This is a genomic window from Acinetobacter sp. 809848, from assembly GCF_000581275.1.
In the GTDB taxonomy this organism is placed as follows: Bacteria; Pseudomonadota; Gammaproteobacteria; order Pseudomonadales; family Moraxellaceae; genus Acinetobacter; species Acinetobacter pittii.
On the sequence record NZ_JEXG01000015.1, the window covers coordinates 1 to 85,846 of the forward strand.

General features: G+C 38.9%; 78 protein-coding genes and 1 pseudogene. 23 read left to right on the top strand and 56 right to left on the bottom strand.

Features of this window, described 5'->3' with window-relative positions; all coding sequences use genetic code 11:
- The 8 genes from J536_RS13990 to J536_RS14025 all read right to left on the bottom strand — a co-directional run.
- Window positions 1-716 (bottom strand): filamentous hemagglutinin N-terminal domain-containing protein (locus J536_RS13990; protein ID WP_155758150.1); only part of this gene is annotated, 716 nt, incomplete at its 3' end.
- A gap of 24 nt (window positions 717-740) precedes the next feature.
- The gene (locus J536_RS13995; protein WP_032063160.1) at window positions 741-2,480 is read right to left on the bottom strand and encodes a ShlB/FhaC/HecB family hemolysin secretion/activation protein; all 1,740 of its coding nucleotides are present in this window, start codon (window positions 2,478-2,480) and stop codon (window positions 741-743) included.
- A gap of 123 nt (window positions 2,481-2,603) precedes the next feature.
- Window positions 2,604-4,067, bottom strand: a complete 1,464-nt coding sequence (locus J536_RS14000; protein WP_032063161.1) for an amino acid permease — start codon at window positions 4,065-4,067, stop codon at window positions 2,604-2,606.
- Window positions 4,068-4,465: 398 nt separating this feature from the next.
- A complete protein-coding gene (gene astA, locus J536_RS14005; protein WP_032063162.1) occupies window positions 4,466-5,560 on the bottom strand; it encodes an arginine N-succinyltransferase in 1,095 nt (364 codons plus the stop codon).
- Complete coding sequence (locus tag J536_RS14010; protein WP_032063163.1) at window positions 5,557-6,795, bottom strand: aspartate aminotransferase family protein; 1,239 nt, start codon at window positions 6,793-6,795, stop codon at window positions 5,557-5,559. The genes astA and J536_RS14010 overlap by 4 nt, the downstream gene beginning before the upstream one ends.
- A gap of 136 nt (window positions 6,796-6,931) precedes the next feature.
- The gene (locus J536_RS14015; protein ID WP_005078412.1) at window positions 6,932-8,203 is read right to left on the bottom strand and encodes a Glu/Leu/Phe/Val family dehydrogenase; all 1,272 of its coding nucleotides are present in this window, start codon (window positions 8,201-8,203) and stop codon (window positions 6,932-6,934) included.
- A 1,032-nt stretch (window positions 8,204-9,235) separates the two neighbouring features.
- Window positions 9,236-10,669: an amino acid permease gene (locus J536_RS14020; RefSeq protein ID WP_032063164.1), complete on the bottom strand. Its 1,434-nt coding sequence runs from the start codon at window positions 10,667-10,669 to the stop codon at window positions 9,236-9,238.
- 413 nt (window positions 10,670-11,082) lie between these two features.
- Entirely contained in the window at window positions 11,083-12,360 is a 1,278-nt protein-coding gene (locus J536_RS14025; RefSeq protein ID WP_032063165.1) for a hypothetical protein, read from the bottom strand.
- 127 nt (window positions 12,361-12,487) lie between these two features.
- Here J536_RS14025 and J536_RS14030 point away from each other — a divergent pair, with 127 nt between their 5' ends.
- Both J536_RS14030 and J536_RS14035 read left to right on the top strand, forming a co-directional pair.
- Window positions 12,488-13,276, top strand: coding sequence for a class I SAM-dependent methyltransferase (locus tag J536_RS14030; RefSeq protein ID WP_032063166.1), 789 nt, complete (start codon window positions 12,488-12,490; stop codon window positions 13,274-13,276).
- Window positions 13,277-13,302: 26 nt separating this feature from the next.
- Window positions 13,303-13,836: a hypothetical protein gene (locus J536_RS14035; protein WP_032063168.1), complete on the top strand. Its 534-nt coding sequence runs from the start codon at window positions 13,303-13,305 to the stop codon at window positions 13,834-13,836.
- A gap of 52 nt (window positions 13,837-13,888) precedes the next feature.
- Here the strand turns inward: J536_RS14035 and J536_RS14040 are convergent, their stop codons facing one another.
- Together J536_RS14040 and J536_RS14045 are read right to left on the bottom strand one after the other, a co-directional pair.
- On the bottom strand, window positions 13,889-14,452 hold the full coding sequence (locus tag J536_RS14040; RefSeq protein ID WP_017387028.1) for a hypothetical protein: 564 nt from the start codon (window positions 14,450-14,452) through the stop codon (window positions 13,889-13,891).
- Window positions 14,453-14,591: 139 nt separating this feature from the next.
- Window positions 14,592-15,059, bottom strand: coding sequence for a Holliday junction resolvase-like protein (locus J536_RS14045; protein ID WP_032063169.1), 468 nt, complete (start codon window positions 15,057-15,059; stop codon window positions 14,592-14,594).
- A gap of 158 nt (window positions 15,060-15,217) precedes the next feature.
- Between J536_RS14045 and J536_RS14050 the strand changes: the two genes are divergently transcribed.
- The 4 genes from J536_RS14050 (at window position 15,218) to yccS (ending at window position 20,154) form a co-directional block, all read left to right on the top strand.
- Complete coding sequence (locus J536_RS14050) at window positions 15,218-15,862, top strand: ParA family protein (RefSeq protein WP_005804567.1); 645 nt, start codon at window positions 15,218-15,220, stop codon at window positions 15,860-15,862.
- A gap of 124 nt (window positions 15,863-15,986) precedes the next feature.
- Window positions 15,987-17,105 (top strand): AI-2E family transporter, encoded by a 1,119-nt coding sequence (locus J536_RS14055; RefSeq protein ID WP_002117074.1) that lies wholly within the window; start codon window positions 15,987-15,989, stop codon window positions 17,103-17,105.
- A gap of 125 nt (window positions 17,106-17,230) precedes the next feature.
- Window positions 17,231-17,800 (top strand): superoxide dismutase family protein, encoded by a 570-nt coding sequence (sodC, locus tag J536_RS14060; RefSeq protein WP_075383285.1) that lies wholly within the window; start codon window positions 17,231-17,233, stop codon window positions 17,798-17,800.
- Between the two features lie 203 nt (window positions 17,801-18,003).
- Complete coding sequence (gene yccS / locus J536_RS14065) at window positions 18,004-20,154, top strand: YccS family putative transporter (RefSeq protein ID WP_032063171.1); 2,151 nt, start codon at window positions 18,004-18,006, stop codon at window positions 20,152-20,154.
- Window positions 20,155-20,195: 41 nt separating this feature from the next.
- Here the strand turns inward: yccS and J536_RS14070 are convergent, their stop codons facing one another.
- Together J536_RS14070 and J536_RS14075 are read right to left on the bottom strand one after the other, a co-directional pair.
- On the bottom strand, window positions 20,196-21,425 hold the full coding sequence (locus tag J536_RS14070; RefSeq protein ID WP_005067162.1) for an MFS transporter: 1,230 nt from the start codon (window positions 21,423-21,425) through the stop codon (window positions 20,196-20,198).
- Between the two features lie 368 nt (window positions 21,426-21,793).
- Window positions 21,794-22,162: a hypothetical protein gene (locus J536_RS14075; protein ID WP_014207798.1), complete on the bottom strand. Its 369-nt coding sequence runs from the start codon at window positions 22,160-22,162 to the stop codon at window positions 21,794-21,796.
- A gap of 237 nt (window positions 22,163-22,399) precedes the next feature.
- Between J536_RS14075 and J536_RS14080 the strand changes: the two genes are divergently transcribed.
- Both J536_RS14080 and J536_RS14085 read left to right on the top strand, forming a co-directional pair.
- Complete coding sequence (locus J536_RS14080) at window positions 22,400-22,987, top strand: NAD(P)H-dependent oxidoreductase (protein WP_014207799.1); 588 nt, start codon at window positions 22,400-22,402, stop codon at window positions 22,985-22,987.
- A 13-nt stretch (window positions 22,988-23,000) separates the two neighbouring features.
- Window positions 23,001-23,315, top strand: coding sequence for a putative quinol monooxygenase (locus J536_RS14085; protein WP_032057273.1), 315 nt, complete (start codon window positions 23,001-23,003; stop codon window positions 23,313-23,315).
- Window positions 23,316-23,360: 45 nt separating this feature from the next.
- Here the strand turns inward: J536_RS14085 and J536_RS14090 are convergent, their stop codons facing one another.
- Both J536_RS14090 and J536_RS14095 read right to left on the bottom strand, forming a co-directional pair.
- The gene (locus J536_RS14090; protein WP_017400479.1) at window positions 23,361-23,729 is read right to left on the bottom strand and encodes a hypothetical protein; all 369 of its coding nucleotides are present in this window, start codon (window positions 23,727-23,729) and stop codon (window positions 23,361-23,363) included.
- 93 nt (window positions 23,730-23,822) lie between these two features.
- Window positions 23,823-25,232 (bottom strand): FAD-binding oxidoreductase, encoded by a 1,410-nt coding sequence (locus J536_RS14095; protein ID WP_002116692.1) that lies wholly within the window; start codon window positions 25,230-25,232, stop codon window positions 23,823-23,825.
- 378 nt (window positions 25,233-25,610) lie between these two features.
- On the opposite strand from J536_RS14095, the gene serA reads away from it, so the two are divergent.
- The 3 genes from serA to J536_RS14110 all read left to right on the top strand — a co-directional run bounded on the left by serA (window position 25,611) and on the right by J536_RS14110 (window position 28,780).
- A complete protein-coding gene (gene serA, locus J536_RS14100; protein WP_004705258.1) occupies window positions 25,611-26,843 on the top strand; it encodes a phosphoglycerate dehydrogenase in 1,233 nt (410 codons plus the stop codon).
- Between the two features lie 98 nt (window positions 26,844-26,941).
- Window positions 26,942-27,826, top strand: a complete 885-nt coding sequence (locus tag J536_RS14105; RefSeq protein ID WP_005804555.1) for an EamA family transporter — start codon at window positions 26,942-26,944, stop codon at window positions 27,824-27,826.
- A gap of 90 nt (window positions 27,827-27,916) precedes the next feature.
- Window positions 27,917-28,780, top strand: a complete 864-nt coding sequence (locus J536_RS14110; RefSeq protein ID WP_014207805.1) for an EamA family transporter — start codon at window positions 27,917-27,919, stop codon at window positions 28,778-28,780.
- 7 nt (window positions 28,781-28,787) lie between these two features.
- Here J536_RS14110 and J536_RS14115 read toward each other — a convergent pair whose 3' ends face one another.
- From J536_RS14115 to truB, 3 genes are all read right to left on the bottom strand, one after another.
- A complete protein-coding gene (locus tag J536_RS14115; RefSeq protein WP_001019905.1) occupies window positions 28,788-29,231 on the bottom strand; it encodes a hemerythrin domain-containing protein in 444 nt (147 codons plus the stop codon).
- Between the two features lie 211 nt (window positions 29,232-29,442).
- Window positions 29,443-30,219, bottom strand: a complete 777-nt coding sequence (locus J536_RS14120; protein ID WP_000525218.1) for a sulfite exporter TauE/SafE family protein — start codon at window positions 30,217-30,219, stop codon at window positions 29,443-29,445.
- A 19-nt stretch (window positions 30,220-30,238) separates the two neighbouring features.
- Window positions 30,239-31,144 (bottom strand): tRNA pseudouridine(55) synthase TruB, encoded by a 906-nt coding sequence (gene truB, locus J536_RS14125; RefSeq protein ID WP_002116937.1) that lies wholly within the window; start codon window positions 31,142-31,144, stop codon window positions 30,239-30,241.
- 153 nt (window positions 31,145-31,297) lie between these two features.
- Between truB and J536_RS14130 the strand changes: the two genes are divergently transcribed.
- Window positions 31,298-32,329, top strand: a complete 1,032-nt coding sequence (locus J536_RS14130) for a lipase secretion chaperone (RefSeq protein ID WP_032063173.1) — start codon at window positions 31,298-31,300, stop codon at window positions 32,327-32,329.
- Between the two features lie 115 nt (window positions 32,330-32,444).
- Window positions 32,445-33,386 carry a lipase family alpha/beta hydrolase gene (locus tag J536_RS14135; RefSeq protein ID WP_080777126.1) on the top strand — a complete coding sequence of 314 codons (942 nt, stop codon included), beginning with the start codon at window positions 32,445-32,447 and terminating at the stop codon, window positions 33,384-33,386.
- A gap of 52 nt (window positions 33,387-33,438) precedes the next feature.
- Here the strand turns inward: J536_RS14135 and rplS are convergent, their stop codons facing one another.
- The 12 genes from rplS to ispH all read right to left on the bottom strand — a co-directional run bounded on the left by rplS (window position 33,439) and on the right by ispH (window position 44,527).
- The gene (gene rplS, locus J536_RS14140; RefSeq protein WP_002116654.1) at window positions 33,439-33,807 is read right to left on the bottom strand and encodes a 50S ribosomal protein L19; all 369 of its coding nucleotides are present in this window, start codon (window positions 33,805-33,807) and stop codon (window positions 33,439-33,441) included.
- A gap of 219 nt (window positions 33,808-34,026) precedes the next feature.
- Window positions 34,027-34,782 carry a tRNA (guanosine(37)-N1)-methyltransferase TrmD gene (gene trmD / locus J536_RS14145; RefSeq protein ID WP_032004868.1) on the bottom strand — a complete coding sequence of 252 codons (756 nt, stop codon included), beginning with the start codon at window positions 34,780-34,782 and terminating at the stop codon, window positions 34,027-34,029.
- A 42-nt stretch (window positions 34,783-34,824) separates the two neighbouring features.
- Window positions 34,825-35,373: a ribosome maturation factor RimM gene (gene rimM / locus J536_RS14150; protein WP_002116736.1), complete on the bottom strand. Its 549-nt coding sequence runs from the start codon at window positions 35,371-35,373 to the stop codon at window positions 34,825-34,827.
- 19 nt (window positions 35,374-35,392) lie between these two features.
- The gene (rpsP, locus tag J536_RS14155; RefSeq protein WP_000260334.1) at window positions 35,393-35,644 is read right to left on the bottom strand and encodes a 30S ribosomal protein S16; all 252 of its coding nucleotides are present in this window, start codon (window positions 35,642-35,644) and stop codon (window positions 35,393-35,395) included.
- Window positions 35,645-35,791: 147 nt separating this feature from the next.
- Entirely contained in the window at window positions 35,792-36,217 is a 426-nt protein-coding gene (locus tag J536_RS14160; protein ID WP_032063174.1) for a type IV pilin protein, read from the bottom strand.
- On the bottom strand, window positions 36,214-36,696 hold the full coding sequence (locus J536_RS14165) for a type IV pilin protein (protein WP_002116770.1): 483 nt from the start codon (window positions 36,694-36,696) through the stop codon (window positions 36,214-36,216). The genes J536_RS14160 and J536_RS14165 overlap by 4 nt, the downstream gene beginning before the upstream one ends.
- A gap of 10 nt (window positions 36,697-36,706) precedes the next feature.
- Complete coding sequence (locus J536_RS14170) at window positions 36,707-40,561, bottom strand: PilC/PilY family type IV pilus protein (RefSeq protein ID WP_032063175.1); 3,855 nt, start codon at window positions 40,559-40,561, stop codon at window positions 36,707-36,709.
- A gap of 11 nt (window positions 40,562-40,572) precedes the next feature.
- The gene (locus J536_RS14175) at window positions 40,573-41,382 is read right to left on the bottom strand and encodes a PilX N-terminal domain-containing pilus assembly protein (RefSeq protein ID WP_032063176.1); all 810 of its coding nucleotides are present in this window, start codon (window positions 41,380-41,382) and stop codon (window positions 40,573-40,575) included.
- The gene (locus tag J536_RS14180) at window positions 41,379-42,380 is read right to left on the bottom strand and encodes a PilW family protein (protein ID WP_032063177.1); all 1,002 of its coding nucleotides are present in this window, start codon (window positions 42,378-42,380) and stop codon (window positions 41,379-41,381) included. The genes J536_RS14175 and J536_RS14180 overlap by 4 nt, the downstream gene beginning before the upstream one ends.
- Window positions 42,380-42,940 carry a type IV pilus modification protein PilV gene (gene pilV / locus J536_RS14185; RefSeq protein ID WP_080564113.1) on the bottom strand — a complete coding sequence of 187 codons (561 nt, stop codon included), beginning with the start codon at window positions 42,938-42,940 and terminating at the stop codon, window positions 42,380-42,382. The genes J536_RS14180 and pilV overlap by 1 nt, the downstream gene beginning before the upstream one ends.
- Window positions 42,934-43,407 (bottom strand): pilus assembly FimT family protein, encoded by a 474-nt coding sequence (locus J536_RS0104515; protein WP_032063179.1) that lies wholly within the window; start codon window positions 43,405-43,407, stop codon window positions 42,934-42,936. Before J536_RS0104515 ends, pilV begins: the two co-directional genes overlap by 7 nt.
- A gap of 169 nt (window positions 43,408-43,576) precedes the next feature.
- Window positions 43,577-44,527, bottom strand: a complete 951-nt coding sequence (gene ispH, locus J536_RS14190) for a 4-hydroxy-3-methylbut-2-enyl diphosphate reductase (protein ID WP_032006348.1) — start codon at window positions 44,525-44,527, stop codon at window positions 43,577-43,579.
- 122 nt (window positions 44,528-44,649) lie between these two features.
- Here ispH and gmk point away from each other — a divergent pair, with 122 nt between their 5' ends.
- The 5 genes from gmk to J536_RS14210 all read left to right on the top strand — a co-directional run bounded on the left by gmk (window position 44,650) and on the right by J536_RS14210 (window position 48,475).
- A complete protein-coding gene (gmk, locus tag J536_RS14195; protein ID WP_005804544.1) occupies window positions 44,650-45,279 on the top strand; it encodes a guanylate kinase in 630 nt (209 codons plus the stop codon).
- Window positions 45,280-45,351: 72 nt separating this feature from the next.
- Window positions 45,352-45,630 (top strand): DNA-directed RNA polymerase subunit omega, encoded by a 279-nt coding sequence (gene rpoZ / locus J536_RS14200; protein WP_002116990.1) that lies wholly within the window; start codon window positions 45,352-45,354, stop codon window positions 45,628-45,630.
- A gap of 38 nt (window positions 45,631-45,668) precedes the next feature.
- Window positions 45,669-45,824 (top strand): hypothetical protein, encoded by a 156-nt coding sequence (locus J536_RS25685; protein ID WP_014207816.1) that lies wholly within the window; start codon window positions 45,669-45,671, stop codon window positions 45,822-45,824.
- Between the two features lie 15 nt (window positions 45,825-45,839).
- Complete coding sequence (locus J536_RS14205; protein ID WP_032063180.1) at window positions 45,840-47,945, top strand: RelA/SpoT family protein; 2,106 nt, start codon at window positions 45,840-45,842, stop codon at window positions 47,943-47,945.
- A gap of 146 nt (window positions 47,946-48,091) precedes the next feature.
- Complete coding sequence (locus J536_RS14210) at window positions 48,092-48,475, top strand: RidA family protein (protein ID WP_002116996.1); 384 nt, start codon at window positions 48,092-48,094, stop codon at window positions 48,473-48,475.
- Here J536_RS14210 and J536_RS25690 read toward each other — a convergent pair.
- A pseudogene (locus J536_RS25690) lies at window positions 48,465-48,592 on the bottom strand (hypothetical protein). The gene J536_RS14210 and the pseudogene J536_RS25690 sit on opposite strands and share 11 nt — an antisense overlap.
- Before the next feature lie 102 nt (window positions 48,593-48,694).
- On the opposite strand from J536_RS25690, the gene J536_RS14215 reads away from it, so the two are divergent.
- Complete coding sequence (locus J536_RS14215) at window positions 48,695-48,889, top strand: bacterioferritin-associated ferredoxin (protein WP_000289091.1); 195 nt, start codon at window positions 48,695-48,697, stop codon at window positions 48,887-48,889.
- A 243-nt stretch (window positions 48,890-49,132) separates the two neighbouring features.
- A complete protein-coding gene (gene bfr, locus J536_RS14220) occupies window positions 49,133-49,597 on the top strand; it encodes a heteropolymeric bacterioferritin subunit Bfr (protein WP_005067113.1) in 465 nt (154 codons plus the stop codon).
- A 42-nt stretch (window positions 49,598-49,639) separates the two neighbouring features.
- Here the strand turns inward: bfr and J536_RS14225 are convergent, their stop codons facing one another.
- The 17 genes from J536_RS14225 to J536_RS14305 all read right to left on the bottom strand — a co-directional run bounded on the left by J536_RS14225 (window position 49,640) and on the right by J536_RS14305 (window position 71,222).
- Window positions 49,640-51,268, bottom strand: coding sequence for a PglL family O-oligosaccharyltransferase (locus tag J536_RS14225; protein WP_017481721.1), 1,629 nt, complete (start codon window positions 51,266-51,268; stop codon window positions 49,640-49,642).
- Between the two features lie 105 nt (window positions 51,269-51,373).
- Window positions 51,374-52,687: an O-antigen ligase family protein gene (locus J536_RS14230; protein WP_032063181.1), complete on the bottom strand. Its 1,314-nt coding sequence runs from the start codon at window positions 52,685-52,687 to the stop codon at window positions 51,374-51,376.
- Window positions 52,688-52,744: 57 nt separating this feature from the next.
- Entirely contained in the window at window positions 52,745-53,182 is a 438-nt protein-coding gene (locus J536_RS14235; protein WP_004789794.1) for a pilin, read from the bottom strand.
- A 348-nt stretch (window positions 53,183-53,530) separates the two neighbouring features.
- Window positions 53,531-54,091, bottom strand: coding sequence for a TPM domain-containing protein (locus J536_RS14240; protein ID WP_032057259.1), 561 nt, complete (start codon window positions 54,089-54,091; stop codon window positions 53,531-53,533).
- Window positions 54,085-55,167 carry a TPM domain-containing protein gene (locus tag J536_RS14245; RefSeq protein WP_032063182.1) on the bottom strand — a complete coding sequence of 361 codons (1,083 nt, stop codon included), beginning with the start codon at window positions 55,165-55,167 and terminating at the stop codon, window positions 54,085-54,087. The genes J536_RS14240 and J536_RS14245 overlap by 7 nt, the downstream gene beginning before the upstream one ends.
- 24 nt (window positions 55,168-55,191) lie before the next feature.
- Window positions 55,192-55,782 (bottom strand): LemA family protein, encoded by a 591-nt coding sequence (locus J536_RS14250; protein ID WP_002117090.1) that lies wholly within the window; start codon window positions 55,780-55,782, stop codon window positions 55,192-55,194.
- Between the two features lie 130 nt (window positions 55,783-55,912).
- On the bottom strand, window positions 55,913-56,800 hold the full coding sequence (locus J536_RS14255) for a metal-dependent hydrolase (RefSeq protein WP_014207824.1): 888 nt from the start codon (window positions 56,798-56,800) through the stop codon (window positions 55,913-55,915).
- A 173-nt stretch (window positions 56,801-56,973) separates the two neighbouring features.
- Window positions 56,974-58,395, bottom strand: coding sequence for a glutamate synthase subunit beta (locus tag J536_RS14260; protein WP_002117101.1), 1,422 nt, complete (start codon window positions 58,393-58,395; stop codon window positions 56,974-56,976).
- A gap of 69 nt (window positions 58,396-58,464) precedes the next feature.
- Complete coding sequence (gene gltB / locus J536_RS14265; protein WP_014207826.1) at window positions 58,465-62,940, bottom strand: glutamate synthase large subunit; 4,476 nt, start codon at window positions 62,938-62,940, stop codon at window positions 58,465-58,467.
- Window positions 62,941-63,401: 461 nt separating this feature from the next.
- On the bottom strand, window positions 63,402-64,271 hold the full coding sequence (locus tag J536_RS14270) for a hypothetical protein (RefSeq protein WP_032057253.1): 870 nt from the start codon (window positions 64,269-64,271) through the stop codon (window positions 63,402-63,404).
- A 16-nt stretch (window positions 64,272-64,287) separates the two neighbouring features.
- Window positions 64,288-65,370, bottom strand: a complete 1,083-nt coding sequence (aroB, locus tag J536_RS14275) for a 3-dehydroquinate synthase (RefSeq protein ID WP_002116776.1) — start codon at window positions 65,368-65,370, stop codon at window positions 64,288-64,290.
- Between the two features lie 28 nt (window positions 65,371-65,398).
- Window positions 65,399-65,968 (bottom strand): shikimate kinase AroK, encoded by a 570-nt coding sequence (gene aroK, locus J536_RS14280; protein WP_002116987.1) that lies wholly within the window; start codon window positions 65,966-65,968, stop codon window positions 65,399-65,401.
- An 11-nt stretch (window positions 65,969-65,979) separates the two neighbouring features.
- Window positions 65,980-68,145, bottom strand: coding sequence for a type IV pilus secretin PilQ (gene pilQ, locus J536_RS14285; RefSeq protein ID WP_032063183.1), 2,166 nt, complete (start codon window positions 68,143-68,145; stop codon window positions 65,980-65,982).
- Between the two features lie 62 nt (window positions 68,146-68,207).
- The gene (locus tag J536_RS14290) at window positions 68,208-68,735 is read right to left on the bottom strand and encodes a pilus assembly protein PilP (protein WP_005067086.1); all 528 of its coding nucleotides are present in this window, start codon (window positions 68,733-68,735) and stop codon (window positions 68,208-68,210) included.
- Window positions 68,736-68,746: 11 nt separating this feature from the next.
- A complete protein-coding gene (locus J536_RS14295) occupies window positions 68,747-69,526 on the bottom strand; it encodes a type 4a pilus biogenesis protein PilO (protein ID WP_032057248.1) in 780 nt (259 codons plus the stop codon).
- Window positions 69,523-70,164 (bottom strand): PilN domain-containing protein, encoded by a 642-nt coding sequence (locus J536_RS14300; protein ID WP_002116944.1) that lies wholly within the window; start codon window positions 70,162-70,164, stop codon window positions 69,523-69,525. The genes J536_RS14295 and J536_RS14300 overlap by 4 nt, the downstream gene beginning before the upstream one ends.
- Window positions 70,164-71,222: a pilus assembly protein PilM gene (locus J536_RS14305; protein ID WP_005067078.1), complete on the bottom strand. Its 1,059-nt coding sequence runs from the start codon at window positions 71,220-71,222 to the stop codon at window positions 70,164-70,166. Before J536_RS14305 ends, J536_RS14300 begins: the two co-directional genes overlap by 1 nt.
- Window positions 71,223-71,383: 161 nt before the next feature.
- On the opposite strand from J536_RS14305, the gene ponA reads away from it, so the two are divergent.
- Window positions 71,384-73,945, top strand: coding sequence for a penicillin-binding protein PBP1a (gene ponA, locus J536_RS14310; protein WP_032057246.1), 2,562 nt, complete (start codon window positions 71,384-71,386; stop codon window positions 73,943-73,945).
- A gap of 90 nt (window positions 73,946-74,035) precedes the next feature.
- Here ponA and J536_RS14315 read toward each other — a convergent pair whose 3' ends face one another.
- The 9 genes from J536_RS14315 to J536_RS14355 all read right to left on the bottom strand — a co-directional run bounded on the left by J536_RS14315 (window position 74,036) and on the right by J536_RS14355 (window position 83,618).
- Window positions 74,036-74,860, bottom strand: coding sequence for a putative RNA methyltransferase (locus J536_RS14315; protein ID WP_080777164.1), 825 nt, complete (start codon window positions 74,858-74,860; stop codon window positions 74,036-74,038).
- 2 nt (window positions 74,861-74,862) lie between these two features.
- The gene (locus J536_RS14320) at window positions 74,863-75,195 is read right to left on the bottom strand and encodes a hypothetical protein (protein ID WP_002116981.1); all 333 of its coding nucleotides are present in this window, start codon (window positions 75,193-75,195) and stop codon (window positions 74,863-74,865) included.
- Window positions 75,196-75,254: 59 nt separating this feature from the next.
- Entirely contained in the window at window positions 75,255-76,373 is a 1,119-nt protein-coding gene (gene mraY, locus J536_RS14325) for a phospho-N-acetylmuramoyl-pentapeptide-transferase (protein ID WP_002116751.1), read from the bottom strand.
- On the bottom strand, window positions 76,374-77,774 hold the full coding sequence (locus J536_RS14330; RefSeq protein ID WP_032057242.1) for a UDP-N-acetylmuramoyl-tripeptide--D-alanyl-D-alanine ligase: 1,401 nt from the start codon (window positions 77,772-77,774) through the stop codon (window positions 76,374-76,376). It lies immediately after the preceding gene.
- 8 nt (window positions 77,775-77,782) lie between these two features.
- Window positions 77,783-79,282, bottom strand: a complete 1,500-nt coding sequence (locus tag J536_RS14335) for a UDP-N-acetylmuramoyl-L-alanyl-D-glutamate--2,6-diaminopimelate ligase (RefSeq protein ID WP_032063184.1) — start codon at window positions 79,280-79,282, stop codon at window positions 77,783-77,785.
- A 3-nt stretch (window positions 79,283-79,285) separates the two neighbouring features.
- Window positions 79,286-81,118 carry a penicillin-binding protein PBP3 gene (ftsI, locus tag J536_RS14340; RefSeq protein WP_017400506.1) on the bottom strand — a complete coding sequence of 611 codons (1,833 nt, stop codon included), beginning with the start codon at window positions 81,116-81,118 and terminating at the stop codon, window positions 79,286-79,288.
- 11 nt (window positions 81,119-81,129) lie between these two features.
- The gene (gene ftsL, locus J536_RS14345) at window positions 81,130-81,462 is read right to left on the bottom strand and encodes a cell division protein FtsL (RefSeq protein ID WP_002116847.1); all 333 of its coding nucleotides are present in this window, start codon (window positions 81,460-81,462) and stop codon (window positions 81,130-81,132) included.
- Window positions 81,462-82,385: a 16S rRNA (cytosine(1402)-N(4))-methyltransferase RsmH gene (rsmH, locus tag J536_RS14350; RefSeq protein WP_032063185.1), complete on the bottom strand. Its 924-nt coding sequence runs from the start codon at window positions 82,383-82,385 to the stop codon at window positions 81,462-81,464. The genes ftsL and rsmH overlap by 1 nt, the downstream gene beginning before the upstream one ends.
- Before the next feature lie 231 nt (window positions 82,386-82,616).
- A complete protein-coding gene (locus J536_RS14355; RefSeq protein ID WP_032057238.1) occupies window positions 82,617-83,618 on the bottom strand; it encodes a sulfate ABC transporter substrate-binding protein in 1,002 nt (333 codons plus the stop codon).
- A 400-nt stretch (window positions 83,619-84,018) separates the two neighbouring features.
- On the opposite strand from J536_RS14355, the gene J536_RS14360 reads away from it, so the two are divergent.
- Together J536_RS14360 and gltX are read left to right on the top strand one after the other, a co-directional pair.
- Window positions 84,019-84,318: a hypothetical protein gene (locus tag J536_RS14360; RefSeq protein WP_002116889.1), complete on the top strand. Its 300-nt coding sequence runs from the start codon at window positions 84,019-84,021 to the stop codon at window positions 84,316-84,318.
- Between the two features lie 116 nt (window positions 84,319-84,434).
- Window positions 84,435-85,846, top strand: a 1,412-nt coding sequence (gene gltX, locus J536_RS14365; protein ID WP_032063186.1) for a glutamate--tRNA ligase, incomplete at its 3' end; no start/stop codon positions are given.

Below are 85,846 nucleotides of genomic sequence, written 5' to 3' on the forward strand. Positions count from 1 at the left end.
TTAGAATTGGGGTTCGCTGAGACCGTAATTTTCCCTTGGTCAACCGTAAACTGTTTGATGCTGCCATCAGCATTTAACTGGGGTTTACCTGTGGTAAAAATTGCCTTGTTGGCATTAATAAAACCACCACCTTTAATATTAATACCAGACGGGTTGGCAATAATGACATCAGCCATTTGCCCTGCAACTTCCAAGTTCCCTTCAAAACGTGAAGCGGCTGATGAATTTACTTCATTTAAAATAACTCGCGCTTCGCCTGTGGCTAAAAACGGGTTGGCTGCAACGTTTCCTACTGTTTTTGTCGTAGCACCCTGACGGCTGTTATTCAGGACTGCACCTTCTGCCAATACATCAAACTGTTTATAAATATTATGGGATATCCCATTTTTCGGAGTTTGAATATTAACGACAGGAACGACTGTACCTGCCGAGTTCTTTCCAGCACCAATGACTGCTCTATTCGCAGCATTTGCAGCACTATCCGCTACAATACCCGCATAAACAGGTGCTAAAGGCATCCACAAGCTAATACTGGCAACAAGTGCTTTCACTTGCCAGAGTTGATGAAATGCCTGAGATTCAGTGTTATCAATATTGGTCTGGGTACTTGCTTCACTTTGACCCGATGTCTTGGTCTGGCTTCGTACATTTTCAGCCACGGCCACAAACATTTGACGTGCTTTGCTATAAATAATGCGATAACTATTCTTGTTCATGAATAAAGTCTTTTCTAAAGTAAATTAATAAGAAAGGTTGATACTAAAACCGGTAACCCAGTCTTTTTTTATGCTGTCAGGTGCAATTAGTCCCCGACCTGTAAAGGCATCCAGATAAAAACTATTTTGATAAGTGCGCAGCCCCAAAACACTTCCGAGTAAATAACGCTGACCCGGTATGCTATTGCGGCCATTGACCCAGCCCTGATCAACTGCCATATAAAACTGGGTATTAGGAATTGGTGCATTCAAGCTGATTTCTTGCTGTAGATACTGACCGTTATCTCCGGAAAGCATGAGCTCACCATCAAAACCTCGTACGCTATAGCGCCCGCCAATATAGAAGCGGTCATTCGGTACTAAAATTTTAGGTGCATATTGTCCACGCCAGTTAAGGCGATATTGAGCTGGTTTTTCGAGCAAAAGAAATGGTGTGGTATAACGCAGATCTGCACTCCAAAGTGGAGCACGTGAGTAACCTTCAACAGGAAGATGGTTTCCATAAACATCCGTAATGTTTTCTTCTGGTGCAGTTCGGGCACCTACTCCCATCCCACGACGGTAATCGATGCTGCCGTCTAATACTGCATTTCCTAAATATTGACGGTGCTGAAACCCTAAATTCCAGCCTGAGGTTCTTCGGTGTAAGACATTAATTTCAATATCATCAATAAAACTTTGGCTTTCCTTATGATAAAGCTTTCCATAGACACTGGTTTTATGTTGTCCACTACGGCTAATGACACGAGATAAATTTAGGTTGGCTTGCTGACTGTTGCCATGGTAAAGCAGTGGACCATTCCCCCCTAAGACTGTTTGCTTATATTGATAGTCATTATAACTAAGACCTAAATCATAATAACCAACGGGTAACTGATAACTAATGAAATAACTTCGGTTTAAGTCTTCATTAAAGTCATCTAAAGAGTGACTCACGTTTAACGATAAAATATCATTTAAATGAAATGGATTATTGACGCCTATCCCGATATTTCCCATATAGGTACCAGTGTCCTGATTACCCGAGTCATCTACACTTAAATTGAAATTAAATTTTTGTAGTGGTTGAAGTTTGAGTATTAAATCGCTATAGCCCGTTAATTCTTTATCTTGAGCACTTGCGGGAGTAATTTGCATATCTACCGCATAGACACGTTTTAGATTTTCTAGCCCCTGATCGAGTTTTTTTAGATTTACAATGTCGCCCGCTTTAAATGGCAACCCTGTCTTAAGCTGTAATGAGGAAATTTTACCTTCCTGAATTATGATTTTATTCAAGCGACCAATTTGCACACTCAGGTTTAAATTACCTTGATTTAAGTCTTGTGGACTCACGACAATTTGACTGGTAATAAAACCCTTTTTTAAAAGTTCATTTTGGGCATAGTTCACGATGTTATGTAAACTTTGGGTTCCAATACATTTACCCAAAACATTCTGTGGGTGTTTTTTTATAGCTTTAACCACAAAGTTAAATTGCTGTAAGTCAGATTCCGACTGATCATTTAAAGGGATAAGACTAATTTTTTTAACCACTACGCATGGGCTTTCTTCAACAACTAAATGCTTAAAATCCTGTAATGGTTTGGTATTTTCATAAGGAGTTTGCTGAGCAAGCTGGTCTTGTAATTGCTGGTTAAGCTCTTTTAAACGTTGATCTTGAAGCACCTGGCTGGGCAAAGAAACATCTTCAATCGCATAGACATATTGGTGAAAACCCGCAAAAAGAATAAGGGAAGAAGTTATAAAATTTCTAGTTAACATTTTATAGACAGAATTGTACGTATAGTCACACTATTTTACACAAAAACAATATATATCTCAATATTTTATAAAAATAAAAAAGCTAGACACACGCCTAGCTTTAAAAAAATTTCATCTTCTAGCTTAAATATAATCAACCTTTTGAGCTTTTAAGATATCAAGCTGCAACATCTTTTTCTTTTTATATTTATAGGCAATAAATAAACCAATAAACCAGATTGGTGAGCACTCAAGTGCAATTAAAGTATCATGGTCTAAAGCTAAAATTACGATAGTAAAAACTAAAAACAACATGGTCAGCCATGCCATAAATAAACCACCTGGCATTTTATATTTTGACTGAATGTGTAGTTCAGGGCTTTTCTTACGATAATAAATATATGAAAGCACTATCAACATAAACGTAAAAATACATAAAATTGAAGTGAGCGCTGAAATAATCGTAAATGCAGTCATAACATTAGGCACAATAAATAAAATAGATGTTCCAACCGTTACGCACGCCATTGAAAATATAAGTCCGCGAATTGGAACTTTTCTTTTTGACAGCTTACTAAAGCTTTTAGGGGCATCGTTGTCTAAAGCCAAACCGTATAACATACGGCTGGTCGCAAAGATTCCACTGTTTGCAGAAGATAAAGCTGAAGTCGCAACAACAAAGTTGATTAAACCTGCCGCAATTGGTAACCCGACCAAAGTAAACATTTCCACAAATGGGCTCTTTTCTGGTGAAACTTTTGCCCAAGATGTGACTGCAATAATACAAACCAACGCGCCCACATAGAATAATAAAATACGTAAAGGAATAGAGTTAATCGCTTTTGGAAGTGATTTATGCGGATCTTTAGTTTCAGCAGCAGTCGTACCGACAAGCTCAATACCCACAAATGCAAAGATGGCAATTTGAAAGCCTGCCAAGAAACCTGTTACACCATAAGGGAACATCGACTCTGTTTCAAACAAATGGCTCATTGAAGCCTTAACCCCATTTGGAGAAGTAAACCCGGTCCCAATTAAATAAATACCAGCCAGAATAAATAGAATAATTGCAGTAATTTTGATGAGTGAGAACCAGAACTCAAGCTCACCGAACAATCGAACGGCCACAAAGTTAAGTATGGTTAAGATGGCCAATGATGTAAATGCCGGAATCCAAATGGGTAAATCGGGATACCAAAACTGCATGTACCCTCCGATCACGATTACATCGGCAATCGCAGTAATAATCCAGTTACACCAGTAGGACCAACCAAGGAAAAACCCCGCCCATGGACCGAGATAAGCTGTTGCAAAATCGGCGAAGGTTTTAAAATTCGTGTTGGCAAGCAACAATTCACCCATTGCCCGCATCACGAAGAAAAAGAAGAAACCAATAATTAAATAGGTTAAAACAATTGAAGTACCCGAAACACTTAATGTTTTCCCGGAACCCATAAATAATCCAGTACCAATTGCACCACCGATTGCGATCATTTGAATATGACGATTTGTCAATGAGCGCTGCAATTTCTCTTCTTCTTGCTCAGTCATATGTTGACTACCAAGAAGATCTCCTTCCAAGAACTGCTTTCCGTTATTCTTACTCATGTAATATTTACTCCAATTTATAGCAACCGTCGTAAATGCTTTAATAATAAATAAATTATATGATTATTAATTTAGTCCATTAAACCATTCTAAAATATTATTAAATCACTTAAGACCTTATAAATTCCTTTTTAAAAGCCATCACCTATAACAATAAAAATTATTCACCATTCCTTTCCTTCATTATTATATTAGCCTGATTTCCAAAATATAATTTCGATAAACATTTAAAATATATAAACTAATTAAATATTTTATTGATTTAACTTTTATAAAGAAAAACAGGCTAATTAATCTTAGCTCAGCGAGCAAGATTGTATTTATCCATATACCCATCTTGCGCTAGCGATAATATAGTATTCCTTCTTAAATTTGGTGAAATGTATAGTAATTTCCGCTTAATTAACAGCCATTCGAAAATGTTCAGTGGCTTTGAGTTTATTGACCACTTCTGGACTCGAAACTTGTTTAACATGAATACTTAGCACCCGAACTAAAGAGCCATTTTCAACATTCAATTGGTTTGCCTGTTCTTTTGTTAACTGCAATATGTTCTGATGAGGCTGGCTATACACAAGAATGGCGCGATAATTTTCATAGTCATCATTAGCCACAATGTAAGCTTCATCCCCTACAGCGATATTTTCAGTTTGTTCGACTTGTACCGTTACGGACTGACTTTCTTTAATCGCCCTTAAATTTTCGATATCTGCTTGCAACGTCGCACCGCCATCAAAAATATCGACATAGCCTTTATAGCGCAGTCCTTCTTCAAGCAAGAGATTGTAGGCTGGTCGAGTATTTGGGTGAACAATGCCAATCGCAGCTTTAGCATCGTCCGGCAACATATCGACATAGAGTGGATGTCTTGGCATCAGCTCAGCAATAAAAGCCTTTTGCCCGACACCACTTAAGTAATCGGCTTTGGTAAATTCAATATTAAAAAACTTATGACCTACTGCGTTCCAAAATGGTGATTGTCCATTTTCATCAGAATATCCGCGCATTTCGGCAACAATCGTTTCTTCAAAATATTGGCGGAATGCTGAAAGAAATAAGAAACGGACTTTAGATAGAAACTTGCCATTTTTATTTAAGCGATAGTCAGGGTCTAAAAATAACGTACAAAGCTCACTACAGTTAGTATGGTCGTTACTCAAATACAAAGTCGGTAAAGCGTTATAAACACTTAACGGTTCAGAAGCATGAACTTGTGTTCCTACATGGAAGTTATACCAAGGCTCTTTTAAACCAAGTGCGACTTCAATACCGCAAACACCGACAACTTTGTTGAGTTCAGTATCTTCTAAAACAAATAGGTAAACCTGATCTGCCTTTGGGAGTTCGCCTGCGACTGTCTTACACGCCCTCTCAATACGAGCAGCAAGTTTTTCCATATTGGGCTGCAAAGATGTCAAACCAAAACCCGCTTTTTTTGCCAACAGGTAAAGGTCATTAACATCTTTAGGTTCGATGTAACGAATACTCATCATGCTGCTTGTTCATCCTTTTGAATTTCAACAAAGCGAGCAAGCGCACGTTCAAAGCGTTTTAAACCTTCATCAATATCAGCAAATGGAATGATTAAAGACGGTGTAAAACGTACAACATTCGGACCAGCAATCAGACTCAGTAAACCTTCTTCGCCCGCAAGGTTATTGATGTCTTTTGCTTTACCAGCAAATTTGTCTTCTAAAGCGCAACCTATCAATAAGCCTTCACCGCGAATCGTTTTAAAGACTTCATATTTTTCATTTAATTGATTTAAAGCATTTTTATAGTAGTCATGGCGCTCTTTAACGCCATTCAGTACTTCAAGCGTATTAATAAACTCAAACACTGCACCAGCAACCGCACTTGCTAACGGGTTACCACCATAAGTCGTACCATGTGTACCGACAGAAAAATGCGGAGCAAATTTATCTGTTGTTAGCATTGCACCGACTGGAAAACCACCACCCAGTGCTTTTGCAGTCGTTAACACATCTGGAATGACACCAGAGTTCATATAGGCATAAAGTGTACCTGTACGGCCAACACCCGTTTGTACTTCATCAAAAATCAGTAAGGCGCCGAACTGATCACATAGTGCTCTTAAGCCTTTTAAAAATTCGATATCAGCTGGAATTACCCCGCCTTCACCTTGGATCGGCTCAACAATAACTGCACAAGTTTGCTCATTAATGGCCGCTTTTGCAGCTTCTAAATCATTAAAGGCAATATGGTTGATACCATTTGGAAGTGGTGCAAAGTCTTGTGAATATTTAGGTTGACCACCCGCTGAAACGGTAAATAAAGTACGGCCATGGAAAGCATTGTTAAATGCCACAATGCCGCTTTTTCCAGCAACGCCGCTGTCTAAACCAACTTTACGAGCCAGTTTTAAAGCAGCTTCGTTGGCTTCTGCACCTGAGTTACAGAAGAAAACCTTATCTGCAAATGTATTTTCCGTGAGTTGTTTTGCAAGGCGTAGAACGGGTTCATTTGTATAACCATTGCCTACATGCCAAAGTTTTGTTGCTTGTTCTGTTAAAGCATTTACTGCCACTGGATGCGCATGACCTAATGCGTTTACTGCAATCCCGCCTGCAAAATCGATATATTCTTTATTTTCTTGATCCCAAATACGTGAACCTTCGCCACGTACCGGAATGAAATTTGCCGGTGCAAAAACTGGAACCATCCAGTCGTTAAAGTTGCTTCGAGTTACAGAAATTGGCTGTTCCATGCTTACCTCAGTATTTATTTAATATATTCGATAACACTTAAATTTGAATAATTCAGAAAAAGGGACTGAACAAATAAACCCTATAACATCCTTTATATTTGTTCAGACCACTTTTTCTAAAAGTAATTTCCGCAGATTAGCCTGGGAAAATACCGCGTTCTTTACGAGCTTTTAAGATACGCTCACATGCCAAGATGTAAGCCGCTGTACGTAAAGTACAAGCGTTGCTGTTTGCTGTATTCCAAACATCTTCCATAGCTTGAACCATCAACTTGTCTAAACGCTCGTTGATTTCTTCTTCGCTCCAGAAGTAGCTCGCCATGTCTTGAACCCATTCGAAGTAACTTACAGTTACACCGCCGGCGTTACATACCACGTCAGGAACTACAACAATGCCACGCTCAACTAATACGTCTTCAGCTTTAGGATATGTCGGGCCGTTTGCGCCTTCTAAAATCAACTTAGCTTTAAGTTTTTGAGCACGTTCAACAGTGATTTGGCCTTCCAATGCAGCTGGAACAATAATGTCAACTTCAGCTGTCCAGAAATCTTCGTCAGCAATTGATTGAGCGCCGGCAAAACCACCAACACCTTGATTTGCATTTACGTGATCACGTAATGCTTCAAGATCAATACCATCAGCATTGAAAATTGTGCCAGTGTGGTCTTGAACGTGTGTAACTTTCGCTTTCGATTCAACAAATAAGAAAGCTGCTTCACTACCTACGTTACCAAAACCTTGAATAGCAACTTTCGCGCCTTCAATTGGTAAATTAATTTTTGCTGCTACTTCACGACCTGTAACGAATACGCCACGACCAGTTGCTTTTACACGACCTAAAGAACCGCCTAAGTGAACTGGTTTACCAGTTACAACACCAGTTACCGTGTGACCTTGGCTAGTAGAATAAGTATCCATCATCCAACCCATGATATTGGCATTCGTACCAACGTCTGGAGCAGGAATATCTTTTTGAGGCCCAATAATATGACCAATTTCAGTCGTATAACGACGAGTCAAACGCTCTAATTCACGAGTTGATAATTTACGTGGATCAACACGGATACCACCTTTTGCACCACCAAATGGCAAGTTCAAAACAGCAGTTTTAATTGTCATCCATGCAGATAACGCCATCACTTCATTCAAATCAACATTTGGATGGTAACGAACACCGCCTTTACCCGGACCACGAGACAAGTTGTGTTGTACACGGTAACCTTCAAAGTGCTGGATCGAACCGTCATCCATCACGATTGGCACGTCAACAATAAGCGCACGCTTAGGACGTTTTAAAGTATCGATATAATCAGCTAAGTGTTCTAAATATGGCGCTACACGGTCAATTTGTGCCAAGTAAGTTTGCCATGCATCGCTATGTTCGTTTACGTATGAAAGATCTGACATCTTTTTTCCTATATACCTTCATAGACTCAGATTTGATAAATCCGTAGTCTTTATTATTCAGCAACCAAAACCTTGCAATAACAAAGTCTTAGTTTATTTACTAAACCTTCTGCTCTTCTAAAGCATTAGATTTTTTAAATTCCATTTGTTGATACTAAAAGTATGATCTACTTTTATATATCGATATCTTTTACAAGCTTTCTTTCATGTAACTTACTGTTTATAAAGCTATCTTTATAAAAGCAAAGTTTAACCACAACCCACTTAATCCAGTCGGCTGAAATATAAATACAAAAGAAATGGCATAACCGTTTGGGAGTTAAAAAGAACGATGATTTATAAAAAAATCATATGTCCATAAAAATTATTTTGACTAATCGATAGATCCCTCCATTAGTCTTTTTAAAAATAAACATTGTTCAATAATGCTACAGATTAATTATCTCTACACACACCGCTTAAAATTAAGCCGGAACATAGCTATAAAATCTTCCAATAAATATAGCATAGAGCACACTCATTTAGAACATTTTAAAATAAATAAGCAGAGAAAAAATAATCAAATCGCACTAATCTTTATAATAAAAAAACAACAAATATTAAAAAAAGCTTAACTTTAATAAAAAAAATTTATAGAAAACATAAAATCATAATTTAAAAAAATACACCAAATTAAAATCATAAATAACAATAACTTAAAAATTAATCACCTTTATGAATTTGTCAAAAAATTATACCCTCTCTACATTAAATCTATAATAAGTCCATTTCTAATTCATATTTTATAAAAACCCAAAAACCTCTTTATCAAATAACCAAGCTAAACATAGACTTAATCAACTATTAATAATAAATAAATATTAATAAGAATCCGATAAATGGTAATTTTATAAAACAATATTTGTTTTCATGATCAAAAATAAAACTTCATTTTTAAAAAAAATACAGAAGTTCTTTCTTTTGTAGTTCCTCTAAGGCACAAAAAAAGGCCCCTTTCGGGACCTTTAAAAACACATTTTTCGACTAAAAAGCTTAGCTTTGCACTAGATCTTTCTTTCGATAAAAAATGAAGTAGCTTGCATAACATAAAATGATAAAAATAATGCAGCAGATAAAACCAACTTGCATAGATGGGTCAAATACCATACTGATACAGGTAACGATACAGAACAGCCCACCTACAATTGGAGTAAGAGGGAAAAGAGGTGCCGCGAAGCGTAAATCTTTTGCTGTTTTACCCGACTTATACCACTGTCTACGGAAGTTAAACTGTGAAACGCAAATCGCAATCCAAACCACAACCATTGTAAAAGCTGCAACGCCCAACAAATTCTTAAAAATTGTTTCTGGCGCGAATTGTTCTGAAAGCAATCCAGGAATTGCACCAAACATAGTTACAGTAATGGCAACAATCGGTGTACCAGAAGGAGTTAATTTAGAAAATATTTTTGGTAATTGATTTTTTGCCGAAAGCGACCACATCATACGTGAAGCAGCAAACAAACCAGAATTTGCAGCAGATAGTAAAGCCGTAATAATTACAAAGCGAATAATGTCTTCTGCGTATGGAATACCAATATAGTTAAATACCGTCACAAAAGGACTATTACTTACTTCATTTGCACTAAGGCCTGCAAGCTGGAACGGCAGTAATGAACTAATCACCACAATTGTACCAACAAAGAAAATCAGTAAACGCCAAATAGCCGCATTGATTGCTTTAGGAACTGTCTGTGCTGGATTCTCAGCTCCCCCCGCCGCTACTCCAATCAATTCAGTGCCCGAAAAAGCAAAGTTAACAATCAGCATAGTGGCAAAAATTGGGAAGAGACCATTTGGAAACCAACCGTGAGCAGTCAGGTTACTAAATAATGGTGCTGTTTCATGTCCGTGGTAAGGAATAAAACCAAAAATTGCCAGTAAACCTAAACCAATAAAACAAATAATAGTGACAACTTTGACGAGTGCCAACCAGAATTCAGATTCGGCAAATAATCGAGTTGAACTGATATTAAGGAAAAAAACTAAGGCGCCAAAAAAAAGAGTCCAAGCCCATACCGAGGTAGATGGAAACCACTCCTGCACCAATAAAGCTGCCGCAGTAAACTCAGTCCCCAAAGTTGCAGTCCAAGTTAACCAATAGAGCCAAGTAATCATATAGCCCGTACCAGGACCAATATAACGGCGGGCGTATTCCCCAAAAGAACCTGATTCCGGTACATGAACCGCAAGTTCACCAAGGCATAACATCACGGTATAGGCAATTAAACCGCCCAAAAAATAAGAAATAATTGCGCCAATTGGGCCTGCTTGGGAAATTACATCACCAGACCCTAAAAAAAGACCTGTACCTATGGCACCGCCAAGGGAGATCATCACCAAATGTCGAGTACTCATTGCTCGTTTCAAAGGTGCAGAACTTCCATGTTGCGATGCATCATTATTCCGATAATTTAATGATTGCATATAAAAAACTGTAACGACAATTTAGTAAAAAATCATTTTAGGAGAAAAAAATAAATATGCAATTATCTTTGAATAGTGAACTTATTTTAACCAAGCTCTTCAAGTCAAAATAAAATATATAGTAAAAACATTTATTTATATTTTTTTATAGCTATAACTGTATTTTAATTAATCTTATATTATTTCTATAATTTATGTATTAGGAAAACACATTTATTTTTAAATATAATATTTATATATATTACTAGTTATGCCTACTTTAAATACAGCAGATCACCATATAATAAACCTACTATTTATTTAAATAATGAATTTTAAAATAATATACAAATAAGTTTATAAAAAAATATTTTTTAAGCAAAAAATAAAGCCCAAACCTAAAGGTCTGAGCTTTATTTAAACACTATAAAGTTTTAATAGCTGATGGTGGTCAACTGCTCTGTAGGTTGAATTGAACCTTCCGTAAATTCACACAGCCCTTGTTCCTCACAAGATAAATTTAGTTGCTTATAGCTAATCGCAAAAGAATCCGAATATTTTTTGATTACAAATGGGCTCATATCCGATGTTAAAGGCTCTTCACTCTTGAACAATTTAATAATCTTACGATCATTCATCGCTAACAAATAAATTTCATTATTTAATTCAATATGCACTACACCAGTTTGCTCAGCCACAATTGGAACCAAATAAGATTTATTCGCCAACAGAACATCCAGAGCATAACTTTCAAACTTTGAGTTGATGAGGTTGAATACCAAAATTAAACCAAAGCTAGTCTGCAAGCCTTCTTTGTAATTTGCATCTTCTTGAATTCGTTGTACTTTAACCCCAAGCTTTTGAAAGTCCAATTCAGTTGCTTGCTTTGTTTTTATCAGACTACGTGTAATAGCCTGTTTAAGTGGGTTATCAAAATAACGTTCATCTAGCTGAAAATCATTTTGACGTAATATTTTTAACAACATTTCATCATGTTGGGTAAGAACATGCGCAAGTACATTACGGAAGTAAAACTTACTTTGTTTTTTGACCTTACGAACTTGCTGATAAAAATAGATTTCATCGAAATCATGTTCAATAAAATCATGTAATAAACTTGAACTAGCCAATACAGACAATGCTTCATGACCAGTAAATGGCAAATGAATCGTATGTAAGCTTGGTAACAGTTCTTTTATTTTTAAGTAATGTTCACGGTCAATCGAGAAATATGGGTCATAAACAATAACGTATTCACGCGCTGAATCGACATCTTGCGGCTGAATCTGCATGTCTTTATTTGCTATAGCATCAAAAAACTCAGCATAGCGTCGGTCTTCAACGTGTTCAGGGTCAATTGAATATTGAGGCACAAATGCAATCACACGGTTCATATTCAATAAATTAGAATATTTGATTGCCGCATAGCCGCCCATTGAACCGCCATAACCCACAATATTTTTAAAGCCTTTTAGAATAGGCGAAATTGCTTTTGCCAGCTCAATCATGCTTGCTTGAGGAAACCATGATTTTTGTTTTGGCATTACCCCAATAACATTATATTGGTATTTAATTAGGGACTTTTCAGCATTGATAGATAAGCCACTCGCTCGGGTAATCAAATCGCCAAAAGAGAGAACCAATGTATTAGAATCGCCTGGTAAAAAAATGGCTCTAATGTGTTCGTCTTCAAAAATAATTTGCTTATCCATGCTCACACCGAAAGAAAATTTACTCCCACATACAACGTCAAAAATGAAACAAAATAGGTGTTTTGCCAATTTATGATTGCGGAGTATCTTATTTTATAGATGCCAGTCAGATTAAAAAGCGCAAAATATGACACAATCCTTACATCCTGCCGCTCAAAAAGGCTTCAGCTCAGCTGCTGAACTTTATCAGCAAGTTAGACCTAATTATCCCGCAGAAATAGTAAGTTGGCTGCAAAATTGCCTACAAATACAGGAAAAATCTACTGTTATTGATCTTGGATCGGGTACTGGCAAATTCTTACCCTACTTAAAACAAACACATGCTGATGTTATTGCAGTTGAGCCAATTGGCGAGATGTTACAGCAGCTTCAACAAGTTTATCCTGATATCAAAACATTACAGGCTTTTAGTAATTCAATTCCTGTAGCAGATCATGAAATTGATGCCATTATTTGTGCGCAATCTTTTCACTGGTTTGACAATCTCGATACCCTAACAGAAATGCATAGAGTATTAAAACCAAAAGGACATTTAGGGCTAGTTTGGAATCAACGCGACGAACGTACAGATTGGGTCAAGGCTTTAGCTGACTTCCTACTCCCTCTTGAAGGTGATACACCTCGTTATCATAGTGAAAAGTGGAAACGTGTGTTTGAACAACAAGATTTATTTGTATTTGATAGCCTACAAACATTCACACAGTCACAACACGGTTCTGTCGAACAAGTCGTGAGTAAACGTTTACTCTCTACGAGTTTTATTGCTGCAATGACTGAAAAAGATCAATTACAACTCAAAGCGCAGTTTGAAAAAATTGTTTATGATTTTACGGGATTAGGTCCTCAAGATCAGATTGATTTTCCATATGTCACATATGCATATCACTTTCAGAAAAGTACGTTACCCGTTAAATAATTAGTGAATAGGTTTGGTTGAAAGTTATGAAGAAGAAAACACCTCAAATCATATTAATGTCTTTGCTTTGCTCTAGCCTATTTCTGACTGCTTGTAAAAAAGCGGATGAGCCTGCTAAGACGGAGCAACCTTCTAGCACCTCATCTACCGATCAGGTTTTAGAAAAACTGAATGAAAGACCTGTTAAAACCTTCCCTGCCACTGCTGATGATGCACACGATATTGCGCTGTTAGAGGATTATGACCGTCGCTTTACAGAAATGAGTGACGAAATGGAAAGTGAATTAGCAAAAATGCATGAAGCTGGAACCCTCACTACAGAGTTTGAGCAACAGCGTACTCTCGATAATGTGCGCTCTTCTCTGACCATGTTAAAAGATTTAGATTTAAAAACTGAGCAAGGCCGTTACATTCAGGGTCTACTTTATCAATATTGGGAAAACCAAGAAAAACACTTGAGTGATAAGCAAACCAATAAAGATGAACAGATAAATGATCTTGCCGACTATTTACAAGCACAAAATCAATTAAAATATTGGAAAGCATCGCAACAGAAATAAACAATGTAGTGGTTATAAAAAAGCCTTCAAACTTATGAAGGCTTTTTTCAAATTATATATTTTGCTTTTCAACCCAATGAATTGCCTGAACGCGGAATAACTCACATGCACCATCACCCGTATCAGTCGGCGTAAGTGAAGATTTCCAGACTAAATTTTTGTCCTTAATCTCGACAAGGTCACCTTTTAGATAAACTAAATCACCACGTTTAACCTGTTTAATCTGCTGAGCAATCTCAGGGTTTGCAGGAATGATGTGCATGTTAGACACCATTTGCATTGCTTGCTCTGCTGGAACAGGTAATTTGGGAATTTTCCAGTTTAAATAACGGTCATATTGTTTCACTGAAATATGACGTGCGATTTCAGGCTGTGCAAACAATCCCCAACTTACGGCATAGTCAATAGGAGAAAATTTAGCTTGTTCATCATTTTGATAAACTTTTGAACCCAAGATTCTGAAATTGCCTTGAAAAGGTTGTAATACAGAAATAGATTGATCTTTTTCTATCGGACTCAAACCATTGGCTATATTATATTCACTTGAGGTCGATGCAAATGTTGAACTCATGCCAATCGCGGCAAGTAAGCCCATCATCAAACGTTGTTTTTTCATCGTGTTACACCTCAAATATTGCTAGATCAAAGTAAATAGATCTTCAATTTATAATAGCTTTAAGCGATGAAAAAAATATCGAAATTTAGTAACAATACAGATCAATTTCGTCTATTTTTGTGCTGAATTAATCAGCTCGTTAACCTTCGAAATCTATTCTCAACGTTTCAAAACGAACCTTGCCTTGTTGAACAGCTTGAGCAATTGCCTGTTGACCTTTTGTAAGTCTAGCTCCACCACTTTTTACATCGAGCAAAATAATATTGATGTCTTCTGCCGTACCATCGCCATCGCGAAAATCGGTATATCCATCAAAAATAATATAATCCACCGGATCGCCCATGAATTTTGCATCGCTTGGTAAATACTGAAATTCAGGTAAAACCGGAGCAAATTGTTCTGCCATTTTTCCTTTCAACACCGCACGACTTGTATTTACACTTCTCTTTTGTGCTTGAGTGAGAGCTTGTTGATGCTCTAATTCAAGTTCAGCAATATATTGCTCATATTCAGCCTTAATTCGTCCATTACGTGTATTTGATAAAATAAGAGTAGTGATAATGATGCCAATTCCAGCACCAATAAGCATGGCAAGCCATACAGACATAAATTTTCCTTAAAAAGCACGAATTAAGATTACAGATCTAATCATATCTAAAATAACGAAACAGCTTAAACTTTTGTCAAATGTGGTCATCTCCTTCACATAAAAAGATGCTAAGGTATAAAACATAAACAAATGTGCTGCTGAAAATAATTGGATTTATGAAAACGATACTTATTGCAAATCAAAAGGGCGGATGCGGAAAAACCATGACGGCCATTACGTTGGCAACAGCATTGGCACAAAAAGGATATAAAGTAGCATTAGCAGATTCGGACAATCAAAAATCGGCTTTACAATGGTTAAAACAGCGCCCTGATACCGTTGCAACGATTCAAAGCCTAGACTGGCGTCATGAGAAATCAATTGGTGATGCACCCAAAAATCTGGACTATTTAATTATTGATGCGCCTGGTGCTCTGTCAGGTGAGCATGCTGAACAACTTATTAGTGAAGCTCATGCCATTATTACTCCGCTTCAGCCTTCATTTTTTGACATAGACAGTACTCGTCGCTTTTTGAAGCATTTACAAGATATTAAACGTATTCGCAAAGGCAAAGTACAGATTTTGCTTCTTGCTAACCGTGTAAAACCAAATAGTGCAAGCTCAAAAGATATCCAGCAGTTCTTTGAAAAAATTGAACAGGAACCTGTTGCATGGATTGCTGAACGCACTGCCTATGGCAGCTTAGCAATGCAAGGTTTAAGCATTTTTGATAAACCGCAAAAAAACTTTATTAGTATCCAAAATCAATGGCAACCTGTTCTAAACAAGTTAATTGAAGATAAAGCTGAGTGGTTTTAAAGAAATTTTAGCCTTTAAAACGGGATGTATAAGGTTCTTTACATTACGGCCTTAAAATTTGCCTCAGGTTATTTTTCAGTTAATATGACTTTATTCTATGTAGAAAATTAGAGAAATATTGTTCGTGCATCCATACGCTCCTAATTTACAGCGCGTTTTATTGTTTGGGCTGTTTTTTATTTTGATTTTTTTAGGATTTAATATCCTGAAATATTTTATTGTTCCTGTACTTTGGGCTGCCATCATTGCATATATGACTTGGCCTATTTATTTAAGAATTCAGCGCTTTTTTGGAGAATCACGTAATACTTTAAACGCAACCCTAATGATTAGTCTGGTCATTTTGGTAGTTGGCATCCCCTTTACATGCGCGGTTTTTATTTTGCAGCATGAGGGGCGTAACTTATATTTTGATTTACAACGTCAGGTTTTTTCGGGTCATTTAAGCGTTCCAGATTTTATTCGTGATCTTCCTTTTGTAGGAAAAGAGATTTCTCGTACACTCAATGAGTTAAACAACGACCCTAATAGTACGATTCAAAATATCGCAGCTTGGGTACAAAGCCATTTAAGTTATGGTCGCGTGCTGCTTGGTGAAATTAGTAAAAATATTGTCAAACTTGGCTTTGCAGTATTCAGCCTATTTTTCTTCTATCGTGATGGACAAATGATTTTATCTCAAGTGAGTAAAGCTTTAGAAATGGTCATTGGCCCTCGTATTCATCATTATCTCGATACAATTTCTGAAACAACTCGTGCAGTAGTCTATGGTGTGGGTTTAACTGCAATTGCTCAAGCCGTTTTAGCTGGATTAAGTTACTTCGTAGCAGGTGTACCAAACCCTATGGTACTCACTATTGTTACTTTCTTATTGGCTTTAATTCCATTTGGTACTCCAATTTCTTATTTAGGCGTTGGCTTATGGTTGTTCTCTCAGGGACAAACCATGGAAGCAATTGGTGTTGTGGTTTGGGGTGTGCTGATTGTTAGTAGCTCGGATAATGTGATTAGACCACTCGTCATTTCTGGTGCCACCAAAATTCCTTTCTTATTAATTATGTTTGGTGTATTAGGCGGTATTGCGAGTTTTGGCTTAGTCGGTTTATTTATTGGCCCTGTAATTTTGGCTATTTTACTGGCAATTTGGCGTGAATGGTTACATGAAACGATTGAACCTGAACCTATGCCAAAAACGACCATGATTTATGATTCTGAGAGTGAATCGTCTAATGATGAAAAGTGACATAGAGATTTAATTTAAAAATGTTTCTAGATACAAATTAACTATTTAAATTAACTTGTAGGTCAGACCTCTGTTTGTTTGAATCAAACAATCATATATATTTATAAGGACATCCAATCATGCAGATGTTTAATAAAATTGGCGCAGTCTGTGCGCTTACAGCCCTTTTTACCGTTGGCTGTAGTTCGGTAACTAAAACTGTATCTGACACAGCCCAAGCATTAACCTCAATGCATACTAAAAAAGTGGTCGACGTAAATGAAGTGACAGCTAACGGTATTGGAAAAAAAATAGGTACGATTAGCTTTCAAGATAGCGACAAAGGCTTAATTATTACCCCTGCTCTTGCTGATTTACCAAGTGGTACTCGTGGTTTCCATATTCATGAAAACGCTTCTTGTGCACCTGCTGTAAAAGATGGAAAACCTGGCGCTGCTTTAGCTGCCGGTAGCCACTATAACCCGAACCAAGCCCCTCATCATGGTACTCCAACCACTGGCCATTTAGGCGATCTACCTGTTTTAGTTGTCGATAATACAGGTGTTGCAACAACTGCCGTAATCGCACCTCGATTAAAACTTGCTGATATTCAGGGTCGAGCGATTATGATCCATGCGGGTGGTGACAATTATTCAGACTCACCTCAACCTCTTGGCGGTGGCGGAGCACGAATTGCGTGTGGCGTGATTAAATAATTTATGTATTTTTTAAATTGTGGGTATCTAAAAAGATATCCACAATTCTGTTAATTTATTGATCGTTACAACTTGGTTTAAGTCTAATAAAATCTAAAAAAATGACTGACTTTTGTAGATAAAAAGAATAATATTTTTGAAGTAATAAAAATTTAAAGTTACATAGTGCTTCCTCACGTATTCTCTAATTTAGAACAAAAGCCGTGAATTATCTGACCCAAATATTTAATAGCTTTAAGACGAACTCTATTTTAATTTATTGCCTGCAAATTCTGATTGTACTCACTGGCACAACTTTAGGTTTGCTTTGGCTAGGCTATAATCAACTCATTGTTCCTGTAACCTTAGGCGCAATTGCAGCAGCATTGACAGACTTTGATGATCGTTTAAGTATTCGATTACGCAACTTGATCTATGTCTGCCTGCTCTTTTTTACAGTCAGTAGTATTCTTGGCTTTTTAGCTCCTTACAAAATTTTCTTTATTTTATATCTCTCTATCTCAAGCGCTTTTTTCATATTACTAGGCGCCTTAGGGCAACGTTATGCCACGATTTCTTTTGGCACGATTCTGCTCTCTATTTATAGTATGTTCGGTTTAGGCGAATACGCACATTGGTATCAACAACCTACTTATTTTGTTTATGGTGCTCTGTGGTACGGTTTAACTTCTATTTTATTTTTTATTATTAAACCGACACTTCCCTTACAAGATAAGCTCTCACAAATTTTTAAAGAAATTTCTGTTCTACTACAAGCAAAAGCTCGTTTGTTTGATCCGGACAATAAAGAGAATGTTGAGCAGCTTTTATATGAATTATCTCTACAAAATACGCAAGTTGCCCAAAGCCTCAATCAAATACGCAGTTCTCTACTTACTCGGCTCAAAGCTTCCAGAGTCAGTAATAAAAGTATCTATTGGCTAAACCTATATTTTTTCGCACGAGATATTCACGAGCAAGCCACTTCAAATTATTTACATTACGAACATATTCAACAGAATTTTAGCCGTAGTGATCTTATTTTCCGTTTTCAAAAAAACCTGCGTCTACAAGCACAAGCATGCCAAGACCTAGCTCAATGTATTTTATATAACCAGCCATATCAGCCTTCGCAAGAAAGTCAGAAAGTACTAGGACATTTGGAAAGTTCTTTAAAAGATTGGATACAACAACATCCACAAAATTTTGAAGTTAAAAATTTAAAACTTATTTTTGATAATTTAAAAGGAATGCATGAACAATTTGAACAACTGCAATATGCTCAACCTGTTCCTGAAAATAACACTCAAACAAGACAAGAACACTTAAATTTACTTGATGATGATATTCAAGGATTTTCAGATCTTATCTTAAAACTTCGGCAACAACTTACGCCACAGTCAGCGCTGTTTAGGCATGCCATACGAATTGCTGTGGTTTTCGCCGCAGGTTATGCAATTTCATTATTACCCTTTGCGCAGCATGGCTACTGGATTTTACTAACCAGTTTGTTTGTCTGTCAGATTACTTATTTTGCGACTAAAAGCCGTCTTAAATTAAGAACGATTGGTACCTTACTCGGTGTTTTATTAGGAATACCTATTTTATATTTTGTACCGAGTATTGAAGGCCAGCTCATCATTACAATTATTTGTGGAGTTTGCTTTTTTTACTTACGCCAAAAGAAATATGCTTTGGCTACGCTCATGGCTACCTTTATGGTGCTATTAATTTTTAACTTAAAAGGCGCTGGCTACAGTATTATTTTGCCTCGACTGATAGATACCTTATTAGGCTGCTTTATTGCATGGCTCGCCGTAAACTTTATTTGGCCCGACTGGAACTTTCGAAACATCCCCAATAATATTAATAAAAGCAGCAAAGCGACCTTAGATTATTTCAATGTGATTGTTGAGCAATATCAATATGGCAAAAATCAGGATATAGAGTACCGCCGAATTCGTCGTGCTGCGCATAACGCTCAGATTGAGCTATCCAACATGATCTCGAGCCTAAGTGCTGAACCGAACCCGAATCCTCAACTCATCCATTATGCTTTTCGTTATCTGGTTTATAGCCACAGCCAACTAAGTTACGTGGCAGCGTTAGGAAGCCAACGACAAAAAATTGATGATCAACAGGTATTACAACTCTTACTGGATTGTCAGCAAATTCTTAAACAGAGCTTATTTGATCCGGCTTATATTGATTTCAATTTCCTTGAGCAGACTTTAGCGCAAATTCAAAGCCTAACTACTCATGAGCACTTTTCAGAGAATTACACACTCGTGTTAAAACAAATCAGTTTATTGCTAGAAACCTTGCCAGAATTATTAACACTTAAAGACAAACTTTTAGAACATGAGATTAAGTAGAATAAAAAAAATACCGGAATATCACTTCCGGTATTTTTTATTTAATTGTTGCCTTGTTGAAGTCTTTCTTGCATTTCCTGCTTCAAAGCACTTCGCGGTTGGCTAAACCAAAGAGCAATAAAAGTAAATGCAGACAATGCAAAAGCCCATAAATGAAATTGTGTATAGAGATAACGTACAAGTTCAATCATTGCAAAGAAGCTCATCATCAGTAACATTGAAACTGCTGCTGCAACAGTTCCTTTTGATACCTCAGATGACATGAGCGCAAAACGATACAAGACCGAGAAACTAATCCCCTCACCAAAACAAATCAGTGTCATGCCTGTAAGCAAACATGGTATGAGATAGGTTTGCCACACTACACCTAATATTAAAATGAGTGTACCGGTTAGCATAATCGGCAAACCCATCATGACGGTTTTACCCAAAGGCAAACGGTCAATAATTTTGATTAAGACAATGTTGCCTACGATTAAACCCAAAAATACGGGGAATTGAGCTAAGCCATATTGCACACTGGTGAGCTTTAATTCATCTACTAAAATGATTGGAGATAAAGCAATCCATAGCATTAAAGGCATACCCACTAAAGGTAATGCGAGGCTTAAACCTAAAAACCGGCGGTTGGCAAACACCTTTTTAAAATCATCAAAAAGATAACTAAAAGGTTGCTTGGTTACACTGACTTGCTGGCTTGGCATCTGTTTTTTCAACCCGATCCAACTGAGTAATGCCAATACAGCGATGGCGACAAAGCCCCAGTGCCAAGACACATAATCAATTAAGAAAGCGCCAAGTACAGGTCCTAGCAAGGGTGCAAGTAATGAGATATTTGCCATGAGTGCCATGACTTTAATCGCATCACGTTCAGCAAAACTTTCTTGAATGGCCGCATAACCAACGGCTGAAATTACAGTTAAACCAATTCCCTGCAAAAATCTTAAAGCTAGAAATTGCTCGATTTGCGTCGTCAGTAAAATTAAAAAACAGCATAGAGCAAAGAATAAAACTCCTGCTAATAGTACTTTTTTACGTCCGAGACGGTCCGACAAAGGACCAAGTAACCATGCAACAGATGCGCCACCTAATAAATAAAATGACATCGAAGATGGTGCCCAAGTTGCACTTACACCAAAATCTTCAGTAATTGCCAACATGGCTGGCTGAATCAGGTCATTACCAATATAAACCGCAAATTCAAATAGCACTAAGGCCAAAGGAAACATCAACGTTGTACGGTTCAACGTTGTCGTTTGAATATTTTTCATGAGTTGTACACTTCAAAATAGCGGCCATATGTCTGTACGACTACCTATAAAATAAGATGTAGTCATGACGATGACATGTATGGTCAATCAATCTTTAGTTAAGTTGTTATATGCCGTGAGAGTGCATGTTTAGAGTGTGAAACACCGTATTCACAAGGTGTCTAAAACGAGAAAAAATATATGACGTGAGATTCGGTAATTTTTACCAATTGGCACAATTGCCGAGCGCAACAATAGCACTTTTTAAATTGATCAGCAATCATGCAATTTCAAGAAGCTTAAATTTCAGTTTTTTGCACAAAAGGGCATGCAAATTATGCTTGTGCACAAACTCAAAGTTATCCACATATTCGATAAAAAATTAAGCATCATGGGCAAGGATTAACTTGAAAATCTGTAGTTTCCTCTCCTTTTGTACATTGATAGCTTTGCTTTTTATTCACAATTTTCCAGATTTGCTGATCTCGTTTTAATAAATATTCAGTACGTGTTTTCGACACCGCATCTGGACTAGGCTCTGTTTGCAAAATAGTAACTTGAGCATTGGAAGGATCATCCGAAGCATTCATTTGCTGTGAAATATCTAAATTGCTTGCATCATTTAAAAGATCTGGTTGATCGAGTAATACAGCCTGTATAGGACTATCAGCAAGTTGAGCAGAAGAATTTTGAGGGGGAGCACAAGCTGTTAATATGCTTAAGCTGAAAATAATCAACAAACCATTCTTTTTCATCACTCTTCCCCTCTATTTACTCAAAATTAATGCTAAAGATAATAGGCCACTTTTTCCTTTTGAGCTTTGTAAATAAGTATAAACTTATTGATATTAATGAGATAGATTAATTTTAAATAGAAATCCAATAATAATTATTGATTTTTTATCAACAATATTTTTCCTATTCATGCATTTTTCTACAACAGTAAATCTCATAGAGTATGCGTCAAATACAGGAATTTAATGAGAGCAACATCCATGAGTAAGATTTTAGTGATTAATGGTGCTAAACAATTTGCCCACTCAAACGGTGAATTAAATGACACATTAACCACCCTAGCAACCACACATCTCACGGAACTCGGCCACGAAGTTCAAGTCACCCGTGCAGACAGCAATTATGATGCTGAAAGTGAAGTTGAAAAATACTTATGGGCAGATGTTGTTATTTATCAAATGCCAGGCTGGTGGATGGGCGCACCTTGGACAGTCAAAAAGTATATTGATGATGTCTTTACCACTGGTCATGGTTCACTTTATGCAAGTGATGGGCGTAGCCGTTCTGATGCCTCAAAAAAATATGGTTCAGGTGGTCTAATTCATGACAAAAAATATATGCTGTCATTGACTTGGAATGCTCCAATGGAAGCATTTGAAGATGCAGATCAATTCTTCCACGGCGTAGGTGTAGATGGTGTTTATTTACCATTTCATAAAGCCAATCAGTTCTTAGGCATGAGCACCCTTCCGACATTTATCGTAAATGACGTAATTAAAATGCCTGACGTTGATAGTTATGTTGAAGAATATAAAGCACACTTAAATACTGTATTTGCAGCAGCCTAATAAGGAGAAATCCATGCTAACCATTATTGCGGAAATTCGTACTAAATCGGGTGGACAGCATCGCCAGAACGTATTGGATGCCTTTCAAAAAATCATTCCAACTGTTTTAGCAGAAGATGGTTGTCATGGTTATGAACCTTTAGTTGATCACAAATCAAATGCGAGCTTCCAAACCCAAGAGCCTGACATGATTGTCATGCTAGAAAAATGGCAAAGTGTTGCCCATCTTGAAGCACATTTAGCGACGCATCATATGCAAGCACATCATGAAGCAGTTAAAGATGATGTAGTTGACGTTAAAATTAAAATTTTAGAAAACGGCGTATAATTTAGACTATAAAAAAAGACGATATATTTATCGTCTTTTTTATTTTTAAGAGCAAAGCTGGGTTTGAAAACCTCTAGAGCCTTTCCCTCTCGCGCATTGATAGCTCTTTTGCTTATTTTGCAATTGCCACTTTTCATCAACTAGCTTAAATGAATATTCTGTTCGGATTGCAGAAACAGAATCATCCATTAAACCTGTTTGGATAACGGTAATACGGGAAACTGTTGGAGATTCTACTCGGTTAAATACTTGCTGAACTGAGGTATTGTTATGCTCTTTTACGATCTCAGGCTGGGCTTTAAGTACTTGTTGCATCGGAGTTTCCGAACCCACAAAAGGAATTAATTTACTGGTCGTCGCACACCCAGTGAAAAGCCCAGCACAAAGCGCTGAAATTAAAAATAAACGTTGCATTTTTATCACCAAAACAAAAGCCATAGCTTTATGATGCTATGGCTTTGTCGGTTACTCTGTAGAAACTATGTAGTCCTACAAAATAGATCTAATTTAAAGATCGAATAATTTACCTGGGTTCATCAAACCATTCGGGTCAAATACTTTTTTCAAAGCTTTCATATATTCAATTTCTTCAGGCGAACGTGAATATTCCAAATATGGCTTTTTCGTCATACCGACACCGTGTTCAGCAGAGATTGAACCGTCGTATTTTTTAACGGTATCAAACACATATTTATTTACCACCTGACACTTCGCAAAGAACTCATCTTTGGTTAAGTTTTCAGGTTTTAAAATATTTAAGTGCAAGTTACCGTCACCGATATGACCGAACCAGCAAATTTCAAAGTCTGGATAGTTTTCTTGAACAATCGCATCAATTTCACGAATAAATGCAGGTACGTGAGTAATTAATACTGAAATATCGTTTTTGTATGGAATAAATGGCGCGATTGATTCAGAGATATCTTCGCGTAAACGCCATAAGCTTTCTACTTGGTCAAGGCTCTGGCTCATTACACCATCAAGTACCCAACCCTGCTCCATACAATGCTCGAAAATTTCCATTGCTTTATCGAGAATCGGCTCATATGGAGCTTCAAACTCAAGTAATACATAGAACGGGCATTGAGTTTCAAATGGGCGTTGTACATGTCCATGATCTAAAACTTTTTGCATTGCAAGTTCACCAAAGAACTCAAATGCAGTTAAGTCGATGTCTTTTTGGAAAGCATGTAACACAGGCATTACTGCATCGAAATCTGGAACACCTAAAACTAAAACTTGTAAGTTTTGTGGTTGACGCTCAAGTTTAATTTCTGCTTCGGTCACTAAACCTAATGTGCCTTCACCGCCAATAAACAAATGCTGTAATGCATAACCAGTTGCATTTTTAACCATGCCTTTGTTTAAACGCAGGATGTCACCTTTACCAGTCACTACAGTTAAACCAAGTACCCAGTTACGTGTCATGCCATATTTAATAACTTTAATACCACCAGCATTGGTACCAATATTACCGCCAATCTGACTAGAACCCGCTGACGCAAAGTCCACCGGATAATACATGCCTTGTTCTTCTGCATAATTCTGCAATTGCTCAGTCACAACACCAGCTTGAACACGCACCATACGGTCTGCCGGGAAGAACTCAAGAATTTGGTTCATTTTGTCCATGCTAATGACAATTTCACCATTGGTTGCTACCGCACCAGCAGAGAGACCAGTACGACCACCTGACGGTGTAATCGCAACATTAAACTGGTTCGCAAGCTTTACAACTGCCTGAACTTGTTCAGTCGTTGACGGAAAAACGATGACCGATGGGTTCGGATTAAAATGCTTGGTATGATCTTTACCCCAGTTTTCGAGACTATCAGCATCAGTTTTAATACGGTTTTCACCGACGATTGCTGTTAATTGGGTGAGTAACTCAGGTGTTAAAGCGACTGGAGCATTCATCGTTTGCAGACCTAGCAAGAAGTAAACTGTGGTGGGACTATGACCTCATAATTCTCAAGGTTCTCACCTGAGCAAAGTCATAATGTTCAAGGAACTCCTATATTCTACATGTATCCGCGCAAGCGATAAAGTTCAGATTAGAGATACTGTCACTACAAAACATGTTTAACGTAAATAAATGCTTTCTATGGGGCTTTCAGAGAAAAATCACATTTATCCCCCTACCAAGCATATTTTAAAATGCTCGAAAAGCCATAAACAGAAGTGATTAGACATAGATAAAATTGCCATAAGGCGATGGTATAAACGAAATATCTATAGCACCGCCCAGTATGTTATTATACCGCCACCAAATTTGGCCTTTGTAGCGGAGCCGTAATGAGCCAACATCTTTCACTACCTAAAGATAAAATCCGTTTCCTTTTGTTAGAAGGCGTTCATCAAAACGCAGTCGATACTTTAAACGCTGCGGGTTACACCAATATTGACTATCGTAAAACTGCTCTTGAAGGCGAAGCGCTTAAAGAAGCAATTAAAGATGCTCACTTTATTGGTATTCGTTCGCGTACCCAATTGACTGAAGAAGTTTTCGAAGCTGCAAACAAATTGATCGCAGTAGGTTGTTTCTGTATCGGAACAAACCAAGTTGATCTTAAAGCAGCAATGGCACGTGGTATTCCTGTATTCAACGCACCGTATTCAAATACGCGTTCGGTTGCAGAGCTTGTACTTGCTGAAACGATTCTTCTTCTTCGCCGTGTTCCTGAAAAATCGGCGGCTTGTCATCGTGGTGGTTGGGACAAGTCCGCTGTCGGTTCTTTTGAAACTCGTGGCAAAACTTTAGGTATTGTGGGTTACGGTTCCATCGGTTCTCAACTTTCAGTTCTTGCTGAAAGTATGGGTATGCATGTTATTTATTATGATGCAGTAACCAAATTACCAATGGGTAATGCTCGCCAAGTTGGTTCTTTAGATGAGCTTTTAGCAACTGCAGATGTTGTGACTTTACATGTGCCAGATGTTCCATCTACACGCAACTTCTTCACTAAAGAACAATTTGCGAAAATGAAAGAAGGCGCGATTTTCTTAAATGCTGCACGTGGTACATGTGTAGTGATTGAAGATTTAGCTGATGCAATCAAATCTGGTCATATTGCTGGTGCAGCGGTTGACGTATTCCCGAAAGAACCAAAAGCAAACGGTGAAGAATTCCAGTCTCCACTTCGCGGATTAGACAACGTGATTTTAACTCCTCACGTTGGTGGTTCAACCATGGAAGCGCAAGCAAACATCGGTTTAGAAGTTGCAGAGAAATTTGTTGCTTACTCTGATAAAGGTATGACACTTTCTGCGGTGAACTTCCCAGAAATCGCATTACCATTGACAGCTGGCCAACACCGTTTATTGCACATCCACAAAAACGTGCCAGGCGTATTGTCTAAAATCAACAACTTGTTTGCTGAACAAGGCATCAACATTTCTGGTCAGTCTCTTATGACTAAAGGCGACATCGGTTACCTCGTCATGGACGTTGACGCTTCTGCTTCTCACGAAGCTTTAGATATGTTGCATGAAGTTGAAGGTACAATTCGCGTGCGCGTATTGTTCTAATACGAACTGTAAATTTAAAAGCCACAGCAATGTCTGTGGCTTTTTTATGGGCATTTACATTATCATGTGAAAAGTATACCAATCGATCAAATAATAAAATGTCCAGTTCGAACCAGAAATCTCAGCTGCATGCTTTGGGCTTTCTCATTCTCGCTATGCTAAGCGTACAAAGCAGTGCATCTTTAGCAAAAATTCTGTTTCAGAACTTCCCTGTACTGACTGTTTCAGCAATGCGCCTATGTTTAGGTGCAATTATTCTTGCCTTTATTTTTAGAATTTGGCGAATTAATTTTAGTCAGGTTCGATGGAAAGCAATTTTAGCTTATGGATTTGCGCTTGCAGGCATGAACGCACTGTTTTATCTGTCGATCGAACGCTTACCGATTGGGATCGCGGTTGCTTTTGAATTTATTGGACCTTTAAGTGTGGCGTTATACCACGCACGCCAAAAATATGATTTTGTTTGGGTGAGCTTCGCAATTATTGGGCTGATTTTACTTTTCCCTTTCAATCAGGCCCATAGTCTAGATTGGATCGGCGTTTTATTTGCTATTAGTGCAGGGGCTTGTTGGGCGCTTTATATTATTGCCGGTCAGAAACCTTCTGGTATTTCAGGTAATCATACGGTGTGCTTGGGAATGAGTGTAGGTGCATGCATCTTATTACCCATTACCTTTTTTTCAGGCTCAATTGCACAAGTTATAGAACTTCCCTATCTTTTTTATTTTATTGGTTTGGCTATTTTAGCCAGTGCTCTCCCATTCTCTTTAGAAATGTTAGCACTGCGCAATTTGACACCTTTAAGCTTTGGAACATTGATGAGCCTAGAACCCGCAGTTGCAGCGCTATCTGGTTTTATCTTTTTAGGCGAATATCTGTTATGGAACCAATGGCTAGCACTTGCAACCATTATTACCGCTTCTGTTGGTTGTACCATAACCACCCAAAAAGCTCGCCAAGAACGTGAAAAAGTAGCAAGTTAATTTAATGAAATTTGCCAGCTAAAACACAGTATTCGTTATAATTGTCCACCATTATTTTTAGACATCAGATGAAGCGCTAGAGTATTTTCCATGCAAAATCTTCCAATTATTGCTGTGCTGTATATGATTTTGTCTATGGTCTCATATCAAATCAGCGCTTCATTTGCCAAACAGCTCATTGCAACATTAGACCCTCTCACCGTTACAATTTTAAGGCTGAGCTTTGCAACAGTCATCGTCGCGATCATGTTTCGCTCTTGGAAAATCTGGTCACGCTTACCCTATTTAAAATGGCGTGATTTATTGATGTACTGCGCATCTTTAGGGTTAATGAATATCCTATTTTATACCTCACTTGGAAAATTACCCCAAGGTATTGCTGTTGGATTAGAGTTTATTGGTCCATTGGGTCTTGCGCTTCTTTCTATTAAACAAAAGAGCGACTACATTTGGGTAGCACTGGCCATGTTAGGCATTGCACTCATGGTACCTTGGCAAAACCCTATTCAACACCATTTCTCGTATGTAGGTGCAGCATGTGCACTAGGTGCTGGACTTTGCTGGGCCTTCTATATCTATTTCGGTCATAAAGTTGTGACTCAAAATATCGGGATGCACGCCTTAACGATTGGGATCGGTGTATCTGCACTTGCCTTATTGCCAATTGGAATCTGGCACAATGCTCCTGCATTACTTGAGACACAGTACTGGGGTAAAGCCTTACTTATTGCGGTGTTAGCGACTGCAATTCCATATGCACTTGATTTAATGGCTCTCAAACAACTCAATAAATTAACTTATGGGACTCTAACGAGTTTAGCACCAGCATTGGCAGCATTAACGGGTTTCTTATTGCTTCACGAAGAAATCAGCATGCTGCAATGGGTGGCTTTGGCTTGCGTAATGCTGGCCTCTATTGGTGTTACTTTAAGAAGTACTAAAAAGGCTGCATAGGTTTACTCTACTGCTGCTTTTTATACTTTTTATATTCCTTTAAATATTTATTACCCAGTGTCTCCTTTTCGCTGTCTTTAAGAATTTTTCCGGCTTGTTGAAAAAACTTATGTTCTTCTTCTTTTAAATGATGATGGACTTTTTCACTCAACTGTTTGGCGGTTGCTAACCAGCTCGGGCTACTCATATCGGTTTTTTCAAGTTGTTCGACCAACTCATCCATTTCATGATGTTCAGATAAAGCATGTCTCGTAATATCTAAACCGACATCATCAAACATTAAAGGAATATAAAGGTAACGATCTTCGGCAACTGAATGGGCATAAAGTTCATTTTTTAATGCATCAAATAATTCTTTTCGTTCTTCGGTTAAACCGTGTGTCTGAATGAGTTGTTCAGAAAGGTTACGTTGATTTTCATGGCTTTCTCTTAATGCTTCGAAAATATTCATTCTCTTCCTCATTTTTTAGCTAAAAAATCTTTTTTATTTCAAGGTTTATCATACGTTGAAATTTATAATGTTTAAGTAGCTTAAAATGAGACTATTTTTTACACAGTTTTCTTTCTAGTAAATTTCTGTAATGATTTTTATATTTTTAACTGTAAATGATACACAAAAGTATGAACTGCATTTTTGAGACAGCTCATACTTTCAATCTTATTTAACCCGTAACAAACATTTGATAGCCCAAACGGCAAATCAGAATACTTACCAAAATTAAAAAGATAATTCGCACAAAACCACTGCCATATTTAAGTGCAGTACGCACCCCAACAATAGAACCTAGCACGTTAGCCGCCGCCATCATTAAACCAATATGTAAAATAGCGTGACCAGTTGGGATGAGGAAACTCAGCGCAGCTAAGTTAGTCATAAAATTACCAATTTTTGACAAAGCTGAAGCATGCAAGAAATCAACTTGTAAAAAACGGATAAAGAAGAAAATAAAGAAACTGCCAGTACCCGGCCCAAAAATACCGTCGTAGAAACCAATGGCCAAACTACCAATACCAGCTAAAATTAACATTTTCGTGGTAATTTTTTGCTCGGTATGAACTTGACCGAAGTTCTTTTTAACTAGGGTATAAATCGCAATCACAATCAACATTACGAAAACGAAAGGACGCAATACGGATTGTGGAATAAGTGATAAACATGCAGCGCCAGCAAAAGAACTAATCAAGGCACAAATGGCAATAACGGCTAAAAGCTTCCATTGCAACTTTACTTTTTTAGCAAATGTATAAGCCGCCGATGCAGTACCAAAAATGGATGAGACTTTATTGGTACCAATCACCGTAGCAGTCGACATGTTAGGAAAAGTGCTCATGATCCCGGGAATCTGGATGAGTCCACCGCCGCCTACAGCAGCATCAATTGCTCCTGCAGTAAACGCAAAAAAGATCAAACTAAGGATAACATCCCATTCCATGCCCATGCTCTATACTCTACATCTACTACAAATTTAAGATACGCTTAGGTACCAACCGTTTTTTATCGGTAATCTCTGCTAAGCCTAAACAGCGCTCACCTGAAAACACCAAAACTTCTGCTTCTGCTGAATGCTCAATATTGCTTTCTAAACCGTTGCAAAAATATTTTTCACGCCCTTCCGGAACTTGAATTTTTAGGAAATGGTCAACTGGTGCATAAACTGGAAGTAGCAAAGCTTCTCTTTGCTCTTCTGTTAAACTTTCCAGATATTCAATGGTATAACTCGGTATAAGCTCAAAATGTCCTGTTTGAGTCCGATTTAGCATCGTTAAATGTCCACCACAACCAAGTGCTTCACCAATATCTTCACCTAGTACACGGATGTATGTACCTTTAGAGCAGGTTACATCCAGAGTGATACTATTTTCGGTAAACTCAATAAGCTCTAAAGCATAAATCGTGACTGGACGCGCTTCACGCTCAATCTCTATACCTTTTCTCGCCAACTCATATAACGGCTTACCTTCTTTTTTCAAAGCCGAATACATGGGTGGAACTTGTTGAATATCTCCTCTAAATTTCTCTAAGGTTTGTTCAATAAGTTCTTGGCTAAGCACCGGAATAGGACGCTCTTGTAAAATCTCCCCTTCCACATCACCTGTTGTAGTGGTCTGTCCCAATCGAACAGTGGTTTGATAACGCTTTGTTGAGTCCAGCAAATAATGTGAGAACTTGGTCGCCTCTCCCAAACAAATCGGGAGCAAACCTGTCGCCAAGGGGTCTAACGCTCCAGTATGGCCTGCTTTTTGGGCGCGATATAACCAACGCACTTTTTGCAAAGCCGCATTTGAACTTAAGCCTAATGGTTTATTTAATAGAAATACACCACTGATATGGCGACGAGAAATTTTTTGATTTTTTGTCGTCATTTTTACTGGAACACAAAGCTAGAAAAAAGTGCCGACATGTTAGCAAATTCGGCAAGATATTTTCACAATATTTAGGTGCCTTTTCACTTATTTTATGGCACATTAATGAATGAGTAAAAAAACAACAAATTAAAACTTAAGGAAGATATCTTTATGCAAGGGATGCAGAAGAAGGTATTGTGGTGCGTGCTCGTTTTTTTTATTTTGAGCCTCATTGCATGTGTCTATTGGTTAAGTCCTGATTCAAAAAACAGATCAACCCAAGTCAGTGAAAAGACAGCTCAAAATTTAGCATCAGCTCCACCCACAAATAACTCAACGCTAAATGCAGATGCTTACCATAGTAAAAGTCAGCAAGATACTGAAGTTAACTGTCAGTTAAAAATTGATAGTTCCCAACATTTGGTCGTTAATAGTCAAACACGTGACTGCTTTGAATATTTTATTACCCAATATGGAGAAAATGATTTAGAGCAAATTAAAAATCACTTTGGACAATTTATTCAGGGAAAATATTTAGAGCCCGCTCGCTCACAGATTATAGATTTATGGGCCCGCTACTTAAAATACCGTGAACAGCTTGCTCAAATCCAAACGCCCTCGTCAAAACAACAAGATAAAAATTATTTTCAAAAAATCTTTAATTCAATTCAAGATCTAAGAAAACGTTTCTTTTCGGCCGCTGAAGTTGAAGGGCTCTTCTCAACTGAAGATATCTATCAGAACTACACGTTAGATCGTATGCAAATACTTGAGGACTCTTCTTTAAGCGAAATTGAAAAGGCTCAAAAGCTTAAAGAACGTTTCGAAGAACTTCCTGAAGACTGGCAGCAAAACCTACAAGAACTTTCTAAACTTGATGACTTACATGCACTGACCAAACAAATTAAAGCACGCCATGGTTCAGCAGAAGAGCTTAGACAAATGCGTACAGCACTCGTCGGAGCTGAAGCAACTCAAAGGCTAGAAACTTTAGATACGCAACGGAATGCTTGGCAACAAAGGGTCACAAGTTATCTCGATGGTCGAGATGAAATTATTAAAAGTAACATGAGTGATAGTGCTAAAAGCCAAGCCATACAACAATTACGCCAACAACAATTTAACTCATCACAAGAACAATTAAGATTGCGAACTTTTGAAACGGTCCATGATCAGGGAGGTGAACTGCCATTTAATTATTAAGTCTTTCCTATTAGGGACTGACTAAACAAGCACTAGCAGTAAGAAGCTGCTTTTCATACAAAATAAAAATAGTGAGTAAAAAATGAAAAGGAAGTTAACGTTTTTTTGCGCTGCAATGCTCTCTGGATTGAGTATTTCAGCGGCCTATGCCACAAATGCTGAACAAGTTAAAAACTCGTTCGTCTATTCATCTTATGCACAAACCAAATATCCACTGGTTTTTAACCACGGTATGGCAGGTTTTAACCGAGTTGGGACAGATACACTTGGTCTCGATTACTGGTATCAAATCCTTCCGGATCTTGCTCGTAATGGAGGAAATGTCTGGGCAACCAGAGTGTCACCTTTTAACTCAACAGAAGTGCGTGGTGAACAACTTGCCCAGCAAGTAGAAGAGATTATTGCCATTACCGGCAAGCCTAAAGTCAACTTAATCGGTCATAGCCATGGGGGCCCGACAATTCGCTATGTGGCCGGTATCATGCCAGAAAAAGTTGCCTCACTCACTACAATTGGTGCACCTCATAAGGGATCACCAATGGCAGATGTGATCCTGAACGTTGAGGGTACTCCTCTGTCTGGACTGGCAACGTTAGTAAACTGGTTTTCAGCAGCCATTACTTGGGCAGGAGGCCTAGACCCAACAAGCTATCCGCATGACTCTTTAGCAGGTGCTCATAGCTTATCAACTCAAGGTTCAGCTCAATTTAATGCTCAATTCCCTATGGGTGTACCAACTACTTCTTGTGGTGAAGGGACATATCAAGAGAAAGGTATTTATATGTATTCTTTCTCGGGGAATAAAGCGCTGACCAACCCATTAGATCCATTTGATATTGCGCTTACAGGCAGTAGTTTAGTGGTTGATCCATTTGGTGATAATGATGGACTTGTTTCCCGATGCAGTGCCAAATTTGGTAAAACAATTCGTGATGATTACAACTGGAATCATTTAGATGAAGTGAACCAAGTACTTGGTATACGTTCTATTTTCGCTTCCGATCCTGTCTCGGTTTATCGTCAACACGCAAACCGTTTGAAACTTCAAGGACTATAGTTTTTAAACAAAAAAATGCGCCAAAAGGCGCATTTTTTTACTCGCTATAAGCTTACGCTTTACGAGCTGGTAATTTTTCACGAATACGTGCAGCTTTACCAGACAAGTCACGAAGGTAGTAAAGTTTAGCACGACGAACGTCACCACGACGTTTCACTTCGATTTTAGCAACAACTGGTGAGTGAGTTTGGAATACACGCTCAACACCAACACCGCTAGAAATTTTACGTACTGTGAACGCAGAGTTCAAACCACGGTTTTTCTTAGCGATTACAACACCTTCAAATGCTTGAAGACGTTCACGATCACCCTCTTTTACTTTTACTTGAACGATGACAGTGTCACCAGGAGCAAAAGCAGGGATATCAGATTTTAACTGTGCATTTTCAACAGCTTGAACTAAAGGATGTTTACCACTCATTGTGGGAATCTCCAATATGTGCGGAGTCAGAAGAGGTCTGAATTTCCGCTGGGGATAGAGGCTAAAGCGCATATCAACCCGTTTATCTTTCCCTTTACGACAATATGTCTATAAAGAGCCTTTAAATTTACATAAAACTATTCATTAAATAGAATTATGCTTTAACTCGAAGCATTGCTTCTCGTCTTGTTGCAGAACTTTCGTTCTTGAGAATAACGATTAAGAGTTACCGTTATTCACTTGCATATCTTTTAGCCATTTTTTTTGCTGCTTAGTCAACTCAACCTTTTCGACCAACTCTGGTCGGCGCTCTAGAGTTCGTTGATATCGCTGCAAAAACCTCCATTTTTCAATGTTGCCATGATGTCCAGATTTTAATACCTCTGGCACATCTAGCCCTTCAAAATGGTCAGGCTTTGTATATTGTGGACAATCTAAAAGACCGTCAACAAAAGAATCTTGTACTGCTGATTGTTCATCTGACATTACATTCGGCAAACGGCGAATAATACTGTCAAGTAACACCATAGCGGGCAGTTCACCACCAGATAAAACATAATCACCAATTGACCATTCTTGATCAACATAATGCTGGATCAAACGTTCATCGACTCCTTCATAACGTCCACACAGTACAATTAAGCCGTCATAATCAACAAACTGCTGTACTGCCTGTTCATTTAAGGTTTTGCCTTGTGGGGACATATACACCACAGGAACATGAACATGTCCTGCTTGTGAGGCAAGCTGTTTGGCATGTGCAATTGCTTTCGCCAAAGGCTCAGCCATCATCACCATACCTGGGCCGCCACCAAATGGACGTTCATCCACTCTTCTGTAATTTCCCTCAGCAAAATCACGAGGATTAATACAAGTGACTTGTACAATATCTCGTTTTGCCGCGCGTCCGCTGATGCCGTAGGCTGTAATCGCTTCAAACATTTCAGGAAAAAGCGTAATGACTGCAAAAAACATCACAGACTCCTCTATTTTCCTGCTGTATTAATCCTAAAAGGATTAATAATCTACGCCCCAATTGACGTAAATACGACCAGCTTCAAGATCAACACGTTGTACTACATCTTTATGCCAAGGAATCATGCGCTCTTCTGAATCAATGCTGTCTGGGGTAGCATGCACCACCATCACATCATTAGCTCCAGTTTCAAACAACTCATGAATTTTCCCTAAGTTTACTTCCTGTTCTTCTTCATCAAGACCTAACACAGTTAAGCCCTTTAAATCTGACCAGTAGTATTCATCTACATCTGCTTTTGGCAGTTGAGACTTAGCAATCCAGATATTAGCGCCAACCAAGCTTTCCGCCCCAGTGCGATCACTCACACCTTTCAACGCAACAACTAGGCCTTTGCCATGTGGTTTCCAACGTTTTACATCTATTGTTTGCCAACCGGCCTTGGTCTCAATGTACCAAGGCAGGTAGTCAAACATGTTGCTCATAGGTTCTGTATTTGAATACACCCAGAGCCACCCATTCAATCCATAAGCTGAACGTAACTGTCCAATCTGAATACGATCTTCGGGAACATTCTGTGTTGATGTCATGGGCTACCTACTACAAAAATTATGCAGTAGCTTTTTTAGCTTGAGCAGCTAAAGAAGCAACACGTTCAGAAGGTTGAGCACCTTGAGAAACCCAGTGAGCAAAACGGTCTGCATCTAAACGAAGTTTTTCTGCTTGACCTTGTGCAGTCGGGTTAAAGAAACCGATACGCTCGATGAAACGACCATCACGTGCATTGCGGCTGTCAGTCACAACGATTTGATAGAATGGACGTTTTTTTGCGCCGCCACGTGCTAAACGAATAACAACCATGATAAAAGCCTTATAATTCTTACGGATTATCCCTGCGCCGACCATCGGCAACACTTCAAACCCCTTTCATAGAGGGCGACATTCTACGTGATTTTCGCCCTGAAAGAAAGATTATTTTTTGAGTTATCCGCAGTTTTGAATTTAAAATTACTGTAGCCAATTTGATGTGGCAGATAACGCACAATCATTTGCACCTTTTGCCCAAAATTTTTGCCCTTGATCATTAAGACAAATGATCCCATCACCAGCTTGAGAACTAGTAGCAATAGGTGTAGCAGTTAACACCCAACTTGAATCAGTTATGCTAGCGAAAGCTAAGTTATATAAGGCTTGGCCTTGTTGAGGACTGACACTAGAACCATAAACCGATGTAATCGTTGCATTCGATGGATAGCGATTGTGAACTATTTTTTCTGATTCTAATGTTTGGGCAATATTCATCATTTCAGATTGAACAGCTGTACGATGTCCTTTGCGTAAATACTGCAAATACGAAGGTGTAGCTATAGCCGCTAAAATTGCAATTATTGCGACTACAATCATGAGTTCTATTAAAGTAAAACCATTCTTCATTGCCAATTCTCACTATTTGTTTCACATACATTGCAAGTGACTGCTCCACCACAGTCATTATCAACAGCCGTAGCTGTTAAACTTTGGCAACGCAAACCTGAATTCTTAGCAATAAAATTAAAATTTCTTGAATCTGTAGTTGTCGCTTTAATGACCCATGTCTGCCCATTTGCAGCAGCATTCGTCAATAAATTTCCTGTCGTCGTATCATCACTAATTTCAATCGTATAACCACCCCGTGGCAAAGTTACAGATGTCGTAGTAAATCCTCTATAGGTAAAGTTCTTGGATTTATGCCGTTCCAACTGTTCTGCCAATTTTAGAATTTCACCTTTAGCAGCAGAGGCAGTCGCTCTGCGGCTATAACTTTGATATGAAGGGATAGCAATCGAAGCAAAAATAGCGACAATCACGATGACAACCATGAGCTCAATCAAGGTAACACCCTGATTAAACCGTTGGATATAGTATTTATTCATAAGTCATCCTTTAGCGATAACGCTCATACCAGCGCGCAGGAACTAAGTGACTTGTACATTGCCACTCGCCCGTTCCACTCTCGTTTCCAGACAGCTTTAATTTCCCACAACTATTAGTCGCAGGTGGGTTATCCTCCGTTGGTACAAATGTTACGCCACGAATACCGGAGCCAATAACGTTTTTATTACATTCGGAAGCTCCTACTGGGCAATTAGTACCAGTTTGTGTTTTGAATCCACTTCCATTCTCTTTATTTTGATCAATTGACCCATCAGAATTAAGGCAGGCGCCAAATGGTAAACAGAACGTCTGCTGGTCAGTTTCACCTACTACACGTGGTAAACATGGGTCTGCCGCTACAATGCCTGTTCCCTGCGGATCATAAACAGGCACAATTAAAGTCCCCGTAACGGCCATAGGTTCTTCAAAAGCTTTCAGTCCACCTTTAATACGGAAACTATTATTAGCTTTCTCTGTGCCATCGCTCATACTAGAAAGTGAGCGATACCAACCACTTTGCCCCACCCCAGTGTTTGGAAAGAAAATCTGTGCTACTCGTGTTTCCCCAGACCGTAAAATTTGTGGATTTTTTCGAAGCGTCAATCGAGTAATATCTTTTGTTTCAAGTTGGTTATCAGCTAAAGACATTAAATTCTTTTTGATAAAGTCTTTATCGATAATCCCATAGACATTGTTTACAGGTCTTCCGCTTAATGCGGTGCTCGGTGACATCCCCTCACGACCTGTAAGCGGATAAACATCTAAAGGTGTACTACGGTCACCTGAAGCAATACCGACAGTAATAAAAGTGCGGATTCCATAATCATGAATTGTCACTGTTGGCGGTTCATAAAAACGCGGCGCATTCCCAGCGGTATAGTCATTCGAAGCATCATAAGTTGAGTCATTTGTTGCTAAATTCGCTAATCGAACAACTCGAATACCGAAACTGCTATAAGTTGAATTTGTTTTTGTCTGGTTATTATTAAGATCGATACGGAAAATTTGCCCGCCTAAATCGCCAAAATATAAATGGTCTACCAAACCATCAGCATCTCGATCTAAGGTACTAATGCGACTAACAATACTGTGCTTCATATTAGAGTTATCTATATTAGAGCCTGTATCACTAGTCCACCATAAGCGTTCCCCAGTTTTAGCATCAATAATATAAACAGCATTCCCTTTTGCTTTTCCATTCGTAAAGCAAGAATTACTCAAGGTAATATTCGGGTTTTCATAACATTGGTCGTAGCCACCACCAACAATCATAACCCGTTTAATAACTCCGTTATAACGTATATTTGCAAGTACAGGTTTAGACCAACTCTGCCCCATGCGACTATAATCAGTTTGATCTGCTCCTACTCTAAACAGGAGCTTAGGTGAGACAGGATTTAAGACATTTAAGCCATAATAGCTGCTGCCACCCATTCGCATGCCACCATAAATATTCATTTGCTTTGCAGTTACTTTTGATACTGCTGAGCTACCGCTTCCCGTTGTAGTAATACTATATGCAGGGTCAGATACCCAAGCCCCATCCATACCGTGAGCAGGAGCTGAGGCATCACTTTGGCCAACCACTAAAGCTTTTGATGCAATTGGATCATTTAATATATCAGCCGGAACGAAAGCCATTTGTTCTACGCCAGTTGAAGCATCCACAAGATGCAGACCACCTTCCATCGTTCCATAGAGAATAGATTGTTCACGCGCAGATGTTAAATTCCCATTTTCATCTAATGTTCCATTATAGGTAAGCTGCACCGGTAAAGAATGAATACTACCGCCCATCGATAAATAGGGTTCATTCGATGTAACTAATGACGAAGGTAAAGTCGTAGCGCTAATATCAGTTGAGTAACCTAGATAATTTAATATTTTTAATTTCAAGCCAATCGGGAAAGCTTTTAAAATATCTTGTCCAGTTGATGCATTAAATTTTCCTAAAACATAACTTGCTGTATTAGCCACACTATCAAAAGGATTAGTTCCTTCTGGGGGAGCAGCTGGGATTTTTAGCAAATTAGTTCCAGAAGTCGATATTTTCGTTAAGCTACCATCCGCTGCAACAGCGGAAACATCAGTAAATAAGTTGCGGATTTTAGTTTGTACTGCGTAATAATATTTTATGATATTTCCATCTTCATCACGTGTTTCATTTTGTCCAGCAATTGGTAAAGGAACTTTTGCATATGAACCACCTAAAAAGACGTTACCTCCATCATTATAATTAGAGCTATTCCAATAATCTTTCGTACCCGTTCTAAAAGCCCCACTTGCATTGTAAACCAACCCACCAGTGTTAGCTTCAAAAGCACCTGCATTGCCCCCTGATAAAACAACATGATATTTCTTTAAATTTCCACGCCATGTTAAGTATGTGTTAGCTGGGTTTGGCTCTAAAGCCCGTAAGTAACCATATTCCTGTAAATTTTTAGGGTTTAGTGCATCATAAGGAACTGAGATAGCGCCAGTGGTTAAGGGTTGTAACGGAACTTTTTCTAAGTTATTAATAAATGCGATAACACTGTCTGTTACACCTTGCGCACTTTGGGTAGGGAAAAAACCTCCATTCCCATAACCAGGTGCAGCGACCGCATTTGTGGTCTGATTCGGTGAACACGCATCATCTCCTTTTCGATCAGATTGGGTTCTCGAACTTAAACGACAGGCATTTTTTACATCAGAAGAACTTAAACTAGAAAAGTCACTACCAAAACCGACAAATGCTGTTTGAATAGAAACTCCAGCTGGGTTTTTTGTTTTATCAAATAATCTTTTTGCAAATTCCCCCATACAAGCCCAACCAGAGTCTGCTGTCGTGTTAGACAAACCTCCAGAACAAGTAAAATTTGCTCCCAAAGTGCTGCCTAGGGCTGTCGACATTACAGTTGCCGAACGTGTATTTGTTGTATTGTTCGGTTCTCCATCTGATAAAAAATAGATACCTTGCCCATCACAACTCTGGCGATTAGCAACCGCAGGCAAAGGAGATTGGTAAATAGCATTTAAATTAGAGGCATTTCTATCTACAACAATATTGGGATTGCTAGCTGTATCATTTGATTTTGATTTTGGGATACCACTATCTGCATTTGCTACAGCATAATTAAAAGTGGTGTAGTAATAAGTATAAGAATAGGTCCAATCCGACGAAGTATCATAAGCAGTTGCCGTATCCACACCAGGATTAGAAGTTGACCAGTTACTCCAATAGTTATTAGAACGACAAGGTTGCCATAGATTTGTAGTATCGATTTGTGAATCGCGATAATTCGTACAATATGAGTATTCCGTTCTATTATCAGATTTTCGCACACGCCTTATATAGCTATCTTTTCGAATGGCATAATTTGCCTCTGAATAGGTCGTTGTACCCATCAAATAAGCAGCAGCTTCCGCATAAGCATGTGCTGAAGGCGTTGACCCGCCAGCAGTTAAATTTGCAACAGCCTGTTTTAATTTATAACGTTGAGAACCCACTGTATTTAAAGTACTCGCATCTCCTAAAGGAGCAGCAGCCACTAGAACCTGCCCACTTCGGCTATCACCATTTGCAGAGAAATTTCCCAACCCAACACGAGTATCATTTAAAACAGGATTATTACTTGCTAAAAAAGCATTCATACCATTTTTAAGCATGGCCAGACGGTTTTCGCCATAACTATTGTTGGTCATACTTCCTGATGTATCCAACATCATCACAATGGTTTTTTTACCAGCTGTAGGTGAAGCATAAATTTGTAAATCACTCGCCTGCACAACGGAGCTTGTCATTAGCCATGTAAAAGCAACTGAACTCGAACAGATGGCATACCATAAGTTATTTGGCTTAAAATTCTTCAATTTTAGTTTCACGATATTCCCCGTTATGAACCTGGTGCCGTAATTTGAGTGAGTTTATTGGTATAGTTAAATTCTTGAACTTGAGTACTAAAAGGCACGTTATGATTTGCCAAACACTCTGCCAATGTTTGTTTAGCCGTTAATGCGGTATCAAAATTGTCGCTAATTTTTGCCGAACTCGTGCTTAAGCAATCTCTTTGTAAAGTTTCAATAGAGGTAGATGCATAGGCCGGTAAAAAAGCAGTTGTAATCACTCGAATACGTTGCGTAGACAACATGCTTTTAGGTAGTTGCGTACCTTCCGAGGTGTTTGTTCCTCGTGGTAAATTTGAACCTGGAATATCGCTAGCAGCATCTGTTGGAACACTTACAGCAACTTGGGTAACCACTGCTTGACGATTACTTCCATAGTCAGTTGTTAAATTGCAGAAACCCGCCACTCCGCCATCTTCAACAACTGCATTATTAGCGCTTCCTGCTCGAAGTAAACTTGCACCTCTGGTCTGAGCAAAATTTGTTGCTTTAGAAACAGGCTTATAACAAAAGTTGTATTCCGCACCAGGATTACTTTCATGCTCTTTAAGCGCGGCACCAATCACATTAGTAATATTAGTTAGGGTGGTAGGATTCATCTGCACAATGAGTTCTAAAGGTGTGTCAGATGACTGAAAATTTAATTGGCTAACTTGACTATTGGTAGCAACTTTTAAAGAAACAATAGCTACTCTTATTGCTAAAACCCCTACAGAAATAACAATCAATAAAATAATAAGCACAACAATAAGGGTTGCCCCTTTTTCCTTAGATCTACTCTTATGAATTAAATGGGTCATAGACTTTCCCCCATCGCGTTGCGTAGAGCAATTGTTAAGTTATAAGTGCGGCGTAAGAATCGAGTTGTATTATCAGAAGCATGCACGGTTTGATCTAACATAAAAAAAGATTGCTCAGGATCTATTGCTTTGCTTTGGGCATTATTAGTAGAGCGCGCTAATACAGATATTTGTATTGAAAGAATTCGTGGCGGCATCACAGATGGCGTGGCATCTCGGGCAGCCTGTGCAGCAGCGCGATACTGGGGAATGGTATAATAAGCAAAATTGCCAGCCGCATTTTTTGCACCAAACAGCACATGGAAATGATCAATACGCGGCAATACAATTTGACCAGCGTCGCCCAACCCAGCAACAGTAGTCGGTTGAGCTGTGGCTACAGCAGAGGGAGTATTTGCATCACATGCAAGTGCATAATCTTGCTGGGAACTACCATTACTATCCAGACGTAAAAAATAACGCTCTACAATTAAATCTCCTGCAAGTACATTCATCCCTTCACAATTGGTCATATTCGTAGGCGCAATAAATTGGATAGTCAGCTGATCACTTTGCACAGCTGCATTTGAACTATTCTGTATATTTGAAAGACCTTTCCAGTGATTACTCACAGTACTCACCGTATCTCCTGCACCACGACTAAGTAATGTGTCCGCAATATAAGTATTTGCTCCAACGTTAGGGACAAAATTAACATTGTTGTTATTGGTTGCAGTTGAAGCAGTTAATACAACACCGCCCCAAGGGGTTGTATCAGTTAATATTGGGTTGGTTACATTTCCATAATTTAGAAGCCGTATATCACGGGCAATATATTCCAAACCAAAAATACCGCTATCTTGTATTTCAGCATTTGCTTTTTGTAGACGGCTTGATAGAAGTCCACCAATAAATAATTGAGTCGCCGCGGCTACCAAAATTAGACCTAAAGCCAATGCAACCATCAGCTCAATTAATGTAAAGCCTCGTTGTTTCCATAATACAAATGAGTGAGCCATTAATATGCCTCCATCATTAAACAGTTCGAATTATTGACATAAACGCCATTTGTACTCATACAGCTCGACACATCCGCGCTCGTGACTCCCTCATTTATTGTAATTACTGGAGCGGTTTTTCCCCAAAAAACAAACAAACATTGCCTCTGCTGGGCCATTGTGCTTGTAACCCCTGGGCAATTTGTCATTGTAATTTTCATGCCAAGTTGATCAGCATTTCTTGCTGCTTGATATGCATCAAATTGCGCAAGCTGAGAAGGTGTACAAGCTGCATTGAAACACAACGTAGGAGCTGCGGTGGTAGATGAATAATTGCTATAACTACGGACAAATGCGGGATACTGACTAGCTTGAGAACTATTTACGCGAATGTTTTCTGCTAATCCTCTCATGATCATAATCGCTTGAGATTTGCTTAATGCCTCTGAAGAAGCATCCATAGCACGGACTTGCAAGGCAACATATCCTAAAACCCCTATCGCAATTAAAATTAAGGCAACCAACACTTCTAATAAACCCACCCCAACTTGAGCTTTTCGTTTAGAGCCCTGCATTAACATGTCTCCTCAGCTTTAAAAATTAATGTGCCAAGCTTTGTTAAAATAAGAATTTTCTTTTTATTTATTTTTGAATTACAAATAGATAAAAGTGTATCTTGGGTAATATTGGTTATCACCCCATTCGCATTAAAAGTTAGAGTCGTTGCTGTTAATGAACTCTGCTTACCATCAGCAGCGATATTTTTAAGCTCAAGACTGTTATTGGAATCAGCTTTCCAATTCAAGGAAGTGGGAGTATTTAAAGCTGTTGAATTCAGATTAATGGATACATCTTGTCGACCAAGTATGGCTTGGTTCTTTGCTTCCGATAAAGTATTGATTAGATCTCGTTGGTTTCCATCTAGTCGTTTGCTTTCTAATAAATTCGACATAGATGGTGCAGCCATCATCGCGATAATAGCCATGACCGCAATCGTCACCATAAGCTCAACCAAGGTGAACCCGTCTTGCGGAATAATTCCCCTCATCCCCATACCCCAAATAAACTTTAAAATTTTTTATTTATTAATTAAATTTTACGTCTTATGTTTACAAAACAAATACAAAGCAGATAAAGGGTATAAAAAAACAGATAACTGTCATATCAACAATTATCTGTTTAAATTTTTAAAATCAGTATGTTAAATACATCACACTTTACGCTTGAGTCACATGAATGCGTAATTCTTTAGGAAGACTAAAGGTTATGTTCTCTTCACGCCCATCTAATTCTTTCGGCGCTTGAGCACCCCAATCTTGTAAACGTTGAATCACTTGTTTAATCAAAATTTCTGGCGCAGAGGCGCCAGCAGTAACACCAATTTTACAAGTCTCATTGAACCATGACTGCTCTAACTGATCAGCATTATCTACAAGGTAAGCGGCTTTACCCATACGCTCTGCAAGCTCACGTAATCGATTTGAGTTTGATGAGTTAGGTGAACCTACAACTAAAACCACATCACACTTCTCAGCTAAATCACGTACAGCATCTTGTCTGTTTTGAGTAGCGTAGCAAATGTCATCTTTACGTGGGCCCTGAATATGCGGAAATTTTGCACGCAAAGCATCAATAACTTTAGCTGTATCATCAATAGAAAGCGTTGTTTGAGTTACAAATGCAAGTTTTTCAGGATGTCGTACGGTAAGTGCGGCGACATCTTCTTCATCTTCAACCAGATAAATATTACCGCCTTTTAATTTGTCATATTGCCCCATTGTGCCTTCGACTTCTGGGTGCCCTTCATGACCAATTAAAATAGCTTCAGTACCTTCACGCGCATATTTAGTCACTTCAATATGAACTTTTGTCACTAAAGGACAAGTCGCATCGAAAACTTTTAAGCCTCTGCGTTCAGCTTCTTGTTGAACTGCTTTTGAAACACCGTGCGCACTAAAAATTACAATTGAATCATCTGGAACCTGATCTAGTTCATCAACAAAAACGGCCCCTCTTTGACGCAAGTCATCTACCACAAATTTATTGTGTACAACTTCATGACGTACATAAATAGGAGGATTGAAACATTCTAAAGCCCGATTGACGATTGCTATGGCTCGATCAACACCGGCACAAAAACCACGCGGATTAGCTAACACAATTTCCATAACAGCCTCAAAATTAATAAAACAGGGGAATTTCTCTTGAATATTTGCAATTAAAACTATTCAGTTTAAACGCACGGTACACTACAATAGCGAAGATATTTTATCATATCAGGAAAAATATCATGTCGGGTCTATTGTTTGTCGTTTCTGCTGCATCAGGAACGGGCAAAACATCTTTGGTAAAAGCCCTGCTTGACCGTGTGAGCAATTTACATGTTTCAGTCTCGCATACAACCCGAGGTCAACGTCCCGGTGAGTTAGATGGTGTTCACTATCACTTCACTACAAAAGATGAATTTCTAGACCAAGTCAACCATGATGGATTTATCGAATACGCTGAAGTATTTGGTAACTACTATGGCACTTCTCAAGCTACGGTAAAACAACAGTTAGCTCAAGGACACGATGTCTTACTTGAAATTGATTGGCAAGGTGCAGAGCAAGTACGCAAACTTTTTCCTGAATCCAAACAAATATTCATTTTACCCCCAACTCAATTTGATCTACGTCAGCGTTTATCTAATCGCGGCACTGACTCAGTTGAAGTCATTGAGCATCGTTTAAGCTGTGCAGTAGAAGATATGCAGCACTACACGAACTTTGATTACATCATTATTAATGATGATTTTAATAAAGCCTTACATGAGCTTGAAGCTGTAATTACAGCGAACCGTTTGGTGCTATCTCAGCAAGCAAAACGTCATCAAGCTTTAATTCAGGACTTGATTACTCCTCAACCAAAACAGGAATAACTTGAGTCTAGATCGAAAGCCTTTTATACTATTTAGTCTGTTCAAATTTACCATTCCAGAACGAGAACTTTTATGGCACGCGTCACCGTTGAAGATTGTTTAGATCATGTAGACAACCGTTTTGAGCTTGTGCTCGTTGCAAGTAAACGTGCTCGTCAATTGGCACGTCAAGGCATGGAGCCAACTGTAGAATGGGATAACGACAAACCGACTGTAGTTTCTTTGCGCGAAATCGCGGCAGGGCACGTTACGAAAGAAATTCTTAAACAACGTGAGCAAGATTACCAAACTTCTAGTCTTGATCTTGCCCTTTCTACAAACAGCTTGAATTTAGAAGGTTTTTCTTTCTAATTCACTCTGTTTCATAAAAAAACCATCGTTTTTCTGCGATGGTTTTTTATTTGGCTTTGCGCCATATTCAAACATATTGGGAAAAGCAATTATTTTCATTGAAAAAAAAATACACTTTTTCAAATGAAAAAATTGACAAGTTCCGCAATATGCTTTTCATTAAGAAGCAGATAGATTTAGTTTTTCAGCAATAGGAAAAAGGGTGATTTATGCCAGGCGAAGAGGTCAGCCAAGCCAAGCAACAGCTCAAATTAATTATCGACCCTTACTTATCGGTAAGTGAAGTCGAAAAAGTGCTTGCTGCCTGCGATTTTGCCGATCTAGCGCACACTGGCATTACGCGTAAAAGTGGCGAACCCTATATTCTGCATCCGATTGCTGTAAGCTGTATTCTTGCAAACATGCGTTTAGATGCTGAAACTTTAATGGCAGCACTTTTGCATGATGTTATTGAAGATACTCAATATACAAAAGAAGATATTATTGAGAAGTTTGGCCTAACCGTTGCAGAGCTAGTCGATGGTGTAACTAAACTTAGCCAATCAAGCGATAAAGAATACAATAAAGCAGCTTCATTCCGAAAAATTCTGCAAGCGACCTTACAAGATCCGCGTGTCATCATTATTAAATTAGCAGATCGCTATCATAATATGACAACTCTAGGTGCTTTACGCCCAGATAAACGAGCCCGTATCGCTCAAGAAACCTTTGATATATTTGTACCGATGGCAAGATTAGTCGGCATGAATGAAATGGGCGATAATCTAGAGAATCTCTGCTATCAAAACCTTGATCTAGATATGTTTGATAACGTTCAAAATGCACTGCGTCAAACAAAGCCAGAACGCTGTAAATATCAAAGTATTTGGGAACAAAACCTCGCTGAACTTCTGCATAATTATCATATTCAAGGCCGTATTAAAAAGAAAAATAACAATATCGAATTATTACGCCACTTCGTTAAAAACGAGATGGATCTCCAAGAGCTTACCCATAGTCATGCTTTTGAAATTGTTCTACAAAGCATTGCCGACTGTGACCGCTTAGAAGAAGCATTAAGAGAAAACTTTCAGGTTATCCAGTACCAAGATCATATTCGTCGCCCACTACCTGGCGGTAATCAGTCTTTACTGATAAAGCTTAAAGGCGAAAAAACAACACTATCTCTTACCATTCAAACCGAGCTCATGCGTAAAGCTGCCCGTTTTGGGGTGGTTTTAGGTGAAAATGCACCGCAAACTTGCCGCTCTGCCATTCAGGCTTCAATGCAGAACTTAAATACATTGATTGACGGCGAATGTGCTAAAACAACTTTTAATGATTTGCTGGATTATCTACATCAAGAAAAAATCTGGGTATATACGCCTCATGGCCAACTGCATGAGCTACCACAAGGCGCTACCGTAGTTGATTTTGCTTATTCAGCAAGTTTATTTTTAGGTAACCATGCAGTTGGTGCAAAAGTCGATGGAGAGATTAAACCACTCTCTACCCCACTAGTTAGTGGTCAGGTTATCGAGATTATTACGGATGTTTTAGCAACACCAAACCCAGACTGGCTAAGCTTTATTAATACGCAAAAAGCGCGTCGTGCATTACAGCATGTGCTTAAAGATCAAGATATCGAAGAACAACGTCTAGTTGGTGCACAAGCGCTTTCTCGAGCATTGAAACTTTTTAACCGTTCAATCAATGATCTTTCTGAAGCTGACTGGTTAGATCTATTGCAATGGCGGCACATCGATAATAAAAATACATTGTTTGAACAAATTGCGGTTGGCGACTTACTACCTCAACTTGTAGCAAACCACCTGTTTGCTCATGATAAACATCCGCAAGTAGAAAACTCAGATCGACTTATTCAAAGTACTGAAGGGGTCGACGTTAAATATGCACACTGCTGTAATCCTATTCTAGGCGATCCAATTCAAGGACATTTAACGCGTCGCGGGTTAATTGTGCATCGCATTCGCTGTCATAACTTACTACATGAACAACATCTACACCCTGAAAATATTATGCCGCTTCAATGGAAAGCAGATGATGTAGATGATGTACGTTTTACAGCCTACCTCGCTATTTATATGGCAATGAATGATGAACAGGTATCAGACCTAATCTATCAATGTCGTAAAAATAACGCTGGGGTAGAGATGGTTCACTCAAATGAGCAAAGAACTTTTGTGAATATTGTAGTGAATAACCGTAAACATATTGCAAAAGTCATTCGTGATTTACGCATGCACTATGGTTTCCCACGGATTGAACGTTTAGACGCTCCTGCTCCACAAATGGAAATTTCAAAAGTAAGTTAAATCTTTATAGAGACTATTGGTTATAAATTTTTGTTTCCTTAACAAAATCAAACTTTCCAAATTCACTTAATCAATTAAATCGATGATACTTTTGTCCAAAGCTATCATCGATTATGATGGAAATAGATTTAATCAAGGAGAACCAAATGTCCCGCCAAGTCATTCATACTGAAAATGCCCCTGCTGCTATCGGCACATACTCTCAAGCTATTTTAGTAGACAATACGCTATATCTTTCAGGGCAAATTGGTTTAGACCCATACAGTATGGAACTTGTAGAAGGTATCGAAGCTCAAATTCGCCGTGTATTTGATAATTTAAAAGCAGTTTGTGAAGCTGCTGGTGGTTCACTTGCAGATATTGCTAAGCTCAATATTTTTTTAACTGATCTATCAAATTTCCAACTCGTAAACCAAATTATGGGTGAATATTTTGCTCAGCCCTACCCTGCACGTGCAGCTCTTGGTGTAGCAAGCTTGCCAAAAGGCGCACTAGTGGAAATGGACGGAATTGTAATTATTAATCAATAAGATATAAATTTTCAAACTATCCAATTTTAAATATTTAGTTTTTAAAAAACGAACCACCTTGGCATAAAAATCTAAATTCTTTTTAGATTTCCGCTTAGGTGGTATTTTTTTATCCAAAATCCCAATAATGATAAATGAGATTTTAAATGAATTTCATTGACAAACGATAATAATTATCAATAATATCAATTATCGCATTTATATTTGGGGATCACTCCCATGTACGTTTGCTTGTGTCGTGGCATTACCGATCAGGATATTAAAGACGCTATTGAAAATGGCGCTGAAAGCTATCGTGAAATTCGCGATTTGCTTGATCTTGGTACATGCTGTGGACGCTGTGCACCAGAAGCTCGCGCTATTATTAGCGAAGAATTAGCAGAAATCGCTGCTCGCATTTCTGTAGCTGCATAATAAAAATTAATATTTAACAAAATTTATTGACTCCTCCACCGCTTTTTGCGGAACCTTTATAGTTCCTCATTCAAGCGGTTTTTTTTGACATAAAAACCTCCTTTTTAATATTGTGTTGTTTTTGATTGCGATTTTCATTTGCTGTTCCATAAATTACTCGCCATCTCCATGATTGTTCACTAAAATGGATTTATAGATTGCCTTAATTAAGTTTGAGGCAGAAATTGTTTTGGAGTAGCTACAATGAAAGGCAATCGTGATGTCATTAATCAGCTTAACCAAGTGCTGTATCATCATTTAACTGCAATTAATCAATACTTTTTACATTCACGCATGTTTAATGACTGGGGAATTGAGCAGCTTGGCTCTGCTGAATATAAAGAATCAATTCGTCAAATGAAGCATGCAGATAAAATCATTGAACGTATTTTATTTTTAGAAGGACTACCTAACCTTCAACATTTAGGTAAGCTTTATATTGGTCAACACACAGAAGAAGTTCTGCACTGTGACATTCGTAAAGTAAAAGAAAATATAGAAGCAATTCAAAAAGCGGTTGCTTTAGCTGAAACAGAGCAAGATTATGTCACTCGTGACCTTGTTCAAGAAATTCTAGAAAAAGAAGAAGAATACTGGGACTGGCTAGATACTCAAATTGATCTTATTGGCAATGTTGGTATTGAAAATTATATCCAGAGCCAAATGTAATTTCTCATAAAAAAATCCCCTTATACTTAAGGGGATTTTTTATTACTTCTCTTTTAGTAATTCTGATAGCGTTATTTTTTGCTTATAAAGATGTTGCAAAATAAATATTTGCTGCTGTGCCTGTTCTACTTTCCCGTTGTAAGCGAGCAATTTTGCGTATTTACGTAAGTTATATGGAGTAGGCTTATTCTTTATAAAATTTTCCCATTCAACCAAATCACCTTCAGATAAAATATTTTGGGGATTAAGTTCTATCCAACTTAAACGCTGCTCAAACTGTGTTAAAACAAAAATTTTACCACTTCCCATAAATTCAGCGTTTGGACGCTTATTATTAAAAAGCAAATTACTATTCAGAACATAGACATTGTAATCACGTAGAATTGCAATAATAAGCAATAAACTTACAACCCATGATAAGCGAAAAAGATGTTTGTTGAGGATAATTCCCTTAAGTACAGTAGTTTGTGCTTGCACAATACCCAGTAGGAATCCACAAGTAAGTAAGAAATAAGCATAGCGCTGTGGAAACTCTAACATGGCATGAATAAGCACTGTACAGACCATCATAATCGCTATAATCGAGATGGTATTTTTAGCCTGTTGATTTAACCAAATAAACCAGCAAGCAAAGTAGGTAATGATTACAGTACCCAAGGGAATACCATTCCAGATAATTAAATCAAGCAGTACATTATGTGCACTAGTCGTCCACTCTCCTGTTGGGAAAGCATGGTAAACTGTCATTTGTGCCACACTGGTTTGATTCCAACCATAACCTAACCAAGGGTGCTGCTGTACAGCAAGCAACATTTGTGACCAGATATTAAAACGCAAATACCCAGAGCTTGCTCTTTCAACCAAACCACTTGCTTCGGTTACATCAGTACTTGACCATGCTTCAATTAAATTAGTAGCAAATGGTAGAATTACACCAGCCATTACGAAAAAACCGACGCACCACAAAAAACCTTGAAAAACTCCAAATCTTTTTTGTTTCCCAAATTGTTTAACTATCCAATAGATGAATAAAAATGGAAAAACGATCCATGATGTTCGTGACTGACTCAAGGCGATCGTAAACAGAATAATGAGGGCTGAAGGCAGGAGTAACCAGACGGTTGCCTTATTTTTTTCATATAGATACAAACATCCTAATAACCCAATAATTAGGAATGTTGCCATGTTGTTGGGTTGACCAAAATTTCCGTAAGGACGGTTACCAATCAGATGAAGGGTATAAATTAAATGTGATTCAATATTCAACCATTGAAAAATTGCTATAAGACTAGTTAATAGCGATGTAATAATTACTAATAAGCTAAAACCTGAAAAAATTTGATCTCTCTTTTTTTGATCTAAAGATAGGTTGTAGCCAGCCAAGACCATAAACCAAAAACCTAATAAGTAAAATGTACTTAATAAAGCCGTACTTAAATCAAAAACTAAACCAAAGCCCCACTGCACAATAGGAATTAAAGTAAATGGTAGCAACAATATCTGTGCTCTAGGAATTTTAATATTTTGTTGAAGTAAAGCAATTAATACACATAGCCCAGCCCCAAAAGTACTGACTTCACTTGAGAACATGACCCACGGGCTGTAGTGAAATGGAGACAACCATGCAAAACCCAACAGGATTGCAGCGAAGAACAGAAAGAATACTTGCATAGTGAGAGGCTAGAGACCAAAACTTGTGAGAATTATACATGGAAGTCTAAAAAAGAATGTATGAAGTCTAAATGAAAAGACCTTAATAAAATTTAGTATAAAAAATTAAGGAATGTGTGAAGCTGGTATCAAGTGCTGTGTACTACCATACTCCCAAAAATTTGGTGCCATCCGTCCGACATAACTCGTACACCCCCAGCAAGTTAAATCTTGTCCTAAGTACATAATCGTAATGTATAAAAATAAAGCTCCCCATAAAGCAATTAGTAGTTTTGTAGCTCTATAAGGATATTTCAAATATTCTTTAGACTGCTCCGACTGAGAAAAAGCAAATGCTAAAAATAATATACAGGCTATTTGTGAAGCGGGATAAACCATACTTCCTGAGAACATCGCATCAACTAAAATTGCAATTAAGCCAGCTTTCGTAATAGGTAAAGCATCCTTATCTCGAAACAACTTAACAACTTGATATATCATCCAAACTAAAAAAATACACCCAACTATTCCCCATTCAAAAATTAACCTTAAATATAAATTATGTATGTGATGTCCATATTTATATTGGATTTCTGAGAGATACCCCCCCCCAACTCCAGACCATGGCTTTTCTTTCCATTGCTCAAAAACAAAACTCCACATCTCTGCACGCATGGATGTCCCCACTCTCATTACGGTCATGGTATTTTTATCAGCGAAATAAATCGTAGTTTTATAAACTACAAAAGCAAAAAAAATGTAAATACAGCTTTGCAAAATGAGCTTTCGATTTTCTCGAGAGTAGATAACGAAAACTAACAATCCTGTCGCTACAGCAAATAAAGCGGATCTAGCTCCATCAAAAAACCATGCTAGAGCAAAAAAGAAACTAGCAAATGGATAAAAGTAATGAATATATGGATACTTTTTATTTTTCAAAAAAATTAGAAAAAAGAATATAGGCACGATAATACTGTCATAAATTCGGATCGTGCCAGAGTTAAATTGCCAATCAAACCATTGTTTATATAAAATAAAATTAGCGATAGAGATGCAAATAAATAAACATGGAATAAATGCTGAAACAACGATCAATGCTAAGCCATGTTCTATATTTTTTACATTCTTTAAATCATATGGCAAAGCAGAAAATATAAATAGTAATGCTATCGCAGACCAAAGTTCTTGAAACTGAAAAATGCTATAAGTTGTTATCTGTATAGCAATTAATAAACCAATCAGAAAAAAAGTAATTTGAGTGGAAATTGAATATTCTATTTTTTTTGTAAAAATCAAAATTAACAAAGCAAATAGTGCCAATGGAAACTGTAATAAACGAAGTTCATCATATTGGAAAACTGACCAACCAATTTGATAACCTAATAATGCTGTAATGAGATAAATTCCTATTAGTAGGAACATTATATTTTTTTTCAACATATTTATTTTCTTCAATAAAAAAAGAGAGGTAGCAACCTCTCTTTTTTTAGCTATTTATTACGAAGCACCACATGATTTAGGACGTAAATTTGTTGCAACATCAGTTTTACAACGCCATGTACCCGTAGTGCCTGCTGTAGCACTATCAGCTGTTCGTTCCCAAGAAATTTTCTTACCGTTGATTTGTGAAGTACCTTGCAATGTACATTCAATTGTTGTCAATCCAGTAGTAGCAACAGATACTGAAATAGAAGAACAAGCATTACTCGAGCTTTGTAGTCCTACGTCAGATGCTGCAGATAAATTAGCTGCTAAACCTTCTGCTAATTTAGTTTCTGTATTAGTTTTACCAGCTGTAATATCGGTTAAACCTGTTCCTACTTGAGACTTAGCAATATAGTTTTGATATGCAGGAATCGCAATTGCTGCCAAAATACCAATAATGGCAACCACGATCATAAGCTCAATTAATGTAAAACCTTTTTGTGCATTCATAGCCTTTTCCCCAAAGATTGTATGTATGTTTTTATATAAGCTTTTTCAGCTATCAACTATATTGCAGCATCCATGCCAACTTTTATTTTAATTAAAAAACAAATATTTATATTAAATTTAACTATTCTTAAATATTAAATCGGTGTAAATAATTGACAAAAATTGTCACTCAAACTTTATTGGTAATATGTCACTAATAAAAAATAGCTCATCACTTATTTCAATTTTTTAATTCTTTATTGTGATAAAAATCTCATTAAAAATAAATAAATAGGTGACATTTTTTGTCAGTCACCTTTAAAAGTAAAATTATGAAAATTAGCTAATATAAGAATATCAAAAAACGAGCTAATTAAGAATAATCGGAGCATTGCCTAATTCATTGGATTGATCGGGCATGTTTTCGTCATAAAACCGTGACATCACCTCTCCAATTTGTTGTACGCCCATCACTACAGCTTGCTGATATTCTTTTTGCTTAAGCTTTTGTACTATTACTTCACAAATCTGTTGCCAGACTTGATCGTTAGTCGCATTTCGAATGCCACGATCAAATATAATTTCTACCGTTCGTTCACATAAATTTAGGTATAACAATACGCCGCTATTTAATGCAGTATCCCAAACGCCTAGTTCTGCAAATAATTGCTGTGCTCTTAAACGCGTGTTTTGTCTATAAGCTTGTGAACATGGAATATGGCCTTCAATTACAACCTGTATTTCTCCAACATGGCCATGTTCTGCCTGCTGTACAGCATCTGCGATAGCTTGCTTATCTTGTTTTGAAAAATAACGACTACTAGCAGGTAAATAACATAGATGTTTAAACCAACGTTTTAGACTTGGCTCTACAGATTCTTCAATTTTTGGTTGAGTAATAATTTGTGTTGTTTCTGATGTTGTTACCATGAGCCTGAAGCACCTCCACCGCCAAAACGGCCTCCGCCGCCACCATAGCCTCCGCCACCTCCGCCGAAGCCTCCTCCACGTCCACCGCCACCAGAACCACTCAGAATGGCCTGTAAAATAAATTGGGCAATTGATGTAATGAGTAAAAAGAAAATACCAAAACCAAGTAGTAAGCTAGTGACTAGCCCTGCTCCATTTACGAATCCTGCTACTGCAGCAGCAACACCAGCTGTAGATGCACTAAGCGGACGACCGACAATAAATGAACCCACAATTCCAGCAACAAGAATAAATAAAGCCATTGTCAGCGTTGTCTGCTTGGCTTGCTGTTCTTCTGCAGCTTGATGCTGACGTTCTTTTAAATCTTGAGCAGCTTGCTGTGCTACTTCTGGGTCAAGATTTAAAATTCTTCCAATTTCATCGATACCTGCACTCAAACCTTGTGCATATTGGGCTTGTTTAAAATAAGGTGTAATTTGGTTTCGAATGATCCGACTTGCCACAATATCCGGCAACACACCTTCTAGGCCATAACCAGTTAGTATTTGTATACGGCGGTCATTTACAGCGACTGCAATGAGTAATCCATTATCACGTTTAGATGATCCCAATTGCCACTTTTCACCAATACGTAACGCATAATCAAAGATATCTTCTTGACCAGTTGTGGGAACAATCACAATACCAATCTGCGCTTTGCCTTGTTGGTATAAACTTAGAATTTTTTGATTAAGTTGCTGCTTCTCAGCCTCGCTTAAGATATTGGCTTGATCAATAACAGGCTGGTTTAAAGTTGGCAAACCACGAATTGATTCCCCATCAGCCATATCATTAGTAAATTGGACTTGAGGAGCAGGACTTGAAGCAGCTTGCCCCTCTATTTTAGTTGCAGCAGCTTGAGTTTGTTGCTTTTGAACAATTTTGCCAGCAACTATTGCGTCTCCCTCATCGGTAGCAGTTGCAATATTAGTTTCACTCCATGCCGTATTCTGAAAAAGAACACCACAACAAAGCAAAATTAAGGTCGAAATAAAGACCTTAATTTGCTTTGATTGAAGCAATAGAGTATTTCTCATACGGCACTCCTTTGATTTGTAAAATTAATCAAAAGAAACTTTTGGAGCCTGTTGTGCAGATGCTTCTGCAGAGAAATTGGCTTTTGGATGCATACCAATTACTTTTGCTGTTACTGCCTGAGGGAACTGACGCACATATGAGTTATAGTCTTGTACTGTTGTAATATAACGATTACGCGCAACAGCAATACGGTTTTCAGTACCTTCAAGCTGAACTTGTAGTTCTTGGAATTGAGTATTGGCTTTCAAATCTGGGTAATTTTCCGAAACAGCAATGAGTCGAGATAACGCCCCTGTTAATTGACTTTGAGCCTGTTGATATTTTTCAAGTAAAGCTGGGTCTTCTAAAACTTCTTTATCAACTTTTAAACCTGCCACATTAGAACGTGCCTGTGTCACTTCAGTTAATACTTGCTCTTCGTGCTTAGCATAACCCTTAACTACGTTCACAAGATTTGGTACCAAATCTGAACGACGTTGATATTGGTTCTGTACTTCAGACCACGCTGCTGTTACAGCCTCATCTTTTACTTGTAGAGTGTTATAGCCACATCCCGAAAACAGTAAGGTACTGGCAAGTGTTGTTGCGATCGCAAATTGTTTCAACGTTTTCATCGTCACATTATCCTCAAGTTTTTCTTTATATTTTTAACCTCTTTACCTGATTGTATGATGAATTAGGCATTATTGTGTTGCTTTTATTTTATTGATTTTAAAAAACCGGACTTTTAAATCCGGTTATCTATTAGCTCAATCGCTGATCTTTTTCTTGTTCAAAACTTGCCATTTGATATTCTTCTGCCAAAGAGCTTTTCCAATAATTAACCATCCTGCCATAATCTTTTTGACTCGGATGAAAGTCTTTTTTGTAATATGCAAAGTATTCAGGCATTAACTGAACAAGCATCTTCATCAGCAAATATAATCCAAATAAATTACCCCCGATTTTAGGTAAGCTATTCCATTTATCTTGCCAAAATAAACGAGTTGTCCCATAAAAAGCGAGGCTCGCAAATCCTGTAGTGACGCTACGCATTAATAATCTGCGAATACGATCATCACCATATACATGTTGATAAACATCAAATGCAACCGAACGGTGTTCAATTTCTTCAATCGCATGCCATACCCAAAGTTTTAGCGCATCTTCATCTAGCGTCTTTAATAACTCCGGGTGCTGTAAGACATATCCCCCAAGTAAAGCAGTGAAATGTTCAAACGCACAGGTCAATGCCAATTGCAGCTTAGGTGGAATTGTTCTTAAATATTTATCCCGCTCATTTAGCCAATTTTGAAAACTGTCCAGATTATAATCATCCCGTCGCCAAGCTTCATTAAATTCGCCATGTGCTTTGGAATGCATGGCCTCTTGTCCAATAAACGCCGCAATTTGTGCTTGTAGCTGAGGATCCGAGACTTTATCACGCACATTACGTACGCTATTTACAAAAAATTGCTCACCTACCGGAAACGTTGATGAGAGTGCAGTTAAAAAATGCGACATGAGGGGTGAATTTGCAAAATAGTGCCGCTTGATGGCCTTTGGATTAAATTCAAGACGACGCACTGTAATACCCAACGCTTTTCGACGATTTAAATATGATTTTTCTGCCGTCATACCTGCGATGTTCATATTCAACACCTACTGTATTGAAGAAGGAAGTTTCGAGTATGTCTCGAGCTTAAAAAGCTAAAAAGGGCAAAAAAGCTTATTATATTTGCCAAAAACATCAAAGTGACTAATGGCAGCCAATAAAAAAGCCTACTTGAAGTAGGCTTTTTTCAGTTATTTAACAAATTAATTTATTAAACACCAAGATAATCCAAAATGCCTTCAGCAGCTTGACGACCTTCCCAAATCGCTGTCACAACAAGGTCTGAGCCACGTACCATATCACCACCAGCAAAGATTTTCGGGTTTGATGTCTGAAATTTGAATTCTTGCTTTTCAGCTGCGACAACACGGCCTGAACCATCAAGATTGATATTCACATTACCAAACCAGTCTGCTGGGCTTGGGCGGAAACCGAAAGCAAGTAAAACTGCATCAGCTGGTAATACTTCTTCAGAACCAGGAATTGGCTCAGGACTACGACGGCCACGACTATCTGGTTCACCCATTTGTGTCGTTACCACTTTTACGCCTGTTACCTTGCCATTTTCACCAACGATTTCGACTGGTTGGCGATTGAATAGGAATTTCACACCCTCTTCATAGGCATTTTTTACTTCACGCGCAGAACCTGGCATGTTGCTTTCATCACGACGGTATGCACAAGTTACATCGTGAGCACCTTGGCGCAATGAAGTCCGGTTACAGTCCATTGCGGTATCCCCACCACCTAGAACAATCACCTTTTTCCCATCTAAGCTGATGTATTCACTTGGATCTTTTTCCCAACCTTGACAACGATTCACATTAGAGATTAAGAAATCAAGTGCATCATAAACACCATCAAGATCTTCACCCGGGAAACCACCTTTCATGTAGGTATAAGTTCCCATACCCATGAATACTGCATCATATTCTGCAAGTAATTCATCAATCGTGATGTCTTTACCAATTTCAGTATTTAAACGGAATTCGATGCCCATGCCCGTGAAAATTTCACGGCGGCGTTTCATGACATCTTTTTCCATTTTAAATTCTGGAATACCGAATGTAAGTAAGCCACCAATTTCAGGACGCTTATCAAATACAACTGGTTTAACACCACCACGAGCTAGAATATCCGCACAGCCTAAACCTGCTGGACCAGCACCAATAATTGCAACTTTTTTGTCAGTCCATTTTACGCCTGACATATCTGGACGCCAGCCTAAAGCAAAAGCTGTGTCATTGATATATTTCTCAGCATTACCAATGGTTACTGCACCAAAACCATCATTTAAGGTACAAGCACCTTCACACAAACGGTCTTGTGGGCATACGCGACCACATACCTCAGGTAGTGTATTGGTTTGATGACAAAGCTCAGCAGCTTGGAAAATTTGGCCTTCAGCGATCAGTTTTAACCAGTTTGGGATGTAGTTATGTACAGGACATTTCCATTCGCAATATGGGTTACCACAGCCTAAACAACGGTGAGTCTGATTAGTGACAGTTTCCGATGTAAAAGGCTTATAAATTTCCACAAATTCTGCTTTGCGGACAGTAATATCTTTTTTCTCTGGATCTTGGCGTGGTACATCCAGAAATTGAAAGTCATTATTTAGGCGTTCTGCCATGTCTCTCTCCGTGGGTAGGCGCGGATTTCCTTGTTGCCCGCACCTGCCTATGTCTTTGCAGTCGTGGAATTATTGTGGGTCAGCTTGTGTTGTTTTCAAAAGCGTTTGCAAATTAGCAGCTTTTGGTTTCACAAGCCAGAATTTACGGCTGTAGAAATCGAACTCATTGCGGATTTTATAAGCCCAAGCACTACCAGTTTCTTTGATATGCTCATCGATAATACGCAACAAGAACTCTTTATGATCTTCCATAGATTCTGTTGAGATACGATTTAAATCAATCAATTCATGGTTGTAGTAATCTACGAAGTCATTATCGAGGTCAAGTACATAAGCAAAACCACCAGTCATGCCCGCACCAAAGTTATGGCCTACTTTACCAAGTACAGTCACAACACCACCTGTCATATATTCACAGCAGTGATCACCCGCACCTTCGATTACAGCAAATGCGCCAGAGTTACGAACTGCAAAACGCTCACCCGCTGTACCTGCTGCAAAAAGCTTACCGCCAGTTGCACCATACAAACAGGTATTACCAATAATTGCTGTGTTCTGTGTTTGGAAAGGTGAACCTTGTGGTGGGAAAATCGAAATACGACCACCCGCCATACCTTTACCTACATAGTCGTTTGCATCACCTTCAAGACGGATGTGTAAACCACCAGCATTCCAAACACCAAGCGACTGACCAGCTGTACCAGTTAAGTTCATTACAACTGGATGAGCTTCCATACCCAAGTTGCCGTAGCGACGAGCAATTTCACCCGAAACACGAGCACCGATTGAGCGGTCACAGTTCACGACGTTGAAGTTGAACTGACCACCAGCGCTTGACTCAATTGCAGGAAGCATTTCAGCGACCATTCTCTCAGCCAATACACCTTTATCAAATGGTGCATTACCTTCTACTTGACAGTATTGTGCTTTACCTTCAGCAGAAGGATGAGAAGTTAACAGAGCACTTAAATCAAGGTGAGCATGTTTTTCAGTTTCACCCGGCAATACTTCAAGCAAATCAACACGACCAATTAAGTCTTTCAATGAAGAAACACCTAATGCTGCCAACCATTCACGAGTTTCTTCCGCAATAAAGTGGAAGAAGTTGATAAGCATTTCTGGCTCGCCAATATAGTGCTCTTGACGTAAATGATCTTGTTGAGTTGCAACACCGGTTGCACAGTTATTTAAGTGACAAATACGGAGGTATTTACAACCTAGAGCGATCATTGGTGTTGAACCAAAGCCGAAACTTTCAGCACCTAAAATTGCTGCCTTGATTACATCAAGACCAGTTTTTAAACCACCATCAGTTTGTACACGTACTTTTCCACGCAAGTCGTTTACACGAAGTGCTTGATGCGCCTCACTCAAACCTAATTCCCATGGAGAACCCGCATGGTGAATTGAAGAAAGTGGAGATGCTGCGGTACCGCCGTCATAACCTGAAATGGTAATGAAGTCTGCATACGCTTTTGCAACACCAGCAGCAATCGTACCTACACCCGGCTCAGATACCAATTTCACCGATACCATTGCTTTCGGGTTAACTTGTTTCAAGTCAAAAATTAACTGAGACAAATCTTCAATTGAGTAAATATCATGGTGTGGCGGAGGTGAAATTAGCGTTACACCAGGTACCGAGTAACGTAAACGTGCAATTAAACCATTTACTTTACCACCTGGTAACTGACCGCCCTCACCTGGTTTTGCACCCTGAGCAACTTTAATTTGCAATACTTCAGCAGAAGTTAGGTATGCAGGAGTTACACCAAAACGACCAGATGCGATCTGTTTGATTTTCGAGTTACGAATTGTGCCGTAACGAACAGGATCTTCACCGCCTTCACCAGAGTTTGAACGACCGCCAATCGTATTCATCGCGATTGCAATTGCTTCATGTGCTTCTGGAGAAAGAGCACCTAAAGACATACCTGCCGAGTCAAAACGAGGCAAGATATCTTCAACCGATTCAACTTGCTCAACTGGAATTGAGTTCGTTGTTTTTAACTTAAATAAGTCACGAATAGTCGCTACTGGGCGGTTATTCACCAGCTCAGCATATTCTTTAAAGTCTTCGTATTTACCAGAGCGAACGGCTTTGTGTAATGCATTAATTACATCTGGGTTGAACGCATGATACTCTTTATCAAATACGAATTTGAGCAAACCACCCTGATCAATTGGCTTACGATTTGACCAAGCTGTCGCTGCTAATTTTTTCTGGTCTTTTTCAAGATCAGCAAATGTTGCGCCCTGAATACGACTTGGAACACCTAAGAAACATTGATCTACCACTTCTGATGATAAACCTACTGCTTCAAAAAGCTGACCGCCACGATAAGAAGCAACTGTAGAGATACCCATTTTTGAAAGGACTTTTAATAAGCCTTTCTCAATACCTTTACGGAAGTTTGCTTGCGCATGGATTGGGTCACCTAAAAGCTCACCTTTAGCGATCAAATCATTGATCACGTCATATGCAAGATATGGGTAAACTGCGGTTGCACCAAAACCAAGTAATACCGCAAATTGATGCGGATCACGTGCAAAACCAGTTTCAACCATGATGTTTGCATCAGTACGCAGGCCAGTTTTGATGAGGTAATGATGTACCGCACCTGTTGCAAGTGCTGCGTTTGCAGGTAATAAACCTTGGCGGATATTTTTATCAGTTAAAACAATTAAAGTTTTACCATCACGAACCGCTTGCGCCGCTTCTTCACAGATACGCGTGATCGCAGCTTGCAAGCCTTCTTCTTCGGCATAGTTTAAATTGATATCAACTGCTTCATAACCCGGACGCTCAATGCTACGGATTTGCTGCATTTTTGAATTTGACAATACAGGGCTAGAGATGATGATACGGTCAGCATGCTCAGGGCCTTGCTCAAAGACATTTTGTTCACGACCTAAACAGGTTTCAAGCGACATTACAATTGACTCACGTAGCGGGTCAATTGGCGGGTTTGTCACTTGAGCAAACTGTTGACGGAAGTAATCTGTTACGTGGCGTACTTGACGAGATAATACAGCCATTGGCGTATCATCACCCATAGAACCAACAGCTTCTTGTCCGCTTTCAGCGATTGGACGTAACAACTGGTCGCGCTCTTCAAATGTCACCATAAACATTTTTTGAGCCGCTTTTAAAGCATCGCCAGTTAAACCTTTATCGACTAATTGCTCTTCAAGTTCTGGGTTTGCATTTAAACGAATCGCATGATCACGTAACCACTCACGGTACGGACGCATGTTTTTCAAATGTGTACTAACATCTTTAGTATCAAGTACTTTGCCTGTTAAGGTATCAACTACCAAAATTTGGCCAGGACCTACACGACCTTTAGAAACTACGTCTTCAGGCTCATAACCCCAAACACCGATTTCAGATGCCAAGGTAATGTAATCATTTTTGGTAATTACCCAACGCGCAGGACGCAAACCGTTACGGTCAAGCATACAGATTGCATGACGGCCATCTTGAATAACGAGACCTGCTGGGCCATCCCAAGCTTCCATATGTTTAGAATTGAACTCATAGAATGCGCGTAAGTCTGCATCTAAAGTTTCTACGTTTTGCCAAGCTGGTGGTACGAGCATACGTAAGGCACGGAATAAATCCATACCACCACCGACTAAGATCTCAAGCATATTATCTAAGCTTGAAGAGTCCGAACCCGTACGGTTAACGATTGGGTTAAGCTCAGTAAGACCTGGTAATAATGGGTTTTCAAATTTAGGAGTACGCGCCAACGCCCAGTTACGGTTTGCTGTAATTGTGTTGATTTCACCATTATGAGCAAGGTAACGGAATGGTTGAGCCAACGGCCAACGCGGCAATGTATTAGTAGAGAAGCGTTGGTGGAATACCACGATATGTGATTTTAAACGCTCATCAGCTAAGTCTGTATAGAACTCAGCAATTGCAGCCGGCATCATCAAGCCTTTATAGCTGATTACTGTCGAACAAAGCGTAGTCACATAGAATGACGGATCATTTTGTAATTGTTGTTCTGCACGACGACGTGCTAAGAATAATTTACGGTTAAATTCAACTTCAGTCACACCCATTGGACAGTTCACAATGACCTGTTCAAAAGCAGGGAGCGATTGAAGCGCAATTTCACCTAGTGCATCGTTATTTGTAGGGACAACACGCCAAGCCAGTACACGTAGGCCATCTGACTCGATTTCTTTCGTTAAAATATTTTTAGAATGTTGCGCTAATGCCGGATCAGTATTTAAAAATACAGTACCCACAGCAAAAATTTCACTCAGTGTAATATCACTCAGTTTTTTTGCTTCATCACGGAAAAATTGCTTTGGCATCGCCAATAATAAGCCGCAACCATCTCCCGTCTTGCCATCTGCGGCAATACCACCACGGTGCGTCATGCAACTTAAACTGTGAATCGCGGTTTCAACTAGATGATGACTTGATTCACCCTTCATATGGGCAATCAGTCCAAAACCACAGTTATCCTTAAACTCATCAGGTTGATATAAACCTTGAGCGGGAGCTACAGTATTAGGCGATGGCATGTGCATAGCGTACCCTTCTTTCAATAAGGCTCTTTCGAGCGTCAAACAAACAACTTCTTTTTGCGATAGTGCCTACGGACGACAGTTAGCTCAATGTTTCACAAAAAAAATTTTTGGGCTGATAAGCCAATATACGCTGTTCCATTTTTACGTACACTGGTTTTTGCTAGAAAAATGTTTTGACTTATTTCGCACTCTTTTAAAGCAGTTCGACCCCTCGACTCTGCATAGAATTTACTCTTTAGAGCGCTAAAATAGTTTACAGCACATTAATAAGCACAAGAATAAAGCAAAAACTATGCCAATGTTATTTTTTGCAATTAAGTATTTATAATTGTTGAAAATAGATCGATTTTATTCGCGTTATCATTTTAATAAATGACTAAATATGCACCACAGTTGATCAAAAAATATATATGACTATTATTATTGCACCATATTTGTGCGATACATCCTTATAATTAATTACCTCTTGTGCCCTCATTTGTTGCATTTTTTGCTGTAGGTTCTGTTGTACGATTCTGTTGAGCCTTTTTAGCCACATCAACTGCCGAATTAGACTGATGTACATCCACAACATTCCCCTCAGCATCTCGACGAATAATCGTTGTACGAGTTGTAGAATTTGTTGCTGGAGCCGTTACTTTAGGTTGTGTAGCCACGCCGCCCCCTATGAGTAAGGACTCATCAATTTTGGGCAGAGCAGCTGGACGTAACCGCACTTCATAAGTTTGGCTAATACCACCTTTCATTTCATCCGTCCCTAAATCATTGACTAATGGCGCATAGGTCGAAAATTGTTGCGGTTGAGGTTTAATTGATTCAGGTAAATCAAGATTAAGTTGGGTTAACTGCTGAATTGCATCTTCAGAACGTTTAAATACACCATATGTCAAAACATATTGTTCAGATTGCTTATCTCCACTTAAACGGAAGTAGATAAATTTATTCCGTTCTGGACGATTTTTTAAAAAGTTTTTAATAATATCTTCATCAGACGCACGGAAAAGCTCAAGCGTCCATTGTTTCTTGTTTTCATTAATAAATTTTGTACCGCGGAACTCTGCCTCATGTTGACCAGAAGCAACCGTACGGGTTGTTAAATCAAGAGGTCTAACTTCATCAGCTAAAGCCCCTAAATTAGCCGTTGTTGCCACCTTCTCTGGCTGAATTTGCACTGGCGCATCCGAATCAGCTGATTTTTCAACTTCAACCAGCTTTTTACTATCGGTCATTACCCAAAAAATAAAAGCGAGCAACAAGCAGACGATACCACCCACCAACCAGATATATTGTTGAACATTCTGCCAAAGTGTACGTGATACAGTCATGTGTTACCTTAATTTATTATCCGTGTTGATTTGCCAAAATAGCTTGTTTCATGAGTTCAACATCAAAGTCTTTAGTAATTACTGCTTGCCCAAGTTGCTTTAACAGCACTAAACGTAATTGACCATTGAGAACTTTTTTATCATGCGCCATATATCCAAGGAATTCATCCAATGGAATTTTTGGACATGATATCGGCAAATTAGCGCGTTGAATAATTTTTTTTGTACGCCCTACATCATCGCTTGAAATCCAACCTAAACGTTGTGATAAATCAGCTGCCATCACCATGCCTGTCGCTACTGCTTCACCATGCAACCAAGTGCCATAGCCAAGGTAAGATTCAATCGCATGACCGAAAGTATGACCCAAGTTGAGTAAAGCTCGTTCGCCTTGCTCTTTTTCATCGTTAGCGACAATACGCGCTTTATGAGCACATGAACGATAAACAGCTTCTGCTAAAAGTTCAGCATCTCGCCCAATTAACCCATCCATATTCTGCTCTAACCAAACAAGAAAATCAGCGTCACCCAACAAGGCATATTTAATGACTTCTGATAATCCAGCAGATAACTCTCGATCTGGTAAAGTATCAAGTTGAGCCATATCAGCCAAAACAACTTGAGGTTGCTGAAATGCGCCCAACATGTTCTTACCAAGAGGATGATTAATCCCCGTTTTACCACCCACACTTGAGTCTACTTGTGAAAGAAGTGTAGTCGGAACCTGAACAAAATAAACACCACGTTGGAAACATGCTGACGCAAAACCAGCCATATCCCCAATAACACCACCACCCAAAGCTAAAACCGTACAATCACGATTAAAACCAGCTTCAAGTAAAGCATCAAAAATTAAATTTAGATGTTGAATATCTTTATATTTCTCACCATCTGGCAAAATACAAGTCGCTACAGTTTTACCCAAACTTTTTAAAGCCTCTTGATAATGAGATAAATATAAAGGAGCGACCGTTTCGTTACTCACGATCATGATCTGTTGACCATGAATATAAGGCTCAAGCAACTGCTTAGGATCAAGTTGACTGCCAATAAAAATAGGATAACGGCGTTCGCCTAATTCAACATGTAAAGTTTGCATGAGTTTATAAAACCACAAGTAAGTTTGGCTATTTTAGCGGGTTGGACAAAATAAGTTGCAGAATCTTTTGAGCAAGATCACGAGCAGCACCCTGATTGGTTTCAATCGTGTAATGCGCAACTTCACGATATAAAGGATCACGTATTTTCAACAAATCACGTAATTTTTGTTCAGGGTTTTCAACTTGTAATAGAGGTCTATTTTTATCGCGGTAAGTTCGTTGTAATTGTAGTTCTACAGGAGTGTAAAGATAAACAACAATACCACGTTGCTTTAGAAATTCGCGGTTGGGTGCTTGAGTAATTGCACCTCCACCTGTCGCCAACACTAAGGCTTTACGGGAAGTCAACTCATTTAACACTACGGTTTCACGAGTGCGAAATCCAAACTCCCCTTCTTTCTCAAAAATCCAGGGAATAGTGGCACCTGTTTTGCGTTCAATTTCATGATCACTATCTAAAAATTCACGCCCTAATAGTTCGGCTAAATGACGTCCAACGGTTGTTTTTCCTGCCCCCATGGGCCCTACCAAATAAATATTTGGCAGGGTTTCAAACGCTTTGCTTGGCAAGGCGCCACCTATTTCAATTGCTTTCATTAAAAAATATATTAATGATTTCTCACCAAAGTGTCATTAACAATTCGTGGCGTAACGAAAATCAGTAACTCTTGCTTATCATCAGATTTCTGATCTTTCCTAAATAGGCGTCCAATTCCCGGTAAATCCCCAAAGAAAGGAACTTTGGTTTGAGAGTTAAGGGTTGTCTGCTCAAACACCCCTCCTAAAATGACTGTCTCACCATTATTCACCAACACATTTGTCTTGATATTATTTTTATTTAGGATCAATTCACCATTAGGAGCCGCACCCGAAACCGAATCCTTTGAAATATCCAATTTCATTTGAATTTTACCATCAGGCGTAATACTCGGGGTAACATCTAGGCTTAATAGTGCATCTTTAAAAGAGGTACTTGCTGTAGCACCAGCAGCAGAATTCGTTGTAGTTTGATATGGGACCTGTTGACCTGTTGCAACTTTTGCAGGCTGTTTATCTGCAGTCATTACTTTAGGGGTAGAAATAACCTCACCATAGCCATCAGCTTGTAATGCAGAAAGTTCAAGATCAAGCATAAAATCAGACATACTAATCAAGCCAAAGGCAATACTCCCAGCCGGATTGGTTACACCTAAATCGACATTTAAGTTATCTGGACGTTCAATCGTGTATTTATAACCACCCGTAGTCTCATCCTTTTTGGGCTCTCGTAAATTCCACAAGGTCGTTTCACTACCACCAACTAACAAATTATTATTGTTAGTGATCCCTTGCGATAATATACCCCATTTAACACCGAGCTCTTTGGTAAAAGAAGTAGATGCTCTTACAATTCGCGCCTCAACCATAACCTGTTTAACTTGTACATCCAACAGATCAATCATTTTACGAATTTGATCAATCGACTGAGCCGTATCATTAATAATTAAGGTATTGGTACGATCATCTTGAGTAATTGTTCCACGGGGACTCAATAAACTTCCTACATTATTACCTAAACTATCAACACCAGTATTTAAATTAGTAGATGTAGAATTTCCACCATCAGATGTGCGCTGCATACCATTGCTATTATTTGAGCCTTGAGTAATTAAACTCATAATATCCTGAGCTTGCGCATATTTAAGTTGAATATACTCAGTTTGTAATGGGGCTAATTTCACGCTCTGTGCAACAGCTTTTGCTTCTTCTTCTTCAGCCTTGATCAGTTCCGCAACTGGAGCAATCCAAATTACATTTCCATTTCTGCGTTTATCTAAATTTTTAGTTTTTAAAATAATATCAAGTGCTTGGTCCCATGGTACATCTTTTAAACGCAAAGTGATATTACCTTGCACACTATCAGCCGCGACCATATTAATGCCAGTAAAATCAGCAAGTAACTGTAAAACGCGACGAACTTCAATATCTTGAAAATCGAGAGAAAGCTTATTACCAGAGTAATTAGGCGTCTTATGTAAAGAGGTTACATTTTTGTCCTGCGGACGCTTGAGGCTAATGGTTAATTTATTTTCTGCCTGATAAGCCATATATTCATAGCTACCAGTAGATTGAATCGTAATAACGCCATTGCCTTTTTCATTATAAGATTCAATGGTCGAAACAGGCGTCGCAAAATCATTTACATTTAAGCGTTTAGCTAGATGTGTAGGAATTTTAGAGCCTAACGTTCTTACTACAACTTTGCTACCTTGTTGTTGCACATCAACAGGGGTATTACCTCCCAACAGGTCAATAACGATAAGGCCTTCCCCTTGACTACCGCGTTGGAAGCCGATGTTTGAAACACCTTGGGTTTGCATTGCACTTGCTGATACAGGTTTAGCTACAGCTTGCGCAGAATTAATCTTTAAAATAAAAGTGTTGCCTTCAATACGAGTAGTAAAAGCACCTGCCTCTTTCAAATTTACAGTTAAACGTGAACGCTGATCATCGGAGCTTACATCGACCGAACTCGCTTCATTCGTTCCAATCGCTACTTTTGACTGTATTAAATTCTGCTGCGCTTTATTAAAATCTAAAATCAAACGTGAAGGATTCTCAAGCTGATAGGCCTGTGGTTGCGGTGGCAAGCCATTAAATATCACTCGAATTTCTGTTCCCTGACCCGCTATTTGCATCGGTACAATATTAGTCATGCTGACCTGTGCAGATGCAACCTGCATAATTGCAATCGCCACAGCTCCCATAGAAAACTGACGGAATACGTGATTCATTGTCTAACCATCCCCAATAAATAATCTTTAAAAATAATTTTTTCTTTGTTATTCCCTAAATTTTAGGGTGCGGGTCCAATTAACACTAAGGTTCTTGGTCTCTCCACATAGCCTTCTCGCCCATCAGGGACAATCTCCACCAGATCAATCTGAGTAGGACCAATATGGGTAATTCGACCTTGATTCATCCCGATATAGTTCCCTACCTGTACTCGCTCAATTTGATGATCAGGTGTTTGGATCAGAGCCATGACTTGCCCGCGGCTGTTACGCATACTTCCTTTCATATTTAAGGACTCTAATGCATAGCTTTCGAGTGGCTGTGGTGCTCGTGAGAAATTCGGATATACTCGTTTCCCCGCCATAATTTTGAGCTCAGCAGCAAGTGAGCTTGGTAAAAATGGGCTCTTTAACTGATGGGCTGCATAATTAAACTGTGGTACAGGCGTAAAAACAGGCGCGGGTTCTATGGCTTGTGGTGGCTGATTACGTATATCGGCCATTTGCTGATTTACGGCGTCGATTCTAGAGTCGCATCCAACCAAAACCAAGCCTATCCCCAGAGAAAGTAAAATTTTCTTTAGTTTCATTAGTTATCCTCCTACTTTCGCTTTGACTTCTTTATAGAAGGAATATGTGCATTACGGCTATCGGAGGCATTTATCTGACTTTCACCATTTATCACTTGAGGATCACTATTATTTTGATTTTCAACCGCGCCCATATAGCGATAAGTTTTTGCTTTGATAGAATAATTAAGCACAGGAATATCTGATCTACCATCCTTAACAGGAGCAGCTTCAACAATAAAATCATGCATCGTCACAATACGTGGTAATGCCGCAATACTGCTAACAAAAGCACCGAAAGCGTGATAATCCCCAGTTGCTTCGATAGTAATAGGCTGTTCAATAAAAATTTCCTGCTTCACTTCATCTTCTAAGCGGATATTTTTAAACTTCAGACCAGAATTCACCCCCGTTAAGTTAATATCTTCAACTAAACTTGGAATTTCGGTTTCTTTTGGCAATTGTTCTAACTGCTGATTGAAGTTGGCTTGCATCTCTTGAAGTTGAAGCTGGTATTGCTGCAAGTTGCGTAATTTTGAGTCTTTTTCTCGAAACTCATTTAATAAATTACTTTCTTGTGCTTGAGCATTATCAATTGCTTGTAGCTTTGGTTGAATAGCAACAAAATACCCTAAAGCCAGTACAGCAAAGAAAATAAAAATCCAACACGTAATTTTCACAGATAATGGCCAGCTGCCATAACTGTTCATGTCGAGCGTGTTAAATTGCTGAAGAAATTTTTCTAAGGTGATCTTTTTTTTCTTAGATGGAGCTTGTTCTAAAGACAGCTCATGAAGTTCATCAGGACTCATTTTGCCGCCTCCTTATCCGTACCTACAGACGTATTGGCGGTATCATCTGTTGTAGTCACACCCATTTCCCCTACATCAACAGTAACAACAAAACTGCCATAGCTATCTTCAACTCTAGGAAGCAAAGAACTGATAGCCTTATCTTTTTTCTCTTCGGTCGCCAAGAAAGAACTCATAAAAGCGTTGCGATACCATGGCGATGCTTCGAGATTACGTAATAATTCTGCAACCGTATTTGGACTTTCCGCTTTACCTTCAATCGTAAATTTATCTCCGGTTCGACTGAATTTAGTCAAATACATGGCTGCCGGGGTCACACGTACTAATTCATCCACCAAACGTACAACGACCGGACGCTGGCTTTGCAAACCTTGAATGAGCTTCATACGCTCAATAATTGCATCCCGCTGTTCTTGCAAGCCATTTAAGGTTTTAAGTTGTTGATCTAGATTCTGGTTTGTACTGATGATGAGCTGATTTGCTTGTTCTTGATCATTTAATTTTTGATTCAAATAAAACCACCCTGCAAATACAGTGGTTATCCCCAAAACAACGACCCCAAAACATAAAATAATAAATTGTTTTTTACGCTGCTCCCTAAGCCCATCACGCCAAGGGAGTAAATTAATTGTTGCCATTAATCAAAACTCCTTAAAGCCAAGCCACATGCCACCATTAATGAAGAAGCATCATTTTCAATTTTTTGAACGTCGACTTGAGGAGAGAAACCCATTTGTAAAAATGGATTGGCAATAGTGACTCGGTAACCGAGTTTTTGCTGCAACAATTTAGCAAGCCCTGGAATGTTGGCATTACCACCCGCTAGCAAAATATGGTCAATTTCATTGAATTGGGATGAAGAGAAGAAAAATTGTAGAGATCTAGCAGCTTGCTGAACTACAGCATCTAAAAATGGTTCTAAGATTTCGATGTCATAATCATCTGGCAAAGAACGTTCTTTTTTAGCGCGTCCCGCTTCTTCTAATGACAAACCGTAACGGCTTTGAATTTCCAAAGTAAGCTGTTTACCGCCAAACACTTGTTCACGGGTATAAATGATTTTGCCATTTTGCATAACCGATAATGTGGTCATGGTATGGCCGATATCTAAAATACCAATGGTATTTGCACCCATGGGTAAGCTATCAGCAAACACACTAAAAGCACGCTCGACAGCATAACTTTCAACATCAGCAAGCTTAGGCGTTAAATCAACCAGTTCCAGTACTTCTACGCGTGTTTCAACATTTTCTGTTCGTGTTGCGACTAAAAGTACATTCACACGATTTGGATTCGGCAGTCGATCTGGTAAAACCTCAAAATCAAGGCTCACCTCATCTAAAGGGAACGGTATATATTGCTCCGCATCTAATCGAATCTGAACTTCACGTTCATCATCGTTCATATCTGCATCCATTTCGATGGTTTTATGAATAACCGTCGATGTTGGAACAGCAATTGCAGCGTTAGTGGTGTGGGGATTTGCTAAATTCATCGCCCGTTCCAAAGCTTCTGCAACTGCTTCTGGATTCAAGATATTTTTTTCAACTACACTGTTCTCAGGTAAAGGCGTTAAAGCATAGCTTTCTACCCAATATTTACCGTTCTTAACAGAGAGCTCTAACAACTTAACAGAAGTCGAACTAATATCGACACCCATTAACCCCTTATTCGGTTTACGATATAACCTGAGCACACTATTGTCCTATTATTTTTTTATCCCCAAAAAAAATTACAAACCAATAATCTAGGTCTTTATTTTTACACGGATACAATATCTCATCTAACAATCCGCATGTCTAAAGGCTATACTGACCACAATTAGTTTGTATTCGATCTTATTAAAGCTTACTTATCATGAAAAAGCTATCCAGTTTGGGCTTCGTGCGTCCAATTTTTTTGATCATTATTATTATCTTAGTCTCACTTCCGATGGGCTTTTATGGCATGTATCTCTATATCGCCCCATCGCTTCCAGAAATGAGTTCACTAAAAAAAGCTCCCCTCTTAAAACCATTACAGGTCTACACTTCAGACAATCAACTGATTGCCGAGTACGGTGGTAAGCTTTCTATTCCGGTTGAATACAAACAAATTCCTCCTGCTTTTATTCATGCATTTTTAGCAGCAGAAGACTCTTCTTTCTTTGAACATAGCGGGATCAGTTTTAAGGGTTTAGGTCGTGCTTTGAGCGAAAGTGTGACGGGTTCAGATGTGCAAACTGGTGGTTCAACAATCACTATGCAAGTTGCAAAGAACTATTATTTGAGTCCAGAAAGAACCCTAAAACGTAAAATAACCGAAATCTTTTTGGCTCGAAAAATTGAGCAAAATTTATCTAAAGAAGAAATTCTCAGCCTCTATGTGAATAAAATCTTCTTAGGGAAAAATGCGTATGGTATCGCGGCAGCAGCCAAAATTTATTACAACAAAAGCATTAATGAGCTCAGCATTGCTCAAATGGCGATGATCGCTGGTTTGCCCAAAGCACCATCTAAATATAACCCTGTAGTTAATCCTGAGCGCGCACTCGAACGACGCAACTGGATTTTAGGCCGTATGTTACAGCTGGGTTATATTTCTCAAGCAGAATATCAAAAAGCAGTTGCAGAGCCGATCAATTTAAATATGCCCAATCGGGATTTAAATAATATTCATCCCTATGCTGGGGAAATGGTTCGTTCAGAACTTGTAAAGCATTTCGGTGAACAAGCCATTGATTCTGGTTATAAAGTCTACACAACAATTAATGCTAAACGCCAAGCGATTGCAGAAAAAGCTGTGCAAGATGGCCTTGAAGCTTATGACCGTCGCCATGGCTGGCGTGGTGCAGAAGCACATGACAAACCGTTAACTGAATTTAGAGCATATGCCAACACTTATCCTGCACAAGTCACTAAGGTAAATAGCAGCTCTTTTGAAGCATTAATGCAAGATGGCTCAACCGTTACGGTTCAATGGTCAGGCATGTCATGGGCACGCCCCTATCGCAATGCAAATAGCGTAGGTGGCGCTCCTTCACGTGCGTCCCAAATTGTTAAAGTTAAAGATATTGTTCGTTTACGCCCAAACGATAATAAAACCGCATGGTCTTTAGTTCAGGTTCCAAAAGTTCAAGGTCAACTCATTGCAATTAACCCGAATGATGGTTCAATTGAAGCAATTGTAGGTGGCTACAACTTCTACCAATCCAAGTTTAACCGTGCCTTACAAGGCTGGCGTCAACCGGGTTCTACAATCAAGCCATTCCTCTATGCTTTAGCATTAGAAAGAGGTATGACACCTTATAGTATGGTGAATGATAGCCCAATTACGATTGGCAAATGGACACCGCGAAACTCTGATGGGCGTTACTTAGGTATGATCCCATTACGTCGTGCTTTATATTTGTCTCGTAATACCGTATCAGTAAGACTTCTACAAACAGTAGGGATTGAACGTACTCGCCAATTATTTATGGATTTCGGTTTACAAGAAGATCAAATTCCTCGCAACTACACCATTGCTTTAGGTACTCCTCAAGTATTACCAATTCAAATGGCAACTGGTTATGCAACGTTTGCAAACGGCGGTTACCGTGTTCAACCACATTTCATTCAACGTATTGAAGATGCTTACGGCAAAGTCATTTATGAAGCCAAACCAGAATACGCATGTATTCCATGTATTAATGCACCTGACACAACGGATGATGAGCAAAAACCTAAAACAACTGATGATGAAGTCATTGCGGTTACGAATAAAGATATAGAACAGAAAGAAAACGCAGCTAAGCAGCTTAATCTTAAACAGACTGACAAAAACAACAGTCAATATCGCCAAGCTCAACGTATTTTAAAATCAAGCTCTGCTTATGATATGGCGAACATCTTACGTGATGTAATTGAGCATGGTACAGGTCGTGCTGCACTTAAAATTGGCCGTAGTGATTTAGGTGGTAAAACAGGTACTACGAATGATGCAAAAGATGCATGGTTTGCAGGCTTCAACGGCAAGTTAGTGACTGTAGCATGGGTTGGATTTGACCAACCGACTACGCTTGGCCGTCGTGAATATGGTGGTATTGCTGCATTGCCGATCTGGATTAACTTTATGGGTCAAGCATTGCAAGGTACGCCAGCAGCTTGGGTCCGTTTAGATAAAGATGCTAAAGGTCCTATTTCACGTGACCAACAAGAAACCGTGACAGAAGTAACTGATAAGAAAACTTATCGTGCGGCTCCGCCACTAGCACGTCCGCTCTATCGACCAGCACCACCACAACCAAAATTAAGCAATGACAATGACTTTTCCGATTTACCAGGTGAAGAAATTGTTATTCCGTCAAAAGCTGCGCCTCCTGCCATGAGACCTTCACAGGAGTCCGCTCCTAAGCGAGAAAAAGATGAATTAGAAAATCTGATTAATCAGATTGAATAATAGAAAAAGCCATCGTTAGATGGCTTTTTTATTGCGCTTTTTAAAACAGATCATCAGATGGCTTCTTTTTTGCGCTCTTAAAATAGATCGTTAGATGGCTTTTTTATTGCGCTTCTGAAAGACATAAATTTGAAAAGATGCAGTTATTTCTAATTGTGACTGCTGCTCTAACTGCGAACGGCGCTCAGGAGAGGCTTTATAAGCATAAGGTGTCATAGCAATCAGATTTTTTAGGGCTTGTTGATCGAGCACAAAAGGCGCATCAATAATTTGCTCTTGCTTTAACTCAAACAAATTTTTTAGTTGCTCTACAAACTTTTCTGGTGTGTGAGGATTAACTTGCTCAAATAAAGCCTCACGCATGGCATACAAATGTTCAGAAGCAGGCGTAACAACAATTAAATAGCCATCATCTTTTAAAACACGCGCAATTTCTGCTTGCGGAATTGGGCTAAATAAACTGGTGCAAGCATCCATACTCCTATCCAATACAGGTAAAGTTGCTCCTGTTCCCACCACCCAAGTTACTTCAGTGTTGAGCTTTGCCGCACGTTGTACCGCGTTTTTTGCAATATCAACTCCAACACACTGTTCAACAACTTGCTGCATAGCACTTGTATAGTAGCCCTCACCACATCCGATATCGAGTATTGCTTTTACATCTAGTTGCTTTAATAAATCGACTACAGCTTGCTGTAATGGCTGATAATAACCACCTTGCAAAAAAGCTCGTCGCGCATCGACTGACTCGGGCGTATCCCCTGGGTTTTTACTATGTTTATGTTGCACCACATGTAAATTGACATAGCCTTGTTTAGCTACATCATAACTATGTCCCTGCTCACATCGCCAAGTTCGTTCAGTTAAATTCAGGGACTGACGACACACAGGACACATTAAAACTTGCTTAGCCACGTTTAATTATTCTCTTGTTCTTTTTGTTGTAAATAAGTCTTTGCGTGTAGTCCAACAAAGGTGCGACCTGCATTTGTACCATTAATCCATTCATCTACCTGAAACAAATCAAACAGACCTACCTTGACTAAAGTTGGAATTGCGATCTTTAGCTCTTCCTCAATTTGTCCTCTTTGCCCTGCATTGTATAATTCAATATTGTGCAGCATTGTTGCTACAGTTCCTGTTTGAACCTGACTTCCATCTTTAAGTACAACTTGAGGTAATACCTCGCCCTCTCCAACTACTTTTTGATTAATCACCGATAATTGGTCTAGACCAGCAACTTTTGTCATTCACCTCTCCAATAAAAAAAGCCAGTAGAACTGGCTTTATATTGACACTAAAATAAGATCTATCGCAATTTTAAAGTCATTAGACCTAAAACTACTAATATAATTGTAATAATCCAAAAACGAATCACAACTTGCGTTTCTTTCCAGCCCTGCTTTTCATAGTGATGATGCAGCGGCGCCATTAAGAACACACGTTTATTACGCATACGCAAAGAGCCAATTTGTAAGAATACAGATACTGCCTCCATTACAAATACACCACCCATAATTGCAAATACGATTTCTTGACGAACCATAACTGCAATTGTTCCAAGCATCGCACCTAAAGCTAAAGCACCGACATCACCCATAAATACTTGAGCAGGATGCGCGTTATACCAAAGGAATGCCAAACCTGCACCAATCATGGCAGAACAGATTACTACGAGTTCAGAGGTATATTTCACATATGGAATATGTAAATAGTTAGCGAAACGGATGTCACCAGACAAGTAAGCAAATACGCCTAAACCTGTAGCCACCATGACAACCGGCATAATTGCCAAGCCATCTAAACCATCTGTTAAGTTAACAGCGTTAGAAGCACCATTAATCACCAGATAGGTAAATACAATAAATGCCAAACCTAAAGGAACAATTGAGAGTGGAATTGAAAGATTCTTAAAGAATGGAATCAATAAATCCAGCATGTTTGCCGTATGTTCTGCATTGGACTGTTGAGTTGCAATTAAATATAACGCAATACCAGCACCCAGCGATGCAACAGAAGTCCAGAAAAACTTCTTACGTGCGGGTAAACCTGCATTGTCTTTATAGCGAATTTTAATCCAGTCATCTGCCCAGCCTACAGCACCGAATACAACCATTACACCAAGCACAATCCAGACATAAGGGTTAGATAAATCAGCCCATAGCAAAGTACTAATACCAATTGAAAGCAGAATTAAAATTCCACCCATCGTTGGTGTACCCATTTTTTTAGCATGATTTTCAGGAGCAAACGAACTTACTGCCTGACCGTATTTTAACGCTTGTAATTTACGAATCATGATCGGTCCAAGGACCAGACCAATGGTCAGTGAAGTTAATACACTGAGTAAAGAACGTAATGTTAAATAACGAACGACCTGAAACGAGCTGTGATAGCCCGCAAGTTGTTCAAACAACCATAACAGCATTTAAAGTTTCTCCATCAAATCAGCCATCAACGTTTCCATATGAGTAAAGCGAGAACCTTTAAACAGGAAACTCATGGACTGGGGTTGATGTGTTTGGATTAGATTGATTAAAAATGGAAGTGCCTCAGCTTGTGTCTGAAATGCTTTCACTTTATTAGAATGAGAGTCTGCACCCTCGAGAGCAGCTGGAGCGAACTGTCCAACTGCAATAATATGATCTAAAGGGAGTTCGGCAAGATCACGACCTAAATCATGATGCTCTTGCCAACTGCTATTACCTAACTCACCAATATCCCCCATGACCATCACTTTTACGCCTTGTTGCTGCAACAACACTTGTGCAGCAGCGCGCATAGAAGTCGGATTGGCATTGTAGGTATCATCAATAAATAAGTAAGGTGACTTTTGAATAAAGTTAAGACGACCTTTCGCTCCTTGAGCTTGCTCTAAACCTTGGACAATATCTTCTAGTCCAATACCAATTGCTAAAGCAAAAGCTACAGCTGCGGTCGCATTTTGAACATTATGCTCACCCGCAAAAGGAAGCTTAACTCCACTACTACCTTGTGGTGTATGAAGGATAAAATTCGTTGATTGAGGCAATAACTCCACATCTGTTGCATAGACATCGCCTCCTACACCAAATGTAGAAATACGATGAGCTTTCGCAGCATCTAGAATTTCGGCAGTGAAGTCATCTTGTTGCGGCACGATTGCAACGCCATTTGGTAAAATGTGACGATAAATTTCCGATTTTGCGCGGCAAATACCTTCACGACCACCAAACTCGCCTAAATGAGCTGTACCAATATTTAATATGCCCGCAACATGAGGCTGAACGAGTTTTGATGTGTAATCAATCTCGCCTTGATGGCTTGCACCCAACTCCATCACCGCATATTGATGTTCTTTGCGAAGCTCTAGCAACATCATTGGTACACCAAGGTCATTATTTAAATTCCCTCGGGTGATTAGTGTCGGTGCTAAGCGCGACAATATACTTCCCAGCATTTCTTTGGTTGTAGTTTTACCACTACTTCCCGTTAAGGCAATCACCTTTAATTGTGAGTTTTGCTCACGGCGATAAGCGCCGAGTTGCCCTAAAGCCAATCTGGTGTCAGCAACAACGAGTTGTTCAATATCTACATCTAGCGGACGTTCAACAATAGCTATTTGACAACCATTTGCAGCAACTTGCGCAACGAAATCATGCGCATCGAAACGCTCACCTTTTAGTGCTAAAAAGGCATCCCCAGTTTCCGCATGACGCGAGTCCGTCAAAATACGTTTAATTTCAGTTTGAGGGATCTGGTCTTTATGCCAGTAGCCCTGTGTTGCCTGTTGTAATTGTTGAGCTGTCCACGGTTCCAAAGGCACGGTACTGGTGGTTGAAGTATGCATAATTCGTCCTATTGTGCAGGGTAAGCAGCGTCTACAGTGTGATGTTGTGCATCAATCGCAGAACGCACTTCAACAACATCATCAAACCAGTGACGCACACCATTAATTTCTTGATAATTTTCATGTCCTTTACCGGCAATCACAACAATATCACCAGCCTGAGCCTGCTGTGCAACAAATTTAATTGCTTCACGGCGGTCATGAATTTCATGCATACGGTGCCCTGAAAAGTCGATTCCTTGCTTCATGTCAGCAAAAATTTGTTCAGGGTCTTCTGTTCTTGGGTTATCCGACGTCAAAATAACTGGATTTGCGCCGTCTAAAGCTGCTTGAGTCATTAATGGGCGCTTACCGCGATCGCGGTCCCCGCCACACCCAAATACAGCCCAAAGTTGATTAGACACATGACGTTTTAAGGTTTTAAGCACTTGAATTAATGCATCTGGTGTATGCGCATAATCAACAACAAATAAACGCTCACCATCACGAATAACCTGCATTCGACCTGGGGCACCAATTAGTTTAGGAACGAAAGCTACTAACGCTTTTAAATCAAAACCTGCTTGCTCAGCAGCAATAAGAGCTGCAACCAAGTTTTCGACATTAAAATGCCCTAACAATGGACTTTGCACAGCAAAAGAACCTTGTGGGCTCACTAAATTAAATGTCGCTCCTGCTAAACTGTAACTCAGGTCAGTAATATAATAATCAGCAGTATTTTGAGTAAGTGAATACGTTAAAATTTTCGGTTGAGCAGGATTTTGCTTTGCTGCATTGATCATGAGAGCAGCATGCTCATCATCTAAATTAATAACAGCTACTTTTAAAGAGCTAAAACGGAATAAAAGAGCCTTAGCCTCTGCATAAGCCTCTAAAGTGCCGTGGTAATCCAGATGATCACGACTCAAATTGCTATAAACAGCAATCTCAATCGCACAACCATTTAAACGACCTTGTTCCAAACCATGTGAACTTGCCTCTAAAGAAGCAAAAGTCGCACCTTGTTTTGCATAATCATGCAATGCATTTTGCAGTTGTAAAGCATCAAGCGTAGTGTGCGTTGAGGGTGTTAAGTCTGGCAAAATACCATTGCCTGTAGTACCCATCACAGCACAGCGCTGTTGTTGAGAGCTAATTAATTCAGCCACTAGACGCGAAATTGTGGTTTTACCATTTGTACCAGTCACTGCAATAATACGCACTGGTACTACGGGATCTATATGCTGTAAATAACGTTCTTGCCATTCACCCATACGTTGACGCACATCAGAACACACCCACTCATTTGCTACGCCCAACTCCGTCTCGCTAATAATGGCAAGTGCACCATTAGCTAAAGCTGACTCAGCAAAAGCGCGTGTTTTTTCAGGTTGGCTATAACTGGTCAAAGCGATAAAGATCTGGCCTGACGCAACCTTACGACTGTCTAAACTAAAGCCTTGAAAAGGCTGTTTAGACCACTGTGCATCGATCTCAACTGGATTAATTTCTTGGAAAGAAACAGACATAGCTTACCTGCGAATAGGATTTTCTGGAGTATCAAGGGGCTTATCAAGCGGCACATTCATTAAGCGCAATGATTCTTGCATAATTCGTGCGAAAACAGGGGCCGCAACCAAACCACCGTAATAACGGCCTTGTGGATTTTCAACAACTACAATAACCGCTAAACGAGGATCACTAATCGGAGCTACGCCTGCAAATAAAGCACGGTATTCATTATTTGAATAACCTTTACGATCTGCACGAAGTTTATGAGCTGTACCTGTTTTACCACCAACGCGATAACCCGGAATATTAGCTTGCTTTGCAGTACCGCCCGGCATCGTCACCTGCTCAAGCATAAGCAAAACCTGATCAGCAATTTTTGGAGCAAGAACTTGCTCACCTTTAGGTGCTTGATCGAGTTTATGCAAACTTAGAGGCATTTTTACCCCATGGTTTGCAAGCATTGCATAGCCTTGCGCCAACTGAAGAATAGTTGCATTTAGACCATAACCATAAGCCATGGTACCAATTTGGGAAGAGTTTAATTTGCTTACAGGAAGTACTAAACCAGAGCTTTCACCGGGGAACTTCACAGCAGAACGTTTACCAAAGCCAGCACGGTTAAAGAAGCTTGGTAACGTTTCTTTAGGAAGTGACAATGCAATTTTTGCCGAACCTACGTTTGATGACTTAATAATTACGCCACTGACAGTCAAAGCACCATAGTTATGCGTATCACGAATGGTATGCCAGCCTAAACGCATTGAACCTGGTGAAGTGTTGACAATCGTATTTGGCGTATATTGTCCAGTTTCGAGTGCAGCAGAAACTGTAAAAGGCTTCATGGTAGAACCCGGCTCGAACATATCAATCGCACCGCGGTTACGCATGGCATCTTTATTAGATAAACCGTTTTTATCATTCGGGTTATAAGATGGCCAACTGGTCATAGCCAGAATTTCGCCTGTTTTAACATCTACAGCAATTGCTGTCGCCGAACGGGCGTTATTTGCGACACCAGCAGCAGTCAACTCACGGTACATAATGTATTGCAAACGAGAGTCGATACTTAAAGTGATGTTTTCGCCTGGCTCACCTTCACGAATAACCTCTGAAACTTTTAAGCGGTTACCACGTTTATCACGAATAATTTTTTGTTCGCCATCTACCCCAGACAGTTGTTTATTCAACTGCATTTCCAAGCCTTCAATCCCTTGGCCTTCACTATTGGTTAAACCAATAATCTGAGCATTTGGCTGCGGTTGAGGATAATAACGTTTATATGTTTTCTCAGCATAAACGCCTTGGAAGTTACCCTTTGTAATGAGATCTGCCTGCTGTGGCGGCACTTCTTTTTTCAAAACCAAATAACGAGAACGTGGGCGCGCATTCATCTGTTTTTTTAGATCTGCACGATCTAAACCAACCACATCCGCCAACTCATCAAGGTTTAAGTTTTTATCTGGTAATTGTCGTTTTAACTTACGATTATTCGGATCTTTTTTTAATTCGGCTGTAATTTCGTCATATAAATGCTTGGTATCAAAGTAATCACGTGGATCAATGACAATTTTCATAATAGGCGTACTAATGGCCAGAGGCACACCATGACGGTCGCTAATAACCCCACGCATTGCCTCAATACGTTCCGTACGCAAAATATTGGCATTGGCCTTGTTTTGTAAAAAGTCTTTATTAATCACTTGCACATAAAATGCACGTGCAATTAATACAACAAAACAGAGCAATACTGTTGCCCAGAGCAGATAAAACCGCCACATATCGAAGGCAAGAGTTGGTTTTTCCGAAATAGACTGCTGTTTTTTCCGTGTTTGCTTTATTCGCTTATCTACCATACAGCAAGGCCTTACTTATTTTGCTCTGAGGTCATCGGTAAAGAAATTACCACCGTTTCTGCAGCAGGTGGCGAAAACATGCGTAGTTGGGTTACAGCACGCGTACCAATCTGTGCTGTTGCACCGAAGGTTTGTTGCTCAATAAGCAAACGCCCCCATTCAGCATTGAGATCATCACGTTCACGCATATAAGAGCTGAGCTCTCTATAATCATGACGATATTCAAATACTTGAAAAACCACCATCATGGCACTGATAAAAACAAGCGCCACTAATACGGTGTATGCCACAACTTTTTTCACCACTTTATTTTCGGTGGTTTCAATTTCATCACTGCTTTTCATTACGCGCCTTTTTGTTCCAAGCGTTCAGCAACCCGAAGCCATGCACTACGTGAACGTGGGTTCGCTTTTACTTCTTCTTCACTCGCACGAACCCGTGAAATTTTCTTTAACCTTCTTGTATCTACCTGTTGCTGAGGAATTCCCCAGCCAATATCTTCTGCCAAAGTCGATTCTTTTTGAATAAATTGTTTGATCAAGCGATCTTCAAGAGAATGAAAGCTAATCACAGACAAACGCCCTTTTGGTTTTAGTAAGTCTACAGCTTGTGGTAAAAATACTTCAATATCATCTAGTTCTTTATTAATAGCAATACGAATTGCCTGAAATGTACGTGTTGCTGGATGCTTATGTTTTTCCCACTTTGGATGAGCTGTTTTAACAAGTTCTGCCAATTGGGCTGTTGTATCTAGTTTTCCAGCTTGTTTAATCGCTTTTGCAATACGTCGACTATAACGTTCTTCGCCATATTGATAAATAATATTTGCTAATTGTTCTTCTTCAATTTCAAGTAACCACTCAGCTGCGGTTAACCCCTTAGAATTATCCATTCGCATGTCTAGAGGACCATCCTGCATAAAACTGAAACCACGCTCAGCTTGGTCGAGTTGAGGAGATGACACCCCTAAGTCAGCCATAATGCCATCAACACTCACCACACCAATTTCCTGCATTTTTTCTTTAATATCAGCAAAACTGGCATGAATAATGGTAAATCTCGGGTCTTCTTGTGCCAAAGCAGCTGCAACTTCCAAAGCTTGAGGGTCTTTATCAAATGCATATACTCGTGCATTTTCATCAAGTTTCGAGAGCAATAAACGTGTATGCCCACCTCGTCCGAAGGTTGCATCGATATACACCCCTGTTGTGCGATCTGCCAATAAGCTCTCAACGGTCTCAAAAAGTAAGACAGAAATATGCGACATAGGTGTTAAATCATTGCGTAAAAATGTAACTGCACATTATCACCTTGTTTATGACCAACGCCAAACGGCTTTTTGTAGGAAAATATTAATTTTTCATAGATAAAACCGTTTTATTAGCATTTTTTAAGCAAAAAAAGAAAGCAAGCTTACTTTTTTAAGTTTGCTTACTTTCTTTATGAATATTTAACTTCTAAGTTTTCTTTTTGGACTATTGTTTTTAGATCATTTTATTTACTGCTTGCCATCATAAATTTGATCAAAAATAGCACCGTTTGCAAAATGAGTTTTCTGAGCTTTAGCCCAACCACCGAACACATCATTAATGGTAAATAATTTAATTTTTGGGAATTGCACTGCATATTTCGCAGCCACTTGAGCATTACGCGGTCGGAAATAATGTTTAGCAGCCAATTCTTGGCCTAAAGGTGAATATAAAAAGTTCAGATAACCTTTTGCCAAGGTTCGGTTTCCATCTTTATCTACGGTTTTATCTACAATCGCTACGGATGGTTCAGCCAAAATTGAAATTGATGGATAAACAATTTGATATTTATCCTTATCAGGTCCTTTCGTCGCCAACAAAGCTTCATTTTCCCAAGACAACAAAACATCACCAATGCCACGTTCGGCAAATGTCGTAAGTGAACCACGGGCTCCCGAATCTAGAACTTTCACATTGTGATAAAGTTTTTTAACTAGCTCTCGAGCCTTAGTGTCATTTCCACCTGGCTGTTTTAATGCATATCCCCATGCAGAAAGATAAATCCAACGCGGTGCGCCACCTGTTTTAGGGTTAGGAGTGATAATTTCCACACCTGGTTTTGTTAAATCATTCCAGTCGCGTATATTTTTTGGGTTACCTTTTCGTACTAGAAACACGACAGTCGAAGTATACGGGGCAGAATTATTTGGGAATTCTTTTTGCCAGTTCGGCTGAATAAACCCAGCTTTCACAATCTCATCAATATCATTCGCTAATGCTAACGTTACTACATCAGCTTCAAGTCCTGTGGCTACCGCGCGGGCTTGTTTGCCAGATCCACCATGTGACTGTTTGAATTCAACGTCTTGCCCTGTTCGCTGTTTCCAAAATTTACCAAATGCTTGGTTATATTCTTGATAGAACTCTCGAGTCGGATCATAAGAAACATTTAAAAAAGAGGTCGCTGCTTGAGCCGCTGTTGTTGCTATTCCCACATATAAAGCGACAGCTATTATTGATATTTTTTTCATTTACAAAATCCATCATTCGTTTTAGTTTAACTATATTTTTAATTTTATTTTTTACAATCAATTACTTATATTTATATCTTTTTTATTAATCTTTTTTAGATATATAGCTTAGAATGTCTAAGTTATTTCATTTTTGAAAAATTTTGTAATTATTCTTACAACTTATTTTAGACCTTCACTTTATCTACACATTAATTTGTTAAATAATGAAGCGTAAAGGATACATAGGGTCTACATTTGAGTCGACCAGTTTAAAATATAGGTAAATTTTGTAAAAAGTGTGACACAGTTCCACTTTTTTATTAATATTTATGTTTAAATCGTAGCATTACCGTAATTTTACATTTTGTTAAACTCAAAAAATAGATGAAATGTAATGAAACAGAGGGGATGATTAACAATGAAAATTCATTATGGAAAAGCTTTAAGCTTAAGTTTGGTGCTGAGTTTGGCATCACAGTTTTCTGCAGCAGCAGTACTTAAAGATACTCCAAGCAAAACTGGTTCAGAGAAGCAGACTTCGCTTATTGAAAAAGCTTTAGATCAGCAGAAACGTAACCCTATTGTGTTACCTTCTACAAATGATGAGCTTAAAGTTCTAAATACGATTCGCGTTACACCAACTCAAAATTTTCTTGCTGCACAACACGAACGTTTTTCACGTTTTGTTCAGGCAATCTTTCAGCCCCATGCTTCTTAAAATCTGAAACACCCCCTCTTCGTTTCAGTTTTAGCCCAGCCTGACGTTAAATAAAACGTCAGAATACTGGGCTTTTTCGTTATAATAGTTTCAATTTTTATTTTGACCCTTTATCTATGAAAGTTCGTACTCGTATTGCACCTTCCCCTACCGGTTTTCCTCATGTTGGCACAGCCTATATTGCTTTATTTAACATGTGTTTTGCGAAACAACATGGCGGAGAATTTATTTTAAGGATTGAAGATACAGACCAACTTCGTTCTACACCAGAGTCTGAAAAAATGATTTTGGATTCATTACGTTGGTTAGGTTTGAATTGGTCTGAAGGTCCAGATGTAGGTGGCCCACATGCACCATATCGCCAATCTGAACGTATGGGAATTTATAAGCAATACGCATTAGAACTTGTTGAAAAAGGTCATGCTTTTTACTGTTTCGCAACCGCAGAAGAACTTGACCAAATGCGTGCTGAACAACAAGCACGTGGCGAAACACCAAAATATGACGGCCGCGGTTTAAAACTTTCTCAAGAAGAAGTGACTCGACGTCTTGAAGCGGGTGAACCTCATGTCATTCGTATGAAAGTACCTGAAGAAGGTGTTTGTAAATTTAACGACTTGCTACGTGGAGAAGTTGAAATTCCTTGGGCTCAAGTCGATATGCAAGTCCTTCTTAAAACAGATGGCTTACCTACTTACCACTTGGCTAACGTTGTTGATGACCATTTAATGGAAATCACTCATGTATTGCGTGGTGAAGAATGGCTTCCATCTGCACCGAAGCATCAGTTGCTTTACCAATATTTTGGTTGGGAAATGCCAACTCTTTGCCACATGCCATTGTTGCGTAACCCAGATAAATCAAAACTATCTAAACGCAAAAACCCGACATCAATTAACTACTACCGCGATATCGGTGTATTACCAGAAGCCTTACTCAACTATTTAGGCCGCATGGGTTGGTCAATGCCGGATGAAAGAGAAGTTTTCACATTACAAGATATGATGGATAACTTTGATATTCAGCGTGTATCACTAGGTGGACCAATTTTTGACGTTGAAAAATTGAACTGGCTTAACGGTCAGTGGATCAAAGGGTTAACTCCAAGTCAACTATTAGACCGTTTATTAACATGGAAGAGTGATCGCAACACTTTGGAAGACATTGCTGCCGCTATTCAACCACGTATTAATTTACTTTCAGAAGCTGTGAATTGGGCTGGTTTCTATTTTAACCATATGCCACAAATTACTGCTGAAATGTTTGAAAGTAAAAAATTGACTCAAGAGCAAGTTCGTCAAAGTTTACAATTTGCAATTTGGCGTCTTGAAGGTCAGTTTACTTGGAATAATGACACCGTTAGCCAAACCCTAATGGATCTTGCGAATCAGATGGGCATTAAACTACGTGATTTCATGCCAGCGTTCTTTATCGCAATTGCCGGTTCAACGAGTTCAACACCAGTGATGCAATCAATGGTTACGCTTGGGCCTGATTTAACTTTCGCTCGTTTACGTCATGCCTTAGA

Coding starts and splice junctions, on each gene's coding strand:
- rplS (WP_002116654.1), bottom strand. CDS start 33,807: ATGAGTGGTAAACATCCTTTAGTTCAAGCTGTTGAAAATGCACAGTTA.
- J536_RS14135 (WP_080777126.1), top strand. CDS start 32,445: ATGCTCTCTGGATTGAGTATTTCAGCGGCCTATGCCACAAATGCTGAA.
- J536_RS14245 (WP_032063182.1), bottom strand. CDS start 55,167: ATGAGAAATACTCTATTGCTTCAATCAAAGCAAATTAAGGTCTTTATT.
- J536_RS14080 (WP_014207799.1), top strand. CDS start 22,400: ATGAGTAAGATTTTAGTGATTAATGGTGCTAAACAATTTGCCCACTCA.
- J536_RS14300 (WP_002116944.1), bottom strand. CDS start 70,164: ATGGCAACAATTAATTTACTCCCTTGGCGTGATGGGCTTAGGGAGCAG.
- J536_RS14130 (WP_032063173.1), top strand. CDS start 31,298: ATGCAAGGGATGCAGAAGAAGGTATTGTGGTGCGTGCTCGTTTTTTTT.
- J536_RS14320 (WP_002116981.1), bottom strand. CDS start 75,195: ATGACAAAAGTTGCTGGTCTAGACCAATTATCGGTGATTAATCAAAAA.
- pilV (WP_080564113.1), bottom strand. CDS start 42,940: ATGTTAATGCAGGGCTCTAAACGAAAAGCTCAAGTTGGGGTGGGTTTA.
- J536_RS14115 (WP_001019905.1), bottom strand. CDS start 29,231: ATGAATATTTTCGAAGCATTAAGAGAAAGCCATGAAAATCAACGTAAC.
- J536_RS14335 (WP_032063184.1), bottom strand. CDS start 79,282: ATGTCTGTTTCTTTCCAAGAAATTAATCCAGTTGAGATCGATGCACAG.
- aroB (WP_002116776.1), bottom strand. CDS start 65,370: ATGCAAACTTTACATGTTGAATTAGGCGAACGCCGTTATCCTATTTTT.
- J536_RS14235 (WP_004789794.1), bottom strand. CDS start 53,182: ATGAATGCACAAAAAGGTTTTACATTAATTGAGCTTATGATCGTGGTT.
- J536_RS14360 (WP_002116889.1), top strand. CDS start 84,019: ATGAAAATTCATTATGGAAAAGCTTTAAGCTTAAGTTTGGTGCTGAGT.
- aroK (WP_002116987.1), bottom strand. CDS start 65,968: ATGAAAGCAATTGAAATAGGTGGCGCCTTGCCAAGCAAAGCGTTTGAA.
- J536_RS14070 (WP_005067162.1), bottom strand. CDS start 21,425: ATGAAAAATATTCAAACGACAACGTTGAACCGTACAACGTTGATGTTT.
- J536_RS14030 (WP_032063166.1), top strand. CDS start 12,488: ATGACACAATCCTTACATCCTGCCGCTCAAAAAGGCTTCAGCTCAGCT.
- ftsL (WP_002116847.1), bottom strand. CDS start 81,462: ATGAAAAGCAGTGATGAAATTGAAACCACCGAAAATAAAGTGGTGAAA.
- rimM (WP_002116736.1), bottom strand. CDS start 35,373: ATGACATCAACACAGAATGTTCCCGAAGATCGTATTCAGATTGGACAG.
- J536_RS14330 (WP_032057242.1), bottom strand. CDS start 77,774: ATGCATACTTCAACCACCAGTACCGTGCCTTTGGAACCGTGGACAGCT.
- J536_RS14120 (WP_000525218.1), bottom strand. CDS start 30,219: ATGGGCATGGAATGGGATGTTATCCTTAGTTTGATCTTTTTTGCGTTT.
- J536_RS14290 (WP_005067086.1), bottom strand. CDS start 68,735: ATGAAACTAAAGAAAATTTTACTTTCTCTGGGGATAGGCTTGGTTTTG.
- J536_RS14225 (WP_017481721.1), bottom strand. CDS start 51,268: ATGCAAGTATTCTTTCTGTTCTTCGCTGCAATCCTGTTGGGTTTTGCA.
- mraY (WP_002116751.1), bottom strand. CDS start 76,373: ATGCTGTTATGGTTGTTTGAACAACTTGCGGGCTATCACAGCTCGTTT.
- serA (WP_004705258.1), top strand. CDS start 25,611: ATGAGCCAACATCTTTCACTACCTAAAGATAAAATCCGTTTCCTTTTG.
- J536_RS14180 (WP_032063177.1), bottom strand. CDS start 42,380: ATGGCTCACTCATTTGTATTATGGAAACAACGAGGCTTTACATTAATT.
- trmD (WP_032004868.1), bottom strand. CDS start 34,782: ATGTTTTTTGCAGTCATTACGCTTTTTCCTGAAATGTTTGAAGCGATT.
- bfr (WP_005067113.1), top strand. CDS start 49,133: ATGAAAGGCAATCGTGATGTCATTAATCAGCTTAACCAAGTGCTGTAT.
- J536_RS14175 (WP_032063176.1), bottom strand. CDS start 41,382: ATGACCCATTTAATTCATAAGAGTAGATCTAAGGAAAAAGGGGCAACC.
- rpoZ (WP_002116990.1), top strand. CDS start 45,352: ATGGCACGCGTCACCGTTGAAGATTGTTTAGATCATGTAGACAACCGT.
- astA (WP_032063162.1), bottom strand. CDS start 5,560: ATGATGAGTATTCGTTACATCGAACCTAAAGATGTTAATGACCTTTAC.
- J536_RS13995 (WP_032063160.1), bottom strand. CDS start 2,480: ATGTTAACTAGAAATTTTATAACTTCTTCCCTTATTCTTTTTGCGGGT.
- J536_RS0104515 (WP_032063179.1), bottom strand. CDS start 43,407: ATGAGGGGAATTATTCCGCAAGACGGGTTCACCTTGGTTGAGCTTATG.
- J536_RS14165 (WP_002116770.1), bottom strand. CDS start 36,696: ATGAATAAATACTATATCCAACGGTTTAATCAGGGTGTTACCTTGATT.
- ispH (WP_032006348.1), bottom strand. CDS start 44,527: ATGGAAATTGTGTTAGCTAATCCGCGTGGTTTTTGTGCCGGTGTTGAT.
- J536_RS14240 (WP_032057259.1), bottom strand. CDS start 54,091: ATGGTAACAACATCAGAAACAACACAAATTATTACTCAACCAAAAATT.
- J536_RS25685 (WP_014207816.1), top strand. CDS start 45,669: ATGGTTTTTTATTTGGCTTTGCGCCATATTCAAACATATTGGGAAAAG.
- rpsP (WP_000260334.1), bottom strand. CDS start 35,644: ATGGTTGTTATTCGTTTAGCACGTGGCGGCGCAAAAAAACGTCCATTC.
- J536_RS14025 (WP_032063165.1), bottom strand. CDS start 12,360: ATGGATAAGCAAATTATTTTTGAAGACGAACACATTAGAGCCATTTTT.
- J536_RS14110 (WP_014207805.1), top strand. CDS start 27,917: ATGCAAAATCTTCCAATTATTGCTGTGCTGTATATGATTTTGTCTATG.
- J536_RS14160 (WP_032063174.1), bottom strand. CDS start 36,217: ATGAAGAATGGTTTTACTTTAATAGAACTCATGATTGTAGTCGCAATA.
- J536_RS14250 (WP_002117090.1), bottom strand. CDS start 55,782: ATGAAAACGTTGAAACAATTTGCGATCGCAACAACACTTGCCAGTACC.
- truB (WP_002116937.1), bottom strand. CDS start 31,144: ATGACGACAAAAAATCAAAAAATTTCTCGTCGCCATATCAGTGGTGTA.
- J536_RS14015 (WP_005078412.1), bottom strand. CDS start 8,203: ATGTCAGATCTTTCATACGTAAACGAACATAGCGATGCATGGCAAACT.
- J536_RS14295 (WP_032057248.1), bottom strand. CDS start 69,526: ATGAGTCCTGATGAACTTCATGAGCTGTCTTTAGAACAAGCTCCATCT.
- J536_RS14040 (WP_017387028.1), bottom strand. CDS start 14,452: ATGAAAAAACAACGTTTGATGATGGGCTTACTTGCCGCGATTGGCATG.
- J536_RS14355 (WP_032057238.1), bottom strand. CDS start 83,618: ATGAAAAAAATATCAATAATAGCTGTCGCTTTATATGTGGGAATAGCA.
- J536_RS14090 (WP_017400479.1), bottom strand. CDS start 23,729: ATGCAACGTTTATTTTTAATTTCAGCGCTTTGTGCTGGGCTTTTCACT.
- J536_RS14050 (WP_005804567.1), top strand. CDS start 15,218: ATGAAAACGATACTTATTGCAAATCAAAAGGGCGGATGCGGAAAAACC.
- J536_RS14230 (WP_032063181.1), bottom strand. CDS start 52,687: ATGTTGAAAAAAAATATAATGTTCCTACTAATAGGAATTTATCTCATT.
- J536_RS14095 (WP_002116692.1), bottom strand. CDS start 25,232: ATGAATGCTCCAGTCGCTTTAACACCTGAGTTACTCACCCAATTAACA.
- J536_RS14260 (WP_002117101.1), bottom strand. CDS start 58,395: ATGGCAGAACGCCTAAATAATGACTTTCAATTTCTGGATGTACCACGC.
- J536_RS14010 (WP_032063163.1), bottom strand. CDS start 6,795: ATGGAACAGCCAATTTCTGTAACTCGAAGCAACTTTAACGACTGGATG.
- ftsI (WP_017400506.1), bottom strand. CDS start 81,118: ATGGTAGATAAGCGAATAAAGCAAACACGGAAAAAACAGCAGTCTATT.
- gltB (WP_014207826.1), bottom strand. CDS start 62,940: ATGCCATCGCCTAATACTGTAGCTCCCGCTCAAGGTTTATATCAACCT.
- J536_RS14105 (WP_005804555.1), top strand. CDS start 26,942: ATGTCCAGTTCGAACCAGAAATCTCAGCTGCATGCTTTGGGCTTTCTC.
- J536_RS14000 (WP_032063161.1), bottom strand. CDS start 4,067: ATGAGTAAGAATAACGGAAAGCAGTTCTTGGAAGGAGATCTTCTTGGT.
- ponA (WP_032057246.1), top strand. CDS start 71,384: ATGAAAAAGCTATCCAGTTTGGGCTTCGTGCGTCCAATTTTTTTGATC.
- J536_RS14020 (WP_032063164.1), bottom strand. CDS start 10,669: ATGCAATCATTAAATTATCGGAATAATGATGCATCGCAACATGGAAGT.
- J536_RS14210 (WP_002116996.1), top strand. CDS start 48,092: ATGTCCCGCCAAGTCATTCATACTGAAAATGCCCCTGCTGCTATCGGC.
- sodC (WP_075383285.1), top strand. CDS start 17,231: ATGTTTAATAAAATTGGCGCAGTCTGTGCGCTTACAGCCCTTTTTACC.
- J536_RS14085 (WP_032057273.1), top strand. CDS start 23,001: ATGCTAACCATTATTGCGGAAATTCGTACTAAATCGGGTGGACAGCAT.
- rsmH (WP_032063185.1), bottom strand. CDS start 82,385: ATGTCGCATATTTCTGTCTTACTTTTTGAGACCGTTGAGAGCTTATTG.
- J536_RS14255 (WP_014207824.1), bottom strand. CDS start 56,800: ATGAACATCGCAGGTATGACGGCAGAAAAATCATATTTAAATCGTCGA.
- J536_RS14215 (WP_000289091.1), top strand. CDS start 48,695: ATGTACGTTTGCTTGTGTCGTGGCATTACCGATCAGGATATTAAAGAC.
- J536_RS14270 (WP_032057253.1), bottom strand. CDS start 64,271: ATGACTGTATCACGTACACTTTGGCAGAATGTTCAACAATATATCTGG.
- J536_RS14045 (WP_032063169.1), bottom strand. CDS start 15,059: ATGTCTGTATGGCTTGCCATGCTTATTGGTGCTGGAATTGGCATCATT.
- J536_RS14205 (WP_032063180.1), top strand. CDS start 45,840: ATGCCAGGCGAAGAGGTCAGCCAAGCCAAGCAACAGCTCAAATTAATT.
- J536_RS14035 (WP_032063168.1), top strand. CDS start 13,303: ATGAAGAAGAAAACACCTCAAATCATATTAATGTCTTTGCTTTGCTCT.
- gmk (WP_005804544.1), top strand. CDS start 44,650: ATGTCGGGTCTATTGTTTGTCGTTTCTGCTGCATCAGGAACGGGCAAA.
- pilQ (WP_032063183.1), bottom strand. CDS start 68,145: ATGAATCACGTATTCCGTCAGTTTTCTATGGGAGCTGTGGCGATTGCA.